Below are 114483 nucleotides of genomic sequence, written 5' to 3'. Positions count from 1 at the left end.
GATCGCGTGCAGCACCGCCGAGGGGCCCTTGGCGAGCAGCTCGGGGTCGTCCTGCAGCCGGTGCCGCAGTGCCCGCAGCGAGCCCTGTCCGCCGTGCCGGACGGTGATGAAGAAGTCCCGTCCGGTGAAGCACATGACCTCGCCGGTCTCCACGATCTCGCTGTTGGCGGTGAGCTGGTCGTGCTCGATGTAGTGGATGGTCTTGAAGACGGTGAACAGGGAGTCGTCGTACCGCTCCAGCTTGGGCCGCTGATGGGCCTGGACGGCGTCCTCGACGGCCAGTGGGTGCAGCCCGAACTCGCTTGCGATACCGGAGAATTCGGCTTCGGTGGGCTCGTGCAGCCCGATCCAGACGAAGCCCCCGTCGCGCCGCACCAGACGCATCGCCTCGTGCGGGGTGAGCGGCGTCGGGGTTTCGAGGCGGGCGCCGTCGCGGTAGATGGCGCAGTCGACCACGGCCGAGGGCGTCGACGGGTCGCGCGTCGTGTCGTACCCGGCGGTGTCCTTGCGGAGCGACGGACGGGACGGACGGACGGCGGCACGCAGGTCGCGGATCATCGACATGGCAGGCTCCTTCGCGGTCAGGCAGCGAAAGGCTCCGACGAGGGGTGGAACTACCCGGAATGGGGACGTCCTGACTTCACATGTTTGGCACGTCCACAAAGCGGGGAGCACCGCACCATCGCGGTGGTGAGCTTCGCTACTGATTCAGCTACTGCTGCGGGACAGACAGATCAGGCAATACGAAACGAAGGCTCTTCCGCGGTGAAGAAGGTGCGAGAGGTGGCGGCCGGCTAGAGAAGCAGAGCGGCTACGTCAGCGGCGGGAAGAGCGGGTGCTACTGCACGGTCGACTTCGATCCATTGCAGCCCCACCTCCTCCGGCCGGTCCCTCGTAAGGGAGTGTCGTCGGCGTCGGGACTCGATCGCGACGCCGCAGCGTGCTGCCCCGAACCACGGGCAAGAGTATCAGCCGACTGAAGTGTCAAGGTGCTCGTTTGCCCGGTCCTGACGAGTTCTATGCTCACCGCATGGTTGATGTTCTTCCTCTGGTCGAGGCCCGGTTGCGCACCGCGCTGGGCGAACCGGACGCACGCGCCGCGGTCACCTTCCTCGGTACCGACCGCATCGAGGTGCTGCGTTTCCAGCAGGACGACATCGTCCGCTACGCCACGCTGGGCATGTCCGCGCACCCCATGGCGGACCCCACCGCGGTCATCGCCGACCCGGTCAAGGGCCCCCGCGCCGAGCTGGTCCTCTCCGTACGATCCGGGCTCGCCGACACCGACAAGGTGCTCCGCCCGCTCGCCGTCCTCGCCGCCTCTCCGCAGGTGGAGGGCCTGATCGTGGCTCCCGGCGCGTCCCTGGACGTCGGCGATCCCCTCTGGCCCGGCGCCCCCTTCACCTCGGTCCTGGTCGCCGAGCCCGGTGGCCTGGTCGAGGACCTGGACCTCGACGAGCCGATGGACCCCGTCCAGTTCCTGCCGCTGCTCCCCATGACGCCGAACGAGGCCGCCTGGAAGCGCGTGCACGGCGCCCAGGCTCTTCAGGAGCGCTGGCTGGCGAACGGGACGGATCTGCGGGATCCGTCCCGCGGGTCCGTCGCGCTGGACCTGCCGCCCGAGTGACTCATCTCACCAACCGGTCGCCGTGAGGGGTCAGTTGGCGAACACGGCGACACCGTCGTGCAAGCGACGGCTGTGGTGTGGTCGCACCTCGTTCCGGCCGGACGGGTGATCGTCCTTGACGTGGCGGAGCAGGGGTAGGACCGTGGGGCCCTATGAGGGGCGAACCCAGTTGCCCGAAGTGTGGTGGCCGGGTCAGGGCTCCCGGACTCTTCGCCGATTCCTGGCAGTGCGATGTGCACGGCACCGTGCATCCGCTGCAGCCCGTGATCCCGCCCAGCGTCGAGGCCCTCAGCGTGGTGGTGCACCGCACGCAGGTACCCGTGTGGATGCCGTGGCCGCTTCCGGTGGGCTGGCTGTTCACCGGTGTGGGCTGCGCGGGCGACGACCGCAGCGGGGGGCGTGCGACGGCCGTGGCGTGCTCGGGGCCGGGGCCGCTCGGCGGTATGGGTGAGTTGATTCTGGTGGCCGAGGAGCTCGGTGTCGGGCTCGGTGCGCGATATGCGGGGATCGACGGGCCCGACCCGGGGCCGTACATGAACGTCGAGAAGCCGCCGCAGGCGAAGGTGCTGGCCGCGGGGCGGCCTACGCCGTTGTGGCATGTCGCCGGGTCACCCGATGACCGTGCGGTCTTTGCCGGTGAGGCGCGGGGGCTGTGGCTGTGGGCGGTGGTGTGGCCCGAGCAGTCGGGGCTGCTGATGTATGACGAGCTGGTGCTTACGGATTTGCGGGATGCGGGGGCTGAGGTGGACTTGGTTCCCTGTGGAGCGTTGTCGCCGCGCTTGCTTGAGCCGTAGCGCCCAGTAGCTCGGGGGGTGCCTGATCGTTGGCGGCTGCGGGTTCGTTGTGGCTTGTCGCGCAGTTCCCCGCGCCCCTAAGTCAGTTTCACAGCCGTTATTCTGAAGCGTCCCCTTCGCACCATCACCTGCTGGAGTTCGCGTCTTGCGAATAGATCTGCATACCCACTCCACGGCTTCCGATGGCACGGATACCCCGGCTGAGCTGGTGCGGAATGCTGCCGCTGCTGGGTTGGACGTTGTTGCGCTCACCGATCACGACACCACTCGGGGGTATGCCGAGGCGATCGCTGCGCTGCCGGAGGGGCTGACGCTTGTCACCGGGGCCGAGCTGTCGTGTCGGATCGACGGGGTGAGCATGCACATGCTGGCCTATCTGTTCGATCCCGAGGAGCCGGCGTTGCTGGCCGAGCGGGAGCTGGTGCGGGACGATCGGGTGCCGCGGGCCAAGGGCATGGTCGGGAAGCTGAACGAGCTGGGCGTGGCGGTGACGTGGGAGCAGGTCGAGCGGATCGTCGGTGGCGGGTCCGTGGGGCGGCCGCATGTGGCCTCCGCGCTGGTGGAGCTGGGCGTCGTACCCACCGTGGGGGACGCCTTCACGCGGGACTGGCTGGCGGACGGCGGGCGGGCGTTCGTCGAGAAGCACGAGACCGACCCCTTCGAGGCGATCCGGCTGATCAAGGCGGCGGGCGGGGTCGCGGTGTTCGCGCATCCGGCGGCCAGCAAGCGGGGGCGCACCGTGCCGGAGTCCGCGATCGCCGAGATGGCCGCCGCGGGCCTCGACGGTATCGAGGTCGACCACATGGACCACGACCCGGAGACGCGTGAGCGGCTGCGGGGGCTGGGGAAGGAGCTGGGGCTGCTGACCACCGGCTCCAGCGACTACCACGGCAGCCGGAAGACCGTTCTGCTCGGCGAGTACACGACGGATCCCGAGGTGTACGGGGAGATCACGCGGCGGGCGACCGGGGCGTTCCCGGTGCCGGGGGCCGGCGGAGCGCGCTGAGGCTCACCGCACGCTCACCCGTCACTCTCTCTCGCAAGGCTCACTCATGTTCGACGTCGCTGTCTTCGGCTCTCTCTTCCTCACCCTGTTCGTCATCATGGATCCCCCTGGGATCACCCCGATCTTCCTGGCGCTGACCTCCGGCCGTCCGGCGAGGGTGCAGAGGCGGATGGCCTTCCAGGCCGTCTGTGTCGCCGGCGGTGTGATTGCCGTGTTCGGGCTGCTGGGGCATCAGATCCTCGACTATCTGCATGTCTCCGTTCCCGCGCTGATGATCGCGGGCGGGCTGCTGCTTCTGCTGATCGCGCTCGACCTGCTCACCGGCAAGACGGACGAGCCGAAGCAGACCAAGGACGTGAACGTGGCGCTCGTACCGCTGGGCATGCCGCTGCTCGCCGGGCCCGGTGCGATCGTCTCCGTCATCCTCGCCGTGCAGAAGGCCGACAGTGTCGCCACGCAGGTGTCGGTGTGGATGGCGATCCTGGCCATCCATGTCGTGCTGTGGCTGGTGATGCGGTACTCGCTGCTGATCATCCGGGTCATCAAGGACGGCGGCGTGGTCCTGGTGACGCGGCTCGCCGGCATGATGCTGTCCGCGATCGCCGTGCAGCAGATCATCAACGGGGTCACCCTGGTGATCCAGGAGAGCTGAACCCGGGCAAGCGCAGAGCCCCCGCCCGGCGTCGGTGCCGGGGCGGGGGCTCTGAAGCTTCTGCGGTGATCCGCGTCTGTTACGAGGCCGTGGTGTCGGCCGGACGGATCCACAGCCGCTGGCCTATGGCGGCGGCCTGCTGAACGATCCGGTTGACGGAGGCGGCGTCCACAACGGTGGTGTCCACGGGCGTGCCGTCGACGTCGTCGAGTCGCATGATCTCGAAGCGCATGGCTTCTCCCTTCGTCTGGTCATCCTCCTGAGGAGAATTGCTGTACGTCTCTAGTCAACGAGCTGCGTGTTACAAACATTCCCTACGCTAAAGAAATTTTTCGAACGGCTAACTACTGCCCGGTATAGGAGACTTCGGAGACCCTTTGGGACCGGTTGTGTTCACAGCGTGACCGCCGGGACAATGGAGGCGATGAACGACGACCTCGCGGCGCTCGGCGCCCGTATCGACCGCACCAATGAGCTGCTCCAGCGCATGCTCGCCGAGGTGGCGAAAACGCCATCCACCCATGCGATCTTCGTCGACGCCGGGTATCTGTACGCGGCCGCGGGCCGGCTCGTCGCCGGGACCGAGGACCGGCGCGCCTTCGACCTCGACGCCGAGGGACTGATCGACGCGCTCATCGACAAGGCTCGCACGATCTTCGCGGACAGCCGGCTGCTGCGGGTCTACTGGTACGACGGCGCCCGGCGCCGTATCCACACCGCCGAGCAGCAGTCCATCGCCGAACTCCCGGACGTCAAGGTGCGGTTGGGGAATCTGAACGCCAACAACCAGCAGAAGGGCGTCGATTCCCTCATCCGCTCCGACCTGGAGTCACTCGCCCGGCACCGCGCGATCAGCGACGCGGCCCTGCTCGGCGGCGACGAGGATCTGGTGTCGGCCGTGGAGGCGGCGCAGGGGTACGGCGCGCGGGTGCACCTGTGGGGCATCGAGGCACCGGAGGGCCGCAACCAGGCGGAGCCGCTGCTGTGGGAGGTCGACAGCCAGCGCACCTTCGACCTCGACTTCTTCAAGCCGTACGTCGCCCGGCGCACCGCCCCCGCCTACGACCTCACGAGCACCCGGCCCGCCCGCGAGGACGTGCGCTTCGTCGGCGCACAGATCGCCGCGAAGTGGCTGGCGGCGCGCGGCAGGGAGTCGCTGGTGGAGCTGCTGCCCGGGCATCCGTATCTGCCGGGCTCCGTGGACCAGGACCTGCTGGTGGAGGCGGAGGGCCTGCTGCAGTACTCGCTGCGCGGGCAGGCGGATCTGCGGCGGGCGCTGCGCGACGGCTTCTGGGAGCACCTGCAGACGCTGTACTAGTGTCCTGCGCCAGTAGTTGATCGTTAGTAGTTGTGTGACTTCTGCTGCTGGTGCGTCAGTTCCTCGTCGGGGCCCGAAACTCGAGCCGTTGCTGCTGTCTGATGAGGAGCGGGCGGTGTTGGAGCGGTGGACGCGTCGGGCGACATCGGCCCAGGCTCTGGCCTTGCGCGCGCGGATCGTGTTGGCGTGCGCGGGCCCGGAGGTACCACCGATCGTCGCGGTCGCCCGGGATCTTGGGGTGACGGCGGACACCGTTCGCAAGTGGCGGCGGCGGTTTCTCGCCGAGAGGCTGGAGGGGCTGGCGGACGAGCCCCGGCCGGGCCGGCCGCCCACCATCAGCGTCGACCAGGTGGAGGCGGTCGTGGTCACCACGCTGGAACAGCTGCCGAAGAACGCCACCCACTGGTCCCGGAAATCGATGGCCGAGCACAGTGGCCTGTCGAAGTCCACCGTGGGCCGGATCTGGCGGCGGTTCCAGCTCAAGCCGCATCTGGCGGACACCTTCAAGCTGTCGACGGACCCGTTGTTCGTCGAGAAGGTCTACGACGTCGTCGGCCTGTACTTCAACCCGCCCGAGGGGGCGGTCGTGCTGTCGGTGGACGAGAAGTCGCAGATCCAGGCCCTGGACCGGTCCCAGCCGGTCCTGCCGATAATGCCGGGCATGCCCGAGCGGCGCACCCACGACTACGTCCGCAACGGCCTGACCACCCTGTTCGCCGCCTTCGACGTCGCCACCGGCGAAGTCATCACCGCCCTGCACCGCAGGCACCGGGCCGCGGAATTCAAGAAGTTCCTGATCCGCATCGACAAGGAGGTGCCCGCGCACCTGCAGATCCACCTGATCGTGGACAACTACGGAACCCACAAGACTCCAGCGATTAAGGCCTGGCTGGCCAAACACCCCCGGTTCGAGCTGCACTTCACCCCGACCGGCTCCTCGTGGATCAACCAGGTCGAGCGATGGTTCGGCTACCTCGCCCACCAGATGATCCGCCGGGGCGCACACAAGAACATCCAGGCCCTGGAAGCCGACATCCGCGCCTGGGTCAAAGACTGGAACGAAGACCCCAAGCCCTTCATCTGGACCAAGACAGCCGAAGAAATCCTCGACTCCCTCGCCCGCCTCTGCCGACGGATCTCCGGCGCAGGACACTAGTTAGTTGAGGTCCTGGCCGGCGTCGTCCCAGAAGTCCGCGAGGGCGTGGGCCGTGGGGAGCGGCTGGTCCATGTTGGGCGAGTGCTCCGCGCCGGCCACGACCGAGCGGCGCGCGTTCAGCCGTACGGCCATGTCGTCGAGGAGCGTCACCGGCCACGCGTCGTCGCGGGAACCCGACAGCACATGGAACGGGAGCGGGACGGCGGTGAGTTCGGCGACCCGGTCCGGCTCGGTGCACAGCTGGCGGCCCGTCGCGATGAGCTGGGCGGGCTTGGTGCCCAGCCAGCGGCGCTGAAGCTGGCCCAGGTCGCCGATTCCGCGGGCCGGGCCGCCGACCTCCTCCGGAGGGCCCATGGCCAGGATCGCCTCCCACACCTCGGGCATCGTCAGCACCGCGAGCGTGTCGTGCAGCAGCTTGATGCGCTGCTTCTGGGAGTCGGAGACCTCGGCGGGACCCGAGGCCATCAGGGTGAGCGAGCGGAAGGGCGAGGGGTCGAGGAGGACGGCGGCGCGGGCGATCAGGCCGCCGAGGGAGTGCCCGAGGAGATGCAGGGGCGTGCCGAGTGCCGCGGCCTGTGCGAGCACGTCCTTCGCCAACTCGTCCTGCGTGTAGGCCGATTCATCGTGCTCCGGGCCGTCGGACTCGTGCTGTCCGCGCCCGTCGACGGCCACGATCCGGTAGCCGCGCGCGTTCAGCGGCTCGTGCAGCAGCGTGAAGTCCTCCTTGCTGCCCGTGAAGCCGGGGACCATCAGCACGACGCCCCTCGGCTCGACGCCGGAGTGCACCGGCGAGTCGACGGCGGCGAAGTCGCCACGGGGCGTGTGCAGTCGGTGGAGGCGGGCGCCGGGCGGCGGGGGGACGGGCGCTGAGCTGGTCACGAGGTGAGGTTATCGGGTGGGGCGGCGACGTCGGTGTCCGGTTCCCGGCCGTTGTGGGACGGCTGGTGCGGTGCGTAGGAACGCCGATGGCCCGGCCCACGCGAGGTGGGACCGGGCCATCAGGGTGCGCTGTCAGCCCTCAGCGGGCTCCACGGCGGCCGTGGCCTTACGCGTACGCGTGCGGCGCGGCTTCGGCTCCGTGGTCTCCGGCGCCTCGGTGGACGCCGTGGCCTTGCGGATACGGCGGCGCGGGGCGGCAGCATCCGGCTCCTGCGTGGCCTGCGCCGGAATCTCCGCCGTCTCGACGGCGGCGGCGGCCTTGCGGGTACGACGCGGCTTGGGCTCCGTGGCTTCCGGCGCCTCGGTGGTGGCGGCAGCTTTGCGGGTGCGGCGCGGCTTGGCCTCCGTGCCTTCGGCCGTGTCGACCGCTGCTTCGGCGGCTGCCGCGGTCTTGCGGGTGCGGCGGACCGTGGGCTTGGCCTCCTCCGTGCCGTCGACGGCGTCGACCGCGGCGGCGGTCTTGCGGGTGCGGCGCGGCTTGGCCTCCGCACCTTCGGCCGTGTCGACCGCTGCTTCGGCGGCAGCCGCGGTCTTGCGGGTGCGGCGAGGCTTGGTCTCCTCCGTGCCCTCGGCCGTCTCGACCGCGGTTTCCGCGGCAGCCGCGGTTTTACGGGTGCGGCGGACCTTGGGCTTGGCTTCCTCCGTGCCGTCGGCGGTGTCGACAGCGGTCTCGGCCGCCGTCTTGCGCGTACGGCGCGGCTTCGCCTCGGTGGACTCCGGTGCCTCGGTGGTGGCGGCAGCCTTGCGCGTGCGGCGCGGCTTGGCCTCCGTGCCTTCGGCCGTGTCGACCGCTGCTTCGGCGGCAGCCGCGGTCTTGCGGGTGCGGCGGGGCTTGGTCTCCTCCGCGCCCTCCGCCGTGTCGACCGCGGTCTCCGCGGCGGCCGTGGCCTTGCGGGTGCGGCGGCGCGGGGCGGGAGCGTCGGTCTCGGGGGCCTCGGTGGCGGCCGGAGCCTCCGACACCTGTACGGCGGACGCGGTCTGCGTGTCCTCGGTGGCCGTGGCCGGCTCCGTCGACTTGCGCGTACGGCGGCGGCGCGGCTTGGCCGGGGTCTCGGGGGCGTCCAGGGCGGGGCCCTCCGCGGTCGCCACGGCGGTTGCCGCGGGCTCGGCGGTCGTCGGCTCCGTGGCCGTCGTCAGCGGCTCCGCCGCTCCGCCGCGGGTGCGGCGACGCCGGCGCGGGGTGCGGGGAGCGGTCACGTCGTCCGCGGTGGTCTCCGCCGGGGTGTCCGCGACAGGGGTCGTACCGCTGGGAGCCGTCTCGTCCTGTTCGGACCCGCCGCGTGTACGGCGGCGGCGACGCGGCGTGCGGGCCTGGCGCTCACGGTCGGCGGAGCGGGATTCGTCCCGACCGCCACGGCCGTCACGGCCACCGCGGCCGCGCGGACCGCCACGTCCGCCCGTCTCGCCGAGGTCCTCGACCGCCTCGGCCGCGAGCCCGGCGCGTGTGCGCTCCGAGCGCGGCAGAACACCCTTGGTGCCCGCGGGGATGTTCAGTTCCTCGAAGAGGTGCGGGGAGCTGGAGTACGTCTCCGGCGGGTCGTTGAAGTTCAGCTCCAGCGCCTTGTTGATCAGCTGCCAGCGCGGGATGTCGTCCCAGTCGACGAGGGTGATCGCGATGCCCTTGGCGCCCGCGCGGCCCGTACGGCCGATGCGGTGCAGGTACGTCTTCTCGTCCTCGGGGGACTGGTAGTTGATGACGTGGGTCACGCCCTCGACGTCGATGCCGCGAGCTGCGACATCGGTGCAGACGAGGACGTCGACCTTGCCGTTGCGGAAGGCGCGCAGCGCCTGCTCGCGGGCGCCCTGGCCGAGGTCGCCGTGGACCGCGCCGGAGGCGAAGCCGCGCTGCTGCAGCTGGTCGGCGAGGTCCGCCGCCGTCCGCTTCGTACGGCAGAAGACCATCACGAGACCGCGGCCGTCGGCCTGCAGTATGCGCGCGACCATCTCCGGCTTGTCCATGTTGTGCGCGCGGTAGACGAACTGCGCGGTGTTGCGGACCGTCTGGCCCTCGTCGTCCGGCGCGGTGGCGCGGATGTGCGTGGGCTGCGACATGTAGCGGCGCGCGAGACCAATGACCGCGCCCGGCATGGTCGCCGAGAACAGCATCGTCTGACGACGGGCCGGAAGCATGTTGATGATCTTCTCGACGTCGGGCAGGAAGCCCAGGTCGAGCATCTCGTCGGCCTCGTCGAGGACGAGCGCCTTGATGTGCTTGAGGTTGAGCTTCTTCTGGCCCGCGAGGTCGAGCAGCCGGCCCGGGGTGCCGACGACGACGTCGACGCCCTTCTTGAGGGCCTCGACCTGAGGCTCGTACGCCCGGCCGCCGTAGATGGCGAGCACGCGGACGTTGCGCACCTTGCCCGCGGTCAGCAGGTCGTTCGTCACCTGGGTGCACAGCTCGCGCGTGGGGACCACGACGAGCGCCTGCGGGGCGTCGGTGAGGGCCTCGGGCTTGGCGCGGCCCGCCTCGACGTCTGCGGGGACGGTGACGCGCTCGAGCAGCGGAAGGCCGAAGCCCAGCGTCTTGCCGGTGCCGGTCTTGGCCTGGCCGATGACGTCGGTGCCCGTGAGGGCGACGGGGAGCGTCATCTCCTGGATGGGGAAGGGGGTGATGATGCCGACGGCTTCAAGGGCCTCGGCTGTCTCGGGAAGAATCCCGAGCTCTCGGAAGGTAGTAGTCAGGGTGCTGCCTCTTCTGTGTGTGCGGCGCGAGGCGAGCGCGGGGGTCGTGTCAGACCGTGCCGGGGGACGTCGGCTGCCGTACGGCGAGCCGTATGGCACGGGAGACCTCTGCCGACGCTCTAGCGCTCGAACCGCTGAGGGTCCCTCCAGGCTTTGTACGCAGAGTGCCGTACGGCCGTGGAGAGCTGTCTGGTCGGAGCCGATCGGGCCACCGACCGGGCATCCTCATACGTGCGGCCTGTCGAGTAACCGTCGAGCTACGTCGATGTACTCAGCAGGCGCATTACCACCATACCCCGGAAACGCGCACATGCGATGGCCGATTAGGTCACGTTGTTGTCGTCACACCACTTCAGGTAGTCGTCGTCACAGTGACTGACCAGGGACTTCCTTAGTGCGGCGAGCGGGCTATTGTGCGCTTCATGACGACCTCTGACAAGCCTGACAACGCCTCCGACGTCCCTGCCGAAGCCACCGGAGTCGCCGCCCAGGACTGGGCGAAGGCCGCCGCCGACCCGCAGTACCGCGCCGCGGTCGTCGACCTGCTCGGCGCGCTCGCCTATGGAGAGCTGGCGGCGTTCGAGCGGCTGGCGGAGGACGCCAAGCTGGCGCCGACGCTGGCGGACAAGGCGGAGCTGGCGAAGATGGCGTCGGCCGAGTTCCACCACTTCGAGCGGTTGCGCGACCGGCTCACGGAGATCGGTGAGGAGCCGACGCGGGCGATGGAGCCGTTCGTCGCCGCGCTGGACGGCTTCCACAAGCAGACGGCGCCTTCGGACTGGCTGGAGGGGCTGGTCAAGGCGTACGTCGGCGACTCGATCGCCAGCGACTTCTACCGTGAGGTCGCCGCGCGGCTCGACGCGGACACGCGCGAGCTGGTGCTGGCTGTGCTGGACGACACGGGGCATGCCGGGTTCGCCGTGGAGAAGGTGCGGGCGGCGATCGACGCGGATCCGCGGGTGGGGGGGCGGCTTGCGCTGTGGGCGCGGCGGTTGATGGGGGAGGCGTTGTCGCAGTCTCAGCGGGTGGTGGCTGACCGGGACGCGTTGTCGACGATGTTGGTGGGTGGGGTTGCCGACGGGTTCGATCTTGCGGAGGTCGGGCGGATGTTTTCGCGGATCACTGAGGCGCATACGAAGCGGATGGCTGCGTTGGGGTTGGCGGCGTAGCGCTTCGTGGGGGGCGGTTCTGCTGAGTCGCGGCTGCGGGGCTGTGGGGGCTTGTCGCGCAGTTCCCCGCGCCCCTGAAGGGGCGCTGTTCTGAACGGAGTTATCAGTCTGAGGCTACGCCGTTGCTGATCGTCGGCGGAGTCTTCCTGACGGGCGCACCAGCAGGGAAAGTGACGCTGCGGAGACCGTGGCCGCGCCGGTCAGGATCAGGAGGACGTTGCCTGCGTCCAGGGCGCTGTGGGTGAGGAAGGCGCCGAGGAGGGCGCCTGCTACGCCGGTCGGGAGGACCAGGGAGCGGGCGGGGAGGCGGTGCGAGAGGCGGTGGATCGCGGCCCAGGCCAGTGCGAGGCCGAGCACTGCGGAGCCGAGCGCTTCCAAGATCATCACGGGGTCCCTCCCACACGCCTGCCTGCGCACCACGGACGTAGCCCGTCATACCCGTGACCTGCGGAATGCAATCCTCCCGTGTGCGCGATATGTAGTCCGTATGTGTCCGCATGTGAAGGAAGTCGGCCAGGGACAGGAAAGGGCCCGGCAGTCGAGCGACCGCCGGGCCCCTTCCTTCACACGTGACTACAGCGCGCCGAAGCCCACCTTGCGCGGCGCCGGCTCGCCGAGCTCGACGTAGGCGAGGCGGTCCGCCGGGACCAGGACCTTGCGGCCGTGCTCGTCCACGAGGCTCAGCAGCGCCGACTTGCCGGCCAGCGCGTCGGACACCGCCCGCTCGACCTCCTCGGCGCTCTGACCGCTCTCCAGAACGATCTCGCGGGGCGCGTGCTGCACGCCGATCTTGACCTCCACGGCTATGTCCCTCCGACGGTCAGTGAAGTGCGCGACCTTGCGCGCCGTACGCAGCACACATTAGCCCGGTGAGGGGATGTACACGTTGCGCAGGGGAACGCCAGGAGCGAACAGCGGACGGGAACAAACGGACGGTCATGGTGCCTCGTGCCTCGGTGCCGTACGGCGGTCAGTGGTGCTCGCTGCCGTGCAGCGGGAAGCCGGCGATGCCCCGCCAGGCCAGTGAGGTCAGCAGTTGGACCGCCTCGTCGCGCGGGACGCTGCGGTCGCTGTGCAGCCAGGAGCGGGCCACGACCTGGGCGAGGCCGCCGAGACCAGAGGCCAGCAGCATCGACTCCGCGTTCGAGAGGCCGGTGTCCTCGGCGATGACGTCGCGGATCGCCTCGGCGCACTCGATCGTGACCTTGTCGACGCGCTCGCGTACCGCGGGCTCGTTCGTCAGGTCGGACTCGAAGACCAGGCGGAAGGCGCCGCCGTCGTCCTCGACGTACGCGAAGTACGCGTCCATCGTCGCCCGTACGCGCTGCTTGTTGTCGGTCGTCGACGCGAGCGCGTGGCGTACGGCCTGGATCAGGGACTCGCAGTGCTGGTCCAGCAGGGCGAGGTAGAGGTCGAGCTTGCCCGGGAAGTGCTGGTAGAGCACCGGCTTGCTGACGCCGGCGCGCTCGGCGATGTCGTCCATCGCGGCCGCGTGGTAGCCCTGTGCCACGAAGACTTCCTGGGCGGCGCCCAGCAACTGGTTCCGCCGGGCCCGGCGCGGCAGGCGCGTGCCCCTCGGGCGTGCCGCCTCTGTCTGCTCGATGGCTGTCACGCCGCCTCCCAAAGTCGTCCACATGCGGTGTGCGCCGCGCGGCCATCGTACTTTTCGGTAACCGTGGTGTGCGCGCTGCGAGCGCAGAATTTCACGGACCGGACGGCTACGAAAGCGGGATGAAGGGTTTCAAACAGGGGTGGGTCGGGCATTATGCCGCCTCGTTGCTGCTCACCGGTAGTCGTCCTCGTCCAGTGACACCACGCGGGCCTGTTCCAGCAGATCCGCCTCGCTGGCGCCGTCCGGGTCCACGTCGTTCAGCGAGTCGTCGCGATCCGGCGCGACATCGGCCTGTTGCTCGGCGGCGTCGCCTTCCGGGGCCTCGACGTCGATCTCCTCGTCGCTCTCCTCGATCTCCTCGAAGGTGTCGGGGTCGGTCGGGTCTACGGCCATGATGGGCTCCCTTCCTACTTCCTACGAACGTCCCTGGGAAAGCAGGGGCCACATGCGGGTGCCCTCTGTACGAGCCTAGGAGACACCCGATCCGGACGCTATGCGATCCGCGTCCGGATCGTGACGCGGTGCGTCCGGGTGGGGGGGGGACCAGTCATGCCGGGCCCGGAGGCCAGCGGCCCTCTTGCAGGACCGCGTAAAACATAACGAGGGGTGATTGTCATGATTCGTGCGGGGCGGGGGTGTCAGCTCTCGTGATTCGCGCGGGGCTTGTGATGGCGAACACATGAACCACTGCGTGATCGTCTCGTAACATTGCTGCATGTCTTCGACCGAGCTCCCATCCGCGCCGGCCAGCAGTGCGCTCCCCAAGGTGTCGCCCGTCAGGGTCGCCGAGGGTGAGCGGCTCAGGTCGGTGCGGCTGCCGGGAATCACGCTGACGGTCCGGTCGAGGCCCGCGGCTCGCGCAGGTCTGCCGCCCGCGCTGTACGTCCATGGACTCGGCGGTTCCTCGCAGAACTGGTCGGGGCTGATGCCGCTGCTCGATGCGCATGTCGACAGCGAGGCCCTCGATCTGCCCGGCTTCGGCGATTCCCCGCCACCGGACGACGGCGACTACTCCGTCACCGCCCATGCTCGGGCGGTGATCCGCTATCTCGACTCCTCCGGGCGCGGGCCCGTGCACCTCTTCGGCAACTCGCTCGGCGGCGCGATCACCACCCGCGTCGCCGCCGTGCGCCCCGATCTGGTGCGTACGCTCACGCTTGTGTCGCCCGCCCTTCCCGAACTGCGTGTCCAGCCCACCGCCGTCCCGACGGCCCTGCTGGCGCTGCCCGGTGTGGCGAGCCTGTTCACCCGGTACAGCAGGGACTGGTCCGCGGAGCAGCGGGTGCGCGGGGTGATGGCGCTCTGCTACGGCGATCGCGCGCGTGTGACGCCCGAGGAGTTCGACAACGCCGTGCAGGAGATGGCGCGGCGGCTGCAACTGCCGTACTTCTGGGACGCGTTGGCACGCTCCGCGCGCGGGATCGTCAACGCTTACACGCTGGGCGGCCAGCACGGGCTGTGGCGCCAGGCCGAGCGCGTCCTCGCGCCGACCCTTCTCATATACGGCGGCCGGGACCAGCTCGTCGGCTACCGCATGAGCCAGAAGGCGGCCCGTTCCTTCCGCTCCTCCCGGCTGGTGTCCTTGCCGGACGCCGGGCACGTGGCCATGATGGAGTACCCCGAGGTGGTGGCGCGGACCTTCCAGGAACTCCTCGCCGACACCGGTGAGTTGAGTGCCGTCACGGGGACCGCCGTCGAGACCGCGGGGAGCTGAGGGGCGAGGTGGGACGCCACAGTCGGCGCGGACCTGCGCCCAAGGGCGCGGTCAAGGGTGAGCCTTCCGAGGGCACTCCAGCGCCTCGGAGTGCGCCGAGGGGTCCTGACGGTTCCTCTGTTCGGGGTGTGGGGAGGGCTCCTGACGGTCCCTCGGGTCGCGGTGCGCCGAGGATTCCTGACGGCACGCCGGCGCACGGCTTTCCGAGGCTTGCGGATGGGGCGCCCGCTCGGGGTGTTCCCAGGATTCCCGAAGGCACGCCGGCCCACGGCTTTCCGAGGCTTGCGGATGGGACGCCCGCGCATGGTTTCCCCAGGCTTCCCGACGGAACCCCTGCGCATGGTTTCCCGCGGCTTCCCGACGGCACTCCCGCTCACGGCACCCCCCGTTATGCCGACGGCACACCCGCGCGCGGGGTCCCTCAAGTTCGGGGTGGCCACCCCGAGCAGCGGGAACCCGGTGGGGGCTGGGGTGAGCCGAGGGGGCGCGGCGGGGGTGGGTACGGGGCTCCGGCCGGGCCCGGCGCCTCGATACCGCGACAGCGGCAGGCGCCTCCGGGCGGGCCACGCCAGGACTACGTCGACGCCTTCGGTGCGGACGTCGACGTCTTCTCACCCCGTGCGCCCACCTCCTCCGACCCGTACGCCTCCGTCACCCACTGGTCCGGGGCGACCGGCATCGCGAACGACACCGAGGGCGACGCCGACGACGCGCCGCCCACCGGCGAGCCCGCGCAGGCCAAGGGCGGCAAGGGGCGGACCTTCACGGGGATCGCGGCCCTCGCGGTCACGACCGTGCTGGCCGTCGTCGTGGCCGGCCAGGTCACCGGCAGCCGTGACGACGACGGCGTGCAGTCCCAGTCCGCCACCGACCAGGCCCGGGACGCCCGTGACGGTGCCGCGCGCGCGGACGGGCAGCCGACGCCCTCCACGGCGCCGAGCGCGGCGACGCTGACGTATGCGCAGAAGATGGACCAGAAATACCCGCTCAGCGCCACGCTCGACGGCTCGGGCAAGTTCGACGCGATCGCCGGTATCGACAAGGCCCCGGGGACGGGACAGAAGTACACCTACCGCGTGGACGTGGAGCAAGGGCTGGGGCTCGACGGTGAACTCTTCGCGCAGGCCGTGCAGAAGACGCTCAACGACGACCGGAGCTGGGCCCACAACGGCGCCCGTACCTTCGAGCGCATCTACTCCGGCAAGCCCGACTTCGTGATCACGCTCGCCAGCCCCGGCACCACCGCCGAGTGGTGCGCCAAGTCCGGCCTGGACACGACCGAGGACAACGTGTCCTGCGACTCGGCGTCGACCGAGCGCGTGATGATCAACGCGTATCGATGGGCGCAGGGGTCGAAGACGTACGGCGATCAAATGCATGCGTACCGGCAGATGCTGATCAACCATGAGATCGGCCACCGGCTCGAGTACAACCACGTCACCTGCGACAAGAACGGCGACCTCGCCCCGGTCATGCAGCAGCAGACCAAGTTCCTCAACCACGACGGGATCCGCTGCCGGGCCAACCCCTGGCCGTATCCCGGGAGTTGACGCACGCACCGAAGTCCGCCGTGCCGTGACCTAACGAAACGTAACTGCTTGATCTCTTAGCGCGACCGAACGCGATCCGCACGGGAAAGTTACGACCGTTCACCCCTTTTGGTGGCGTGATGGACAACCGTCCGTCGCGCCACCGCCTTGTCCGCATACGTTCTTCCCGCTGCGAGCCGTCGAGTCAACGGCGGCTCCCCATACGGGAGATCGGGGGTGCACTTGTGCGCATCGGACTGCTTACGGAGGGTGGCTATCCGTATGTGAGCGGTGACGCCAGGCTCTGGTGCGACCGGCTCGTGCGCGGGCTCGAGCAGCACGAGTTCGATGTCTACGCGCTCAGCCGCAGTGCACGCCAGGAGGACGAGGGCTGGGTGCCGCTGCCGTCGCAGGTCGGCCGGGTGCGGACGGCGCCGCTGTGGACGGCCGAGGACGACGGTGTCCGGTACGGGCGGCGGGCGCGGCGGCGTTTCGCCGACTGCTACGGCGAGTTGGCGGCTGCCGTGTGCGCGACGGGGGGCATCGGGGCGGAGGCCACCCCTGATGCAGGGACCGCCTCTGAGGCAGGCGCCACCTCCGAGGCGGACCGTTTCGGCAGCGCGCTGTACGGGCTCGCCGAACTCGCCCGCGACGAGGGCGGCCTGGTGGGAGCGCTCCGCTCCGAGACCGCCGTACGCGCTCTCGAACGCGCCTGTCGCGCGCGCGGCGCCCTGCGCACGGCGCGGGAGGCGCGCGTACCCGAACTCCTCACCGTCGCCGCGCATCTGGAACGCGCCCTGCGCCCCCTGTCGCTCGACTGGTACGAGGACGACGGGCTCGGCTCGGTCGACCTGTGCCACGCGGCGTCCGGCGGCCCGGCCGCCCTGCCGGGGCTGGTCGCGCGCCACTTCTCGGGCGTACCGCTGCTGGTGACCGAGTACGGCGTACAGCTGCGCACGCACTACCTGACCGCAGGCGACGCGGCGCCCGCCGTACGGGCCCTGCTCGCGGCCTTCCACGGTCGGCTCGCCGCCGAGATCTACCGCCGGGCGGCCGTCATCACGTCCGGCAACTCGCACGCCCGCCGCTGGCAGGAACGCTGCGGCGCCGATCGCGACAAGCTGCGCACGGTCTACCCGGGCATGGAGGCCGCCCGCTTCGCCGAGGTGGGCGAGGCGCCGGAGTGCGTGGATCCGGACACCCTGGTCTGGGTCGGCCGGATCGAACCCACCAAGGATCTGGTCTCCCTGCTGCACGCCTTCGCGGAGGTGCGCAAGGAGGAACCGAAGACCCGGCTGCGGATCGTCGGTACCCCGTCGGGCGCCGAGGGCACGGCCTACCTGGCCCACTGCAGGGCACTCGCCGCCCAGCTCTTCCCGGACGAGGCGGAGGGCCCGCACGCGGTCGGCCGTAACCCGGTGGCCTTCGAGGAGATCGGCGGCCCCGAGGCTCCGACGCTCGCCGAGGCGTACGCCGGGGGAGCGGTGGCGGTCTTGTCCAGCGTCGTGGAGGGCTTCCCGATCGGCCTCGTCGAGGCCATGTTCTGCGGTCGCGCCACGGTGTCCACCGACGTCGGCGCCGTCGTGGAGGTCATCGGCGGCACCGGACTGGTCGTGCCGCCGCGCAATCCGCGGGCGCTCGCCGAGGCGTGCGTGGCGCTGCTGCGCGATCCCGAGCGCCGTGCACGCCTGGGCGCCGCCGCCCGCGCACGCGCGCTCGAACTCTTCACGGTCGAGCAGAACACCGCGGCATTTCACGGCATTTACCTGGAGATCGTCTCGCAGTGCCCGGTCCGCCGTGTCGTCCTCGACGCCACCGGAGAACCCCTGCCGTTCGGTGACCCCGCCGAAGCCCACGTCCCCGGCCGCTGGACCGACCCGGCAGCCCGCGTGGCGGCCCGCGGCGGCCCCGGCTGGGCGACGGGACGGCCGCCGGTACGCGCGGGCGGCCCCGTACCCGCGACGGAGGGAGCACGATGAGCGACCTGGGCGAACTGGACCGCCCCGGCACACCGGCCGGCGTCGGAGCGTGGGACACGCGCTCGGAGGAGTGGCTGTCGGGAGCCGCCTGCTTGAGCGATGCCGGGCAGCCGCACGCACAGGGCGATACGGAGCCGGAGCCCGACAAGCCCGCTCCCGACCCTGCCCCGGCCCACGTTCCCGGGCGCCGTGCCGCTGCCGCGGATCCGGTGAAGGCACTGATGCACCGTCACCGTGAGCTGTGCGAACGCGCCGTGGATCCCCTGGAGATCGCGGCGGGCCTGGAGGCCCACGGTGTCACCGACCGCACCGCGTCCCGCTTCCGTCACCGGGACGTCTTCTCCCTGGCGGAGGAGATGTACGCCCGTGTCCCGCGTGACGGCGAGACGACCCACCGCCCCACGCCGCCGACAGCCCTCCGGCTCCGAGCCGACTGGGCGCTGCTCACCCTGCTGCCGGGCGCACTGTGCGCGGCCACGTTGGCCGGCCTGCGCCTCACCCACGGCCAGCCACGCCTGATCACGGCGGCCGTCGGCGTCCTGGCCGTGGCTCTGGGCATCCGCGCGGCCCTGTCCCGCGGCCCGTTCGCCCCGAAGGGCCGCTCGCCCGAACCCGGCAGTGGCCTGTGGACCTGGTGGCTGGTGGCCTACGCCGTCCTCGGCGACGGACTGCTCCGCGCGGCCGTGGCCGGAGGACCCGACGACCTGCCCACCGGCGCCACGGACGGCGGCCCCTGGCCCCTCGCCACCGCACCGGTCCTCGCCCTTACCCTGGCCTGCGCCCCCGCGGCGTGGAGCGCCCACCTCTTCGCCGCACGAGCCCGCCGCAAACTGACGGTCAGTCGTGGCCTGAACGAGTTCACCTCCTCCGTACGACCCCTGCTGTGCGGCACGGTCGCTCTGTTCCTATGCCTCCTTACCGCCCTCCTCGCCCTGACCGGCGCCGCCTTGGACGAGCCCGCGGCCTACGCCCAGACCGTCACCCTCGGCGCCCTCCTGTTCCTGGCCCGCCTCCTCACCGCCCACGGCTTCACGCACGCCCCCGCAGTCGTCCTCATCGCGACGGCGACGGTCGAAGGAGCGGCCCTGGCCACGGTCTTCGCGGGCCGCCTCCCCGGCTGCGGCTTCCTGACCGCCCCGGTCGACACGCTCGTCGAAACCTGGGGCCCCGGCAGCGTCCCCGCCCTCACCTGCGGAGCCGCGGCCCTGACCCTCCTGCTCCACGCGAACCGCCGACTGACGAAGGCGTCGGCCCACGCGCGATCGGACGGGTCGCCATGAGACGCGCGTCGGACGAGGAGTCGTGCCACGCACATCGGACGAGTCGCCGTGCCACGCGCGATCGAACGGGGCGCCATGAGACGCGCACCGGACCGGTCGCCGCGCCACGCGCGATCGGGCGTCGCCATGAGACGAGCACTGGACGCGTCGCCGTGCCAAGCGCACACCGGACAAGTCGCCGTCCCATGTGGGCATCACGAGTCGCTGTGCCACGCCCGCATCGGACGAGGCCCCATGCCGCGTCCGCACCGGACGAGTCGTCATGCGCACGGCGCGACAGCTGGCGACACGCACCCCGGCCGGTCGGCTGTATGCCGGCCGCCCCGAACCACCACCCCCGAGAAGGAGAACCCCAGATGATCACCTCCCGACCCGGAACCTCGGTCCCGGGAGCCGCCCGATGAGGGTCCTGCTGATCGGAGCCAACGGCTACCTCGGCCGCTTCGTCGCCGACCGTCTGCTCGCCGACCCGGCCGTCCAGCTCACCGCGCTCGGCCGCGGCGACGACGCGGACGTCCGCTTCGACCTCGCGTCCGGCAGCCCCGGCGCGCTCACCCGCTTCCTCGACGCGGTGCACCCCGGCGTCGTCGTCAACTGTGCCGGCGCCACCCGAGGCGGCGCCCGCGAACTCACCCGCCACAACACCGTCGCCGTGGCCACGGTCTGCGAGGCTCTTCGCCGCAGCGGCTGCGGCGCCCGCCTCGTCCAGATCGGCTGCGGCGCCGAGTACGGGCCCAGCCAGCCCGGCTCCTCCACGGCCGAGGACGCCGTGCCCCGCCCCGGCGGCCCGTACGGCGTCAGCAAACTCGCCGCCACCGAACTCGTCCTCGGCTCCGGCCTGGACGCCGTGGTCCTCCGCGTCTTCTCACCGGCGGGCCCCGGCACCCCCGCCGGCTCCCCGCTCGGCCGCCTGGCGGAGGCCATGCGCCGCGCCATGCAGTCCGGCGACGGCGAACTCAAACTCGGCGGCCTCGGCGTCCAGCGCGACTTCATCGACGTCCGCGACGTCGCCCGCGCCGTGCACGCCGCCTCGCTCTCCGCCGCGCAGGGCGTCATCAACATCGGCTCGGGACGCGCCGTCCGTCTCCGTGACGCCGCGGCGGTCCTCGCGCGCGTGGCCGGATACGGCGGGGCCCTCCATGAACTCGACGGGCACCCAGGCCCCTTGAGGGCCACCATCGGCCACCCCCGCTCCGAATCGGACCACGCGGCCCCCGTCGCGTACCCGTACCCGGACGGCTGCGGCAGCTGGCAGCAGGCCGATGTCCGCACCGCACGCGACCGGCTCGGCTGGCGCCCCCGGATCAACCTCGAAGAATCCCTCGCCGACATCTGGATGGAGGCGGCATGCCGCATCTGACCAGCACCAATTCGAGCACTGCCAGTACTGACCTGCGCACCGGCTTCGGCATCCCGGGTTTCGCGCACCCCCTCGTCGCCCCCGCCGAGTGGGCCGAACTCACCCGCCCCGGCACGCCGGTGCACTGGGCCGTCCTCAACGTCGCCGACGGCCCGGGCAGCCGCCCCGACCCGCACTGCCTGGAAGCGGCCGGCCGGCTCCGCAACGCGGGCCTGCGCGTCCTCGGCCACCTCGACACCACCTACGGCGCCCGGGTCTTCGGTGAGCTGATCTCCGAAGCGCACCGCTATCTCGACTGGTACCAGGTCGACGGCTTCCTCCTGGACCGCTGTCCCACCGAAGGCGCCGCGCTCCCGGAGGTCCACCGCACGACCACCACGCTCCGCGCGATCAGTGACGACCCCCACATCGTCCTCGGCCACGGCACCCATCCCCACCCCGGCTACGCCGAGAGCGCCGACCAACTGGTCACCTTCTCCGGCCCGTGGAGCGACTACCGCTGGTCGCAGGTGGCGGAGTGGACCGCCGACCACCCGCCCGAGCGCTTCTGCCACTTGGTGCACGGAGTACCCCTCGGCCACCTCGACGAGGCCCTGCGCATCGCCCGCTGGCAGGGGGCCTCGACGATCTGGTTCACCGACCGCACGGACCAGGGCGGCCGCACCGACCCCTGGGAGACGATGCCCGGCTACTGGGATGAGATCGTCTCGCGGGTCGGAACGGGTGTCTCGGAATGAAAAAGCGCATGGCACTGTTACGGGGAGAACAACTGTAGTGATTGACCGACCAACGGAGCCCCCGTGTCGCTGCCACCCCTGGTCGAGCCAGCTCCTGAGCTCACCGTAGACGAGGTCCGCAGGTACTCCCGTCACCTGATCATCCCTGACGTCGGGATGGACGGGCAGAAGCGGCTGAAGAACGCCAAGGTGCTCTGTGTGGGCGCCGGCGGCCTGGGCTCGCCGGCGCTGATGTACCTGGCCGCCGCGGGCGTCGGCACCCTCGGCATCGTCGAGTTCGACGAGGTCGACGAGTCGAACCTGCAGCGCCAGATCATCCACAGCCAGGCCGACATCGGCCGCTCCAAGGCCGAGTCGGCCCGTGACTCCGTCAAGGGCATCAACCCGTACGTGAACGTGGTCCTTCACGAGGAGCGGCTCGAGGCCGACAACGTGATGGACATCTTCAGCCAGTACGACCTGATCGTCGACGGCACGGACAACTTCGCGACCCGCTACCTGGTCAACGACGCCTGCGTGCTGCTGAACAAGCCGTACGTCTGGGGTTCGATCTACCGCTTCGACGGTCAGGCCTCCGTCTTCTGGTCCGAGCACGGCCCCTGCTACCGCTGCCTCTACCCGGAGCCCCCGCCCCCCGGCATGGTCCCTTCCTGCGCCGAGGGCGGTGTCCTGGGCGTGCTGTGCGCGTCCATCGGCTCCATCCAGGTCAACGAGGCCATCAAGCTCCTCGCGGGCATCGGTGAGCCGCTCGTCGGCCGCCTGATGATCTACGACGCCCTGGAGATGCAGTACCGCCAGGTCAAGGTCCGCAAGGACCCGAACTGCGCGGTCTGCGGCGAGAACCCGACCGTCACCGAGCTCATCGACTACGAGGCCTTCTGCGGCGTCGTCTCCGAGGAGGCCCAGGAGGCCGCGGCCGGTTCGACGATCACTCCCAAGCAGCTCAAGGAGTGGATCGACGACGGCGAGAACATCGAGATCATCGACGTCCGCGAGATCAACGAGTACGAGATCGTCTCCATCCCGGGCGCCAAGCTGATCCCGAAGAACGAGTTCCTCATGGGCACCGCCCTGGAGACCCTTCCGCAGGACAAGAAGATCGTCTTGCACTGCAAGACGGGTGTCCGCAGTGCGGAAGTCCTCGCCGTGCTGAAGTCCGCGGGCTTCGCGGACGCCGTGCACGTCGGCGGCGGCGTGATCGGCTGGGTCAACCAGATCGAGCCGAGCAAGCCGGTCTACTGACCTCAGGTCTGCCGAACGGCGGGGGCCGCATGCACCACGGGTGCGCGCGGCCCCCGCCGTCGTCATGAACAGACCTTGCCGTCCTTCGGCACCTTGCCGCCGAGCAGATACGCGTTCACGGTCGAGTCGATGCAGTCGTTCCCGTTGCCGTACGCACCGTGACCCTCGCCCTTCCAGGTCAGCATCACGCCGACGCCCCGGCCCAGTTCGTCCGCCAGCCTGCGGGCGCCCTCGTACGGCGTCGCCGGGTCGCCGGTGGTGCCGACCACCAGGATCGGCGCCGCTCCCGGCGCGCTCACCTCCGGCGTCTCGAACTGCCCGGGCACCGGCCAGTCGTGGCAGAAGCCGGCCGTGTCCCAGCCGAAGAAGTCCCCGAAGACCGGCGAGATCTTCTCGAACTTCGGCAGCAGCTTCTTCGCCTCGGCGGCCGTCGGCCGCTCCTTGTCGTCCGAGCACGTTATGACCCGTTGCGAGTGGGTCGTCGTGCCGTAGTGCCCCGATGCGTCGCGCTCGTTGTAGCCGTCGGCGAGCGCCAGCAGTTCGGAGCCGTCGCCTTCCTCCGCCGCCGTCAGGGCACTGGTCAGCGTCGGCCAGGACGACTGGTTGTACAGCGGCAGCGCGATGCCGGTGACCGCGAGCGTCTGCGTCAGCTCCCGGCCGGACGACGTCGGCAGCGGATCCGCGTCGATCCGGTCCAGCAGGTCCGCGATGTTCCGGGAGCCCTCCTCGGGGTCCTGACCGGTGGACTTCAGGTAGTTGTCCAGCGCGCGCTGGAAGCCCCTGGCCTGGTTCTCTGCGTGGCCCACCCTCCCGGCGGTCGGGTCGACGGCCGCGTCCAGGATCAGCCGCCCCACGTTGCGCGGGAACAAGTGGGCATAGACCCCGCCGAGTTCGGTGCCGTAGGAGATGCCGAAGTAGTGCAGCTTGGCGTCGCCGAGGACCTGACGCATCAGGTCCATGTCGCGGGCGGTGTCCGTGGTGGACGCATGGGCCATCAGCTCCCCGGCGTCCTTCTCGCAGCCCTTCGCGAAGTCGGCCGCGTCCCGGAGGTAGGCCTTTTCCTCGGCCCCGGTGTCCGGGGTCACGTCGACGGCCTCGGTGGCCTGGATCTCCTTGTCGCCGCGGCAGCGGACACCCTCACTGGCGGCGACCCCGCGCGGATCCCAGCTCACCAGGTCGTAGCGCTCGCGGAGCAGGGCGTACGACGATGCGAACGACGGCAGGCCGGAGACGCCCGAGCCACCCGGGCCGCCGAAGTTGAACAGCAGTGAGCCGATGCGGTCGTCCCCGGTGGCCTTGGCGCGGATCAGTGCGAGGCCGATCGTCTCGCCGCTCGGCTCCGCCCAGTCCAGCGGCACCTTGAGCGTCGCGCACTGCCAGTCGCCGCCCGGCGCGGGCGCGTCCGCGGTGGCCTCGCAGCGCCCCCAGTCCAGCTTCTGCGAGGTCAGTGAGGAGGGCGGCGGATCCGCCGTACCGCCTGCCGTGCCGGAGGAACCGGACGACGGCGCCGTAGCGGAGGACCTCCCCCCGCTGCTCTCCTCCCCGTCCTTGCCGTCGTCGGACGAGCCGCTGCCGCAGCCCGCCGCCAGCAGTGCGGCGGCGGCCGTCAGAGCCGTCCACCGGACGATACGCGCCATGTGCTTCTACCCCCTCGCAGGCCGTCCGCGTGGATCCGCGGATGGCGGTCAGGCCATGGTAGGCGGATCTCGCAGCACCTGCCGGGCCCTGTGGATAACCTTCTGACCTGCAAGTTTGCCTGGATTTCGGCCCCGGCCTCAGGAGCAGACGGTCCCGGCGGCCGGGACCTTCCCGTCCAGCAGATAGCCGTTCACCGCGCTCTGCACGCATTTGTTCTTGCTGTCGTAGGCGCCGTGCCCCTGTCCCTTGTACGTGAGCTCGACGCCGACGCCCTGGCCCAGGGCCTGCGCCATCTTGCGCGCGCCCTCGTACGGTGTGGCCGGGTCGCCGGTGTTGCCCACGACCAGGATCGGGGCCGCGCCGGGCGCGCTCACGTCGGGGTGGTCGGCGGAGCCCGCCACGGGCCAGTCCGTGCAGCTGATCATGGACCAGGCGAGATAGTCGCCGAACACCGGCGAGGCGGCCCGGAACTCCGGCAGTTTCCGCTCCACGTAGGCGGCGGTGTAACGCGGCTTGTCGTCCGCGCAGTTGATGGAGATGTTGGCCGCCGTGAGGTTGCTGTACTCGCCGTTCTCGCTGCGCCCGTTCAGTGAGTCGGACAGCAGCATCAGGATCTGGCCGTTGCCGTCGTACGCCTGATCCAGGCCCTGAGTGAGGTACTCCCAGAAGTCCTGGGAGTACAGGGCCTGTGCGATGCCGCTGGTCGCCGCGGTCTGGGTCAGCTCGCGGGGGAAGACGCCGGTGATCGGCTTGCTGTCGAGGTCCTTCAGCAGCTTGGCGATGCGGTTCTTGACGTCCTGTGCGCTGTCGCCGATCGGACAGTCCTCGACCTGCGAGGCGCAGTGCTCGGCGAAGTTGTCGAGTGCGAGCTGGAAGCCCTCGGTCTGGCCGAGCGAGCCCTGCTCGGGGTTCTCCGTCGGATCGACGACCGCGTCGAACACGGCACGGCCCACGTTTTTCGGGAACAGGTGGGCGTAGACGCCGCCGAGTTCGGTGCCGTAGGAGATGCCGAAGTAGTGCAGCTTGGCGTCGCCGAGGACCTGGCGCATCAGGTCCAGGTCACGGGCCGCATCGGTGGTGCGGACATGGGGCAGGACCTTTTTGGAGTTCTTCTCGCAGGCCGCGTTGAACTCCTTGGTGTCGTCCAGGAGTTCGGTGCGCTCGGCGGCGTTCTCTGGGGTGGCGTCCTGCTGGAAGTAGGCGTCGAGCTGCTGGTCGTTCTCGCACTTCACAGGGGCGCTGCGGCCCACACCGCGCGGGTCGAAGCTCACCAGGTCGTAGCGGGTGCGCAGTTTCGCGTAGTCCTCGCCGAAGGCGGGCAGCGTGGTGACGCCCGAGCCGCCGGGCCCGCCGAAGTTGAAGATGAGCGAGCCGATGCGCTTGCTCTCGTCGCCGCTCGTTTTCGCGCGGATCAGGGCGATATCGATGGTGTCGCCCTTGGGCTCGTCCCAGTCGAGCGGCGCCTTCATGGTGCTGCACTGCCATTCGTCGCCGTTCGCCAGAGGTGACGGGGCGCCTCCGCCGCCTTGCGCCTGGGAGGGGGCCGGGCAGTCCTTCCAGCTCAGCGACTGGGCCGACAGATCCTCGTTCTGCGAGTCGTCGTCGCCGCAGCCCGCCAGCACGGCGGACAGCAGCACGGCGGTGGCGGTCAGGGCAGCGGCGCGCAGCCGGGAGCGGTTGGGCATGACCCCATCCTGCTGTCGCGCACGGATGTGCGCTCGGGGCGCGAGCCGTACGAGGTACGAGCTACAGGGCGCCCTTGCGCGTCAGGTGGTTGAAGGCCAGCCAGCCCGGCAGTACCGGCAGCCACAGTGTCAGCAGCCGGAACAGCAGCACCGCGGGGGCGGCGACCTCACTGGGTAGACCTACGGCGATCAGACCGACCGTCAGGGTCGCCTCGACCGCGCCCACACCGCCCGGTGTCGGGGCGGCGGACCCCAGTGCGTTGCCCGCAAGGAAGACGACGGCGACGCTGGCGATGCTGATCGACGTCGTTTCGTCGCCGAACGCGCGGATCGACGCGTCCAGGCACATCACGAAGCAGGCCGTCAGCAGGAGCATGCCGCCGATGCCGGTCAGCAGCTTCTGCGGGCGCTGCAGCACGTCGAGCATGCGCGGCACGACACCCGCGAACAGCGACCTCACGCGCGTGGAGACGAATTTCCGCAGGAACGGCACCGAGGTCACCACGAGGACCAGCACCGCCACCGTCAGCAGACCCGCGATGACCGTCCGGGACGGCGACAGCGACGGCGTCTTCTCGGTGCCGGTGAGATAGCCGAAGGCCAGCAGCATCATGATGTGGGCGCCGAGCCCGAACAGCTGAGAGGCGCCGACACTCGCCACCGCGAGCCCCGGCCGCACCCCCTCGCGCTGCAGGAACCGCGTGTTCAGAGCCACGCCGCCCACCGCGGCCGGGGCGACGATCTTCACGAAGGACCCGGCGACCTGGGCGGCCACGGTCCGCAGGAACGGCACCCGCTCCGGCACGAACCCCAGCAGCGCCATCGCCGCGGCGAAGTAGCTGCACGCCGAGAACAGCACGGCCGCCGCGACCCAGCCCCACTCGGCGTTGGCGATCAGCGGACCGAACTCGATGTGCGTGAGCTGCGTCAGCAGGAAGTACGCGCCGATCGCACCGGCGATGAGGCTGATCAGCGTGCGTGGCCGCACCCGCTCCAGGCGGGCCGGCTCGACCGGCGCCTGCGGCCTGATCCGCAGCACCTGGTGGCGGATCTGCGTGAGCAGATCCTCCTCGCGCGCCTCGTCCATGGCCTCGTCGATGGCCCGCTTCTCGGCTCGCTGCTCCGCTCGTACGGCCTTCTTGTCGAGCTTGTCGAGTACGGGCTTCGTGTCCTCGTGGGCCTCGCCGTGGGCCTCGTCCACCCGGGCCTGCTTGGCCTGCCGGGACGCCTCCAGGACGGCGTCGCGCTCGCGCTGCGCCCGCTCCCGGGCCAGTTTCCGCAGTGTCGCGCGCGTGGAGCGCGTCAGCGCGATGGGCTGGAGCATCGGCAGGCAGTCGGCGACGGTGTCGGGACCGAGGACCTCGACCGCGGAGGCCACCGCGCGCTCGGCGCCCACGCGCAGTCCGAGCGTCGTCACCAGCTGGGCGATGTCCACGCGCAGCAGCAGTTCACCGGCCGCGATCTCGCCGCCGCGCAGATCGGTGAGGATGACCGTGCCGGAACGATCCACCAGAATCGCGTCGCCTGCCAGCCTCCGGTGCGCGATCCGCCGTGACTGCAGCGCCTGCACCTGGTGCCAGGTGCTGCGCAGCAGATCGTCGGTGATCTCGTTGTCGTCCAGCGAGTCGAGTGTGCGCCCGCCGGTGTGCTCATAGACGAGCATCACGGCGTCCGGGCCGAGCTCGGAGGTGGCGATCAGCTTGGGCGCGTTTGCACCGGCTGCGATGGCCGCGTAGGCGAGCAGCGCCTCCTGCTCCAGCGCCTGGCGCAGCGACTGCAGACTGCGGCGGGTGGCGATGCCGCGCAGCGTCAGATTGCGCCACACCCGGTAGAAGAAGCCCTGTGCCTGCTGCTCGCGGTCGACGACCGTGACGTCCAGCGGCGGACCGTCCTCCAGGGTGACGAAGTAGCGTCGGCCGCGGTCGCCGCTCTCCGCCGTCTCCTGCGCGTCCTCGCGGGACGCGGTCACCGGACGGAAGCCCACATGCCTCAGGCCCGCCATCAGTGTCCGTCCGGTAGGACGGACGTTGGGCGAGCCGACCGCGTACAGCGTCCCGTAGGCGACGGTCCAGCCGATCAGCACCGTCAGGATGATCGAGAACGGCGTGGTGTAGCCGGTGACGAGCATCGAGAAGGCGTCCAGGAGCAGCACGATCCACAGCACCGCGCGCCAGCGTGGCCGACGCGACATGCCGACGGCCGTCATGTACGCGATGACCGGGGCGAGATAGCCGTGCACAGGGTCGGTGAGGGCATGGATGTCGCCGGGGGAGGGCTGGGTGAGCGCCTCCTGGATCGAGTCGGGGGCCGCCTTGGCGACCCACAGATCGGTGGCGAGCGTCACTCCGTGCGCGAGGACCGCCGCGAGCACACCGTCGGCGATACGCAGCCCGTCCCGCTTGATCAGCCGTTCGATCGCGAACGCGACCGGCACCAGGAGGATCGCGATGCTGGACGCCAGCCCCGCGATCTTGATGAGCAGATCGGGTGCCTGCCCGGTGCCCTTGTTGATGTCCTGTTCGAGGCCCGAGGTGGTGCCGTGCGCGAACGCGGCGATCGCGATGAGCACGGCGACGGCCAGCACGCCCACCAGGAGCCGCATCAGGTCGGACGGGCGGTGCACGCGCGCGGGGAGGAGCGGTTCGTCGCCCTCGACCTCGTCGGTGTGCGCGTCGTCCTCGTCGGGGTGGGCCTCGTCGATGTGCTCGGCGCCTGGGCCGGAGATGCTCGCGACCACCGCCTCCTCGGCTGTGTCGTGTGCGTCCTTGTCGTCCGCGTCGGCGGTGTGCGGGCGCGATGAAGCGTCAGAGGTGCTCTTCGCGCCCTCCGGGTGCACACCCTGCTGCTTCATCGTCTCTTCTTGATCTCGTATCACCGATCACCGCCCGCACGATGGTGGCATGCCCCACCGACACACAGGGGCATCAGGGTGCAAACGCGGGGGCGCACAGTCTGCCCGAAGCGCCGCTCGGGGGCGAGGGATACGCACAGTCACGAGGGCGTCACATTGTCGGTGGGGTGCGGCAGGATGGGACGGATGAGCGAGGAGAGCCTTCCGGAGTACGCAGAGCGGGTCCTCGAGGTCGCCGAGCTGATTCCGCCGGGGCGCGTGATGACGTACGGCGATGTCGCCGAGTGGCTTCAGAGCGAAGGGGGCGAGCGCGGAGCGCTCTCCGGCAAGGGTGGTGGTGGGCGACGGGAGGGAGGGCCCCGGCAGGTCGGCCGGGTGATGGCGCTCTATGGAGGAGCCGTTCCGTGGTGGCGGGTCATCCGCGCGGACGGTGTCCTGCTGCCCGGCCACGAACTGCGGGCGCTCGACCACTACCGCGCGGAGGGCACACCGCTGAAGGAGGCGAGCAGGGCGGCCGAGGGCCACCTGCCTCGGGTCGACATGAAGCGGGCGCGGTGGGACGGCGGCGAACACGCGGAACCTCACACCTGACAGCTTCCGCCATCGGACCCGCCCAAGGGCAACCTGTGGCCCGTACGAGGGAAACAGGGCACGTCCGTGGCATGCCGTACGTTCGTGGGATGAGGGACGCACGAGACGTGAGCGCACTGAAGGGGCGGATGCGCCAATCGGAAGCCCTGCTTCCGCACCATCCGTCGGCGTAGCGTCGGCGGCACGCGTCCCCCTCACCACGCGGCCAACGCCCTGCACGCGCCGCGGATCGCAAACCAGCACACCCACCAGGACCGGCGAACCACGTGAGCTCCTCTTCCTCCACCAGGCGCCTGTCGCACTCCCAGGTGCGACAGGGGAGCCGTGGCGCTTACCGGCTGGTCCGTACCCCGCCGCCGCGAGTGGTTCCCCCTCATCTGGACGCGGCCCAGCGCTCGGTGGTTGACCACGGCAGGGGTCCACTGCTCGTCCTCGCCGGTCCGGGCACCGGCAAGACCACCACGCTCGTGGAGTCCGTGGCGGCCAGGATCGCCCGGGGCGTGGACCCCGAGCGGGTCCTCGTCCTGACGTTCAGCCGCAAGGCGGCCGTCGAACTGCGCGACCGCATGGCACTGCGCATGGGGGCGGCGCGCGCGCCGCAGGCGACCACCTTCCACTCGTTCTGCTACGCCCTGGTCCGCGCCCACCAGGACAGCGACCTGTTCGTGGAGCCCCTACGGCTGCTGTCGGGCCCCGAGCAGGACGTCGCCGTCCGGGAACTGCTCGCCGGCCAGCCCGATCTGGAGCGGCTCGGCCTCGCACATGTGCGCTGGCCGGACGAGCTGCGTGCGTGTCTGACCACGCGCGGTTTCGCCGACGAGGTCCGCGCGGTCCTCGCCCGCAGCCGCGAACTGGGTCTTGACCCCGATGCCCTCGATGCCTTCGCCCGCCGTATCGGACGCCCCGACTGGCGGGCGGCGGCCACCTTCCTCGCCGAGTACCTCGACGTTCTCGACCTGCAGGGCGTACTCGACTACGCGGAACTCGTCCACCGCGCGGTGCTCCTGGCACACCGCCCCGAGGTCGCCGCCCAGCTGGCCGACCGGTACGACGCCGTGTTCGTCGACGAGTACCAGGACACCGATCCGGCTCAGGTACGGCTGCTGCACGCACTGGCGGGCGGCGGCCGCACGCTCGTCGCCTTCGGCGACCCCGACCAGTCGATCTACGCGTTCCGGGGCGCCGACGTGAACGGCATCCTGGAGTTCCCGGACGCCTTCCCGCGCGCGGACGGCCGCCCGGCGCCCGTGGAGGTCCTGCGCACCTCCCGTCGCTCCGGCGCCGACCTGCTGGGCGCCACCCGGTTGCTGACCCAACGGATGCCGCTGACACGGCTGCCCGCCGAAAAGGTCCGCGCCCACCGGGAGCTCACCCCGGTCCGTGACGGCGGTCGCGTCGAGGTCTACACGTATCCGACGCCCGGCACCGAGCTGGACAACATCGCCGACATCCTCCGTCGGGCGCATCTGGAGGACGGCGTCCCCTGGAGCGACATGGCCGTCCTGGTGCGCGCCGGGTCCCGCACCATCCCGACAGTCCGCCGCGCGCTGACAGCGGCCGGTGTCCCCCTGGACATAGACGGCGACGACCTGCCCCTCCGGCACGAACCCGCGGTGGCACCCCTGCTGACGGCACTGCGGGCGGTGGCGACGGCGGAAGCGGCCGAGGGGGGCGTACGGGACGAGGGGGCAGGCGAGGCCGATGCCTCTGAAGAGGCCGATGCCTCCGGAGAGGCCGATGCCTCTGAAGTAGCCGCGTCGGACACCTCCTGGCTCGACACCGAAACCGCCCTCACCCTGCTGGCCTCCCCGCTCGCCGGCATGGACGCGGCCGACCTGCGCCGTCTGGGCCGGGCGTTGCGCGAGGAGGAGCGGGCCGGGGGCAACCCGCTGCCGCCGCCGTCGGACGACCTCCTCGCGCGGGCGCTGGCCGAGCCGGAGCGGCTGGTCGCGCACGATCCGGCGTACGCGCGGGGCGCTCAGCGTCTCGGCGCGCTGTTGCGCAAGGCACGTGAGCGCCTGGCCGGCGGTGGTACGGCGGAGGAGGCGCTCTGGGAGTTGTGGGACGGCACTCCATGGCCCGCACGGCTGGAGCGGGCCGCCCGGCGCTCAGGCGCGGCCGGGCGCAACGCGGACCGCGACCTGGACGCCGTATGCGCCCTGTTCGCCACCGCGGCTCGCGCCGAGGAACGCACCGGCGGGCGCGGCGCCCTCAACTTCCTGGAGGAGATCGAGGCCGAGGACATCGCCGCCGACACACTCACGCGGCGTGCCGTACGACCGGACGCGGTGCGCCTGATGACCGCGCACCGCTCGAAGGGCCTGGAGTGGCGCCTGGTCGTCGTCGCGGGCGTCCAGGAGGGACTGTGGCCCGACCTGCGCCGCCGCGGCTCCCTCCTGGAGGCCGACCGCATCGGCCGCGACGGACTGGCCGAACCGCTCACCCCGGGTGCCCTGCTCGCCGAGGAGCGCCGCCTGTTCTACGTGGCCGCCACGCGCGCGCGTGAACGCCTCGTCGTGACGGCCGTGAAGGCGCCCGCGGACGACGGCGACCAGCCGTCCCGCTTCCTGACCGAACTGGGCGTCGCACCCAAGGACGTGACGGGCCGCCCGCGCCGCCCGCTGTCCGTCGCGGCGCTCGTGGCCGAACTCCGCGCCACGACGGTCGACCCACGGGTCTCCGACACCCTCAGGGAGGCCGCCGCCCGCAGGCTGGCCCGGCTCGCCGCGCTCGCCGACGAGGACGGCCGCCCCCTGGTGCCGTCCGCGCACCCCTACCGCTGGTGGGGCATGTTCGAGCCGACCGAGTCCAAGGTGCCGCTACGCAACCGCGACCAGCCCGTCGTCCTCTCCGGCAGCGCCCTCGACCAGCTCGCCAACACCTGCGCCCTGCAGTGGTTCCTGGGCCGTGAGGTGAAGGCGGACGCGCCCGCGACCGTCGCCCAGGGCTTCGGCAACGTGGTGCACGTCCTCGCCGACGAGGTCGCCTCCGGGCACACCCCGGCCGACCTCGCCGTCCTCATGGAGCGGCTGGACTCGGTGTGGAACGCGCTCGCCTTCGACGCGCCCTGGAAGTCGGCGCAGGAGAAGGAGCACGCGCGCGTGGCGCTCGAACGGTTCCTGAAGTGGCACGTCATGGACCGCACGGGACGTACTCCGGTCGCCAGTGAGCACGACTTCGACGTCACCCTCGAAGCGGGTGACTACGAGGTGCGTATCCGCGGCCAGATGGACCGCGTCGAGGCGGACGGCGAAGGCCGCGCCTACGTCGTCGACTTCAAGACCGGCAAACAGGCGCCCACGGCTGCCGAGGTCGCCCACCATCCGCAACTCGCCGTCTACCAACTCGCGGTCCGCGAGGGCGCCGTCGACGACGCCTTCGACGGGCGCCGCCCCGAGCCGGGCGGCGCCGAACTCGTCCAGCTGCGCCAGGGCGCCGCCCAGCGGGACGGCGGCGAGACCCTGCCCAAGGTGCAGGCGCAACAGCCCCTGGAGGGGGAGTGGGTCGGCGACCTGCTGGCCACCGCCGCGGGCAAGGTCCTGGACGAGCGGTTCACGCCGACGTCCGGCCAGCACTGCGCGCACTGCGCGTTCCGGGCGTCGTGCAGCGCGCGCCCCGAGGGACGACACGTGGTGGAGTGAGATACCGCACCACCTGTGCTGACCTGCGCTTCCTCCACCCCGGGGGCCGATTCGGCATCTACTGTCAGTGGTCGCCGCTAGCCTCTCTGAGGTGCCCGCTCGTATCACCGATCCCGATCAGCTCAAGGAGCTCCTCGGCATCCCGTTCACCCCGGAGCAGACGGCCTGCATCACCGCGCCGCCCGCCCCGCAGGTGATCGTGGCCGGAGCCGGTTCGGGCAAGACGACGGTGATGGCGGCCCGCGTGGTGTGGCTGGTCGGCACCGGACAGGTCGCCCCCGAACAGGTCCTCGGCCTCACCTTCACCAACAAGGCCGCCGGTGAACTCGCCGAGCGCGTCCGCAAGGCACTGATCAAGGCGGGCGTCACCGACCCCGATGTCATCGACCCGGACAACCCTCCGGGCGAGCCGGTGATCTCGACGTACCACGCCTTCGCGGGCCGCCTGCTGACCGACCACGGCCTGCGCATCGGCCTCGAACCGACCTCCCGCCTGCTCGCCGACGCCACCCGCTTCCAACTCGCCGCGCGCGTCCTGCGCGAGGCCCCGGGGCCCTACCCGGCCCTGACCCGCTCCTTCCCCGACCTCGTCGGCGACCTCCTCACCCTCGACGCCGAACTCGCCGAGCACCTCGTACGGCCCGAGGACCTGCGCGCGTACGACGCCGAGCTGCTCGAAGCCCTGCAAAGCGTCAAGCTCACCAACGCCGACCTGCGCAAGGTCCCCGAGGCCGCCGCCGCACGCCGTGAACTCGCCGAGCTGGTGATCCGCTACCGGGCCGCCAAGCGCGAGCGCGACCTGCTCGACTTCGGCGACCAGATCGCCCTGTCGGCCGGCCTCGCCGGGCTCCCCGAAGTGGGCCGGATCCTGCGCGACGAGTTCCGCGTGGTGCTGCTCGACGAGTACCAGGACACGTCGGTGGCCCAACGCGTCCTCCTGGCCGGTCTGTTCGGCGGCGGCACGGGCCACCCGGTGACCGCCGTCGGCGACCCCTGCCAGGCGATCTACGGCTGGCGCGGCGCCTCCGTCGCCAACCTCGACGACTTCCCCGAGCACTTCGCCCACGCCGACGGCAGCCCCGCCACCCGCCAGTCACTCAGCGAGAACCGCCGCAGCGGTGGCCGCCTCCTCGACCTCGCCAACGGCCTCGCCGAGCCCCTGCGCGCCATGCACGCGGGCGTGGAGGCGCTGCGCCCGGCCCCCGGCGCCGAACGCGACGGTGTGGTCCGCTGCGCCCTGCTGCGCACCCACGCCGAGGAGATCGACTGGATCGCCGACTCCGTCGCCCATTTCGTACGGACCGGAAAGGCGCCCGGCGAGATCGCCGTCCTGTGCCGCACGGCGACCGACTTCGCCGAGATCCAGGGCGCGCTCGTCGCCCGCGACATCCCGGTCGAGGTCGTCGGCCTGTCCGGGCTGCTGCACCTGCCCGAGATCGCCGACCTGGTCGCCGTGTGCGAAGTCCTTCAGGACCCCGGCGCCAACGCCTCGCTGGTCCGGCTGCTGACCGGCCCGCGCTGGCGGATCGGCCCGCGCGACCTCGCTCTCCTGGGCCGGCGCGCCCGGTATCTCGTGTCGCACGCGCGCGTGGAGGCCGACGACGATCCGGACCGTCGGCTCGCCGAGGCGGTCGAGGGCGTCGACCCGGCCGAGGTGATATCGCTCGCGGACGCCCTCGACACGTTCCTGGAAATGCCGATCGAGGCGCAAGGGGAGGACGACGGGCTGCCGTTCTCGCCGGACGCGCGCGTGCGGTTCGCCCGGCTCGCCGCCGAACTGCGCGACCTGCGCCGCTCCCTGTCCGACCCGCTGATGGACGTCCTCCACCGCGTCCTCGCCGTCACCGGCCTGGAAGTGGAACTGTCGGCATCCCCGCACGCCCTGGCCGCACGCCGCCGCGAGACCCTGTCCAACTTCCTGGACATCGCCGCCTCGTTCGCCGCGGGCGACGGCGAGGCCACCCTGCTGGCCTTCCTCGGCTTCCTGCGCACCGCCGCACAGTACGAGAAGGGCCTCGACAACGCCCTCCCCGGCGGCGAGAACACCGTCAAGGTGCTCACCGCGCACAAGTCCAAGGGCCTGGAGTGGGACGTCGTGGTCGTCCCCGGCCTGGTCACCGGCACCTTCCCCAGCACCCAGGGCCGCGAGAAGTGGACCGCGCAGAGCAAGGTGCTGCCGCACGACCTGCGCGGCGACGCCGACACCCTGCCGGACGTCGAGGCATGGGACTCCCGAGGCCTCAAGGCATTCCAGGAGGCCATGAAGGAGCACCAGCACACCGAGGAACTCCGTCTCGGCTACGTCACGTTCACCCGCCCCCGCTCCCTCCTCCTCGGCTCCGGCCACTGGTGGGGGCCCGCGCAGAAGAAGCCCCGCGGCCCGTCAGACTTCCTCCAGGCGCTGTACGGCCACTGCGCGGCAGGACACGGTGAGATCGAGGCCTGGGCGGACGAACCCGCCGAGGACGAGGAGAACCCGGCCCTGCACCGGGCCACCGTCGACCAGGTCTGGCCCCTGCCCCTCGACGACATGGCCCTCGCCCGCCGCCGCGCCGCGGCCGAGACGGTCCTGGCGCACCTCGAAGACCTCGCCTCCCACACCGACGGCCACCCGGCGGCCACGCACGACCCGGACACGTACGACGACCCTGACTGGCCGCCACCGGAGGACGACGAGGTCCTGTACGACGAAGGCCACGAATCCGATGAATACGGCGAAGATGACACCCCCTTCGAGGAGGACCCGGGCGACTGGGAATCGTGGACCCCGGACCGTCCGACCGTCCCGCACCAGGCGGCGCCTTTGGACCTCACCGAACACTCCGGCGACCCGGATCTCCCGCGCCCTCACCCCCGCCTCACCCCGGAGGAAGCCCGCGCCATCGCCTCCTGGGACCGTGACCTCGACGCCCTCACCGGCGAACTCCTGCGCGCCCGGCGGGGGAGCACGGACGTACCCCTGCCGACGACCCTGACCGCATCGCAGCTGATGCGCCTGGCCGCCGACCCGGACGGCTTCGCACAGGAGCTGGCCCGCCCCATGCCCCGCCCGCCGCAGCCCGCCGCACGCCGCGGCACCCGCTTCCACGCGTGGGTCGAAGCCCGCTTCGAAGAGCTGACGCTGCCCATGCTGGACCCGGAGGAGCTGCCCGGCAGCGAGGCCGAGATCGCCGACGAACGCGATCTGGAGGCCCTCAAGGACGCCTTCGAGCGCACCCCGTACGCGCACCGCACGCCCTACCGCGTGGAGGCCCCCTTCCAGCTCGCGATCGCCGGCCGGGTGATCCGGGGCCGGATCGACGCCGTCTACCGGGAGAGCGACGGCGACAGGACGTCGTACGAGATCGTCGACTGGAAGACCAGCCGTGCCCGCACCGCCGACCCCCTCCAGCTCGCCCTGTACCGGCTGGCCTGGGCCGAGCAGCAGGGCGTGCCCCTGGAGTCGGTCCACGCCGCGTTCGTGTATGTGCGCGGTGGTGAGGTCGTACGGCCGCAGGACCTCCCGGGCCGGGCCGCGCTGGAGCGGCTGCTGACGGAGGAGCCGTCGTGTGACGAACCGCCCAATCAGGATGTCGGTGCGGGCCGATAGGCTCGTGACCATGAGCCAGTCCGTTGACAGTGCCGTCAGCGCCGTCCGCACGCACATCGAGCAGCACCGCACCGCCTTCCTCGACGACCTCGCCGAGTGGCTGCGCATCCCGTCCGTGTCGGCGCAGCCCGACCACGCGGCGGACGTGCGCCGCAGCGCCGACTGGCTCGCCGCCAAGCTCAAGGAGACCGGCTTCCCCACGACCGAGGTCTGGCAGACACCCGGGGCACCCGCCGTCTTCGCCGAGTGGCCCGCCGACGACCTCGAGGCGCCCACGGTCCTGGTCTACGGCCATCACGACGTCCAGCCCGCCGCCCGCGAGGACGGCTGGGACAGCGACCCCTTCGAGCCGGTCGTCCGCGAAAACCGCCTCTACGCGCGCGGGGCTGCCGACGACAAGGGCCAGGTGTTCTTCCACACACTCGGCGTCCGCGCGCACCTCGCCGCGACGGGCCGCGCCACCCCGGCCGTCAACCTCAAGCTGCTGATCGAGGGCGAGGAGGAGTCCGGCTCCCCGCACTTCCGCGCCCTCGTCGAGGAGCACGCGGACCGGCTCGCGGCCGATGCCGTGATCGTCTCCGACACCAGCATGTGGGACGAGCACACCCCCACCGTGTGCACCGGCATGCGCGGCCTCGCCGAGTGCGAGATCCAGTTCCACGGCCCCGACCAGGACATCCACTCCGGTGCCTTCGGCGGCGCCGTCCCCAACCCGGCGACCGCCGCCGCCCGCCTCGTAGCCGCGCTGCACGACGACCACGCGCGCGTGACGATCCCCGGCTTCTACGATGGCATCGTCGAACTCACCGACCGGGAGCGCGAACTCTTCGCCGAGCTGCCTTTCGACGAGGAGCAGTGGCTGCGCACGGCCAAGTCGTACGCCACCCAGGGCGAGGCCGGGCACACCACCCTGGAGCGGATCTGGGCCCGCCCCACCGCCGAGGTCAACGGCATCGGGGGTGGCTACCAGGGGCCCGGAAGCAAGACCATCATTCCGTCGTCCGCGATGGTGAAGCTTTCCTTCCGGCTCGTCACAGGGCAGGACCCCGAGCGGATCGAGCAGGCCGTGCGTGCCTGGGCCGCCGACCAGGTGCCCGCCGGAATCCGGCACGAGATCACCTTCGCCGCCGCCACGCGTCCGTGCCTCACGCCGCTCGACCACCCGGCGCTGCAGTCTGTGGCCCGCGCCATGAGCCGAGCCTTCGAAAGACCGGTCCTCTTCACACGCGTCGGCGGCTCGGGACCGGCCGCCGACCTCCAGGAAGTGCTCGGCGCTCCCGTGCTCTTCCTGGGCATCTCCGTCCCGTCCGACGGCTGGCACGCCCCGAACGAGAAGGTCGAGCTGGATCTGCTCCTCAAAGGCGTCGAGACCAGCGCATATCTGTGGGCCGACCTCGCGGACAACTGGCGCCATGCTCCCTGAGCCCTCCGCACCACCCGGAGGTGTGCCCCGCGCGGGGCACACTGGAGAGGCCGCCCCCGCACCATCAAGCCGTCACCACCCGCCGCAGGTTCCGTCGAACCGCTCGCCGAAACAATCCGCTGCACCGGGGGAGTTGGAAGCACCCGTGACCACCTGGACCGACCACACCGCCGACCGACCCATCTCGCTCACCACCCCCAGCGGCATCGACCGCGCCGCCCACCACCGGCTCGACGAGGCCTGGCTCGCGGCGGCATGGAGCCACCCCACGACCCGCTGCTTCGTGGTCTCCGGCGGTCAGGTCCTCATCGACGAGACGCCCGACGGGCGCACCGAACTCGTCATGACCCCCTCCTTCGAAGCCCCCCTCACCGAGGCACACCGCTACTTCCTCGGCATCGACGAGGACGGCGTCAGCTACTTCGCCCTCCAGAAGGACGCCCTCCCCGGCCGCATCGACCAGTCCGCGCGCGCGGCGGGGCTGCGCGAGGCGGGGCTGCTGCTGTCACCGCGCGACACAGGCCTGATGGTGCACGCGGTCGGTCTGGAGAACTGGCAGCGCACCCACCGCTTCTGCTCCCGCTGCGGCGAGCGCACGGTCATCGCCGCGGCCGGCCACATCCGCCGCTGCCCGGCCTGCGGCGCCGAGCACTACCCGCGCACCGACCCGGCCGTGATCATGGCCGTCACCGATGCAGAGGACCGCATCCTGCTCGGCCGCCAGGTGCACTGGCCCGAGGGCCGCTTCTCCACGCTCGCCGGCTTCGTCGAGCCCGGCGAGTCCATCGAGCAGTCCGTGCGCCGCGAGGTCTTCGAGGAGGCCGGCATCACCGTCGGCCAGGTCGAATACGTCGCCAGCCAGCCCTGGCCCTTCCCGTCCAGCCTGATGCTCGGCTTCATGGCGCGCGCCACCACGACCGACATCGAGGTCGACGGCGACGAGATCCACGAGGCCCGCTGGTTCACCCGCGACGAGCTGCGCGCCGCCTTCGACTCCGGCGAGGTCCTCCCGCCGTACGGCATCTCGATCGCGGCCCGCCTCATCGAGCTCTGGTACGGCAAGCCACTGCCGACGCGCAGCGTTTTCTGACGTGTTCTGATACGCAGGAAGGCGGTCCCGAGCTGTCTCGGGACCGCCTTCCTGCATTCCCCTGTTACGCGCCGATCTTCTGCTTGACCTGGGCCAGCGAAGGGTTCGTGAGCGTCGAGCCGTCCGGGAACAGCACGGTGGGCACGGTCTGGGGTTCCTCAGCTCTCAGGTAGCGAGAGCGGCCTTCACCTGGGCAAGGCTCGGGTTGGTCATGACCGACTCATTGCCCGAGGGGGCAATGATCAAGACCGTGGGCACCGTCTGGTTCCCGCCGTTCGCCTTCTCCACGAAGGCGGCCGACTCCGGGTCCTGCTCGATGTTGATCTCGTTGTACGCGATGCCCTCGCGGTCCATCTGGCTCTTCAGCCGACGGCAGTAGCCGCACCACGTGGTGCTGTACATCGTCACAGTGCCCGGCATGTCTCTCGCGCTCCTCGGCGGTCGGGGACGGGTGGTCGCAGGAAGGGAACGTACGCGACCGCGCCGCCATTCCCGCGGGGGGTATCCGTCCGCACGTGACGCCTGCCGCATTAGTACGACTGCGGGTGCCTGCCTGTGGACAACCGGCTCACCCGTCTCCGGTGACCTGGCAGCATGGCGGTGTGACAGCAGCAACGCACTCCACGCTCTTCCCGCAGGCACCGGGCTCGGCCGACGCGGTGCTCGAAGGGCTCGACCCCGAGCAGCGCGAGGTGGCGACCGCCCTGCAGGGCCCGGTCTGTGTGCTGGCGGGCGCAGGCACGGGCAAGACACGGGCGATCACCCACCGCATCGCCTATGGGGTGCGCGCCGGAATTCTCCAGCCCTCCAGTGTGCTGGCCGTCACCTTCACCAACCGTGCCGCCGGGGAGATGCGCGGCCGGCTGCGCCAGCTCGGCGCCGCCGGGGTCCAGGCCCGCACCTTCCACTCGGCAGCCCTGCGCCAGCTGCAGTACTTCTGGCCGAAGGCGATCGGCGGCTCCATGCCCCGGCTCGTCGACCGCAAGATCCAACTGGTGGCCGACGCGGCCGCTGCCTGCAGCATCCGCCTCGACCGCGGCGAGCTGCGGGACGTCACCGCCGAGATCGAGTGGTCCAAGGTCACCCAGACCGTCCCCGCCGACTACGCTGCCGCCGCCGCCAAGTCCGGCCGCGAGATCCCCCGTCACCCGGCCGAGATCGCCCAGCTCTACTCCGCCTACGAGGACGTCAAGCGCAGTCGCGCCGTCATCGACTTCGAGGACGTCCTGCTGCTGACCGTCGCCGTCCTCCAGGACCGGCACGACATCGCCGAGCAGGTCCGCGCCCAGTACCAGCACTTCGTGGTCGACGAGTACCAGGACGTCAGCCCGCTCCAGCAGCGCATGCTGGAGCTGTGGCTCGGCGACCGGGAGAACCTGTGCGTGGTCGGCGACGCCAGCCAGACGATCTACTCGTTCACAGGAGCAACCCCGGACCATCTGCTCGACTTCCGCACCCGCCACCCCGGCGCCACCGTGGTCAAGCTGGTCCGTGACTACCGTTCCACCCCACAGGTCGTCCACCTGGCCAACGGCCTGCTCGCCCAGGCCCGCGGACGCGCAGCCGATCACCGCCTGGAGCTGATCTCCCAGCGAGCCCCGGGCCCCGAGCCCGCCTACACCCAGTACGACGACGAGCCCGCCGAGGCAGAAGGCGCCGCCCGTCGTATCCGAGAGCTCATCGACGCCGGTGTCCCGGCGAGCGAGATCGCGATCCTGTTCCGTACGAACTCCCAGTCCGAGACCTACGAACAGGCCCTCGCCGACGCCGGGGTGTCCTACCAGCTGCGGGGCGCCGAGCGGTTCTTCGACCGGCCCGAGGTCCGTAAGGCGGGCATCGCCCTGCGGGGCGCGGCCCGTTTCGGCGGCAACGACTCCCTGCTCGACGACGCGGTCGACCTCCCCTCCCAGGTGCGTGCCGTGCTCTCCGGCGAGGGCTGGACGCCGCATCCCCCGGCCGGGTCCGGTGCCGTCAGAGAGCGGTGGGAGTCCCTGGCCGCCCTGGTGAACCTGGCGGTGGACTTCGCCGCCGCCAGCCCCGGCGCCACCCTCGGCGACCTGGTCGCGGAGCTCGACGAGCGGGCGAACGCCCAGCACGCCCCGACCGTGCAGGGCGTCACGCTCGCCTCCCTGCACTCGGCCAAGGGCCTGGAGTGGGACGTCGTCTTCCTGGTGGGCGTGGCCGACGGCATGATGCCGATCACCTATGCGAAGACGGAGGAGCAGATCGAGGAGGAACGCCGGCTCCTCTATGTCGGCGTGACCCGCGCTCGAGAACAGCTCCATGTTTCCTGGGCGTTGTCCCGCTCGCCCGGCGGCCGCCCGAACCGCAAGCCCAGCCCCTTCCTCGACGGGCTGCGCCCCGGTTCGACCACCATCGCCGGCCGCGCCGCGACGGTCGGCGCCGGTGGCGTCGAGCGTGGCTTCACCACCAGCACGCCGGCCGTCGCGCCGAGACGCAGACAGCGCAGCCCGGCCCGCTGCCGAGTCTGCGGACGCACCCTCACCGAGGCCGGCGAGATGAAGCTGATGCGCTGCGAGGACTGCCCCTCCGACATGGACGAGGGCCTCTACGAGCGGTTGCGTGAGTGGCGTGCGGAACAGGCGCAGCGCAGCGGCCAGCCCGCCTTCTGCGTCTTCACCGACAAGACGCTGATGGCCATCGCCGAGGCCGTGCCCGACGACGACGGCGAGTTGGCGCGGATCCCGGGCGTGGGGGTGCGCAAGCTCAACCGCTACGGCGCCGATGTGCTGGCCATCTGCGCAGGCCGGGAGGGGCCGGGAGAGGAAGACGAGGGCTGAAACCAACTCGTCGGAAAAATAGTTTGCGCATGCCCCAGCAATCCCCATAGGTTCTTAGCCACGGGGACGGAGGCCTTCTCGGAGGCCCTGATTCCGTGTTGTACTTGCATTTCCGTCGGACTGGCTCACCCCAGTCCCCCAGACGCCGAAAGGAGGCGAGTCCAGTGATCAGCATCAACACCAGCTTCATCAGCACCGTGAAAATGACCGATCGCTCGGTCGTCGCCTCCCTGTGCATGCTCGGCGCCTCCAACCCGGGCACCGGTCTGTCCGGCATTCGTGCCGCGCGCCCGGCGTCCTCGGTGTCTCCTGCGGGCCTTCCCGTGAGCGAGCGCAATGAGCGACCGGTCATGGCACTGGAAGCGGCTGTAGTGGCACAGGCCAAGGCCTATGCCCTTGCGGCGACCGGTGCCGGATTCCGGAAGCAGACGACGCAGCACCACCAGATGTGGGCCTTCCGTGGGCCAGAACCCTGGAGTGATCCAGCCTGATTGATCAGGCCGGCGCCTTCAGGGCCGCGGAACCCCATCCGGGATCCGCGGCCCTTCTGTTTGTCCCCGACCAGGGACGGCGGAGCGAAGGGGCCTCGGGACAAGAAAAGAACCCGGTACCAGCCGACCACCGGCCCAACAGGGCCGGACCGACCAGACGAGGAAGACGAACCGTGCAACTCGAAGCGCACGCCCCGTCCGTACCGCCTTCCGACACGATCCCCAAGCCCGGCCTCACGGAGGACTCCACCTTGACCCCGCTCACCGCGCTCACCGCGCTGGACGACGCCATCGAGAACCTCGGCGTGCCCGTCCCCTGCCGTTCCTACGACCCGGAGGTCTTCTTCGCCGAGTCGCCGGCGGACGTCGAGTACGCCAAGTCCCTCTGCCGCACCTGCCCGCTGATCGAGGCCTGCCTCGCCGGCGCCAAGGAGCGGCGTGAGCCCTGGGGCGTCTGGGGTGGCGAGCTGTTCGTCCAGGGTGTCGTCGTCGCCCGGAAGCGGCCGCGTGGCCGCCCGCGCAAGAACCCGGTCACGGCATGAACACCGCAGGAACGATCGACCGCCCCCTCACGCACGACCCCAAGAAGCAGGCCCCGATGAAGCCGTCCACCAACGAGCCCGCCGGCTCCGCGATCGAAGACGTCACCACCACCGGCGCGATCGACTCGCGTCAGAACAGGACCCGAGAGATGCAACTCATCCCAGAAGCCATGGCTCGTGCGCATATGCACGAGCGCCTGTACGAGGCCGAGCGGGAACGCCAGGCCCTGCGCCTGGTGGCCGCTCGCCGGATGCAGCGCCGGGCGGAGCGCGCGTCGCTGCGCGCCCGCCGTGCGCTCGCCATGGCCGTCATGCAGTGATCGAGAACACCTGAAGCGGTGGCCTCCCGAACAGGGGGGCGAGAGCTTTCCCGCGGGGGCCGGTCCGTCCGAACGGACCGGCCCCCGCGGTGCGTTGTGCCCGCAGATCCGCCGGCCACGGCGATATCGTCACCGGGTGACGAGTCTTCCCGGAGGCAGTGACAACGGCGGTGCCGGCGCGGAGCCGACCTCTCTCGTGTGTGCCCGCTGCGGCACCCGTGCCTCGGTTCCCCGGCCCACCTGGACCTGCTCCGTGGAGAACGGCACCCGCCACTACTTCTGCGACACCTGCTCCCGCGAGAACCTCAGAGCCATCGAGGGGCGGCTGGACTCGGCCTGGTGGTGAGCCCGGCTCACACCGCCGCCGCTTACGCCTCCGCCGCCGAATCCTCCTCGTCCAGGATCTCCTCAGGCATGAACCCCGGCAGCCACTCCTCCAGTTCCTCGCGCAGTCGCACCGTCGCTCCCAGCTGGCACAGCACGCCGATCGTGCTGAGGGTCACCCGGTGTATCAGCAGATACGCCGGAGGCAGATTGAGCTGCTTGCCCAACTGGTAGGCGGGGGAACGCGGATCGGCGACTCGGGCCGCCTGGCTGCGCATCCAGCCGCGGGTGAAGGTGAACTCGTCCACACGGGCCGGTTCGATGATCGGCAGGAGGTAGTCGAGGACGGCGTCGGGGTCCAGGTCTATCGAGTCCTTGACGAAGCCCTCCGTGCACAGCAGTTCATAGATGGCGTCCGCCTCGCCGTCCAGCGTCATACGCAGGGAGTCGCCGATCGGGGTCGGCAGTCCGCCCGGGAGGCGGTCCACGGTGCCGAAGTCCAGCACGCCCAGGCGCCAGTCGTCCTCGCCGTCGGGACCGCCGGGCAGGAGCCGGAAGTTGCCCGGGTGCGGGTCGGCGTGCAGGAGGCCGGTGCGGGCCGGGCCGGAGAAGAGGAAGCGGGCCAGGAGCTGGCCGGCCCGGTCGCGCTGGTCCTGGGTGCCCTCCGAGATGATCTCCGACATGGGGATGCCGTCCATCCACTCGGTGATCAGAACCTGCTCACACTGGTGGACCACCTCGGGCACCACGACGTCCGGGTCGTCCGTGAACTCCTCGGCGTGCGCCTGCTGGGCCTGCGCTTCCAGGCCGTAGTCCAACTCTTCCGAGACCCGGTCGCGCAGCTCCGCGATGAGGGGCTTGATGTCCATCCCCGGGATGAGCGGGCCCAACAGGCGGGCGAAACGGCTCAGTTGGTTCAGATCGGACAGCAGGGCTTCTCCGGCGCCCGGGTATTGCACCTTGACCGCCACCTCGCGGCCGTCCTGCCACACTCCCCGGTGCACCTGGCCGATCGAGGCTGCCGCGGAGGGCTTGTCCTCGAACTCGAGGAACAGGTCGTGCCACTCCTCGCCGAGCCGCTCCGAGAGCACGGCGTGCACGGTGCGCGTCGGCATCGGTGGGGCCGCGTCCTGCAACTTGGTCAGCGCCGCCCGGTAGGGCCCGGCGACCTCCTCGGGCAGCGCGGACTCGAAGACGGACAGGGCCTGCCCGAACTTCATCGCCCCGCCTTTCAGCTCGCCGAGGACCTTGAACAACTGCTCCGCGGTGCGCTGCTGCAGTTCGCGGCCGACGATCTCCGCGGACTCGCCGACGATCCGCTTGCCCAGTCCCCAGGTGGCCCGCCCGGCGAAGCCGAGCGGGAGCGCGGCGAGCTTGGCGGTCCGGGTGACCGCCTTCCGGGGAAGATCAGACATGCGCCCTCCAGGTCCCAGCCAGCCGCGCCGCGTGTGTCGTACGGCGAAACTCCTTCGACGGTTGTTGCTCTGCCATTGTCTCGTGTGAGTTCTCGTCCTCCGAGGAGTGTGCCCCCTTAGCTTTCTCCGCGGCGCCGCAGGGGCATGCGTGATGGGCCCAGATCGGCCGCGCATGCCAGTGGAGGCCGGGCAGGGACACCTCCCAGCGGGCGCCGGCGGTCGACGGCAGATGGCCGTCCAGGAAGGCGAGCGCATGTGTGGCGGCAAGCCCGGCGACTGTGGTGGCCAGCGCCAGATCGCAGGGTCCCACCTGCCGTTGTTTCCCCGAGCGCCACTGGGCCACCAGGCGTGGCCAGGCCGGATCCCGGTCTGTGCGCCCTTCGTGCAGACAGCCCGCACAGCTGGTCTCCCCGGGCAGGACGAGAGGGCCGACCACGCCGGTTCCCTCCACGACTCCGGCGTACAGATGAGGCGTGCCGGAGGTGATCAGCGGCTCGGCGGTGGCGGGGACGGGGGCGTGCACACCGACGTCGTCCCGTGGCGCGAGGACGACCAGGGAGAATCCCGGGTCGCCGTCCTCGAGCGGGGGCTGCGGGCCGCGGCGCGGCGGCCTGTCCGGTGCCGCCCGGCGTACGGCCCGGCGGGCCGCTTCGGCTCTGCGGTCGCCGACCGACTCGGCGGGCAGGCCACCCGGTGCGATGTCCCAGGGCTCGACGGTGCCGCCGTCGAGTACGTCCACCTCTCCGACGCCGGCGCCCGACAGCAGGGAGGCGAGCACCGCTCCCACCCGGCCGGCGCCCCGCACCTGGACCCGCAGGGAGCGGCGGGCCGCCAGCTGCCGCATCGCGTCGCCCGGTGCGGAGGTGGTCAGGGTCAGGGAGGCCAGATCGGGGCGCAGCCGGTCCAGGACCTCCTTCTTCTTGCGCAGTGCCTCGGCCGCCGGGCCGCCGCCTGACGCGTCGTCGACGAGGCCGGACCGCGCCAGCCGCCCAACCAGCTCGTCGACATGTCCGTCCGGCAGATCCATTCGCCGGCCCACCTCGCGCAGCAGTGGGAGTCCGCGCGTGCCGTTGAGCAGATCGAGAAAGCTTCCCGTCGCCGTGTCCATCGGACCCAGCGTCATCGCGTGCGCCGGTGTCATCCCGAACTGCACGGTGTTGAGGTCGCGCCAGCCGCGCCTGAGCGCGGGCTTCACCATCGGATGCATGTCAGGCCCCCGTAGCCCCGTGAAAGATCCCCGTACGTCTCCGTTCGTCGGAGAGGCGTGGTCAGTGCTCCGCCGACGAGTGCCAGCATGCCCGCCCCCGCGGCCGGACGCCGAAAGTTGTCCACAGGCGGTGGATATTCTTCGTACAAATCAGACGCCTGGTGAGGGATCGGAATCGAACCGTCCCGGAGTCGGGACTTCCCCCATGTGCAGCGGGTAACGTCGGGGCGTGTCCGCCGACCCACTGCACCGCGCCGGAACTCCACAGCGCAGTACGACGAGCCCGCCGCCGAGCGGCCCGGTGGCGAGCGCGATCGAGGTGCGCCGGAGCGCCCGCAGACGCAGGACGGTCTCCGCGTACCGCGAGGGCGATCGCACCGTCGTGCTCATTCCCGCCCGGATGTCCGAGGCGGAGGAGCAGCGCTGGGTCAACGTCATGCTCGACAAGCTCGCCGCCCAGGAGAGCAAGCGGCAGCTGGGCGACGCCGAGCTCGCGGAGCGGGCGGAACGGCTCTCGGACCAGTACTTCGGCGGTCGCGCCCGGCCTACGTCCGTGCGCTGGGTCACCAACCAGAACACACGCTGGGGCTCGTGCACCCCGGCCGAGGGCAGTATCCGGCTCTCGCACCGGCTGCAGGGCATGCCCGAGTACGTCGTCGACTACGTCCTGCTCCATGAGCTCGCGCATCTGCTGGTCCCCGGACACGGGCCCCGGTTCTGGCGCCTGCTGGAGGCGTACCCGCGGACCGAGCGGGCCCGCGGCTATCTCGAAGGGGTGGTCGCCGCCGACCGGCTGCCGCATCTCCCCGGCGCGCGCACCGAGTGACCACTCCCGCCGACGGCGCCCGAGGCGCCGCCGAAGGGTGATTGTGTACCGGGTCTGTACCGACTTCGTCCGGTGTCCGAGTTTGCAGTTAGCCTGACGCGACGCACTCGTATTCGGGATGGGGGACGGTCGTTACGCATGGCCAGGGAATTCCAACGCGGCCACAAGGCCAAGATCAGTGACCTCACCGCGGGCACGGATCTGTACGTAGGTGTGCAGATCTCGGGCCCCGGGCTGAGCTTCGACATCAGCTGCTTCGGCCTCGACGCCGACGAACGGCTCTCGGACGACCGGTACTTCATCTTCTTCAACCAGCCGAAGTCCCCCGAGGAGTCCATCCAACTGCTGGGGGCGCAGGCCGGCGACACGGAGTCCTTCCGGGTCACGCTCGACAGGATCCCGCCGCAGATCCAGAAGCTGTCCTTCACGGCGACGCTGGACGGCGCCGGTCAGCTGTCGCAGATCGCCCCCGGATACATCCGCATCGTCGCCGGTGGCGAGGAAGTGGCCCGCTATCCCTTCAGCGGCTCGGAGTTCACCACCGAACGGGCCGTGATGCTGGGCGACTTCTACCTGAAGGACGTCTGGCGGTTCGCCGCGGTCGGTCAGGGCTTCGACGGCGGCCTCGACGCGCTGCTGAAGAACTTCGGCGGCGAGGTCCTCGAAGAGGAGACGCCCGAGCCGCAGCCACAGGCCCAGGCCGGTGCGGCTCCCGGTTTCGCGCCGCCCGCGCAGGCCACCGCGCCGCCCGCCTTCGGCGCCCCGTCCACCCCGGCACCCGCCCCGGCGCCTCCGGCACCGCAGCCCGCCGCGCAGGGCTTCGCGCCCCCGCCCTCGGCCACGCCGCCGGCAGCACCCCAGCCCCCGGCGCCCGCACCCTCCGTGCACGCCGCGCCCACCATCGTCGCCCCGATGACACCGCCTGGCGGCGCCCAGGTGCCGCCCCCTGCCCCCGCCCCGGCGCCCTACGGACAGCCCCCCGGCCAGCAGCAGCCGCCGTACGGCCAGGCCCCGGGCCAGAGCGCCCCGCTGCCGCCCGGCTACGCCCAGCCCCAGGCACCGCAGGCCCCCCAGGCACCGCAAGCCCCCACGCCGCCGCCCGGCTACGGTCAGCCGACCCCGCCCCCGGGCTATGGACAGCAGCCGCAGTTCGGGCAGGCCCCGGGCCAGCAGGCAGCCCCGCACGGCGCTCCTCAGGGCACCCCGCAGGCCCCCGGTGTCACCGCCGCGCTCCAGAAGTTCAAGGAGACGCCCACCGGACAGCGCTGGACGCAGCAGAACAAGAAGATGATCCGCGTCGACCTCGGCATCGGCGGGCAGCCGGTTCTGGCCCGGCAGGGCAGCATGGTGCTCTACCAGGGCAAGGTCGACTTCAGCTACAAGAGCGCGGGCTTCGCCGGCCGGATCGCGGGCAACGCGACCGGCCAGGAGATGCAGCTGATGCGCTGTACCGGCCAGGGCCAGGTGTTCCTCGCCGAGAGTTCCACCATGCTGCACCCCATCGAGCTCCAGGGCGACGGCATCTGTGTCTCCGCCGAGAACGTCCTCGCCTTCGACGAGGGCCTCCAGCACGAGGTCCGCCGTATCGAGGGACACGGCATCCCCGGAGGCGCGCTGTTCACGATGCAGTTCACCGGGACCGGCACGATCATCGTGAAGACGCACGGCACGCCCGTGGTGCTGCCGGTCACGCCCACGACGTTCGCGGACTGCAACGCCGTGGTCGCCTGGTCGTCCGCCGCCCAGGTGGTCGTCTCCAGCCAGGTCCGGATGCGCCGCAACTCCTACCCCGGCGACACCGGGGAGAGCGTCAACCTCCAGTTCCGCGGCGCTCCCGGCAACTTCATCGTCGTCCAGCCGTACGAGATCTGAGGGAGAGCCCGTCATGAACCAGCCGCTCGCGGGCTACGCTCCCGCACCCGTCACCGCCCGCATGGAGAACCACGGCAACCACATGCTGAAGGTCGCCATGCAGACCGGAAACGACCTCCTCGCGCGCGTGGGGTCGATGGTCGCCTACGAGGGGTTCGTCCAGTACGAGCCCAACCCGCCCGCCGTCCGCCAGATCGCCCGCGACTGGGCCACCGGCGAGGGCGCGCCCCTGATGAAAGCCTCCGGCGACGGCCTGCTCTACCTCGCCGACTACGGCGCCAACGTCGTCGTGATCAACCTCAACGGCGACGGGATCTCCGTCAACGCCACCAATCTGCTCGCCTTCGACGCCCACCTCACCTGGGGCGTCGAGCGGGTCAAGGGGCTGGCGAAGTTCGCCGGGCAGGGCCTGTGGAACACCAAGATCTCCGGGCAGGGCTGGGTCGCGCTGACCTCCCGGGGCAAGCCGATCGTCGTCGACTGCGGCGGTGGCGAGGACGAGACGTACGTCGACCCGGACGCGCTCGTCGCCTGGTCCCCGAACCTCAAGGTGAAGGGCAAGCGCAGCTTCAAGGCGCAGTCGCTCATCGGCCGGGGCAGCGGTGAGGCCTTCCAGATGGCCTTCTCCGGCCAGGGCATCGTCGTCGTCCAGCCCAGCGAGGACAGCACCGACCGTCTCCGGGTCCGGGGCTGAGGGGGAGCACCACCATGCAGAGTCCGCTTTTCGCCTACAACGACCAGCAGACCCAGGAGCGTTGGAGCCTGCAGAACAAGCAGATGCTCCGCGTCGCCGTGGACGGTCACGAGGATCTCCTCGCCCGCAAGGGCACGATGGTCGCCTACCAGGGCCTCATCGAGTTCGACGCCGAGTACCAGAGCCGCAATCAGGGACGCGCGCGTGCCCGCACCGGCGAGGGCCTGGACCTGATGCGCTGTCACGGGCAGGGCACGGTCTACCTCGCCAACCTCGCGCAGCACGTCCATGTGATGGAGGTGGACCACGACGGGCTGACCGTCGACAGCAGCTACGTCCTCGCCATGGACTCCTCGCTGCACCACGAGGTCATCGCCGTCGACAGCCTCTACGGCATCTCCGGCTCCGGGAAGTACCAGCTCAACATCACAGGCCGCGGCAAGGTCGCGCTGATGACCTCGGGCGCCCCGCTGATGATGCAGGTGACACCCGACAAGTACGTCAACTGCGACGCCGACGCCATCGTCGCCTGGTCGACTTCCCTGCGTGTGCAGATGCAGGCCCAGACGCACTCCTCCGGGATCTGGCGGCGCCGCGGCAACACCGGTGAGGGCTGGGAGCTCAGCTTCATGGGCAGCGGCTACGCCCTCGTCCAGCCCAGCGAGCTGCTGCCGCCGCAGAACGCCCAGGTCGGCTCGGGCGCCGCCGCGCAGTTCGGCATGGGACAGCAGGGGGCACGCGGCCAGAACCAGGGCAACGCCTGGAGCTGACCGCACGGAACGGGTAAGGGGTGACCACCATGGCGGTCGCCCCTTACGCGTTCACAGCCTGGCGCGCGTCGCTTCCAGCAGTCGTACGACCGACTCGTCCGCTACGGTCGCCACCTCGTCGTAGGCGAACCAGCGCAGGTCGAGCGACTCGTCGCTGATTGCTTCCACGGCCCCGGCCGGAGCAACCGCCGCGTACTGCACGTCGAGGTGCCAGGCGCAGGGCGTGGCATGCCGGTCCAGGCGCACCGGGCCGCCCGGCAGCAGCGTCAGCCCCGCGACACCGGACTCCTCGGTCGCCTCGCGCAGCGCGGCGGCCTGCAGAGAGGTGTCCTGCGGCTCGCAGTGGCCGCCCATCTGCAGCCACTTCCGCATCTTCTTGTGCAGGGTCAGCAGGACCCGCCCGCGCGCGGGGTCGATCACCAGCGCGCTCGCCGTGATGTGCCCGTCCTCGCAGGCCGTCCACATGCCGTCCGGGTGTGCCGCGAGATGGTCCAGGTATGCCTGGCGCAGCTCTTCCTGGCCCTCGTACCCCTTCAGCACGAGGACCGCGTCGTCGTACAGGCTCACTCGGTGTCGTCGTCCTCGCTCTTGTCCCGCTTCTTGAGGTCGGGCTTGTCCGCGGCCTCGCCGAGCATCTTGTCCAGCTCGGAGAAGTCGAGCTGCTCGCGGTGCACGAAGCCGTCGGGGTCGTCCAGGTCGGTGGCCGTCGGCAGCATGTCCGGGTGGGCCCACAGGGCGTCCCGGCCGTCGACACCGCGTGCGTCCGTGAGCGAGGCCCACAGGCGGGAGGCGTCGCGCAGGCGCCGGGGGCGCAGCTCGAGGCCGATCAGAGTGGCGAAGGTCTGCTCGGCGGGGCCGCCCGTGGCACGGCGGCGGCGCAGGGTCTCCCGCAGTGCGTCGGCGGACGACAGGCGGGGCTTCGCGGCGGCGTGCACCACCGCGTCGACCCAGCCCTCGACGAGCGCCAGAGCCGTCTCGAGACGGGCCAGGGCCGCCTTCTGCTCGGGCGTGTCCTCCGGCTGGAACATGCCCTGCTGGAGGGCGTCCTGCAGCTGCTCGGGGTTCTGCGGGTCGAACTGGCCGACCACGTCCTCCAGCTTGGCGGTGTCGACCTTGATCCCGCGCGCGTACCCGTCGACTGCGCCGAACAGGTGCGAGCGCAGCCACGGCACATGCGCGAAGAGGCGCTGGTGGGCGGCCTCGCGCAGGGCGAGATACAGCCGCACCTCCTCCTTCGGCACACCGAGGTCCTTGCCCAGCCCCTCGATGTTCACGGGCAGCAGCGCGGCCTTGCCGGCCGGGCCGAGCGGCAGGCCGATGTCGGTCGAGCCGACGACCTCGCCCGCGAGCACACCCACGGCCTGCCCGATCTGCGTGCCGAACATGGCGCCGCCCATGGAGCGCATCATGCCGATCAGCGGGCCCGCCATGGCCTGCATCTCCTCCGGCAGGACGTCGCCCATGGCCGCGCCGACGCGCTCGGCGACCGGGTCGACCAGCTCCTTCCACGCGGGCAGGGTCGCCTCGACCCACTCCGCGCGGCTCCACGCCACGGCGGTGCCCGCGCCGGACGGCAGCGAGGTCGCGTCGTCGAGCCACAGGTCGGCCAGGCGGACGGCCTCCTGGACCGCGGTGCGGTCGGCGGGGCCGACGCTCGCGTCCTTGACGCCGTCCGCCGTGCCCTGGGAGACCGTCTGGCGGGCGATCTGCTTGGCCATGTCCCAGTTCACCGGCCCGCCCTCGTACGAGAGCATCTGGCCGAGCTGCTGGAACGCGGCGCCCAGGTCGGTGGGGTTCAGCGAGCCGAACATGGCCGCGAACGGATTGTCCGCACCCGGGCCTGAAGCTCCGGGCAGCCCGCCGAAACCGAACGGGTTGGCCGGGCCCTGACCACCACCGCTCTCCTGGTCCTTCTTCTTGCCCTCGTCGCCGTCTTCCGGCTCCTCCGGCGGAAGGCCGAATCCGAATGGGGTGTCACTCACGGGATTCCTCGGCTGTTAAGGCCACCGGTTGGCTCCGGCGGCACGACTGCCCGATAACACCACCCAGCGTAGACACCCGGGGCCGTTCGGGCCTCGGTGCTCCGCCGACTCGTGGCCTGCGGCAGGATGGATGCACCTGGTACGCACGCGTCGCTCGCGTTCGTACTGAAGACAACCGCTGGAGACGCCCGGTGAGTTCCCCAGATCCACAGGTTCGCGCAGCGCGAAACCACTCAACCACGCCCGCGTCCGCTCTGCGCGGGCCCGTCGTCGCGGTCACCGGTGCCGCCTCCGGCATCGGTGCCCTGCTCACCGAGCGGCTCGCCGCGTCCGAGGAGATCAAACAGGTCATCGCGATCGATGAGCGGCGCGGCGAGTGCGCCGGTGCCCAGTGGCACATCCTCGACGTGCGGGATCCGGCGATCGCGGACAAGCTGCGGGGCGCGGACGTGGTGGTGCATCTGGCGCTCGACCTGGATCTGGAGACCGACGCCGCGGCCCGAACGGCCTACAACGTCCGGGGGACACAGACCGTGCTGACCGCCGCGGCGGCGGCCGGGGTGCACCGGGTGGTCGTGTGCACGTCGGCGATGGTCTACGGCGCGCTGCCCGACAACGAGCTGCCGCTGTCCGAGGACGCGGAGCTGCGGGCCACGGCCGAGGCGACCGGGGTCGGGGATCTGCTGGAGATCGAGCGGCTCGCGCGACGGGCCCCGCGGGCGCATCCGGGGCTCAATGTCACCGTGGTCCGGCCCTCGGTGCTGGTCGGAGGCACCGACACCGCGCTGACCAGGTACTTCGAGTCGCCTCGGCTGCTTGTCGTCGCCGGGTCCCGGCCCGCCTGGCAGTTCTGTCATGTCGAGGATCTGTGCAGCGCTCTGGAGTACGCCGTCCTGGAGAAGGTCGACGGGGAGCTGGCCGTCGGGTGCGACGGGTGGCTGGAGCAGGAGGAGGTCGAGGAGCTGAGCGGGATCCGGCGGATGGAGCTGCCGTCCACGGTCGCGCTGGGCGCGGCGGCCCGGCTGCACCGGATCGGGCTCACGCCGTCCCCGGCGGGGGATCTGGCCTACACGATGTATCCGTGGGTGGTGAGCGGGAGCCGGCTGCATGACGCCGGGTGGCGGCCGCAGTGGACCAATGAGGAGGTCCTCGCGGAGCTGCTGGAGGAGGTCTCCGGTCGGCGCACGGTCGTCGGGCGGCGGCTGGGCCGGAAGGACGCGACGGCTGCGGGCGCCGCGGGTGCGACGGTGGCGCTGCTGGGTGCGGCGGCCGTGGTGCGGCGGGCCCGGAAGGCCCGGCGTCGGGTCTGACGCATACGAGTGCCCGGACCAGGTGCCTGTAGGAGGCTCCGAAGCTCCACGCGCGCGTGCCGGGTGAAAGTTCCCTTCCGGGTTGTCAGTGGCGTGGGGCACGATGGAGGCATGGCACCCACGAACGATCACCCCGGTGAGCAGGCGGCGCACGATCCCATCCAGCTGATCGCCATCCGGGAGACGGCCCTCTCCCTCGACGAGGTCTTCAAGGCCGTCGGGGACGACGCCGCCGGCGGGACCGCTCTGTTCGTCGGGACCGTGCGGAATCACGACGGGGGCACCGATGTCGATGAGCTCGGGTACTCGTGCCATCCCAGTGCCGAGGCCGAGATGCGGCGGATCGCCGAGAAGGTCGTCGCCGAGTTCCCGGTGCGCGCGCTCGCGGCGGTGCACCGGGTCGGGGACCTCAAGGTGGGGGACCTCGCCGTCGTCGTCGCCGTCTCGTGCCCGCATCGGGGTGAGGCCTTCGAGGCGTGCCGGAAGCTCATCGACGACCTCAAGCACGAAGTGCCGATCTGGAAGCACCAGAAGTTCTCAGACGGCACCGAGGAGTGGGTCGGCGCCTGCTGACCGAACACCGGGCCACCCTTCCGGTTGCGTAACCCGACCCCCGGCGTGAGCGTTGTCCGTGCAGCTGGTTAATCTGCTGATCAGTCAGTTGCGGTCGCTCATGGGGATGGGAGGACGGCATGGCGGCACTCGCCTGGTTGCTGATTCCGCTTGTGGCTGCGATCGGTGCCGGTCTGTGGGGCAGTTGGGCCAACCGGACCCGGAAGACGCGGGGTGACGGCCCCGAGCTCGACGGGTACGCGCGCTTCCGCGAGGCCATGGAGAAGCCCCGCACCCGTACGTGACAAGGGCCGGCCGCCCGGACGGACGGCCCTGACGGTCCGCTGACAGCGGCGTCCCGTACTGTCGTTCCATGCCACGCCGCACTGCGACGATGCTCGCCTCCACCCTGCTGCTGATAGCGCTCCTGTGCGCCGGAGTCTTCATCACCGTGCCGTATTCGGAGATGTCGCCGGGACCGACGGTGAACACGCTCGGGGACCACGACGGCGAGCCGGTGCTGCAGATCTCCGGGCGGAAGACGTACGAGACGAGCGGGCATCTGAACATGACCACGGTGCGGGTCACCAGCGCCGACTACCGGATGAACCTTGTCGAGGCGGTCTACGGCTGGCTCGCGCACGACAACAAGATCGTGCCGCACGACACGATCTACCCGGACGGCAAGACCGAGGAGGAGTCCACCCAGGAGAACGCCGAGGAGTTCAGCCAGTCCCAGGAGAGCGCCAAGGTCGCCGCCCTGAAGGCGCTGGACGTCCCGGTGAAGTCCTGGGTGATCGTCTCGACCGTCCTCAAGGACTCCCCGGCCGAGGGCAGGCTGCACGCCGGCGATGTGATCAAGGCCGTCGACGGGACGACCGTGAAGAAGCCCGAGGACGTCGCCGAACTGGTGACCAAGCACAAGCCCGGTGAGGATGTCGCCTTCACCATCGTGCCCGCCGAGGAACAGACCGCCGCGGAGAAGGAACAGCGGGCGGCGACCAAGACGGAGAAGGTCACCATACGGACCGCGAAGTCCGACGACACCGGCGAGGAGCGCGCCATCGTCGGCATCTCCGCCGGGACCGACCACACCTTCCCGTTCACCATCGACATCAAGCTCGCCGACGTCGGCGGGCCGAGCGCCGGTCTGATGTTCGCGCTCGGCATCTACGACAAGCTCACGCCGGGCAGCCTCACCGGCGGGTCGTTCGTCGCCGGGACGGGCACCATCGATGACGCCGGCAAGGTCGGTCCGATCGGCGGCATCGAGATGAAGACGGTCGGGGCGCGCGAGAAGGGCGCCCAGTACTTCCTGACGCCCGCCGACAACTGCGCGGCCGCCGCCGGCGACACCCCCGACGGCCTCACCCTGGTCAAGGTGAAGACCATCGACGATGCCCTCGGCGCCCTCAAGGACATCCGCAGCGGCGACACCGCCGATCTGCCGAAGTGCACGACGAAGTAGCCGACCGAGGTAGCCGACCCAGCTACTCCTCGAACGTCGCCGCCAGCGCCTGAGCCAGCCCCGGCACCAGATCGGAACCGGTGAGGACCTCCGTCGGCGCGTCCTTCTCACGCAGCCTCAGGGCCGATTCGCGGTCGCCGCCGCGCAGGACCGCGACCGTCATCCGGACCTCCTGGCGCTTCGGGTGGTCGGCGACCCACTGGGCGAGCTTCTGCTCGCTCATGCCTTCCGGAACAGACGCTTCGGCCGACGGCGGCAGCATCAGGCGTTCCACGCTGAGCGCGCAGCCGACCACCGCGTCGGGCCAGGCGATGGTGGCAAGGAACTCGTCGAGCGGCTTGCCCGTTGGAATCTCGTCCTGCTCGATCGGAGTGAGACCGGAGGTGGTCTCCTGCTCGTCCCCCAGGCCGAGCCGGTCCGCGAGCGAGGGCTGTTCGGCCCGCAACCGGGCGGTGTCTACGAGGGCGAAGAGGCGCGCGGGCTGGTCCCAGCCGAGGCCGGAGACGTACTCGTCGATCTCGAGTACGGCCCGGGTCAGGGGGCTCGCTGCCATGGGAGTGTTGGACATAGTCACAATCCTGCCTCGTTCCCCACCCGAATCGGGAACCGAGTAAAGCGTGAGTAAGTTGCATAGGTGAGGGCCTACGATCACGGGGCCCTTCGGACGGCCCGCGAACACGGGGGCCCGACAGACCAACAGCGACCTTCGAGGTGCACACCTTGGCTTTCCAGATGCCGGACCGCGGCGGAGGCCCGACGGGGCCACGGATCAGAGTGGGCCGCCCGTCCAGGCGGGTCCGGACCCTGCTCATGACGCTGGGCGTCCTAGCCGTACTCGGCATGGCGTTCACCATGTTCGCGGGATTCTGGACCGACTGGCTCTGGTATCGGTCGGTGAACTACTCGTCCGTGTTCACGACCACGCTGTGGACCAAGATCGGGCTGTTCTTCGTCTTCGGTCTGCTGATGGCCCTCGCGGTCGGCTTCAACATCTGGCTGGCCCACCGGCTGCGCCCGCCGCTGAGCGCCATGTCGATGGAGCAGCAGAACCTCGACCGCTACCGCATGGGCATCGCGCCGTACAAGAAGTGGCTGCTGCTCGGTATCACTTCGCTGATCGGCCTGATCGCGGGTGCTTCGGCGTCGGGGCAGTGGCGGACCTGGCTGATGTGGGTCAACGGCGTGCCCTTCAACCAGAAGGACCCGCAGTTCCACCTCGACGTCGCCTTCTACGCCTTCGACCTGCCGTGGTACCGCTTCCTGCTCGGCTTCGGCTTCGCCACCGCGATCCTCTCCCTGATCGCCGCCGCGCTCACGCACTACCTGTACGGCGGGCTGCGCATCACCAGCCCGGGTGCGCGCGCCACCGCCGCGGCCACCAGCCATCTGTCGGTGCTCATCGGCACGTTCGTCGCCCTGAAGGCGGTCGCGTACTGGCTCGACCGGTACGGACTCGCGGTCAAGTCCAGCGACTTCAAGGCGACCGACAACTGGACCGGCCTCCGCTACGTCGACGCGAACGCCTATCTGCCCGCCAAGACGATCCTGTTCTGCATCGCCGTCATCTGCGCGCTGCTGTTCTTCGCCACCCTGTGGCGGCGCACGTGGCAGCTGCCGCTGATCGGCTTCGGCCTGATGGTGCTGTCGGCGATCCTCATCGGCGGCCTGTACCCGGCGATCGTCCAGAAGTTCCAGGTCCAGCCCAACGAGCAGGCCAAGGAAGCGCCGTACGTCAACAAGAACCTCGAGGCGACGCGGCAGGCCTACGGCATCGACGACGCCAAGGTCACCGACTACAGCGGTGTGAGCAAGACCCAGGACAAGACCACGCTGCGGGACGACGTCGACGCCACGGCGAGCATCCGCATCATGGACCCGAACGTCGTCTCGCCCACGTTCCAGCAGCTCCAACAGATCAGGAACTACTACTCGTTCCCGACCAACCTGGACGTCGACCGCTACAGCGAGAAGGGCAAGGACCAGGACACGGTCATCGGTCTGCGTGAGCTGAACCTCAACGGCATTCCGAAGAACAACTGGATCAACGACCACTTCCGCTACACCCACGGGTACGGCGTGGTCGCGGCCAAGGGCACTCAGGTCGACGCCGAGGGCCGCCCGGTGTTCACGGAGTCCGACCTGCCCTCCAAGGGAGAGCTGGGGACGTATCAGCAGCGCGTCTACTACGGCGAGAAGACCAGCGAGTACTCGATCGTCGGCGGTCCCCAGAAGGAGATCGACTACTCCGACGACAGCGGCGAGAAGACGTACAGCTACAAGGCCAAGAGCGGCGTCAACCTCGCCAACCCGGTCAACCGGGCGGCGTACGCGGTGGCGTTCAGCGAGCCGCAGATCCTCTACTCCGGTGCGATCGGCGAGGGTTCGCGGATCCTGTACAACCGCACGCCCAAGGAGCGCGTCGAGGCGGTGGCCCCCTGGCTGACCATCGACGGCGACGCCTATCCGGCGGTGGTGAACGGCAAGATCCAGTGGATCGTCGACGCGTACACGACGACGAACGGCTATCCGTACGCGTCCCGTACGACCCTCGGTTCCTCGACGGCCGACTCGCTGACCGCGACCAACAACTCGCGCGCGGTGGTGGCCCAGCAGAACCAGGTCAACTACATCCGCAACTCGGTGAAGGCGACCGTCGACGCGTACACCGGCGAGGTCAAGCTCTATCAGTGGGACACCGAGGACCCGGTCCTGAAGACGTGGATGAAGGCGTTCCCGGGCACGGTGGAGTCCAAGAGCGACATCTCCAAGGACCTGATGGCCCATCTCCGGTACCCGCAGGACCTGTTCAAGGTCCAGCGTGAGCTGCTGACCCGCTACCACGTGGAGGACGCGGACACGTTCCTCAGCGGCAGCGAGGTGTGGCAGGTGCCGGACGACCCGACCAACAAGTCGGGCAACGCGGTGCCGCCGTACTACCAGAGCCTGAAGATGCCCGATCAGCAGGCGCAGGCCTTCTCGCTGACGACGACGTTCACGCCCAACGGGCGGGACAACCTCAGCGCGTTCATGTCGGTCGACGCCGAGGCGGGCACCAGTGACTACGGCAAGATCAGAGTTCTGAAACTGCCGACGAGTACGACCGTCAACGGACCCAAACAGGTCCAGAGCCAGTTCAACTCCGAACAGGACATCGCTGAACAGATCAGGCTGCTGCAGGGCGGCGACTCCGAAGTCGAGTACGGCAACCTGCTGACGGTGCCACTGGACGGGGGACTGCTGTACGTCGAACCCGTCTACGTCCGTGGTGGTGGACTGAAGTACCCGCTCCTGCGCAAGGTGTTGGTGACCTACGGCGGCAACACCGCCTTCGAGGACACCCTCGACCAGGCCCTCAACAAGGTCTTCGGAGCGGAGGGCGCGACGACCGAGCCCCCGCCACCACCGGACGAGGGCGATACGACTCCGCCGCCGACGTCCACCAACCCGACGGTTCAAGAGGCGCTGAACGACGCCCAGGAGGCCTTCGACGCCGGCCAGGAAGCCCTGAAGAAGGGCGACTGGGAGGCGTACGGCCGGGCGCAGGACGACCTCCAGGACGCGCTCCAGCGGGCCGAGGACGCGCAGGCGAAGGCCGGTGACACCGGTGGCGGGAGCGGCGGCGCAAGTCCCAGTCCCAGCGCCACTCCGAGCGGCAGTCCCAGTCCCAGCAGGAGCCCGGACAGCAGTTGATCGAGACCGTCCCGCGCCGTGATACGGTTGCCGAACAACGGCGCGGGGTGGAGCAGCTCGGTAGCTCGCTGGGCTCATAACCCAGAGGTCGCAGGTTCAAATCCTGTCCCCGCTACTGATACCGAAGGCCCGGATCCTGAAAAGGATCCGGGCCTTCGGTGTATCTGCGAACGCATGTGCCGACCTCCGGGACGGCCGTGCCGTCGTGGGGAGTTGAGCGGTGTGTGTTTGACTTGTCGTTCTGTGGGCAAGTCGACAAAACGCTGAAGTGACCTCACTGGCTGCGGTATACCAGGTGTACCCAGGTTGCAGGTGGTGCGACGATGGACGTTATGGGGGACAAGGCGACTCTGTTGGAGACAGGGCGGTTTGGGGAGCCTGCCGACGTTTCGCAGTCGACGGGCGATATGTCCGTGCCCGAATTCCCGTCACCCATGGCCTCATCTGCGACCGATCTTGAGCGTCGCGTGAACGAATTCGTTCAGTCCGCGGACCGGGACGAAACCGGTGATGCCGCCGAGGAGGCCCGGCAGCGGCTCGCCGCCGAAGCCGGTGACGTCGAGGCGATGAGTGTCCTCGGGGCCCTGCTGCTGCGCCGCGGTGATCTCGACGGAGCCGAATCCCATCTGCGCGCCGCCACCGCGGCCGGTGACCGGGCCGCCGCCAACAACCTGGGTGTCCTGCTGCACCAGCGCGGGTACGCCGACGAGGCCGCCGGCTGGTGGCGCATCGCCGCCGTCGCCGGATCCGCCGCCGCCGCGCATGCGCTGGGCCGTCACCACCGGGAGCGCGGCGACGAGCCCGCAGCCGAGTACTGGCTGCGTCAGTCCGCCGAGCAGGGGCACGCCCTCGGCGCGTACGCGCTCGCCGATCTGCTGGAGCACCGGGGCGACGACGGGGCCGGCGCGTGGATGCGGGCCGCGGCGGAGCGGGGGCACCGGGAGGCGGCGTACCGGCTGGCGCGGGCGATCGACCGCAAGGCCGCGCAGGAGGGCGAGACCGGGACCGACGACGGTGCCGGCGCTGCGCTCGTGGGCGAGGCCGAGCAGTGGTACCGGCAGGCCGCCGCGCGCGGGCACCGGCGGGCCGCGCTGCACCTCGGGGCGATCCTGGAGAAGCGTGGGCAGTTGAAGGAGGCCGGGCGCTGGTACTTGACGTCCGCCAAGGACGGCGAGGCACGGGCCGCCTGCGCGCTCGGGTTCCTGCTGCGCGACGCCGGCGACTCCGAGAGCGCCGCCGTGTGGTGGCTGCGGGCCGCCCAGGACGGCGACGGCAACGCGGCGAACGCGCTGGGCGCGCTGCATGCCGAGCGTGGGGAGACCCAGACCGCCGAGCGGTGGTACCGGGCCGCGATGGATGCCGGTGACGTCAACGGCGCGTACAACCTCGGGCTGCTCTGCGCCGAGCAGGGGCGGACCGCGCAGGCCGAGCAGTGGTACCGGCGTGCGGCGTACGCCGGGCACCGGGAGGCGGCGAACGCGCTGGCGATCCTGCTGCTCCAGGGTGGCGACACGGGCGGTGCCGAGCCGTGGTTCTCCAAGGCCGCGGAGGCCGGGAGCGTGGACGCCGCGTTCAACCTCGGGATCCTGTACGCCGGGCGGGGTGAGGACGAGGTCGCGCTGCGGTGCTACGAGCGTGCCGCCGCCGCCGGGCATACGGAGGCGGCGCTTCAGGTCGGGATCGCGCGGTTGCGTGAGGGCGATGAGCGGGCGGCCGAGCGGCATCTGCGGTGTGCGGCGGGGGGCGGGAGTGCCGAGGCCGCGTATCGGCTGGCGACCGTGCTGGACGCGCGGCGGCCGCCTGAGCCCGCGCATGAGCTCGGGGAGCCGGTGCGGGAGCGGAGCGAGTGCGAGGAGTGGTACGAGCGGGCGGCGTCGCAAGGGCATCGGCGGGCGCAGGTGCGGGTCGGGATGCTCGCCGCCGCGCGGGGCGATGTCGTCGAGGCGGCTCGGTGGTATCGGGAGGCTGCGGAGGCCGGGTCCCGGAACGGGGCGTTCAATCTTGGGCTGCTGTTGGCCCGGGAGGGGAGTGAGCCCGAGGCCGCCGTGTGGTGGACGCGGGCCGCTGACGCGGGGCATGGGCGGGCGGCGTTGCGGCTTGCCCTGGTCTACGCGCGTCGTGGGGAGCTGGCTGAGGGGCAGCGGTGGGCTGATCGTGCGGTGACGCTGGGGCCGGCGGAGGTTTCGGAGCGGGCGGGGCGGTTGCGGGACGCGTTGCGGGAGGAACTGTCAGCGTGACGCTGCGCCTGTGCTGGAGCCGGTTTGCTGGTTGACCGGCGTGAGGGCCGGGGTGAGGTGGGTCGCGCAGCCCGGCGCTGACGGGGCGCCGCCTGCGCCCACCCGTGCCGCCCCAGGCGGCACGCATGCCCGCAGCTTGGCGGGACGGCCTGTCGCCTGCTGGGTGGGCGCCGCCCCGGGGCACGACTGCCCGCAGCTGAGCTGACCGTAAAGCGATTTGCCTCTGTCCGCGTCCTTGACGTAATGTTCCATTCATCGACGCGGGGTGGAGCAGCTCGGTAGCTCGCTGGGCTCATAACCCAGAGGTCGCAGGTTCAAATCCTGTCCCCGCTACTGAAGGCCTGGGGCCCGGATCCTGAAGAGGATCCGGGCCCCAGGTGTGTGTCAGGAGTGGCGGTGGCCCACTGCCTCCTCGTAGAGGGTTCGGTTCACCGTCCGGGATTCCGGTAGGGGGTCGCCCTCCGCCACGCCCTGGGCGGCGTACGCGGACTGGAGGCGGTCCGTCGTGCCCGCGCGGATCTCCCAGTCCATGCGGAGGGACGGGGTCGACTGGAGGATCTCCTTGTCGGCCTTGAGGAGATTCGCCAGGTATGTGACGAAGCTCGCATTCTTCTTGTAGTCGGACGCGAAGTACGAGTTCACCGTGCGGATGTAGGCCCGGATGAGGGCCACGCCCGCGTCCACGTCGTCGTTCAGGAGGCTCGGGCCGTACAGCAGGCCGCCCAGGGGCTCGCCGGGGGGCTGGCCGCCCAGGAAGGCGTATCCGGGTGTGCCGTCGACCTTGCGCCAGACCGGGTCGAGGAGCCAGGCGGAGTCGACGCCGCCGTTCTGGAGGGCGGTGAGGACGTCGGCGGAGCCGAGCTGCTGGTACTGGATCTTGTCGAGGCCGCCGCCGTGCTGCTCCAGGGCCTGTTCCATCGGGTACGCGATCACGGAGCCCTTGCCGATCATCGTGCCCAGCTTGCGGCCGGCCATGGCCACCCGCTCCGCGCTCTCGCCCTCCTTCAGGCGGACCCACAGGCCGCTCTTCGACGTGGGGTCGGGTGAGAAGTTCCCGGCGACCCACTTGATGTCGAAGCCGCCCCGCAGCCCGTTCATCACCGCCGCTTCCGGTGCCGCCCAGAGCGCGTCGATCTCGCCCTTGGCCAGCAACGGCAGCGCGTCCGGCGTGGGCAGCACCTTCAGGGTGACGTCCAGGCCCTCCCGCTTGAACTCGCCCTTGTCGAGGGCGACTTGCAGCGGCGCCACATACTCCGCGCTCAGCGTCCCCGTCGCGATCGTCAGTTTCCGTGTCTCGGGCAGCCGCCGCGGGGCAGGCGCTCCCGGCTCACAGCGCGCCGGTTGTCGCTTCGGGGACATGTCGGCAGGATCGGTCCACGACGTCTCCCCGCAGCCCCGCACCAGGCGGATCGTGCGCGAAGCCGCGTCCGCCTGAGGTTCCGAGCGGGACGACGGCGACGCCGAGCAGCCCGCCGACGCCAGCAGTCCGGCGACGGCGACTGCGACACCGTACGAACGAAGCGAACGAAACAAACGGATCCTCATGACTGGCCCCGTCCCCTGTCCCGTGGTGCCCACGGTGTGAGCAATCGGCCGACGACACGCACCAGTTCGGAGAAGAGCACGCCCAGGACGGCCACGCAGACGATGCCGACGAACATGACGTCGTTCTGGAAGAGCGCGCGGGAGTCGAAGATCAGGTGGCCGAGGCCGTTCGTCGCGGCGATCTGTTCCGAGGCGACGATGACGAGGACCGCCACGCCCGCCGCGATCCGGGCGCCGACCAGGACCGCGGGGAGGGAGGCGGGCAGCAGGACGTGCCGGAACATCTGCCAGGGTGAGGCGCCGAAGACCTGGCCCGCGTCGCGGTGGCCGGAGGGGACCGACATGACGGCGGACATCGTCGAGATCCAGACGAAGAAGAAGACCGTCGCCGCCACCAGGGCCACCTGCGGGCCCTCGCCCAGGCCGAACATGTTCAGGAAGATCGGCAGCAGGGCCAGTTTCGGTACGACGTACAGGGCGTCCAGAAGCGGCTCCAGCGCCGCCCGTACGAGCGACAGCGAGCCCATCAGCAGGCCCAGGGCGTAGCCGGCCGCCGTGCCGACCGCGTAGCCCGCCAGGACGCGTTTCAGGGTCGCCCATACGTCCGGCCAGAGGTCGCCGGCCGCGGCCCGGTCCCAGCCGTCGGCGAGGATCGTGGACGGAGCCGGGTAGACGCGGTCGTCGATCCAGGCCTGGGTGGCGGCCAGTTGCCAGAGCAGGATCAGCAGGAGGGGGACGGCGACCGCGAGGGACAGTTCCAGGGCGCGTCGGCGGCGGTGGGTGCGTACGGGATGGAGTTCGTGCGGGCCCGGAGCGCGGACCAGGACCGATGTGCGGTCGGGAGCGATCGTCGTCATGCCGGCACCGCCTCCTTGCGCAGCAGGTCCCACAACTCGGTCTTGAGGGTCGTGAATTCGGGGGTGGAGCGGATGTCGCCGGTGCGTGGGCGCGGGAACGGAGGGTGGCGTTCGGCGATGAGCCGGCCCGGGCGGGCCGACATCACCAGGACGCGGTCGCCGAGGACGATCGCCTCCTCCAGGCTGTGGGTGATGAAGAGGGTCGTCGTCCGCAGCGACTGGGTGATGCCCAGGAGTTCGTCCTGGAGGATCATGCGGAGCTGGGCGTCGAGGGCGGCGAACGGCTCGTCCATGAGCAGGAGTTCGGGTTCCACCGCGAGCGCCCGGGCGATCGCCACGCGCTGGCGCATGCCTCCCGAGAGCGTGGCCGGGTAGGCGTCGGCGAAGTCGGCCAGGCCCATGCGGGTCAGCCAGGCGTCGGCGCGCGCGTTCGCCTCGCGGCGCGGGACGCGCTGGATGTCCAGGCCGAAGCGGACGTTGGCGCGGACGGTCTTCCAGTCGTAGATGCCGTAGTCCTGGAAGATCATGGCGGCCGGGCGGGGGCTGGAGGTACGGATCTCCAGGCGGCCGGTGCTCGGGCGGAGCAGGCCCGCTGCGATACGCAGCAGCGTGGACTTGCCGCAGCCCGAGGGGCCGACGAGGCAGACGAACTCGCCGGGGGCGACGGCCAGATCGAGGGGGCCGAGGGCGTGCACGGCCCCGGGGCCCCGGCCGAAGGTTCGGGTCAGATCACTGGCGCTGAGTTTCGGATACGGCTCTCCCACGGTGTCTCCTCGCGGAGTGCGGAACGGACTGGTGGGTGCCGCCGACGATATGACGACCCGTCAGATACGGGAAGGGTGCGGGTGCAGCGGAAAGCCCCGGCGCCTTGTCGGCGCCGGGGCTTGAAGTCGTATGTGCCTACGCGTATGTCCTTACGCCGTGGCGCAGTTCGGGCACACCCCGCGGTAGGTCACCTCGACGTCCGAGACGGTGAAGCCGAAGCGCTCCGTGTCGGGGAGGTCGGCCAGCGGGTTGCCGGTGGGGTGGACGTCCCGGATGGCGCCGCACTGGGCGCAGACCAGGTGGTGGTGCGGCTGATGGGCGTTCGGGTCGTACCGCTTGGCGCGCTTGTCGGTGGCGACCTCGAGCACCTCGCCGAGGGTCACCAGCTCACCCAGCGTGTTGTAGACGGTCGCCCGGGAGATCTCGGGCAGCTTGGCCACAGCTCGCGCGTGGACCTCGTCGGCCGTCAGGTGGACGTGTTCGCCGTCGAGGACCTCGGCCACGACGCGCCGCTGCGCGGTCATCCGCCATCCGCGTCCGCGCAGCCGTTCCAGAAGGTCGCTCATGCGCACAGCTTAACAGCTAAGGACCAGAATCCGAATGGGTGTGAGTTTGGATCCCTGCTTGAATTGGATTATGTCTAATGTAGGATTGGTTCAGAAGCAGCACGGGGGCAGAACTGACGCAGGAGGCGCACGTGACGCAGGGACCGCTCACCACGGAGGCCGGGGCACCGGTCGCCGACAACCAGAACAGCGAGACCGCGGGCGTCGGCGGCCCCGTGCTCGTCCAGGACCAGCTGCTGCTGGAGAAGCTGGCCCACTTCAACCGGGAGCGCATCCCGGAGCGCGTGGTGCACGCTCGCGGCGCCGGCGCCTACGGCACCTTCACGGTGACCGCCGACGTGACGCGGTACACGCGCGCCAAGTTCCTCTCGGAGGTCGGCAAGCAGACCGAGACCTTCCTGCGCTTCTCCACGGTCGCGGGCAACCTCGGTGCGGCCGACGCGGTGCGCGACCCACGCGGCTGGGCGCTGAAGTTCTACACCGAGGAGGGCAATTACGACCTCGTCGGCAACAACACCCCGGTGTTCTTCATCAAGGACGCCATCAAGTTCCCGGACTTCATCCACACCCAGAAGCGCGACCCCTACACGGGCTCCCAGGAGGCGGACAACGTCTGGGACTTCTGGGGTCTCAGCCCTGAGTCGACCCACCAGGTGACCTGGCTCTTCGGCGACCGCGGCATCCCGGCGTCGTACCGCCACATGAACGGCTACGGCTCGCACACGTTCCAGTGGAACAACGAGGCGGGCGAGGTCTTCTGGGTCAAGTACCACTTCAAGACCGACCAGGGGATCAAGAACCTCACGCAGGCCGAGGCGAACAGGCTCGCCGGTGAGGACCCCGACAGCCATCAGCGCGACCTGCGCGAGGCCATCGAGCGGGGCGAGTTCCCGACCTGGACCGTGCAGGTGCAGATCATGCCGGAGGCGGACGCGGCGACGTACCGCTTCAACCCGTTCGACCTCACCAAGGTGTGGCCGCACGAGGACTACCCGCCGATCGAGATCGGCAAGCTGGAGCTCAACCGCAACCCGGAGAACATCTTCGCCGAGGTCGAGCAGTCCATCTTCAGCCCCGCGCACTTCGTGCCGGGCATCGGTCCGTCGCCCGACAAGATGCTCCAGGGGCGGCTGTTCGCGTACGGCGACGCCCACCGCTACCGCGTCGGCATCAACGCCGACCACCTGCCGGTGAACCGCCCGCACGCCACCGAGGCACGCACCAACTCCCGTGACGGTTTCCTGTACGACGGCCGCCACAAGGGCGCGAAGAACTATGAGCCGAACAGCTTCGGTGGCCCGTTCCAGACGGACCGCCCGCTGTGGTCCGCCACTGCCGTGAACGGCGGCACGGGCAACCACCCGGCCCCGGTGCACGCCGAGGACGACGACTTCGTGCAGGCCGGCAACCTCTACCGGCTGATGTCCGAGGACGAGAAGGAGCGTCTGATCGGCAACCTGGCGGGCTTCATCGCCAAGGTCTCGCGCGACGACATCGCCGAGCGCGCGATCGACAACTTCCGTCAGGCGGACGGTGACTTCGGCAAGCGGCTGGAGGCCGCGGTCCAGGCCCTGCGCGGCTGACACACCCACCAGCACTGGATCGCTTGCCGAAGCGGGCCGGATTCCCCGGACAAGGGGTTCCGGCCCGTTCGCGTGGGCTCAGGCCGGTACCTGCTGCCGCAGGGGAGCCCAGCAACGGATGATGTCGCGGACCGAGACGATGCCGACGGGCTCGTCGTGGTCGAGGACGATCAGGTGGCGGAAGCCACCGTGTGCCATGGCGTGGGCGGCCTCCTCCAGGGTCCAGGACGGAGCCGCGAACACGACGTCGGTGGTGGTGTGCGCGTGGGCGTACTCCGTGTCCGGGTCCTCGCCCAGGCCGACGGAGATCAGGATGTCGCGTTCGGTGAGGATGCCGATACCGCCGGCGTCGGGGTCGAGGACGACGGCCGCGCCCACCCGGCGGGTGGACATCAGCGCTGCGGCCTGGCGAAGGGTGTGGGTGGGGCCGATGGTGAGGACCACGGTGCTCATGGCGTCGCGGACGAGCATGGATGCAGCCACCTCCTGAGGGTCTCCGCCCCTTGATCATCGTCTCCGCTTGTTCAACGTTTCACAAATTCACAAGGGGTGGGACTCTCAGAGTGACAGGCAAAGAGACGGTCAACAAGGGGGCGCGTGGAGCTCGTGGAGCTCAGTAGCGCTGGTTGAGATACCCCAGGAACTCCTCGTGCAACAGACCGTTCGACGCGGCCGCGTTTCCGCTGTGCGGGCCCGGGCGGCCGTCGAGGCCGGTGAAGGAGCCGCCGGCCTCCGTCACGATGATCGCGTTCGCGGCCATGTCCCACAGGGACAGCTCGGGCTCGGCGCAGATGTCGACGGCGCCTTCGGCGACCAGCATGTACGGCCAGAAGTCGCCGTACGCGCGCGTGCGCCACACCTCGCGGGTCAGGTCCAGGAAGCCGCCCAGGCGGCCCTGGTCCTCCCAGCCGGTGAGCGAGGAGTACGCGAAGGAGGCGTCGGAGAGCTTCGAGACACGGGAGACGCGCAGCCGGGAGGCCGAGGAGAGGCTGCGGCCGGTGAACGCGCCGTGCCCCTTCGCGGCCCACCAGCGGCGGCCCAGCGCGGGGGCCGAGACAAGGCCGACGACGGGCTCGTAGCCGCCTTCGCTCGCCTCCGTCAGCGAGATGAGCGTGGCCCAGACGGGGACGCCGCGTACGTAGTTCTTGGTGCCGTCGATCGGGTCGACGACCCAGCGCCGGGGGCCAGTGCCCTCGATGCCGTACTCCTCGCCGAGGATCGCGTCGCGGGGGCGGGCGCGCTGCAGCTGACCGCGGATGAGCTCCTCGGTGGCCTTGTCCGCCTCGCTCACCGGAGTCATGTCCGGCTTCGTCTCCACCTTCAGGTCGAGGGCCTTGAAGCGGGCCATGGTCGTCGCGTCGGCGGCGTCCGCGAGGACGTGGGCGAAGCGGAGATCGTCATGGTAGTCGGCCATGCTTGAACCGTATCTTTCGCGGTCACGGCCGGGCTACAGCGGGATGTGGGGGATCGGTGTGCACGGTGCCCGATCGCCCGGATGGCCTACGCCAGGCGTCGCGCGCCCCCTTGTGCCCTCGCGAACCCTTGACAGTGCGCCCGTGCGCGTCAAATCTGGGCGCAGAGTCGGTCGGGCTCGGGAGGCGATGATGCCTGCAGCGCGGGAATCCCTACTGGACGCCGCTTACACGGCGCTGGCGCGGCGGCCGTGGGCCGCGGTGCGGATGGTGGATGTGGCCGCGGCGGCCGGGGTGTCCCGGCAGACGCTCTACAACGAGTTCGGGAGCAAGGAAGGGCTTGCCAGGGCCCTGGTCCGCAGAGAGGCCGACGCCTATCTCGCCGGCGTCGAGCGGGCCCTCGCCACCAACCACGACGCCCGCGACCGGCTCACCGCCACCGCCGAGTGGACCGCGTCGGCGGCCCGGGAGAACGCGCTCGTACGGGCCATGCTCACCGGCTGCTGGAGCGAGCGGCTGCCCTCGCCGACGCTCTCGGCCGTGCCGTCCACCTCGGCGGTGCCGGCCCAGCGGCGGGCGGACGGGCCGCTGCCCTCACCCGGTGACTTCGTGGCCCTGGTCCGTGACCGCGCCATGGCGGTGCTGGTCGCACCCGGCACCCACAAGTCGGAAGCCGCCGAACTGGCCCGCTCCTGCGAACTGGTTGTCCGGCTGGCGCTGTCCTGCGTGGCGGCCCCGCCCGGCGAGGGAGGCGTCGCGGATCTCGTACGGGGCGCGCTGCACCGGCAGTTGGTGTGATGCGGGGTCAGTGGGCCGAGCCCGACAGCTGGAGCCCGATGACGCCCACGATCACCAGGCTGATCGAGACGAGCTTCAGCGTCGACACGATGTCGCCGAGGAAGATCATGCCGTAGATGGCGGTGCCCGCCGCGCCGATGCCCGTCCACACCGCATAGGCGGGGCCCACGTCGAGCTTCTTCAGGGACAGCGTCAGCAGGCCGAAGCTGCCGAGCGCGAAGATGCAGAAGGCGACGGTCGGCCACAGCCTGGTGAAGCCGTGCGACAGCTTCAGACAGACGGCGAAACCGGTTTCGAGGAGTCCTGCCACAACCACCAGCAGCCACGCCATGTCTTGTCCTCCCGTGTGTACACGTCGACTGCTTCGTCTGGCTTGGATCGGACTCGGTGCGATTATGCACTTACCGACCTTGCGTGCAGACAAACAACGCGAAGGTCAGTCGCCTTCCTTCCGTTCCCTCGTGGACAGCAATCGGCGCAGGGAGTAGAGCCGTGCCGGGTCCGCGTGTCCCTCGGCCACCCACGCGTCCAGCGCGCAGTCGGGCTCGTCGTGACTGCACGCGCGCGGGCAGCCCTCGGTGCCCGGCTCAAGGTCGGGGAAGGCGTGGATGACCCGGGACGGATCCACGTGGTGCAGCCCGAACGACCGCAGGCCCGGGGTGTCGATGACCCAGCCGCCGCCCAGCAGCGGCAGCGCGAGCGCCGATGTCGTCGTGTGCCGGCCGCGGCCCGTCACCGCGTTCACATGTCCGGTGGTGCGCCGGCGGTCCTTCGGCACCAGAGCATTGACCAGCGTGGTCTTGCCGACCCCGGAGTGGCCCACGAACGCCGTGATCTTGCCGTCGAGTTGCTCGAGCACCCGGTCCGCCGCGGTGCCGTTCTCCAGCTCCCCGCGGCTGGTGACGACATGCGGGATGTCGAGGGCGCCGTACAGCTCAAGGATCTTGTCGGGCGGGGCGAGGTCCGACTTCGTGAGCACGAGCAGCGGTTCCAGGCCGCCGTCGAACGCCGCCACCAGGCAGCGGTCGACGAGGCGGGGGCGCGGTTCGGGGTCGGCGAGCGCGGTGACGATGGCGAGTTGATCGGCGTTGGCGACGACCACGCGCTCGTACGGGTCGTCGTCGTCCGCGGTGCGGCGCAGCACCGAGGTGCGCGGGCTGATGCGGACGATGCGGGCGAGGGTGTCCTTCTGGCCGGAGAGGTCGCCGACGATGTGCACCCGGTCGCCGACCACCGCGGCCTTGCGGCCCAGTTCGCGGGCCTTCATCGCCAGGACGATCCGGTCGTCGACGAGACACGTCAGACGGCCGCGGTCGACGGTGAGGACCATTCCCTCGGCCGCGTCCTCGTGCTTGGGGCGGATGTTCGTACGCGGTCGGTTGCCCTTGCGGTTCGGGCGGCTGCGGATGTCGTCCTCGTCGGTGTGCTTGCCGTAGCGACGCATGGCGTGTGTCCCCTACGCCCCGTCGCTCCCGAGCATCCCGGTCCACAGGTCGGGGAAGTCCGGCAGCGTCTTCGCCGTCGTCGCCACGTTCTCGATCTGCACGCCCTCCACCGCGAGGCCGATGATCGCGCCGGCGGTGGCCATGCGGTGGTCCTCGTACGTGTGGAAGATCCCGCCGTGCAGCGCGCGCGGGCGGATGTGCAGCCCGTCGGCGGTCTCCGTCACATCGCCGCCGAGTTCATTGATCTCCTTGGTCAGCGCGGCCAGCCGGTCCGTCTCGTGCAGCCGCAGATGCGCCACGCCGCGCAGCGTGGAGGGGGAGTCGGCGAGGGCGGCCACGGCCGCGATGCCGGGGGTGAGTTCGCCCACGTCACTCAGGTCGACATCGATGCCGTGGATCGCGCCGGACCCGGTGAACTGCAGACCGTACTCGGTCAGTTGGCAGGAACCGCCCATCTCGGTGAAGATCTCCCGCAGCCGGTCACCGGGTTGGGTGGTCCGCGTCGGCCAGTCCGGGACGAGCACCTTGCCGCCGGTCACCAGCGCCGCCGCCAGGAACGGCTGCGCGTTGGACAGATCCGGCTCCACCGTCAGGTCCCGGCCGAGCAGCGCACCCGGCGTGACCCGCCAGACGTTCGGCTCGCCGCCCGACTCCGGGGTGTCCACCTGGGCGCCGACGCTGCGCAGCATGTCGACGGTCATCCGGATGTGGGGCAGCGAGGGCAGCGTCGCGCCGATGTGGCGGACCTCCACACCCTGGTTGAAGCGCGGGCCGGAGAGCAGCAGCGCGCTCACGAACTGGGACGACGTGGACGCGTCGACCTCCACCGGGCCGCCGTCCAGCGCGCCGCCGCCGTGCACGGTCAGCGGCAGCGTGCCGCGGCCGTCGTCGTCGATCCGGGCGCCGAGGACGCGCAGGGCGTCGATCACGCCGCTCAGGGGGCGCTCGTACGACCTCGGGTCGCCGTCGAAGTGGATCTCGCCGTCGGCGAGGGCGGCGACGGGAGGCAGGAAGCGCATGACGGTGCCCGCGTTGCCGACGTCGATGGTGGCGGGGCCGCGGAGCCCTGCGGGCAGCACGCGCCAGGTCTCGCCCGTGCCGTTGGGGCCTACGCCCTCTTCGATGCCGACGCCCATCGCGCGTAGGGCGTCGGCCATCAGCAGGGTGTCTCGGGAGCGGAGGGGGCGGCGGAGCCAGCCGGGCTCGGAGGCGAGGGCTGACAGCACGAGTGCGCGGTTGGTGACGGACTTGGACCCCGGTACGTGGACCGTTGCGTCGACGGCTCCGCTCGCGTGCGGGGCGGGCCAGAGGGCGGTGTCTGAGGGGTTCAAAGCCATAAGCCCACTCTAGTAGGGGGCTGTGCTTCGGGTGCGGCGCCGTCGGGGCTGGTCGCGCAGTTCCCCGCGCCCCTAAAGGGGCGTCTTCACACCGCCAGCAGCCAACGTCCCCCGCCTATCAGCGAGCACAAGCTCACCGCGTGGAACAGGAACAGCCACATCCCCGCCGGCACATGCGTCAGCCTCGACAGCTGATCCGCGTCCGAGTCCCCCGCTCCTCCCCGCGCCCTCTTGGCCTGCAGCTCGAATGCCGGACGGACGCCGCCCAGCAGCAGGAACCACACCACCGCGTACGCGAAGGCCGCCTGGACCTGGGGGCCGGCCAGCCAGGAGACCAGGACGAACGTGCCGCCGGTGAGGACGACCGTCAGGGCGCCGTAGGCGTTGCGGATCATGACCAGCATGGCCAGGAGCAGGGCCGTGGCCAGCCACAGCAGAAGTGTGATGCGGCCGGCGCCGAGCAGGGCCGCGCCGCCGAGGCCGAGGAGTGGGGGAGCGGTGTAGCCGGAGGCGGCGGTGAGGATCATGCCGAGGCCGTACGGCTTGCCGCGGCTGACCGTGAGGCCGCTGGTGTCGGAGTGCAGGCGTATGCCGGTGAGCTGCCGGCCGGTGAGCAGCGCGACCAGGCCGTGGCCGCCTTCGTGGGCGATGGTGATGGCGTTGCGGGCGAGGCGCCACAGGCCGTGTGGGACGACCACCGCGACCGCGGCGACGAGGGTCGCGATCACCACCCACACGTCCGGGTCGGTCTGGGTGCCGATCAGCTCGTCCCACAGAGAGGTCGCTGTGCTGCTGTCCATGTGTCCGGGGTGCTCCCTCTGTTCTTACGGAGTCTGGCAGTGTGGCACGTATGTGCGGACGGTATGCATCGAGTCGTAGGCCCGAGGATCTCGCAGGAATCTTTGAGATCGAGAAGTGGGAGCCCGAGGAGACCCTGGAGCCCGACTACAACGTGGCCCCGACCAAAGAGGTCTACGCGGTCCTGGACCGTCCTGTGAAGGACGCCGACGAGAAGCGACCGGTTCGGCAGCTGCGCAAGCTCAAGTGGGGGCTCGTTCCCTCCTGGGCGAAGACCCCCGAGGGCGGCGCGCGGATGATCAACGCGCGGGCGGAGACGGTGCACGAGAAGCCGTCGTACCGCCGTGCCTTCGCCGCCCGTCGGTGCATCCTGCCCGCCGACGGCTACTACGAGTGGGTCACCGGCAAGCAGGAGCGGGACCTGGAGGAGGAGGGGAAGAAGAAACGGCCGCGCAAGCAGCCCTATTTCGTGCTCCCCGCCGACGGGTCCGTGTTCGCCATGGCCGGGCTGTACGAGTTCTGGCGGGACAAGACGCTGCCCGACGAGCATCCGCAGGCCTGGTGGGTGACCTGCTCGGTGATCACGACGGAGGCGGAGCAGACCCCGCTGGCGGTGGCGCCCGCCGACGGGCCGTACGTGCTGGCCGACATCCACCCTCGGATGCCGCTGATGCTGACACCCGACCGCTGGGACAGCTGGCTCGACCCGTCCCGCACCGACCCCGACGAGCTGCGCGAGCTGCTCGCCCCGCCGCCCCCCGGACTGATGCGCGCCTACCCCGTCACCACCGCGGTCAGCAACGTCCGCAACAACGGGCCGGACTTGCTGAAGGAGCTGGAAGGGCCCGAAGAGGGCACACTCTTCTAGCGTGACGACCGAGATCATCAGCACCGACGCGGGGGACGCCCGCATCACCTGGCACCGGGCGAGGAAGCCGCGGCTCGTGCTGGCGGTGAGCCACGGCGCGGGCGGCGGCATCGAGGCGCGGGACCTTCGGGCGATCGCCGCCGAGCTGCCGGGGCACGGCGTGAGCGTCGCCCTCGTGGAGCAGCCCTGGCGGGTGGCCGGGAAGAAGGTGGCGCCCGCGCCGAAGACGCTGGACGTGGGGTGGCGGGGCATCTGGCCCGCGGTCGCCGGGTCCGGGCTGCCCGTGATCTCGGGCGGACGCAGCGCCGGGGCCCGCGTCGCCTGCCGTACGGCCGTGGAGCTGGGAGCCGCCGGCGTCCTCGCCCTCAGCTTCCCGCTGCACCCGCCCGGCAGGCCCGAGAAGTCCCGCGCCGACGAACTGCTCGGCGCCGGGGTGCCCACCCTCGTCGTGCAGGGCGGCAACGACCCGTTCGGGAGGCCGGAGGAATTCCCGAAGGGCACTTATGAACTGGTCGAGGTGCCGTACGGCGATCATGGCTTCGCCGTGCCCAAGCGGGCGGAGATCGAGCCGGACGAGGTCGTGGCGCTCATCACCGACGCGGTGGTGAAGTGGGCCGGGTCACTGGGGTAAAGGCCCGGGAATGTTGGGCCGCGGACCACTGTTGAGCGGGACAGAAGTGCTGAGAGACCAGCACCGACGTCGTGGGAGAGGAAGTCCGCCGCATGGGTTCGACCGTATGCCCGAGCCGCAGCAGCCGCACTGACCTGGACTGGACGGTGCTGCACGCGGCCAAGACCACCCCGATTCGAGGGGCGGCGGGGTCGGGTCGTCGTCTATCCTCCGAGTCTGGTGACACCGGTATCGGTGCTGCCCGGAATCTTGAGGAGGTGGGTCCGGTCACTGGGATCGACGCAGGGACCGACAACGGCCAGGCGGAGCAGCCCGAGGGCCAGGGCATGGGCGCGGAGTCCACCACGGAGCGCAACGTGCGCTTCGAGCGGGACGCGCTCGAATTCCTCGACCAGATGTACTCGGCCGCGCTGCGCATGACGCGCAACCCGGCCGACGCCGAGGACCTGGTGCAGGAGACGTACGCCAAGGCGTACGCGTCCTTCCACCAGTTCCGCGAGGGCACCAACCTCAAGGCGTGGCTGTACCGGATCCTCACCAACACCTTCATCAACTCGTACCGCAAGAAGCAGCGTGAACCCCAGCGCTCCGCGGCCGAGGAGATCGAGGACTGGCAGCTCGCCCGTGCCGAGTCGCACATGTCGACGGGTCTGCGCTCCGCGGAGTCGCAGGCGCTCGACCATCTGCCCGACTCGGACGTGAAGGAAGCGTTGCAGGCGATCCCCGAGGAATTCCGCATCGCCGTCTATCTCGCGGACGTAGAAGGCTTTGCGTACAAGGAGATCGCGGACATCATGGGGACACCCATCGGTACGGTGATGTCCCGGCTGCACCGGGGCCGCCGTCAACTGCGCGGCATGCTCGAGGACTACGCCCGTGAGCGCGGACTGGTCCCGGCCGGCGCCGGAGAGTCGAACGAAGCGAAAGGCTCGGGCTCATGAGCTGCGGAGAGCCGCACGAGACGGACTGCAGTGAAGTCCTGGACCATCTCTACGAGTTCCTCGACAGTGAGATGCCGGACGTCGATCGCGCCAAGTTCAAGCAGCACTTCAAGGAGTGCTCGCCGTGCCTGGAGAAGTACGGGCTCGAAGAGGCCGTCAAGAAGCTCGTCAAGCGGTGCTGCGGTCACGACGACGTACCCACCGACCTGCGCTCCAAGGTCCTGGGGCGGATCGACCTGATCCGCTCCGGGCAGGCAGTCCCGGACCACGACGTGACGGCGACCCCGCAGGAATCCTGAACGGCCTGTCGTCACTCGAACGTGCTAACCGCGGGTCATCGACCCGCGGCCGTCCCACCCGCCGCCCTAGGCTCCTGAGCCGGTACGGGCACGGTCGGGGAGGGACGTCATGGAGGCGGTACCAGCGCGGGCACGCGCGTACGTCGCCTGCGTAGCCCTCGGTGCGCTGCTCTGCCTCCTCCCGCTGCCGTCCCTGCACACGCCCTGGTGGGCGGTCGCGCTGCTCGCCGCGCTCTACGCCGGATGCGAGCAGATCACCCGGTGGCGGGCCCTCGGCACCTTCTATCCCGTCCTGCTGGCCGGGGCCTTTCTGCTGCCGCCGCCCGCCGCCGCGCTGGTCGCGGTGCCCGGAGCGCTGCTGTCCCCCGTAGCGGGCCGGCCCCGGACGCCGCGGCGGATCTGGCGGGCGGCCGAACTCGTCGTCGCCGTCTGGGCGGCGGCCCGCGTCCACTGGGCGCTGGGCGGCCGGGACGCGGTCGTGGCATCCGACTTCCCGTACGCGCTGCTGCCCGCCCTGGCCGCGGTGCTCGCGTTCTGCCTGGTGCTCAGCGTGCTGGACGGCGGGATCCTGGCCCTCGCCGAGCGCGTGCCCGTACGGCAGGCCTGGCGTGGTCTGTTCCTACGATCCCTTGCGCCGATCGGCGTCCACGGCCTCGCCGGGCTGATGATGGCCGTCCTGTGGCGCAGCCCGTATGGGCCGTTCGCCGCGCTGCTGGTGCTGCTGCCGATGTGCGTGTCGGCCTGGGTGTTCGCGCAGTACCACCGGGAGCGGGCGGCGCATCAGGCGACCATCCGGGCGCTGGTGCAGGCCGTCGACATCAAGGACGAGTACACGCGCGGGCACAGCGAGCGGGTCGGGCAGGCGTCGACGATGATCGCGCGTGAGCTGGGGATGGACGACGAACGCGTCGAAGTCCTGCGGTTCGCCGGAATCCTGCACGACGTGGGGAAGTTGGGCGTGCCGACGCGGCTGCTGCGCAAGGACGGGCCGCTGACTCCCGAGGAGCGGCGGGTCATCGAGCTGCATCCGGAGTACGGCCACGAGATGGTGCGCGGGATCGCCTTCCTCGGCGAGGCGCGGGCGGCGGTGCTGCACCATCACGAGCGGCTGGACGGGAGCGGATATCCGTACGGGCTGGTGGGCACCCAGATCCCGGAGTGCGCGCGGGTGGTGGCGGTCGCCGACGCCTTCGACGCGATGACGTCCACGCGGTCCTACCGGCGGGCCAGGCCGGTCGCTGTCGCGCTGGAGGAGCTGCGGCGGTGCGCGGGAGCGCAGTTCGACCCCCGGATGGTCGAGGCGCTGGTCCGGGCCCTGGGCCGACATGGCTGGCGCCCGGCGGTCACCGCGGGCGAGGAACCACGCGTCACTCCGCCCGCCGAGAGCCGCCTGGGAGCGCGGCGATGAGCGTCGCACGCCGGCGGCCGCTGGTGCCCCTCATCCACGCCTGCGCGCTCTGTCTCGCCGCCGCCTCCCTCGCACACACCCTCTGGACCGGCCTCGACGACCCCTGCGTCGCCCTCGCCTTCGCCGTCCTGGTCGCCCTCGGTGAACTCGCCCGGTGGAGCGGGGCCGAGGCCAGGGAGTCCGCGCCGCTCGGGGCTGCGGGGGCGCTCGCGTACGCGCTGCTCGGGGAGGACGCGGGACGGGCCACCGAACACGGAGTCCCGCAGGTCGTCACCGTCGTGCTCGCCGCCTCGCTCGTCGGGAGCGTGCCGCACATCGCGCGGGGACAGGGGTCGACGGCCGATCATCTGGCCCGGCGCATCCTGACCGTCGCCTTCGCCGCCTTCTGCTTCCAACCCCTGTACAACCAGGGCGCGTTCGGCAAGGGCGCGGGACCCGCGTACGCCCTGCTGCTCGTCGCGCTGCTCACGCTCACCGCGCTGTGCGACGCCGTCCTCGCCGCGGCCCTCGCGCACTCCCGCACCGGATGGCCCTTCGGGCCGCTGCTGCGGGACGAGCTGCGGGGCCTGCTCGGGATCGGGTCAGCGGTGTGCGCGACCGGGGCGGTGATGGCGCTCGCGGTGGCCGTCGTGGGGCTGTGGGCGCTGCCCGTCTTCTCGCTGCCGCTGCTGCTCACCCAGCTCTCCTTCCGGCGCTACGCCGCCGTCCGCACCACCTACCGGCAGACCATCGCCTCCCTCGCCCGCGCCACCGAGATCGCCGGATACACCCCCGCGGGGCATGCCCGGCGGGTGGCCGCGCTCAGCCGGGCGGTAGGGCGCGACATGGGGCTGTCCGGGCCCGACCTCACCGTCCTGGAGTACGCGGCACTCATGCACGACATCGGTCAGCTCAGCCTCGTCGACCCCGTCCCGGCCGGCGCCACCGCCGCGCTCCCGCCGTCCGAGCAGCGGCGGATCGCCCTGCTCGGCGGGGCCGTCGTACGGCAGACCGGGGTGAGCCCGCAGGTCGCCACGGTCGTGGAGCGGCAGGCCGACCCCTGCCGGGAGCAGCCCGTGGCCGCACGGATCGTACGGGCGGTCAACGCCTACGAGGAGAAGGCCCGGGACGCCGGTCCCGGCGGGCCGCTGCGGGCCCTGGAGGAGCTGCGGCTCGCGACCGCCGGGGACTACGCACCCGAGGTGGTCGAGTCGCTGGCCCGTGTGCTGGCCAAGGACTGTCTGACCCTGCCCGGGGCTGGGTAACCCATGGGTAATGAGCGCCCCTCCAGCCGTACGTGGTTTGATGCGCAGGAGAGGGTGTCCGGGGGCGCGAAAGGCACAGCCAGCCCACTCCACGGAACTGGCAGGCGGGAATCGTGAGGATCTTCGGCAAGGGACGGCACCGGCCCTCCGCCTCCTGGCGGCAGGCCACCGACCGTGCGTTCACGCTGATCGGGGACGGTCGGTACGAGGACGCGGGCGCGCTGCTGACACGGGCCGCCGATCTGGAGCCCTGGCTTTCCGAGTCCTGGTTCAACCTGGCCCTGCTGCACAAATTCCGGCACGACTGGGAGCAGGCGCGGGCCGCGGGTCTCAGGGCCGTCGCGCTGCTCGACCGGGAGACCGGGGCACCTGACTGGTGGAACGTCGGCATCGCCGCCACCGCGCTCCAGGACTGGCCGCTGGCCCGCCGTGCCTGGCAGGCGTACGGGCTGCGCGTGCCGGGCGGTCCCGGCGCTGCCGGGGAGCCCGTCGGGATGGACCTGGGCAGTGCGGCCGTACGGCTGTCGCCGGAGGGCGAGGCCGAGGTGGTGTGGGGGCGGCGGCTCGATCCCGCGCGCATCGAGGTGCTGTCCATTCCGCTGCCGTCGTCGGGGCGGCGCTGGGGTGAGGTCGTGCTGCACGACGGGGTTCCGCATGGCGAGCGGACCATCGCCGCGGGGCATGCGTATCCCGTGTTCGACGAGATCGAGCTGTGGGCGCCGTCGCCGGTGCCGACGTGGGTGGTGCTGCTGGAGGCGGCCAGCGAGGCCGACCGGGATGCGTTGGAGCAGTTGGCTGCGGACGCGGGGTTCGCTGCGGAGGACTGGTCGTCTTCGGTGCGGTTGCTGTGTCGGATGTGCTCGGAGTCTCGGATGCCGTCGGATGAGGGTGACGGGGAGCATCTGGATCCGCATGATCACAGTGAGCCGGGGCATCCTGGGCCGCTGGGGCATCGGACGGATGGGCAGTTGTGGGTGCCGGAGCGGGAGTGCGGGGTGGCTGCGCCGGCTTCGCTGGTTCGGGGGCTGTTGGACGGGTGGGTTGCCGATAGCCCGGATTCTCGGGACTGGCGGGATTTGGAAGAGGTCTGCTAGGTCGTTGGTCGGCTGCGGGTCCGTTGTGGCTGGTCGCGCAGTTCCCCGCGCCCCTGACGGGGCGCGTCCACGTACCCTGTATCCGCAACTTCACGCTTGTTTGGTTTTAGGAAGGCATCGTCGGTCATGGCCCAGCAGGACACCGAGCAGCAGCACGCGGGCGTGCTTCCCGTGGATGACGAGGGGTTTGTCGTCGACACCGAGGACGCGGAGGAGCGCGAGAGCGCCTGGCGTGAGCGTGGCTCCTCGCGTCCGATCACCGTCGTCGGGAATCCGGTGCTGCACAAGGAGTGCAGGGACGTCACCGACTTCAGCGAGGAGCTCCAGCAGCTGATCGCGGACATGTTCGCCTCGCAGCGGACCGCCGAGGGTGTGGGCCTGGCCGCCAACCAGGTCGGCGTCGACCTGAAGGTCTTCGTCTACGACTGCCAGGACGACCAGGGCGTCCGGCACGTGGGCGTGGTCTGCAACCCGAAGCTGGTCGAGCTGCCCGCCGAGCAGCGTCGGCTGGACGACAGCAACGAGGGCTGTCTGTCGGTGCCGACGGCCTACGCACCGCTCGCCCGGCCCGACTACGCCGAGGTGACCGGTCAGGACGAGCAGGGGAACCCGATCAAGGTGCGCGGCACCGGCTACTTCGCCCGGTGTTTGCAGCACGAGACGGACCATCTGTACGGGTACCTCTACATCGACCGGCTCTCCAAGCGCGAACGCAAGGACGCGCTGCGGCAGATGGCCGAGAACGAGCCCCGCTACCCCGTGGTCGCGAACGACTGAAGTCGGCCGGGGGCCACTGGAGCCCCACAACTCCCTTCCGTACGGCGCCTGTTCAGGGTCCTCTTCCTGACCAGGCGCCGTTCGCATGTCCGTCGCACATTCGATCGTATGCGTGCAGCCGGTGACCCATATTCAGTCACACAAGGGGACGTTCTCGGCACCGTGGGGTAGTGAATGGAGCATATGCGTTCCCAGATCGGTCAGTTGTGGTGCTGAATGGAAGTGCGGGGATACGCAACGGCGCACGCCCGGCACGGCGGGAGGGGTGTGTGCAACTGGCGGCTGAGAGGGGTTTGTTCGTGCATGCTTTCTCGCACAGCACCACATCGACACCGACGGCGGTCGCGGTCCCACCATCGCTCTCTCTACCGGTGATCGAGGCAGCGTTTCCCAGGCAACTCCATCCGTATTGGCCCAGGCTCCAGGAGAAGACCCGCACCTGGCTACTGGAAAAAAGGCTCATGCCGGCGGACAAGGTGGAGGAATATGCCGACGGCTTGTGCTACACGGACCTCATGGCGGGCTACTACATTGGCGCCCCCGAGGACGTCCTCCAGGCGATTGCGGACTACAGCGCGTGGTTCTTCGTCTGGGACGACCGGCACGACCGCGACATCGTGCACGGCCGGCCGGCCGCTTGGCGGCAGCTGAGGTTCCGGTTGCATACGGCCCTCGATTCCCCCGAGGACCATCTGCACCACGAGGACCCCCTGGTCGCGGGGTTCGCGGACAGCATGGTGCGGTTGTACTCGTTCCTGCCCGAAACCTGGAACGCGCGATTCGCCCGGCACTTCCACGCGGTGATCGAGGCGTACGACCGGGAATTCCGCAACCGTACCGAGGGAGTCGTCCCGACGGTCGAGGAATATCTCGCACTGCGCCGCCTCACTTTCGCGCACTGGATCTGGACGGATCTGCTGGAACCGAGCGCGGGACAGGAACTGCCGGACACCGTGCGGAAGCACCCGGTATACCGCCGGGCGGCCCTGCTGAGCCAGGAATTCGCCGCCTGGTACAACGACCTCTGTTCGTTGCCCAAGGAAATCGCGGGCGATGAGGTCCACAATCTCGGAATCAGTCTCATCAAGCATGAGGGGATGACACTGGAAGCGGCGATCAGGGAAGTGCGGCGACGCGTAGAGGGATGCGTCTCCGAATTCCTGGCCGTCGAAAAGAAGGCCCTGCGTTTCGCCGACGGGCTCGACGACGGAACGGTGCGGGGAAAGGAATTGAGCGCCGCCGTGCGGGCCTGCGTCGGCAATATGCGGAACTGGTTCAGCACGGTCTATTGGTTCCACCACGAGTCCGGCCGCTACCGGGTCGACTCCTGGGACGACCGGTCCACGCCCCCGTACGTCGACAACGAAGCGGCAGGTGAGAAATGACCGTCGAGTCCGTGAAGCCCGAAGCCCCGGACCATGAGGCATCGGAGCTGCGTGAGCCGCCCCTGGCGGGCGGTGGGGTCCCTGGTCTCGGCCATGGCCTCAAACTGGTCCGCGACCCGCTGGCCTTCATGGCCCGGCTGCGCGAGCACGGCGACGTCGTCCGGCTGAAGCTCGGCCCGAAGACGGTCTACGCCGTCACCACCCCGGCGCTCACCGGAGCGCTGGCCCTGAGCCCCGACTTCAAGATCGACGGCCCGCTGTGGGAGTCGCTCGAAGGCCTGCTCGGCAAGGAGGGCGTGGCCACCGCGAACGGCCCGCGGCACCGGCGTCAGCGCCGCACCATCCAGCCCGCCTTCCGGCTCGACGCCATCCCGGCGTACGGGCCGATCATGGAGGAGGAGGCGCATGGGCTGACCGAGCGCTGGCAGCCCGGCGAGACCATCGACTGCACGTCCGAGTCCTTCCGGATCGCGGTGCGGATCGCCGCCCGCTGTCTGCTGCGTGGCGATTACATGGACGAGCGGGCGGAGCGGCTGTGTGTCGCGCTCGCCACCGTGTTCCGTGGGATGTACCGGAGGATGGTCGTCCCGCTGGGACCGCTCTACCGGCTGCCTCTGCCGCCCAACCGCAAATTCAACCGGGCGCTGGCCGATTTGCATCTCCTGGTCGACGAGATCGTCGCCGAACGCCGGGCATCTGGTCAAAGGCCGGACGATTTGCTCACGGCGTTGCTGGAGGCGAAGGACGACAATGGCGACCCCATCGGGGAACAGGAGATCCACGACCAGGTCGTCGCGATACTCACCCCCGGCAGCGAAACAGTGGCGTCCACGATCATGTGGCTGCTGCACATGCTCGCGGAACAACCCGAACACGCGGACAAGGTGAAGGCGGAGGTCGAATCCGTGACCGGCGGCCGGCCCGTCGCATTCGACGACGTCCGTAAGCTCAGGCACACCAACAATGTCGTCGTCGAAGCCATGCGTTTGCGCCCAGCCGTATGGATATTGACGCGACGGGCGGTGACCGACACGGAACTCGGTGGCTACCGCATTCCGGCCGGGGCCGACATCGTGTACAGCCCGTACGCGATCCAGCGCGATCCGCTCTCGTATGGGCACAACCTGGAGTTCGACCCGGACCGCTGGCTGCCCGAGCGGGTCAAGGAAGTGCCGAAGTACGCCATGAGCCCCTTCAGCGTCGGCAACCGCAAGTGCCCCAGCGACCACTTCTCGATGGCCCAGCTGACGCTGGTCACGGCGGCACTGGCCACCAAGTACCGCTTCGAGCAAGTGCGGGGCTCCGACGACGGCACGCGGGTGGGCATCACGCTGCGCCCGCAGCGACTGCTGCTGAGGCCCGTGGCGAGGTGATGCGTCAGGCCGCTTCGGGGCCCCGGAATGTCCGCCGGTAGGCCTGCGGGGTGGTCCCGACCGACCGTACGAACTGATGGCGCAGCGCGGCCGCGGTACCGAACCCGGTGCGGGCCGCGATCGCGTCCACCGTCTCGTCCGTCGCCTCCAGCAACCGCTGGGCGAGCAGCACGCGCTGGCGCAGGATCCAGCGGTAGGGAGTCGTGCCGGTCTCCTGCTGGAAGCGGCGGGCGAAGGTGCGCGGCGACATGTGCGCCCGCGCGGCGAGCTGCTCGACGGTGACCTCCTCGTCGAGATGCTCCTCCATCCACACCAGTACCTCACCGACCGTGTCGCACTGCGACCGGGGCAGCGGTCGCTCGATGAACTGGGCCTGCCCGCCGTCCCGGTGCGGCGGTACGACCATGCGCCGGGCGATGGCGTTGGCGACCTCCGGCCCCTCGTCCTTGCGCACGATGTGCAGACAGGCGTCGATGCCGGCGGCCGTGCCCGCCGAGGTGATCACCGGGTCCTCGTCGACGTACAGCACATCGGGCTCGATGATCGCGCGCGGGAAGCGCCGGGCCAATTCGTCCGCCTGCCGCCAGTGCACCGCGCACCGCCGCCCGTCGAGCAGCCCGGCGGCACCGAGGACGAAGACGCCGGAGCAGACGCTGAGCACCCGGGCGCCCCGGTCCGTGGCCCTGACCAGGGCGTCGAGCAGCTCGTCCGGATAGTCCCGGCCGATGTAGTCGCTTCCCGCCGGTACGGCGATCAGATCCGCCTCGTCGAGCCGCTCGAGCCCGTACGGCGTGGAGACCGTGAACCCGGGGACATGGGTGCGCAGCGCGGGTCCTTCCGCCGAGACGACCGCGAAGTCGTACACCGGCAGCCCCTCGTCGCTGCGGTCGAGGCCGAAGACCTCACAGACCACACCGAGTTCGAAGGGGTGAACTCCGTCGAGCAGGGCGACGGCCACGTTCTTCAGCATGCTGCCAGTGTGCCACCGCCGTGGCAGTAATTCGAGGGTGCATGACAGTCCTGCCACTGTCAGGAGTGTCATGCCAGTACGAGACTTACCGCATGAACACATTCCTCGAACTCATGGCCCTCGTGATTCTCTTCTCCCTCCTCGGCGGTCCGGCGATCGTGGGGGCGCTCCACGACCGCCGGATCGACCGACAACTGAGGGAGGCGGAACGGAAGACTCAGAAGTCCTCGTCCAGGTCGACGGTGCCCTCCACCGCCACCTGGTACGCCGAAGGACGCCGCTCGAAGAAGTTGGTGAGTTCCTGAACCCCCTGCAACTCCATGAAGGAGAAGGGGTTCTCGGAGCCGTACACCGGAGCGAAACCGAGGCGACTGAGTCGCTGGTCGGCGACGCACTCCAGGTACTGCCGCATCGATTCCGTGTTCATCCCCGGGAGGCCGTCACCACACAGGTCGCGCGCGAACTGCAGCTCGGCCTCGACGGCCTCCCTCAGCATGTCGGTGACCTGCTGCTCGAGCTGGTCGTCGAAGAGCTCCGGCTCCTCCTTGCGGACCGTGTCGACCACGTCGAACGCGAAGGACATGTGCATCGTCTCGTCGCGGAACACCCAGTTGGTGCCGGTCGCCAGGCCGTGCAGCAGACCCCGGCTGCGGAACCAGTAGACGTACGCGAAGGCCCCGTAGAAGAACAGGCCCTCGATGCACGCCGCGAAGCAGATGAGGTTGAGCAGGAAGCGGCGCCGGTCGGCCTGCGTCTCCAGGCGGTCCAGCTTCTCGACCTCGTTGATCCACTTGAAGCAGAACCCGGCCTTCTCGCGGATGGACGGGATGTTCTCCACGGCGTCGAACGCGGCGGCCCGGTCCTCCGGATCGGGGAGGTAGGTGTCCAGCAGCGTCAGATAGAACTGGACGTGGACGGCCTCCTCGAAGAGCTGCCTTGAGAGATACAGGCGCGCCTCGGGGGAGTTGATGTGCTTGTAGAGCGTCAGCACCAGGTTGTTGGCGACGATCGAGTCACCCGTCGCGAAGAAGGCGACGAGTCGGCCGATCAGGTGCTGTTCGTCGGGCGTGAGCTTGGCGAGGTCGGTGACGTCCGAGTGGAGGTCGACCTCCTCCACGGTCCAGGTGTTCTTGATGGCGTCCCGGTAGCGCTCGTAGAAGTCGGGGTAGCGCATGGGGCGCAGGGTCAGCTCGAAGCCCGGGTCGAGGAGATGCTGGTTACGGGTGGTCATTACTGGCAGGCCTCGCAGGACTCGGGGTTTTCCAGGGAGCAGGCGACGGCGTCTTCAGAGGTCACCTGCTGGACGGGGAGCGTCGCCTGTGCCGCGCGGGCGATGCGGGTCGCCGGGCGGGAGCGCAGGTAGTACGTCGTCTTCAGCCCGGACTTCCAGGCGTACGCGTACATCGAGGAGAGCTTTCCGATGGTCGGCGTCTCCAGGAAGAGGTTCAGGGACTGGGACTGGTCCAGGAAGGGGGTTCTGGCGGCGGCCATGTCGATCAGTCCGCGCTGCGGGATCTCCCACGCCGTGCGGTAGAGCCGCCGTACGTCCTCGGGGATCCAGGCGAAGTCCTGCACCGAGCCGTTCGCCTCGCGCAGCGCCTCGCGGGTGCGGGCGTCCCAGACGCCGAGTGCCTTGAGTTCGTTCACCAGGTACGAGTTGACCTGGAGGAACTCGCCGGACAGGGTCTCGCGCTTGAAGAGGTTGGAGACCTGCGGCTCGATGCACTCGTACACACCGGCGATGGACGCGATGGTGGCGGTGGGCGCGATGGCCAGGAGCAGCGAGTTGCGCAGGCCGACTTCGGCGATGCGTTCGCGCAGGGCCGCCCAGCGCTCGGGCCAGGTCAGCTCGACGTCGTAGTGGTCGGGGTGCAGGACACCCTTGGCGGTACGGGTCTTCTGCCAGGCGGGGAGGGGGCCGTTGCGCTCGGCGAGGTCGGCGGAGGCCTCGTACGAAGCCAGCATGATGCGCTCGGCGATGCGGGTGGAGAGGGCCTTGGCCTCGGGTGAGTCGAAGGGCAGGCGCAGCTTGAAGAAGACGTCCTGGAGGCCCATCGCGCCGAGGCCCACGGGACGCCACTTGGCGTTGGACCGGCCCGCCTGCTCGGTCGGGTAGAAGTTGATGTCGACGACGCGGTCGAGGAAGGTGACGGCGGTGCGGACGGCCTCGTCCAGCCGCTCCCAGTCGATGTCCCCGTCGTTCACGAACGCGCCGAGGTTGACCGACCCCAGGTTGCACACCGCCGTCTCATCGTCGTCCGTGACCTCCAGGATCTCCGTGCAGAGGTTGGAGGAGTGGACGACATGGCCGGGCTCGGCGGTCTGGTTGGCGGTGCGGTTGGCGGCGTCCTTGAAGGTCATCCAGCCGTTGCCGGTCTGCGCGAGGGTGCGCATCATGCGGCCGTACAGATCACGGGCCGGGATGGTCTTGCGCGCGAGCCCCGCGGCCTCCGCCTTCTGATACGCGGCGTCGAACTCCTCGCCCCACAGGTCGGTCAGTTCGGGCACGTCGGCGGGGGAGAAGAGGGACCACACGCCGTCCGCGTTGACCCGGCGCATGAACTCGTCCGGGACCCAGTGCGCCAGGTTCAGATTGTGCGTACGGCGGGCGTCCTCACCGGTGTTGTCGCGCAGCTCCAGGAACTCCTCGATGTCGGAGTGCCAGGTCTCCAGGTACACCGCCGCCGCGCCCTTGCGCCGGCCGCCCTGGTTCACGGCGGCGACCGAGGCGTCCAGGGTCTTCAGGAACGGGACGATGCCGTTGGAGTGCCCGTTCGTGCCGCGGATCAGTGAACCGCGGGCGCGGATGCGGGAGTAGGCGATGCCGATGCCGCCGGCGTGCTTCGAGAGGCGGGCCACCTGGTGGTAGCGGTCGTAGATGGAGTCCAGCTCGTCCTTGGGTGAGTCGAGGAGGTAGCAGGACGACATCTGGGGGTGCCGGGTGCCGGAGTTGAAGAGGGTGGGGGAGGAGGGGAGGTAGTCGAGGCGGCTCATCAGCCCGTAGAGCGCGGCGACTTCGTCGACGGAGCGGGCGGTGTCGTCTTCGGCCAGACCTGCGGCGACCCGGAGCATGAAGTGCTGGGGCGTCTCGATCACCTTGCGGGTGATGGGGTGCCGGAGGAGGTAGCGGCTGTGCAGGGTGCGCAGGCCGAAGTAGCCGAAGCGGTCGTCGGCCGCAGGGTCGATCAGGTGGTCCAGGCGGGCCGTGTGCAGCCGTACGAACTCGGCGGTGCGGTCGGCGATGAGGCCCTCGCGATGGCCGACGGCGACCGACTCGGAGAACGACGTGACACCCTGCGAGGCCGCCTCGGCGGCGATGCCGATCGTCAGGAGACGGGCGGCCAGCCGGGAGTACACGGGGTCCTCCGAGATGAGGCCGGCCGCGGCCTCGGTGGCCAGCTCGCGCAACTCCGACTCGTCCGCCCGGGCCGACCTGCCGCGCAGCGCGGCGGCGGCGACCCGGCCGGGGTCGGCGTCGGGGAGGTCGGCGGTCAGCTCGGTCAGGGTCCGCAGCAGTGCGGTTCCCGGACCGTCGGTGTCCTGGATCGCTGAGGCCGGTTCGGCTGGCGCGATGGTCACGTGGGGCTCTCCCTCGCTCGGCACGGGGCCTTGCGGAGGGCAGGGGGCAGCACACGAGCGCACATGGCGTCGCGCCCACCGGCCCATTCCACGAGGCCCGGACGTCGGGCGCACCGGCCGGGTGGCCGGGCGCGCTGTCGGCAGGTCCTCGGACTGACTCCCATACGTGTATGAACACGCATGAGTACACCGTTGCGGGACAGTTCCGGATTCGCACCGGATTCCCCTGCGGCGACAGCGAGCATGAGCATACATCTTGTGCCCGGCTCCGGTGACACCCCTACATGTTGTGTCGCGGTCGGCTTCAGAGCGTCAACTGATAAGTGAGGAGAGTGAACTCGGGCTGCTCCGGGATCGGGTTCCAGTCGCGTTCCGGGGCTCGGGTGAAGCCGAGACGTTCGTAGATGCGGTGGGCTGCGTGCATCGAGGGCTGGGTCGACAGGACCATGCCGGTGCAGCCGTCCGTCGCTTTCGCCCGCTCGACGCACGCGCGGACGAGGGCCTCTCCGGCGCCCCTTCCGCGGGCCGCCCGGGCCACGGCCAGCATGCGGATCTCCGCCTCTCCGGGGCGGGCGAGTTCGGCCATGGGGCCGGGGGAGGGGACGAAGGTGACTCCGCCGAGGAGTTGGTCGCCCTGTGTGGCTACGAGAACGTCGGCCGCGGCGGCGCGCTTCGCCACGTCCTTCAGCTCACCGAGGTACCAGTCGCTCTCGCCGAAGGTCAGGAGGCCGTCCTGGAGGTAGGCCTGGGCTGTGATGTCGCCGAGGGTTCCGTATTCGGTGGGTTCTACGCGCCGGATCACTATGTCCATGCGGGTGAGTGTGCATGAAGAGCGGGCCGCCGTGGTGCTTGATTTCGGCGGCCCGCTGCGGGTTCGTCGTGGCTGGTCGCGCCCACGCGGCGGAGCCGCAAATCGATACAGCCCCGCGCCCCTAATGGGGCGCTGCAGCCGCCGTAGCCGGCGGCAGTTCCGTCTTGACTCCCGGGTCGCCCGCCTCGCCTGTGTAGTCCTCCGGGCTTGTCTCGTCCACGCCCTCGGGGGCCTTCATCGCCTTGAGGGCGAAGGTGAGGACGACCGTCACCAGCACGTTCAGGACGAACGCCGTGAGGCCGATGTAGCCGATCTCGCCGATGCCGGGGATCTCCTTGTTGGAGCCGCCGAAGTGGTCCTGGGTCGGGGAGGCGACGCCGTACGCGGCGACCGTGCCGTAGATCATGCCGACCGCCCAGCCGGCGAGCAGGGCCCAGCGGTGGAACCAGCGGGTGAAGAGGCCGCCGACCAGGGCCGGGAAGGTCTGGAGGATCCAGATGCCGCCCAGCAGTTGGAAGTTGATCGCCACCGTCTTGTCCATGGTCAGGACGAAGACCAGTGCGCCCACCTTCACCAGCAGGGACACCAGCTTGGAGACCTTGGTCTCCTGCGCCGGTGTGGCGTCCGGCTTGATGAAGTCCTTGTAGATGTTGCGGGTGAAGAGGTTGGCCGCCGCGATGGACATGATCGCCGCCGGCACCAGCGCGCCGATGCCGATCGCCGCGAAGGCCACGCCCGCGAACCAGTCGGGGAACATGGTCTCGAACAGCTGCGGGATCGCCAACTGGCCGTTCTCCACCTTGATTCCGGCCGCGATCGCCATGAAGCCGAGCAGACCGAGCAGGCCCAGCATCAGCGAGTACAGCGGCAGGATCGTGGAGTTGCGGCGGATGACGTCACGGCTGCGGCTGGAGAGCACGGCCGTCACCGAGTGCGGGTACATGAACAGCGCGAGCGCCGAGCCGAGGGCCAGGGTGGCGTACGTCCACTGGGTCGCGTCGCCCGGGACCGTCGCACCGCGTGGCGCGCCCGTCGCCGGGTTGGTCTGGCTGAACGCGGCGCTCGCCTTGGCGAAGATGTCGTCGAACCCGCCCAGCTTGATCGGGATGTAGATGACCGCGACCGCGATGACGATGTAGATCAGCGCGTCCTTCACGAACGCGATCAGCGCAGGCGCCCGCAGACCCGAGGAGTACGTGTACGCGGCCAGCACGCCGAAGGCGATCAGCAGCGGCAGGTCCTTGATGAACCAGTTGGTGTCCTCGCCGCCGCCGACGCCCATCACGTCAAGGACGGCCTGGATGCCGACCAGTTGGAGCGCGATGTACGGCATCGTGGCGAGGATGCCGGTGACGGCGACCGCCAGTGACAGCCCCTTGGAGTCGTAGCGGCCCCGGACGAAGTCCGACGTGGTGACGTAGCCGTGCTTGTGCGAGACCGACCACAGCCGCGGCAGGAAGACGAACATCATCGGGTAGATGAGGATCGTGTAGGGCACCGCGAAGAAGCCGGCCGCGCCCGCCGCGTAGATCGCCGCCGGTACGGCGACGAAGGTGTACGCCGTATACAGGTCGCCGCCGAGCAGGAACCAGGTGATCCAGGTGCCGAACGAGCGCCCGCCCAGGCCCCATTCGTCCAGGGTCTGGTCGTTCGCGGCCCTGCGCCAGCGCGAGGCCAAGAAGCCCATGACCGTGACGGCCACGAAGAAGAGGATGAAGACGGCGAGTGCGACGCCGTTCACGCCGTCCTTCACTTTCCGGCACCCCCCTTGCGTGCCCGCTGGTCACGCTGCCACAGCTTGTACGCGACCATCGTCAGCACGGTGGAGAGGACCACCCAGGCCATCTGGTACCAGTAGAAGAACGGGATGCCGATGAAGGCCGGGTCTTCCTTCGCGTACGAACCCACCCACAGCATCGCCACGAAGGGCGCGAATAGGCAGAGCGCGATGACGACCCTGGCGGGTGTCACCGTCCCTCTGTTCACTTCCGATGTTTGTGACATCCGCCGGCTCCGTCCCCTCACTGATCACCTGTGTAACGCGCAGGCAATCTAGGTCACGGTGTCGCGAAAGCGGAAGGCCTCGTCCGCATTCCGGGCGCGATCCTCACCGGGCATCCTCATTCGGGGGCTCACCAGGCGTGTTCAGCAGCAGCGGAAGCCCTGGCGCGGGTCCTCCTCCTGCCGGTCCGTGCGCATCCGCTCGAAGTCACGCCGGGACGGCACCTCGGCCTGAGGGTGGTCTTTCCGTACGTGCGCGACATAACGGTCGTACGCCGACTCGTCGGTCAGCTCCCGCACGTACCAGCGCACGCCCCTAAGAGCCCGTGCCACTGCCGACCGCATCGCGCTCCTCCTCCTTCTCCTCCCGGGTCGGGATCAGCCCGGCCGGGGCGACGATCTTGGACTCGACGTACGGTGCCTCGCTCAGCGTGGACAGGGCCGGGCGGCGGACGTGCCGGACGCAGACGCGGGTCGCGTCGACGATCACGACGACGATCAGGAGCGCCAGGATCCCGGTGAGGACGCCGTCCACCGTGGAGTTGGTGACCACGGTGCGCATGTCGTCCATCGACTTGGCGGGCGCCAGCACCTCGCCCCGGTCGATGGCGTCCTGGAACACCTGGCGCTGCTTGAAGAAGCCGACCTTCGGATCGGAGGAGAACACCTTCTGCCAGCTGGCGGTCAGGGTGACCGTCGCGTCCCAGACGAGCGGAACGCCGGTGATCCAGGCCCACTTGAGACGCCCCGACTTCACCAGCAGGGTCGTGCAGACGGCCAGGGCGACGGCGGCCAGCAACTGGTTGGAGATGCCGAAGATCGGGAAGAGCTGGTTGATTCCGCCGAGGGGTTCATGGACGCCGACCCAAAGGAAGTAGCCCCACAGCCCGCACACGATGGCGCTGGTGATGATCAGGCCGGGCTTCCAGCTGACGTTCTTGAACGGCCGGTAGATGTTGCCGAGGGTGTCCTGGAGCATGAAGCGGCCCACGCGGGTGCCGGCGTCCAGCGCGGTCAGGATGAACAGCGCCTCGAACATGATCGCGAAGTGATACCAGAAGGCCTTGAGGCTTCCGCCGGTCACCTCGGAGAAGATCTGCGAGACCCCGACGGCGAGCGTGGGTGCGCCGCCGGTGCGGGACAGCAGCGTCGACTCCTCCACGTCCTGGGCCGCCTTGGCGAGTTCGGCGGGGGTGATCTGGTAGCCCCAACTGCCCACCACCTGCGAGGCGTTCTCCACCGTCGTGCCGATGACGCCGGACGGCGCGTTCATCGCGAAGTACAGGCCCGGGTCGATGATGCTCGCCGCCACCAGCGCCATGATCGCGACCGACGACTCCATCAGCATGGAGCCGTAGCCGATCATCCGGACCTGCGTCTCCTTCTGGATCATCTTCGGCGTCGTACCGGACGAGATGAGCGAGTGGAAGCCGGACAGGGCACCGCAGGCGATCGTGATGAAGACGAAGGGGAAGAGTGAGCCCGCGAACACCGGCCCGTCACCGCGCGAGGCGAAGTCCGTGACCGCCGGCATCTTCAGCGTCGGCAGCGCGATCACGACGCCGAGCGCGAGGAGCAGGATCGTGCCGATCTTCATGAACGTGGACAGGTAGTCGCGCGGCGCGAGCAGCATCCACACCGGCAGGATCGAGGCGATGAAGCCGTACGCCACCAGCCAGATGACCAGCGTGGAGGGCGCGAGGGTGAAGGTGTCGGCCCACGACGACTCGGCGACCCAGCGGCCCGAGACCAGTGCGAAGAGCAGCAGCGCGACGCCGATGAGGGAGACCTCGGCGACCCGGCCGGGGCGCAGTACGCGCAGGTAGAAGCCCATCAGCAGCGCGATCGGGATCGTCATCGCGATGGAGAAGGTGCCCCACGGGGACTGCGCGAGGGCGTTGACGATGACCAGCGCCAGCACCCCGAGCAGGATGATCATGATGGCGAAGGCGGCGAGCAGCGCCGCCGCGCCGCCGAACGGGCCGATCTCCTCCCGCGCCATCTGTCCCAGCGACCTGCCGTCCCGCCGCGTGGAGAAGAACAGCACCACCATGTCCTGGACCGCGCCCGCGAAGATGACGCCGACGATGATCCAGATCGTGCCCGGCAGATAGCCCATCTGCGCCGCGAGGACCGGCCCGACCAGCGGGCCGGCGCCCGCGATCGCGGCGAAGTGGTGGCCCAGCAGGACCCGGCGGTCGGTGGGGTGGAAGTCGATGCCGTTGTTCAGCCGTTCCGCCGGAGTGGCCCGGGTCTTGTCGACCTTGAGCACCTTGTACGCGATGAACTTGGCGTAGAAGCGGTAGCCGATCGCGTACGAGCCGAGGGCCGCCGCGACCATCCAGGCGGCGGACACGTCCTCGCCCCTGGCCAGCGCGAGCACCGCCCAGCCGACGGCTCCGACCAGCGCGACAAGACTCCAGATGACGATCGTTCGAACGTTCGCGGTGCGCACCGGCTCGCCCTCCCGTCCATGCGATGACGGGAGGACCGTAGAACAGGAATGTGATCTGCGCTACACCGCGTGCAGGTGTTCGCTCTACGAACGGCCCTTATTCCTGGGGCCGCTTGAGCCGAGCCACGCTGCATTGTCCCGGGGCTGCATCGATGTGCGGCTGCCGCCGCGCGGCCTCCGGACCCCCAGCCGATCCCGCTCTGCCCGGCGTTCTACTCCGCGGGCCGCTTCAGCCGAGCCACGAATTTGTAGCGGTCCCCCCGGTACACCGAGCGCACCCACTCCACCGGCTGGCCTTCCCGGTCCAGTGAGTGGCGGGACAGCATCAGCATCGGCAGGCCGACGTCGGTGCCGAGGAGGCCGGCCTCGCGGGGGGTGGCCAGGGAGGTCTCGATGGTCTCCTCGGCCTCGGCGAGATGGACGTCGTAGACCTCGGCGAGGGCGGTGTAGAGGGAGGTGTACTTCACGAGGCTGCGCCTGAGTGCCGGGAAGCGCTTGGCGCTGAGGTGGGTCGTCTCGATGGCCATCGGCTCGCCGTTGGCCATGCGCAGCCGCTCGATGCGCAGCACCCGGCCGCCGGCCGTGATGTCGAGCAGATCGGCGAGGCGGTCGTCGGCAGTGATGTAGCCGATGTCGAGGAGCTGCGAGGTGGGTTCGAGGCCCTGGGCGCGCATGTCCTCGGTGTACGAGGTGAGTTGGAGCGCCTGCGAGACCTTGGGCTTGGCCACGAACGTGCCCTTGCCCTGGATCCGCTCCAGGCGTCCCTCGACGACGAGTTCCTGGAGTGCCTGGCGCACGGTGGTGCGCGAGGTGTCGAACTCCGCGGCGAGCGTGCGCTCGGGCGGGACCGGTGTGCCGGGCGCCTGTGTCTCCGTCATGTCGAGGAGATGCTTCTTCAGGCGGTAGTACTTGGGCACGCGCGCGGTACGGACGGTGGCCCCACCCTCGTTCTCCGCACTGCTGACGTCGGTGCTCATGCTCTGCCTTCCCGGCTCCGGATGCGGGTCACATCGTGATCCCCTCTGTATACCGTCGCCGCCTCTTTTGGTCTAGTCCACAGAGTAAGTGGTCTAGCGGACGACAGTACTCCGCGCGCGCTGATTTCGCTGTCTTCTTACTTAAAGGTTCCTGCATATGTAGGTCGCATAACGGCTGGTCGGAGCCGTTTCGAACACCCTTGACAGGCGCCTTGGTCTGGTCCAGGCTCCCGGTACTGGTCTACACCATTGGTCCAGTCCCGGCCCCGATGGCGGTACGGGGGGGCATCCCTGAGGAGGGTGGCGTGAAGCGCAAGCTGACAGTCGCGATCGGTATCGCGGGCATGATGGTGTCCCTCGCGGCGTGCGGGAGTGACAACGGCGACGGCGGGGACAAGACCGCGGCGGACGGCTACGCGGGCCAGACACTCACGGTGTGGGTGATGGACGGCTCCTCGCCCGATCAGTGGCAGAAGGATGTCGCCACGGCCTTCGAGAAGCAGACCAAGGCCAAGGTCAAGTTCGAGATCCAGCAGTGGAACGGCATCCAGCAGAAGCTGACCACCGCCCTGTCGGAGGAGAACCCGCCGGACGTCTTCGAGATCGGCAACACCCAGACCCCGGCCTACGCCAAGACGGGCGGCCTCGCCGACCTGGCCGACCTGAAGTCCGAGATCGGCGCCGACTGGACCGAGGCGCTCAACGAGTCGTCCATCTATGACGGCAAGCAGTACGCCGCCCCGTGGTACTTCGCCAACCGCGTCGTCCTCTACAACAAGAAGGTCTGGGCGGAGGCGGGCATCAAGGACACCCCCAAGACCCGCGACGAGTTCTACGCCGACCTCAAGCAGATCGGCGAGAAGACCGACGCCGAGCCGATCTACCTGCCCGGCCAGAACTGGTACCACTTCGTCGGCCTGACCATCGGTGAGGGCGCCGAACTGGTGAAGAAGGACGGCGACAAGTACGTCTCCAACCTGGCCGACCCGAAGGTCGCCGCCGCCATGGAGACGTACAAGAAGTTCCAGGCGCTGTCCAAGGCGCCCAAGGACAAGGACGAGGCCACCCCGCAGCAGGGCGAGGTCTTCGGCAAGGGCAACGTCGGTGCCTTCATCGGGATGGGCTGGGAGGCCGGCATCGCGATCGAGGCCAACAAGAAGATCGAGAAGGACATCGGCTACTTCACCATCCCGGGTGCCACGGCCGACAAGCCCGAGGGCGTCTTCCTCGGCGGCTCCAACCTCGCGGTCGCCGCGGGCAGCGAGAAGCAGGAACTCGCCAAGGAGTTCCTGAAGATCGCCCTGTCCGACAAGTACGAGGGCCAGCTGGCCAAGCTCAACGGCGTCATCCCGAACAAGGAGTCGCTGCAGACCAACCTCAAGGGCAACGTCGTCGCCGAGGCCGCCGCGCCGGCCGCCGCGGGCGGTGGCACCACGCCGCTGATCCCGGAGTGGGCCGCCGTGGAGAACGCGCCCAACCCGATCAAGACGTACATGACCGCCGTGCTGAACGGTAAGTCCCCGGCCGATGCCGCGGCGCAGGTCGAGGACGAGTTCAACAAGCGCCTGTCGCAGCAGCAGTGAGGGCACTGGGGGCGGGGCCGTCACGGTCCCGCCCCCACCGTTCAGGCAGGTCGAGAAGAGAGATCGCGAGCATGACCGTGCAGACCGATACCGAACGGCCGCCCTCCGGTCCGGTGGACGTGGTCAAGAGGGCCAAGAGCGGGTCCGCCGGACCCCGAGCCGCGTCGCGCGCCGGAGCGCTCACGCCGTATCTGTTGCTGCTGCCGGCCTGCGTGGCCACCGTGCTCCTGCTCGGCTGGCCGCTGCTGAAGGACGTCCTGCTGTCGTTCCAGAACCTCAACATGGCGCAGCTGATCCAGCACGTCACCGAGTGGAACGGCATCGACAACTACAAAGAGGTCCTCACCGGGGAGGACTTCTGGCGCGTCACCCTGCGCTCGATCCTGTTCACGGCGGTCAACGTCGTCCTGATCATGGTCCTCGGCGCGCTGGTCGGCATGCTGCTCGCCCGCCTCGGCAACCGGATGCGGGTCACCCTGATGATCGGGCTCGTGCTGGCCTGGGCGATGCCCGTGGTCGCCGGGACCACCGTCTACCAGTGGCTGTTCGCGCAGCGCTTCGGCGTCGTCAACTGGGTCCTGGACAAGCTGGGTTGGCACTCCATGGCCGACTACAGCTGGACCAGCAGCCAGATGTCGACGTTCTTCGTGGTGACCGTGCTGATCGTCTGGATGTCGATCCCGTTCGTCGCGATCAATCTGTACGCGGCCACCACCACCATTCCCGGTGAGCTCTACGAGGCCGCGGCGCTCGACGGCGCGGGCGCGTGGAAGAGCTTCACCACCGTCACACTCCCCTTCCTGCGCCCCTTCCTCTACGCCACGACGTTCCTGGAGATCATCTGGGTCTTCAAGGCGTTCGTGCAGGTCTTCACCATCAACGGCGGCGGCCCTGACCGGCTCACCGAGATCCTGCCCGTCTACGCCTACATCGAGGGCGTCGGCAACCAGCACTACGGCATGGGCGCCGCGATCGCCGTCCTGACCATCCTGATCCTGCTCGGCCTCACCGCCTATTACCTGCGGATCGTGCTCAAGCAAGAGGAGGACGAGCTGTGAACCGCTCGCTCTTCGGCCGCCTGTGGCCCAACGTCACGGCCGTCGTCCTGTTCATCGGCTTCGTCTTCCCCGTGTACTGGATGTTCTCCACGGCTTTCAAGCCGACCGGCGACATCATCTCGGAGACCCCGGTCTGGTTCCCGACGGACATCACCCTCGAGCACTTCAAGACGGCAACGGGCGTCGACCACTTCTGGACGTACGTCACCAACTCGCTGATCGTCACGCTGTGCGCAGTCGCTCTGTCCCTGGTCATCGCGCTCGCGGGCGCCTTCGCCCTCGCCCGGATGCGGTTCAGGGGGCGGCGCGGCTTCGTCATCGGCTTCATGCTGGCCCAGATGGCGCCCTGGGAAGTCATGATCATCGCGATGTACATGATCGTGCGGGACGCGTCGATGCTGAACAGCCTCGTGCCGCTGACGGTCTTCTACATGATGATGATCCTGCCCTTCACCATCCTGACCCTGCGTGGCTTCGTCGCCGCCGTGCCCCGGGACCTGGAAGAGGCCGCGATGGTCGACGGCTGCACCCGCGCCCAGGCGTTCCGCAAGGTGATTCTTCCGCTGCTGGCCCCCGGCCTGATGTCCACCTCACTCTTCGGCTTCATCACCGCATGGAATGAATTCCCCCTGGTCCTGGTGCTGAACAAGGAGACCGAGGCCCAGACCCTGCCCCTGTGGCTGTCCAGCTTCCAGACCGCCTTCGGCAACGACTGGGGCGCGACGATGGCGGCGTCCTCGCTCTTCGCCATCCCGATCCTGATCCTCTTCGTCTTCCTGCAACGCAGGGCTGTCAGCGGCCTGACGGCCGGCGCCGTGAAGGGATAACGCCACCCGATGACGACATTCGCCAGCGGCACCGACACCCTGACGCGCGATGCGCTGACTGTCCTCCAGCCCGGCTTCCCGGGCACCACCGCCCCCGACTGGCTGCTGCGCCGCCTCGGCGAGGGCCTGGCCTCCGTCGGCCTGTTCGGCCGCAACATCGCCTCCCCCGACCAACTGGCCGCACTCACCGCCCAGTTGCGCGCCGAACGCGACGATGTGCTGGTCGCGATCGACGAGGAGGGCGGCGATGTCACCCGCCTGGAGGTGCGGACCGGTTCCTCGTTCCCCGGCAACCATGCGCTGGGCGCGGTCGACGACGTCTCGCTCACCGAGGAGGTGGCGTACGAACTCGGCCGCCGTCTCGCCGAGTGCGGAGTGAACCTCAACTGGGCGCCGTCCGCCGACGTGAACTCCAACCCCTCCAACCCGGTCATCGGCGTCCGCTCCTTCGGCGCCGACACGGACCTCGTCGCCCGCCACACCGCCGCCTACGTCACCGGCCTCCAGTCGGCCGGAGTCGCGGCCTGCACCAAGCACTTCCCGGGCCACGGCGACACCGCGGTCGACTCCCACCACGCGATGCCCCGCATCGACGCCGACGCCTCGGTGCTGTCGTCCCGCGAACTCTCCCCGTTCCGCGCCGCCATCGCCGCCGGTACCCGCGCGGTGATGAGCGCTCACATCCTGGTTCCGGCCCTGGACCCGGACCGCCCGGCCACCCTCTCCCGCCCGGTCCTGACGGAGTTGCTGCGCGGCCGGCTCGGCTACGACGGCCTGATCGTCACCGACGGCATGGAGATGCAGGCCATCGCCGCCGCCTACGGCATCGAACGCGGCAGCGTCCTCGCCATCGCCGCCGGCGCCGACGCGATCTGCGTGGGCGGCGGCCTCGCGGACGACGAGACGGTACGCCGCCTGCGCGACGCCCTCGTCTCAGCCGTCCGCTCGGGCCAACTCCCCGAGGAACGCCTGGCGGACGCGGCACAACGCGTCCGCGCGCTGGCCCACTGGACGTCCGAGGCCCCGACGAGGACCACGGGCGAGCCCCGAGGAGACATCGGCCTCATCGCGGCCCGCCGCGCCCTGACAGTGACGGCCGCGGAGCCCTACGCCCCCCTCACCAAGGCCCCCTACGTAGCCGCCTTCACCCCGGTCGCGAACATAGCCGTCGGCGACGAAACCCCCTGGGGCGTCGCCGCAGAACTGACCCGCCTGCTCCCCGGCACGGAAACAGGCAGCTTCACAGGCGACGAGGCAGCCCCCAAGGCCCTCGCCGCAGCGAACGGCCACCGCATCATCGCCGTCGTCCGCGACGAACACCGCCACACCTGGATGTCAGAGGCCCTCGACACGCTGCTACAGGAACGCCCCGACACCATCGTGGTCGAAATGGGCGTACCCCAGGCAACCCCGAGGGGCGCCCTGCACATCGCGACGCACGGGGCGGCACGGGTGTGCGGACGGGCGGCGGCGGAGGTCATAGCGGGAGTGTGAGGAGTACGAGGACGAAGGCGCCGGTTCCTGGACAGGGACCGGCGCCTGTCTGTACTCAGGGGCGCGGGGCTGTATCAATTTGCGGCTCCGCCGCGTGGGCGCGACAAGCCACGACGGCGCCGCACCTGGTCAGAAACCGAACCCGGCAGACGCTCAGATCCCCTGCCACTCCGGCTTATTGGCAAACGTATGCCGAAAGTAATCCCCCAGCTTCAACTTCGACGCGGCCCCCTCATCCACAACAACCGTCGCATGCGGATGCAACTGCAACGCCGACGCCGGACACACCGCGGCAACCGGCCCCTCCACCGTCGCCGCCACCGCATCCGCCTTCCCCTCACCCGTGGCAAGCAGCACCAGATGCCGAGCCTCAAGGATCGTCCCGATCCCCTGAGTGATGACGTGATGCGGCACCTGCTCGATGTCCCCGTCAAAGAACCGCGCGTTGTCCACCCGCGTCTGCTCGGTCAACGTCTTGATCCGAGTCCGTGAGGCCAGCGACGAGCACGGCTCGTTGAACCCGATGTGCCCGTCCGTCCCGATCCCGAGCAACTGCAGATCCACCCCACCGGCGGCGCCCAACGCGGCGTCATACGCCTCGCACGCCCCCTGCACGTCCTCAGCCGTACCGTCCGGCCCCATGAACGCGTCCATCCCGAGCCCCAGCGGCTCCAGCACCTCCCGCCGCAGCACCGAGCGGTACGACTCCGGATGCTCGGCCGGCAGCCCCACGTACTCGTCGAGCTGGGCGATCCGCGCCCGAGAGGCATCCACGGCACCGGACTTCACCTTGGCGGCCAGCGCCTCATAGATGGGCAGCGGCGTCGACCCGGTGGCCACGCCGAGCAGGGCATCGGGCTTGCGCCGCAGGAGTTGCGCCATGGCCTCGGCGATCAGCTCGCCACCCGCCTTGGCGTCCGGAACGATGACAACTTCCACGCTGGGCCTGCCGATCTGAGAAGAGGGCTCTGGGGGACCCGAAGGGGCTATGTGGTTTAGACCAATCTAACAGAGAGGGGCCTTGTGTCCCAGGTGATCCGGAGCATCGGCGGCCGTCCCTCAGGTCAGCGAACCCCCCGTCGCATCCACCCAGCTCCCGGTCACCCACCGTCCCCCCTCGGACGCCAGAAACGCCACCACTTCCGCCACATCGGCCGTCTCACCCACGCGCCCGAGCGCGGATATCGCCGCTGCCTCGCCCCACGCCTCCTCGCTCGCATGCAGCAGCTCATACGTGTTGTCGGTGTCGATGATCCCCGGCGCCACCGAGTTCACCGTGATGTTCCGCGAGCCCAGCACCTTGGACAGGTCGCGGGAGAAGACGTCGAGGGCGCCCTTCGTCATGGCGTACGCCATGTTGTTCGGCATCGCCGCGGTCCGGGCCAGTCCCGACGAGATGTTGATGACCCGTCCGCCGTCGCGCAGCCGCGCCAGGCCGTGCTTGGCGATGAAGAACGGTGCCTTCACATTGACCGCGAAGACCCGGTCGTACTCCTCCTCGTCGATCTCCCCGATCGGCCGGGACGCACCGATCCCGGCGTTGTTCACCAGAATGTCCAGCCCGTCCGCGTGCCGGTCGAACTCCTCCCACAACGCCTCCGCGTCCCCCGGCAGCCCCAGCTCGACGCCGATCGCGAACGCCGAGCCGCCCGCCGCCTCGATCGCGGCGACCGTCTCCTTCGCGGCCGCCTCGCTCCTGCCGTAGTGCACCGCGACCCTCGCCCCGTCACGCCCCAGCCGCTCGGCGATCCCTCGCCCGATCCCCCTGCTCGCGCCCGTCACCAGTGCCGTCCTGCCGGCAAGCACGCCCATGTCGACGCCCCCTCACGTTTGTCTAGTGATCGCTACAAAAAGACCGTACAACACCCCGCCGACATTTCTCTAGCACCCGCTATAAAATGAACCCCATGGTGGGAATCGAGGAGACCGGCGAGCAGGTGAGGACGAAGGGCAGGGCGCGTGGCCGCCCCCGCTCCTTCGACCGGGAAACCGCGCTCGAGAAGGCGATCATGGCCTTCTGGGAGCACGGCTATGAGGCGACCTCCGTCTCCGACCTCACCCGCGTGATGGGCATCGGCGCCCCCAGCCTGTACGCGGCGTTCGGCGACAAGCAGGCGCTCTTCGCGGAGGTCGTCAGCGAGTACGGCACGCGGTACGGATCCTTCAGCGACCGAGCCCTCGCCGAGGAACCCACCGCCCGGGCCGCTGTCGCCCGCATGCTGCGGGAAGCCGCCGCGAAGTACACGGAACCCGGCCTCCCGCACGGATGTCTGGTCGTCCATGCGGCGACCAACTGCAGCAATCCCGAGGTGGAGGCGTTCCTGTGCGACCGGCGCAACGCCAACATCGCCGCCATCGAGGGCCGTATCAGAGCGGGCATCGCCGCAGGTGAACTCCCGGCCGGCACCGACGCCGCCGCGCTCGCCCGGCATACGGGCGCGATGATCCAGGGCATGTCCCAGCAGGCGCGCGACGGCGCGAGCCGGGAGGAACTGGAAGCGCTCGCGGAAATTGCCATGGCCATCTGGCCCCGCGCGTAGCCCGAGCGGGTTAGGCTGCGAAGCGCCAACAACGCACAGGGTCCAACAACAAAACAGCTCCCGATGCATGGACATGGATAGTGGTCTAGTCCACAATGCGTAGGGAAACTCAAGTGCGTATCAAGCACGGCGCGCTTCACTAGAGCCTCCGTCTTCCCCGCACAGGAAGGCGGACGAGGAACCGGAGCTCTCTGCCCTGACTGCCCCGGCTCCTCATCCTTCGGCCGACCGGGACCGCACACCCCACGGCCGATGCTGCTCCGGGCTGCGGTGCCGGGAGGGTTGAGGGTCCCTCTCAGGCGCCGCGGCCCGCGGGTGTCTCCGGGGCCGTACGCAGGCTCGTATGGGAGCCGTACATTTCAGAGCCGTACAAACCGCCAGGTACGCTCGCACACGTGCCCTCCATGAACGAACTGGTCCGCCAGCACACCGCTCTCGACGACTCCGATCTCGAGTGGCTGCATCTGCTGGTCTCGGAGTGGCAGCTGCTCTCCGACCTCTCCTTCGCCGACCTGGTCCTGTGGGTCCCCACCCGCGACGGCACCCGCTATGTCTCCGTCGCCCAGATGCGCCCCAACACCGGCCCCACCTCCTACCAGGACGACATGGTCGGCCACCTCGTCCCGCGCGGCCGGCGCCCCATGCTGGACGCCGCCCACGACGAGGGCCGGATCGTGCGCGAGGGCGACCCCGAGTGGCGAGAAGAGGTCCCGGTCCGGGTCGAGTCCATTCCGGTACGACGGGAAGGGCGCGTCCTCGGTGTCATCGCGCGCAACACCAACCTCCTGACCGTCCGCACCCCGAGCCGCCTGGAGTTGACGTATCTCCAGAGCGCGTCGGACCTCGCGCAGATGATCGCGGCAGGCTCGTTCCCCTTCCCCAACCAGCAGATGGACATGGACGCCGCCCCGCGTGTCGGCGACGGACTGATCCGGCTCGACGCCGACGGCATCGTCCAGTACGCCTCCCCGAACGGACTCTCCGCCTACCACCGCATGGGCCTCGCCGCCGACCTCGTCGGCTGCCACCTCGGCAAGATCACCGCCGAACTCGCCCCGTCCCGCGGCCCGGTGGACGAGGCGCTCGCCAAGGTGGCCAGCGGCTGGGCGCCGCGCGAGTTCGAGATCGAGGCCCGCGACGGGGTGATCCAGTTCCGTACGATTCCGCTCAAGCCCAAGGGCACCCGCATCGGTTCGCTGGTCCTGCTCCGCGACGTCACCGAACTGCGCCGCCGCGAACGCGAGTTGATCACCAAGGACGCCACCATCCGGGAGATCCACCACCGGGTGAAGAACAACCTCCAGACCGTGGCGGCCCTGCTGCGCCTCCAGGCCCGCCGCATCGAGTCCGACCGCGGGCGCGAGGCGCTCGAAGAGGCGGTACGGCGGGTCGGGTCGATCGCGATCGTGCACGAGACGCTCTCTCAGAACCTGGACGAGCGTGTGGAGTTCGACGAGATCGCGGACCGGGTCCTCGCGATGGTGGCCGAGATCTCGCCCGGCAAGGTCACCGGCCGGCGCACCGGACGCTTCGGCATCCTGGACGCCGAGGTCGCCACTCCGCTCTCCATGGTCCTGACCGAAGTCCTGCAGAACGCCCTCGAGCACGGCTTCCGCGAAGGCGACACCGGAACCGTCGAGGTCATGGCCGTCCGCGGCGGTACGACGAAGGAGGCGCGGCTCCTTGTCACCGTTCAGGACGACGGGGTCGGACTGCCTGCCGGCTTCGACCCGCAGACCGCGGGCAACCTGGGGCTGCAGATCGTACGGACGCTGGTGGAAGGCGAGTTGGGCGGTTCGTTCGACATGGTGCCGGCGCCGGAGCGGGGCACTCAGGTGATCCTTGACATCCCGGTGCAGCCGAACAAGTAGCGCACGTGGCGTCTGCGCACAGCAAAGAGCCCCGGACCATCCTGTGGTCCGAGGCCAGTGCTCGTGCGTGATGTGCGCATCGGGGGTACTGCGCGCTGCGGCTCGGGGGCGGGAGATGCGTACTCGCTGTACGCGCCGCCAAGCTCAGGCTGTGCGGGGCGGGTGTGTCAGGCGGAGGCCTGACGGGCCCGGTTGCGGGCGGCGCGGCGCTTCATGGCGCGGCGCTCGTCCTCGCTGAGACCACCCCAGACGCCGGAGTCCTGGCCGGACTCGAGCGCCCACTGCAGGCACTGCTCCATGACGGGGCAGCGGCGGCAGACGGCCTTGGCTTCCTCGATCTGCAGCAGCGCAGGACCGGTGTTGCCGATGGGGAAGAAGAGCTCGGGGTCTTCCTCGCGGCAAACGGCGTTGTGACGCCAGTCCATGGCTGCTACCTCTCCTTGGTATTACGTGCTGATTGCTTGTGAATGTGAACGCTTTCACGAATCCCTCAACAAGTGAAGGGCCGACCGTCAGGTTTCCCTGGCGTGGTCCTGTGGATTGAAGAGGGGTTCCGGTGATCTGTGGAGGCCGATTCTGCGGGCCGTCCCGATCGCCACGTAGAGACTCGCAAACCTCAGCGGCGGATACAACCCCTTCCGGAAAGTTTTTTTTGATTCCTCGGTGTCGACTAGGTCACAGCCGTACTTCCATGGGGTGGACCCTGGCCTAAACGTTCGAGTGAAAGGACTTTAGCCCCTTCTGCTCACACAATCACACGCAGTGCACGGCGTACGCCTGTGAACGTCACGCTGGTACGCAGCCCTAGGTGGTCGCCGTCCATCTGGAGGGGTAGTGGCGCCTTCGATTGCAAGGTGAACTGGTCCAGGTCGTGCAGGCCCACGGCGTGCTTGCCCTGGGGGCCGTGCTCGGGGGACGAATTGAGCAACTGCGTGCCATACCGGGCGACCGCCGGCATGGACAGCCGGCTCAGACCGAATACGTCGAGCCCGGTATCGAACGAGGCCTTAGGCGACGCGTACATCGGGCGATTGCCCAGATAGGTCCATGGAGCGGTGTTCGAGACTATGGACACCACCAGACCGGTCACCGGCTCCTCGCCGGCCCGCTCCAGCGTGATCGAACCGTGTCTCCGGTTGGACTCACCCAGCAGCTGACGGACGACCTGGCGGACGTAGAGCGCGTGTGTCGACTTCTTGCCCAGCTCCCGCTGCTGTTCGACCCGGCCGACGACACCGCCGTCGAAGCCGAGCCCCGCGTTGAAGGTGAACCAGCGGGCCGGGACGGCCTCGTCCTCGGTACCCGGCGTGCCCGCGGCGAGTCCGAGTCCGACCGTGCGTTCGCTTTTCTCACGCAGCGCGTCCAGTACGGCGCCGGTGGCCTCCACGGCGTCGTTGGGCAGGCCGAGGGCGCGGGCGAAGACGTTGGTCGAGCCGCCGGGGACGACGGCGAGGCGGGGGAGGTGCTCCGGGTCGGGACCGGCGTGGAGCAGGCCGTTGACGACCTCGTTGACCGTGCCGTCGCCGCCGAGGGCCACCACGAGATCGATGTCGTCGCTCTCCGCGGCCTGCCGGCCCAGGTCGCGTCCGTGGCCGCGGTACTCGGTGGTGACCGCCTCCAGCTTCATCTCGCTGGCGAGCGCATGGATCAGGACATCGCGCGTACGTGCGCTTGTGGTGGTTGCCGCCGGATTGACCACGAGAAGTGCACGCATGCGTTGCAGCGTACCTACTGGGTGGTACCGGGCCCAGCCCAGGTAGGGATCTCGTAAGAGATCCTGGCCACGGCGGTGGACATGGCGAGGGCTACGCTTCTGGGGTGAGCAGTGAGCAGAAACCGTCTTCGGAAACCGTCCCGGAAGCCGCAGAACCCCGCCCCCGGCGCCTGACCTACGCGGCAGCGCTGGCCGCTCTGGAGGGGATCGCCCTGGTCGTCGGCGGTGTCTGGATGCTGGTCCTGGGGATCACGGGCGCCCCGGACGACCGGCAGCAGGCCATCACCGGTGGCGTCACCGTGCTCGTCCTCGCGCTGCTGCCGCTGCTGGCCGCCCGCGGACTGCTCGCCCGGCGCAGCTGGAGCCGTGGCCCGGCCGTCATCACGCAGCTCCTGGCGCTGCCGGTGGCCTACAACCTGCTCCAGGCCGACAGCGTGGCCATTCCCGGCGGAATCGCGCTCGCCGTGGTGGCGGTGACGGCGCTGGTGCTGCTGGTGAACGCCGAGACGACCCGGGCCCTCGGGATCCAGGGGCCCGGGAACGCGTCTCAGAAGTAGGCGTTCGCGAAGCAGGCCTTGCTCCTCTGCGCCTTACTCCTCTACGAGGAGCTTCTCCCGCAGCTGTGCCAGCGTCCGTGCCAGCAGCCGCGACACATGCATCTGTGAGATGCCGACCTCCTGCGCGATCTGCGACTGCGTCATGTTGCCGAAGAAGCGCAGCAGCAGGATCCGCTTCTCGCGCGGCGGCAGGTCCTCGAGGAGCGGCTTGAGCGACTCGCGGTACTCGACGCCCTCCAGGGCCTCGTCGTACGCGCCCAGCGTGTCCGCGACCGCCGGGGACTCGTCGTCGGTGTCGGGGACGTCCAGGGACAGCGTGGAGTACGCGTTGGCCGACTCCAGGCCCTCCAGGACCTCCTCCTCCGAGATGCCCAGCTTCTCGGCCAGTTCATGGACCGTGGGGGAGCGGCCGTGCCGCTGCGAGAGCTCCGCCGTGGCGGTGGTGAGCGCGAGGCGCAGCTCCTGCAGCCGGCGCGGGACGCGCACCGCCCAGCCCTTGTCGCGGAAGTGCCGCTTGATCTCGCCGACGACCGTCGGGGTCGCATACGTCGAGAACTCGACGCCGCGGTCCGGGTCGAAGCGGTCGACCGACTTGATCAGGCCGATGGTGGCGACCTGGGTCAGATCGTCCAGCGGCTCCCCGCGGTTGCGGAAGCGGCGCGCGAGATGCTCGACGAGCGGCAGGTGCATGCGGACCAACCTGTTGCGCAGCTCCGCGTACTCCGGACTGCCGTCCTTCAGGGTGCGCAGCTCGACGAACATGGCGCGCGCCCCGCTGCGGTCCTGAGGGTTGTGCTGTGTGACCTGCACGCTGGCCACGCCCGGCTGATCGTCTCGCTCGTGCTCGCTCATCGTCCCGCCCGTCGCCCTTCCCCGAGCCGCCGCCCCTGCCCGGACCGGAGAGACCCCGATCCGGCCTTCGAGGGGCGCGCTCTGCACGGCACCATCCCGATCCCGCTGCCCGTCGTCCAGGAAGCCGGCCGCCGCCAGGTCGTCGGCGTCGTCCTCCGGATGTGGCCGGGCCTGCTCGGGGATGCCGTCGATGCCGTCAGCCATGCGTCGGGCACCGCTCGGACCGCTTGTGCCCTCGGCCGGCAGCTCCCGTGTGCCGCGCTCTTCTTCCCGCACCGGCCCGTCCCCGTCCTTCACGCCGGCCCGGGTCCCGCGCCGCGCTGTTTGTAGAGGCTGATCGAAACGGTCTTGTCGTCGTCCACCGCGGAGGAGACCTTGCCCGCCAGGGCGGACAGCACAGTCCAGGCGAAGGTGTCGCGCGCGGGGGCGTGACCGTCAGTGGTCGGGGCCGAGACGGTGACCTCGAGCGAGTCGTCGACGAGACGGAAGACACAGCTGAGCACCGAGCCGGGCACGGCCTGCTGCAGCAGGATCGCGCAGGCCTCGTCCACCGCGATGCGAAGGTCCTCGATCTCGTCGAGGGTGAAGTCCAAACGGGCCGCGAGACCGGCCGTGGCCGTACGCAGCACCGACAGGTAGGCACCCGCAGCCGGCAGCCGGACTTCCACGAAGTCCTGGGTCGCGGGCTCGCCTGCGATCTGGGACACCCTCACCTCCAAGGTGGTACAAGCTTTTCGGGGCCGAGGGTCGCCCCCCGGGGTAACGCGAAGTGTGTTCAGCGGTGACGCTACCGCGCTCACGAGTTTCCTGTCCCCGGGACCCCAACCCCTTGCTGTCACTCATAGTAAACACACGGATACGCTCCGTGGCTAGGGGGTCTGCGGGCCCAATTGGGAAGAGCGCGCGCCGGGTTGACGTACCCAGACGTCCCACGTTTGAACCGTGGGCATCAGACGTCGAATGCGTCGAATACAGCGTCACACAAGTACATGGTCGACGAAGCACCAGCGCCAGTGCTCACCTGGCTCGTGCGTCCGCATGATGGGATGCCCCGAGTCCTTGTGGTGTTCCGCCGCGTGCCTCCCGGGTGAGGAGTCGCAGCAGCCGACATGACCGCAGGTGAGACAGAGCCGCAGCTGTACGGGATGCTGGCCCTCCGCCAGGCACTCCAGGCAGGTGTCGCTCAGGGGCTCGGGCTCGGGGTGCGGCAGCGCGTCGGAGTGCGTGCACTGTTTCATGATTGCCAGGTTACGTCGGGCGCGTGGACGACCGCGCGGAAAAACGAGGGCGGGAACGATGGACGTGATGCCACTGCTGTTGCTGGTGGCGGGCAGTGCCGTCGTCGCGGCGGCCGCCCGGCGCACCCCGGTGCCGGCTCCCCTGCTGCTGGTCGCGGCCGGGCTGGCGGTCTCGTACGTCCCCGGAGTGCCCGATTACACGCTCGACCCGCACATCGTCCTGCCGCTCGTCCTGCCCCCGCTGCTGCACTCGGCGGCCACCGACAGCTCGTACCTCGATCTGCGCGCGCAAATGCGGCCTGTGGCGCTGCTGTCGGTGGGGTACGTGCTCTTCGCCACTTTCGCGGTCGGCTGGGCGGCCTATGTGATCGTCCCCGATCTGCCGCTGACCGCGGCGCTGGTGCTCGGCGCGGTGGTGGCGCCGCCGGACGCGGTGGCGGCGACGGCGATCGCGCGCCGGGTGGGGCTGCCGTCCCGGATCACCACGATCCTCCAGGGCGAGTCCCTGGTGAACGACGCCACCGCGATCACCGCCTACCGCGTGGCCCTCGCGGCCGCGGTCGGGGAGGGCGCCACCTGGGCGGGCGGGATCGCCGAGTTCGTGGTCGCGGCGGTCGGAGGCGTCGGCATCGGACTGGTGCTGATGGTGCCGATCCACTGGCTGCGCGTCCACGTCAAGGAGGCGCTGCTGCAGAACACGCTCTCCCTGATGATCCCCTTCGTCGCCTACGCGGCCGCCGAGCAGGTGCACGCCTCCGGAGTGCTCGCCGTCGTGGTCGTCGCCCTCTATCTGGGACATCGCGCGTGGGAGGTCGACTTCGCGACCCGCCTGCAGGAGGACGCGGTCTGGAAGATGGTGGCGTTCGTCCTGGAGTCGTCGGTGTTCGCGCTGATCGGACTGCAACTGCCGGTCGTTCTCGAGGGACTCGGGGAGTACGAGGGTGCCGCCGCGGCCTGGTACGCGGTGGCCGTCTTCCTGGTCGTCGTCGCGGCCCGGTTCGTGTGGGTGTATCCGCTGGCCTACCTGTCGCGCCTGCTGTTCGCGGGGGCGCGTCAGCGCAGGCCGTACCCCGTCTGGAAGGGGTTGTTCGTCATGTCCTGGGCCGGGATGAGGGGTGTGGTCTCGCTGGCGATCGCCTTCTCGATCCCGCTGACCGTCGATGACGGAGAGCCCTTCCCCGAGCGCAACCTCATCCTCTTCCTGACCTTCACGACGGTCATCGGCACGCTGGTCCTGCAGGGCGTCACGCTGCCCCCGCTGATCCGCCTGCTGAAGCTGCCCGGCCGGGACGAGCAGGCCGAGACCCTCGCCGAGGCGAACGCCCAGGCGCAGGCCTCCCGGGCCGCCGAGCGACGCCTGGACGAACTCCTCTCCGACGAACGCAACGCCCTCCCCGGGCCCCTCGCCGACCGCCTCCGCACCGTCCTGGAGCGCCGCCGCAACGCCGTCTGGGAACGCCTCGGCGCGGTCAATCCCGTCACCGGCGAAACCGCCGACGACACCTATCGCCGGCTGTCCCGGGAGATGATCGGCGCCGAACGCGAGGTGTTCGTCAAGCTGCGCGACGGCCGCTACATCGACGACGAGATGCTGCGGACGTTGCTGCGCAGGCTGGATCTGGAGGAGGCGGCGGCGTTCCGGGAGACCACGTAAGCGTGCGGGCCGGTGGGGGCTGGTCGCGCAGTTCCCCGCGCCCCTTTGGGGCGCGGGGTCAGTTGAAGGGGCGGCCCGTGATGATTGCTGCCACCGTCGTCCCGCGCGGGAAGGCGCTCTCTTCCGTGAGGGCGACAAGGGCGTACAGCAACTTGGCGACATAGAGACGTTCGACGGGCAGGCCGTGGCGGGTTTCGAAGTCGTCGGCGAAGGCGTCCAGGGTGGGGGTGGTGCGGGCGTAGCCGCCGAAGTGGAAGCGGTCGTCCAGGGTCCAGGTGCCGCGGGGGCCACCGAAGGCCTGGGACTGGAGGGCCTGGACGTCGGCGGTGAGGAAACCCCCTTTGAGCACCGGAACGCCGAGCGCGCGCTGGTCGGGGGCGAGACCCGCGGCCAGTCCGGCGAGTGTGCCGCCGGTGCCGCAGGCGACCGCGACGACGTCGGCCAGACCGCGCAGCTCCTCGCCGAGCGCCTGACAGCCGCGTACGGCAAGGCGGTTGCTGCCGCCCTCGGGGACGACGTACGCGTCCTCGGCGCTCGACGCGCGCAGGACGGCCGCCAGGGTGTCGGGTTCGGACTTGCGGCGGTACGTCGATCTGTCGACGAAGTGCAGGCGCATGCCGTCGGCCGCGCACCGGGCCAGGGAGGGGTTGAGGGGGCGGTCGGCGAGTTCCTGGCCGCGGACCACGCCGACCGTGGGCAGGCCGAGGAGGCGGCCCGCGGCGGCCGTGGCCCGCAGGTGGTTGGAGTAGGCGCCGCCGAAGGTGACGACGGTGCGCCCGGCCGCCGCGGTGAGGTTCGGCGCGAGCTTGCGCCACTTGTTGCCGATCAGCTCCGGGTGGATCAGGTCATCGCGCTTGAGGAGCAGGCGGATGCCGTAGCGGGTGAAACGGTCGTCCGTGACCTCCTGCACGGGCGAGGGGAGGCGGGGGTGCAGGTCGGTGAGGGGGGAGGTGTCGGAGCCGGGCACCTCGTCATTGTCGCCGCCGAGCGCTCCGCGGGAAGTGCCGCGGTGTGCCGTCGGTCGGCTGCGGCGCCGTCGTGGCTGGTCGCGCCCACGCGGCGGAGCCGCATATCAGACACAGCCCCGCGCCCCTTCGGGGCGCTGCCGAACTGCAGTCGACTTCACCCGGCCTGGCTTAGTTCAGCCGGTCCCGGATGCGCTGCCGCATCGCCGCCATGGTGAATCCGCGCGGGTCCACTTTCCCCGGCTGCCATTCCAGATGGCCGATGACAGAGCGCTCGTTCCAGCCGTGGTGGCGGCAGACCGCGGCGGCGGCCCGCTCGATCGCCTCCAACTGGGCCGCGGGCCAGGGGTCCTTGCCGTCGCCGAGGTTCTCGCACTCGAAGCCGTAGAAGTGGCGGTTGCCGTCGGTGTTGGCCTCGTTGTCCGGCGGGAGCGCCTTCTCGGCGATCACCGCGCGCAGGACGTCGTCGTCGCCGAGACCCGCGTGGTTGGCGCGGCCGTAGCCGACCAGGTGGACGGTGCCGTCCTTGGTGATCACGCCCTGGCACAGGGGGCCCGGCAGACCCTCGTAGCCGTTCCGGCACAGATCGACCGTGTGTTTGCTGCCCTTGGTCACCGTGTGGTGGATCATCACGCCGTGGACCGGTCCCCACGGGCCTTTGTGGTTGCGGTTGTGATGCCGCCAGTCGCCGACCTCGACGACCTTTAAGCCTTCCGCACGCAATCTCTTCAGGAAGTTGTCCGCGGACATGGGTGAGGCCATGACCGTCTCCTTCGCGCTGCACGACGACCGCCGGACGCGGGCGTCTGGTGATGGCGGTGGACGGGGTCCCCATGAATGCCCAAGCGGACCGTGATCCATTCCCGCTCTTTCGTGTAATAGCACCAGCACGCTCCGTGATGGAAGGCTTTGCCGTGCAGATCGATGCCCGGCGCAGATCGGCGCCGTTGCAGACCGGGAGGGCAATTCCACATGTCGGTAGGCGAAGAGGTCCGCACCGAGCAGGACAGGCCGCAGCAGAGTCTCGGCACGGCGGCCGCGCGGAACCTGGCCACCACCACCAAGTCCGTACCCCAGATGCAGGAGATCAGCTCCCGCTGGCTGCTGCGCATGCTGCCCTGGGTGAATGTGGAGGGCGGCACATACCGAGTGAACCGCCGCCTCACATACGCCGTGGGCGACGCCCGCGTGACGTTCGTGAAGACCGGCGACCGGGTCGAGGTCATCCCCGCGGAGCTGCGCGAACTGCCGGCCCTGCGGTCGTACGAGGACGAGGAGGTGCTCTCCGAGCTGGCCCAGCGGTGCCGGCAGCAGGAGTTCGCCCCCGGCCAGGTGATCGCCGAGTTCGGCAGCCCGACCGGCGAGGTGTATCTGCTCGCGCACGGCAAGGTGGAGAAGGTCGGCACCGGCCCGTACGGCGACGACGCGGGCCTCGGAGTCCTCGCCGACGGCGCGTACTTCGGCGAACAGGCGCTGCTGGACCCGGACGCCATCTGGGAGTACACGGCCCGCGCGCTCACCGCCTGCACGGTGCTCGTCCTCTCCCGCCAGGACGTCGAGCAGATCGCGGAGCGCGCCGACTCCCTGAGCGCGCACTTCGAGGAGCTGCGCGCGATCCCCGAGCAGCGGACCAACAAGTACGGCGAGAAGGAGATCGACCTCTCGGCCGGCCACTCCGGTGAACCGGACATCCCGCACACCTTCGTCGACTACGAGGCCAGGCCCCGTGAGTACGAACTGAGCGTCGCCCAGACCGTCCTGCGCATCCACTCGCGCGTGGCCGACCTCTACAACAAGCCGATGAACCAGACGGAGCAGCAGCTGAGGCTGACGGTCGAGGCGCTGAAGGAGCGCCAGGAGCACGAGCTCATCAACAACCGCGAGTTCGGACTGCTCAACAACTGCGAGTACGAGCAGCGCATCCAGCCGCACGACGGCGTGCCCGGCCCGGACGACATGGACGAGCTGCTCAGCAGGCGCCGCGGCACCAAGCTGTTCCTCGCCCACCCGCGCGCGATCGCCGCGTTCGGCCGCGAGCTGAACAAGCGCGGACTGGTGCCCGAGACCATCGACATCGGCGGCAACCGCATCCCGACCTGGCGCGGTGTCCCGGTCTTCCCGTGCAACAAGATCCCGGTCAGCGACGCCCGTACGACCTCGATCATCGCGATGCGTACCGGCGAGTCCGACCAGGGCGTCATCGGTCTGCACGCGACCGGTATCCCGGACGAGATCGAGCCGAGCCTGTCCGTGCGCTTCATGGGCATCAACGAACAGGCGGTCATCAACTACCTGGTGACGGCGTACTACTCGGCCGCGGTCCTGGTGCCGGACGCGCTCGGCGTCCTGGAGAACGTCGAGATCGGCCGCTGGTGACCGTCCCCGTCCGCACGCGGTGTCCCCGCCCGCCAGGGCGGGTACACCGTCGGGGTACGCGCCCAGCCGTAGCGGAAGCGCCACCGCCCGCCCACTCTCCGAGGCGATCCCATGGGTGAGTTCATGACGGAGGCGAAGCAACGCGCCCCCGGACCAAGGCGGTTCACCGAGACACCGGAAAGGCAAGGGCCCATCGCGAAGCGGACGGACACGGCCCCTGACCGGCTCGACGGGCACGAGGCGCCGGCGATCCTGGAGCGTGCCCGGACATCGGTCGACCCCGTCCTGCGCGCCGCCGTCGAGTCGCTGCCCGGCTCCATGCGCCGTATCGCGCTCTACCACTTCGGGTGGGAGCACGCGGACGGCACACCGGCGGCGGGCAACGGGGGCAAGGCGATCCGTCCCGCACTCGTCCTCACCGCGGCCGCCGCGCTCGGCGGACCCGCGGCACGGACGGCGGCCGCGCGGGCGGCCGCGGCGGTGGAGCTGGTCCACAACTTCACGCTCTTGCACGACGACGTGATGGACCGGGACACCACCCGACGGCACCGGCCCACCGCCTGGACCGTGTTCGGCGACGCCGACGCGATCCTCGCCGGGGACGCCCTCCAGGCGCTCGCGCTGCGGCTGCTCGCCGAGGACCCGCATCCGGCGTCCGCGGCGGCCGGGGTCCGGCTCGCGGACTGTGTCGTCGAACTGTGCGCCGGTCAGCACGCGGACGTGGCCATGGAGCGGCGCGGCCCCGACGAGGTCGGCCTCGACGAAGTGCTCGCCATGGCCGAGGCGAAGACGGGCGCGCTGCTCGGGTGCGCCTGTGCGCTGGGCGCGCTGTATGCGGGGGCGGCGAAGGAGGACGTCGAGGCGATGGACGCGTTCGGCCGGGAGGCCGGGCTCGCCTTCCAGCTCATCGACGACGTGATCGGCATATGGGGCGACCCGTGCCGCACCGGCAAGCCGGCCGGAGCGGACCTGGCCGTCCGCAAGAAGTCGCTGCCGGTGGTCGCCGCGCTGGTCTCCGGCACCCCGGCCGCGGCCGCACTCGCCGAGCTCTACCGGGGGCCGTATCAGGAGGCCGACCTGGAGCGCACCGCACTGGCCGTGGAGCAGGCGGGTGGCCGTGACTGGGCGCAGGCCCAGGCAGCCGACCGCATGGCCCACGCCATGCGGCAGCTCTCCCGGGCGGTCCCGGACCCGGAGGCGGCGGGCGGCCTGCTCGCGCTGGCGGAGTTCGTGACGCGGCGGAGCGGTTGAGGTCATGCGGAGTCGGTGACCGAGTCCGTGAGGCCGCACGGCAGTTGAGGTCGGCTGACGTCACTGTGACCAGTCGGCCCGGAATGACCCCGGAGCCTCCGGGCCCGCGCGGCTCCTGACCCCGCACGGTCACCGGAGGCTCCGGCACGGCGGGCCCCGCGCATCCCCACGGGTGCTGTTGGCGAACTCACCCAACAGACGCCGATTGGAAGATTCGGGCCAGGTCACGCCGCTAGAACCCGCAGATCGCCGGCCCGAATCTTCCAATTGCGGCGGCTGACGGAATTCGCCGACAGCGTTCCCCCGGTGCGCGGGGCCCGTCTCTTGTCGGCCGGAGGAGCGGATCCCGTCCTTGCCGGTCATGAGGAGCGGGGCCGCCCTTGCCGGTCAGAGGAGCGGAGTCCCCCTTTCCGCCCGAAGGACCGGCACAGCAACCGGATAGGCTTCAACGGCCGTACGATCAAGGCCGGTTGAGGTGAAGGGGCGACACATGGGCGTGGCGATCCGGACGGCGGGCGAGGGCGACCGGGACCTGGTGGTCCGGCTCCTGGATGAGGCCTTCCAGGACGACCCGGTCAGCAGCTGGATCTTCCCTGGCGCCGCATACCGCCGTACGACCCACCCCAAGCTGATGGCGGCCTTCACGGACGTCGTGCTCGCCGAGGGCCGGATCGACGTCACCGTGGACGGCACGGCCTGCGCGCTCTGGCTGTCCGTGCCCGCGGCGGACGAGGCGGACCCGGACGACGCCCACGCCGACGACAGCGAAGCCGCGCAGC

General features: G+C 70.1%; 102 protein-coding genes, 2 tRNA genes and 1 riboswitch (2 of these 105 running past the window's edge). Of the genes, 59 read left to right on the top strand and 45 right to left on the bottom strand.

Annotated elements, in window-relative coordinates; all coding sequences use genetic code 11:
• Window positions 1–564 carry the 5' portion of a magnesium and cobalt transport protein CorA gene (locus tag OG828_RS18025; RefSeq protein WP_328501701.1) on the bottom strand. 552 nt of this gene lie to the left of the window's left edge, so 564 of the gene's 1116 nt are visible here — the first part of the coding sequence; the start codon lies at window positions 562–564; its stop codon lies beyond the left edge, outside the window.
• Between the two features lie 466 nt (window positions 565–1030).
• Between OG828_RS18025 and OG828_RS18020 the strand changes: the two genes are divergently transcribed.
• From OG828_RS18020 to OG828_RS18005, 4 genes are all read left to right on the top strand, one after another.
• A complete protein-coding gene (locus tag OG828_RS18020; protein WP_328357408.1) occupies window positions 1031–1627 on the top strand; it encodes a suppressor of fused domain protein in 597 nt (198 codons plus the stop codon).
• 152 nt (window positions 1628–1779) lie between these two features.
• Window positions 1780–2421 (top strand): DUF6758 family protein, encoded by a 642-nt coding sequence (locus tag OG828_RS18015; protein ID WP_301983807.1) that lies wholly within the window; start codon window positions 1780–1782, stop codon window positions 2419–2421.
• Between the two features lie 145 nt (window positions 2422–2566).
• Entirely contained in the window at window positions 2567–3427 is an 861-nt protein-coding gene (locus tag OG828_RS18010; RefSeq protein ID WP_328501700.1) for a PHP domain-containing protein, read from the top strand.
• 46 nt (window positions 3428–3473) lie between these two features.
• Window positions 3474–4079 (top strand): MarC family protein, encoded by a 606-nt coding sequence (locus OG828_RS18005; protein WP_328357398.1) that lies wholly within the window; start codon window positions 3474–3476, stop codon window positions 4077–4079.
• Between the two features lie 79 nt (window positions 4080–4158).
• Here OG828_RS18005 and OG828_RS18000 read toward each other — a convergent pair whose 3' ends face one another.
• Entirely contained in the window at window positions 4159–4311 is a 153-nt protein-coding gene (locus OG828_RS18000; protein WP_155060754.1) for a hypothetical protein, read from the bottom strand.
• A 192-nt stretch (window positions 4312–4503) separates the two neighbouring features.
• Here OG828_RS18000 and OG828_RS17995 point away from each other — a divergent pair, with 192 nt between their 5' ends.
• Both OG828_RS17995 and OG828_RS17990 read left to right on the top strand, forming a co-directional pair.
• The gene (locus OG828_RS17995; protein WP_328357395.1) at window positions 4504–5397 is read left to right on the top strand and encodes an NYN domain-containing protein; all 894 of its coding nucleotides are present in this window, start codon (window positions 4504–4506) and stop codon (window positions 5395–5397) included.
• Window positions 5398–5431: 34 nt separating this feature from the next.
• Complete coding sequence (locus tag OG828_RS17990) at window positions 5432–6553, top strand: IS630 family transposase (RefSeq protein ID WP_443060140.1); 1122 nt, start codon at window positions 5432–5434, stop codon at window positions 6551–6553.
• Here the strand turns inward: OG828_RS17990 and OG828_RS17985 are convergent, their stop codons facing one another.
• Both OG828_RS17985 and OG828_RS17980 read right to left on the bottom strand, forming a co-directional pair.
• Complete coding sequence (locus OG828_RS17985) at window positions 6554–7432, bottom strand: alpha/beta fold hydrolase (RefSeq protein ID WP_328501699.1); 879 nt, start codon at window positions 7430–7432, stop codon at window positions 6554–6556. It lies immediately after the preceding gene.
• A 132-nt stretch (window positions 7433–7564) separates the two neighbouring features.
• Window positions 7565–10081, bottom strand: coding sequence for a DEAD/DEAH box helicase (locus OG828_RS17980; protein WP_328501698.1), 2517 nt, complete (start codon window positions 10079–10081; stop codon window positions 7565–7567).
• Window positions 10082–10587: 506 nt separating this feature from the next.
• Here OG828_RS17980 and OG828_RS17975 point away from each other — a divergent pair.
• Window positions 10588–11343 (top strand): ferritin-like domain-containing protein, encoded by a 756-nt coding sequence (locus tag OG828_RS17975; RefSeq protein ID WP_328357387.1) that lies wholly within the window; start codon window positions 10588–10590, stop codon window positions 11341–11343.
• Between the two features lie 114 nt (window positions 11344–11457).
• Here the strand turns inward: OG828_RS17975 and OG828_RS17970 are convergent, their stop codons facing one another.
• From OG828_RS17970 to OG828_RS17955, 4 genes are all read right to left on the bottom strand, one after another.
• The gene (locus OG828_RS17970; RefSeq protein ID WP_328371944.1) at window positions 11458–11727 is read right to left on the bottom strand and encodes a hypothetical protein; all 270 of its coding nucleotides are present in this window, start codon (window positions 11725–11727) and stop codon (window positions 11458–11460) included.
• A 189-nt stretch (window positions 11728–11916) separates the two neighbouring features.
• Complete coding sequence (locus OG828_RS17965; RefSeq protein ID WP_210577227.1) at window positions 11917–12144, bottom strand: DUF3107 domain-containing protein; 228 nt, start codon at window positions 12142–12144, stop codon at window positions 11917–11919.
• A 169-nt stretch (window positions 12145–12313) separates the two neighbouring features.
• A complete protein-coding gene (locus OG828_RS17960; protein WP_328357383.1) occupies window positions 12314–12955 on the bottom strand; it encodes a TetR/AcrR family transcriptional regulator in 642 nt (213 codons plus the stop codon).
• A 171-nt stretch (window positions 12956–13126) separates the two neighbouring features.
• The gene (locus OG828_RS17955) at window positions 13127–13348 is read right to left on the bottom strand and encodes a hypothetical protein (protein ID WP_328357380.1); all 222 of its coding nucleotides are present in this window, start codon (window positions 13346–13348) and stop codon (window positions 13127–13129) included.
• A 322-nt stretch (window positions 13349–13670) separates the two neighbouring features.
• On the opposite strand from OG828_RS17955, the gene OG828_RS17950 reads away from it, so the two are divergent.
• The 7 genes from OG828_RS17950 (at window position 13671) to moeZ (ending at window position 22796) form a co-directional block, all read left to right on the top strand.
• Window positions 13671–14669: an alpha/beta fold hydrolase gene (locus OG828_RS17950; protein ID WP_328438667.1), complete on the top strand. Its 999-nt coding sequence runs from the start codon at window positions 13671–13673 to the stop codon at window positions 14667–14669.
• A gap of 8 nt (window positions 14670–14677) precedes the next feature.
• Window positions 14678–16219 (top strand): DUF3152 domain-containing protein, encoded by a 1542-nt coding sequence (locus OG828_RS17945; protein ID WP_443062412.1) that lies wholly within the window; start codon window positions 14678–14680, stop codon window positions 16217–16219.
• A 224-nt stretch (window positions 16220–16443) separates the two neighbouring features.
• On the top strand, window positions 16444–18177 hold the full coding sequence (locus OG828_RS17940; protein WP_328501697.1) for a DUF3492 domain-containing protein: 1734 nt from the start codon (window positions 16444–16446) through the stop codon (window positions 18175–18177).
• Window positions 18174–19457 carry a hypothetical protein gene (locus OG828_RS17935; protein ID WP_328438663.1) on the top strand — a complete coding sequence of 428 codons (1284 nt, stop codon included), beginning with the start codon at window positions 18174–18176 and terminating at the stop codon, window positions 19455–19457. Before OG828_RS17940 ends, OG828_RS17935 begins: the two co-directional genes overlap by 4 nt.
• A gap of 400 nt (window positions 19458–19857) precedes the next feature.
• Window positions 19858–20817: an NAD-dependent epimerase/dehydratase family protein gene (locus OG828_RS17930; protein WP_328357368.1), complete on the top strand. Its 960-nt coding sequence runs from the start codon at window positions 19858–19860 to the stop codon at window positions 20815–20817.
• Window positions 20805–21554, top strand: a complete 750-nt coding sequence (locus OG828_RS17925) for a spherulation-specific family 4 protein (protein ID WP_328357365.1) — start codon at window positions 20805–20807, stop codon at window positions 21552–21554. The genes OG828_RS17930 and OG828_RS17925 overlap by 13 nt, the downstream gene beginning before the upstream one ends.
• 63 nt (window positions 21555–21617) lie before the next feature.
• Window positions 21618–22796: an adenylyltransferase/sulfurtransferase MoeZ gene (gene moeZ / locus OG828_RS17920; RefSeq protein WP_328357362.1), complete on the top strand. Its 1179-nt coding sequence runs from the start codon at window positions 21618–21620 to the stop codon at window positions 22794–22796.
• A gap of 62 nt (window positions 22797–22858) precedes the next feature.
• On the opposite strand, the gene OG828_RS17915 is transcribed toward moeZ, so the two are convergent.
• The 3 genes from OG828_RS17915 to OG828_RS17905 form a co-directional block, all read right to left on the bottom strand.
• Window positions 22859–24433, bottom strand: coding sequence for an alpha/beta hydrolase (locus tag OG828_RS17915; protein WP_328501696.1), 1575 nt, complete (start codon window positions 24431–24433; stop codon window positions 22859–22861).
• A 138-nt stretch (window positions 24434–24571) separates the two neighbouring features.
• On the bottom strand, window positions 24572–26119 hold the full coding sequence (locus OG828_RS17910; protein WP_328438661.1) for an alpha/beta hydrolase: 1548 nt from the start codon (window positions 26117–26119) through the stop codon (window positions 24572–24574).
• A gap of 61 nt (window positions 26120–26180) precedes the next feature.
• Window positions 26181–28970, bottom strand: a complete 2790-nt coding sequence (locus OG828_RS17905; RefSeq protein WP_328501695.1) for a lysylphosphatidylglycerol synthase transmembrane domain-containing protein — start codon at window positions 28968–28970, stop codon at window positions 26181–26183.
• Window positions 28971–29147: 177 nt separating this feature from the next.
• Here OG828_RS17905 and OG828_RS17900 point away from each other — a divergent pair, with 177 nt between their 5' ends.
• The 5 genes from OG828_RS17900 to nudC all read left to right on the top strand — a co-directional run bounded on the left by OG828_RS17900 (window position 29148) and on the right by nudC (window position 39304).
• The gene (locus OG828_RS17900; protein WP_328357351.1) at window positions 29148–29561 is read left to right on the top strand and encodes an MGMT family protein; all 414 of its coding nucleotides are present in this window, start codon (window positions 29148–29150) and stop codon (window positions 29559–29561) included.
• Window positions 29562–29827: 266 nt separating this feature from the next.
• The gene (locus OG828_RS17895; protein ID WP_328501694.1) at window positions 29828–33202 is read left to right on the top strand and encodes an ATP-dependent helicase; all 3375 of its coding nucleotides are present in this window, start codon (window positions 29828–29830) and stop codon (window positions 33200–33202) included.
• A 91-nt stretch (window positions 33203–33293) separates the two neighbouring features.
• Entirely contained in the window at window positions 33294–36791 is a 3498-nt protein-coding gene (locus tag OG828_RS17890) for an ATP-dependent DNA helicase (RefSeq protein WP_328501693.1), read from the top strand.
• Window positions 36792–36801: 10 nt separating this feature from the next.
• The gene (locus OG828_RS17885; RefSeq protein ID WP_328501692.1) at window positions 36802–38214 is read left to right on the top strand and encodes a dipeptidase; all 1413 of its coding nucleotides are present in this window, start codon (window positions 36802–36804) and stop codon (window positions 38212–38214) included.
• Between the two features lie 145 nt (window positions 38215–38359).
• A complete protein-coding gene (gene nudC / locus OG828_RS17880; RefSeq protein ID WP_328357339.1) occupies window positions 38360–39304 on the top strand; it encodes an NAD(+) diphosphatase in 945 nt (314 codons plus the stop codon).
• Between the two features lie 165 nt (window positions 39305–39469).
• On the opposite strand, the gene OG828_RS17870 is transcribed toward nudC, so the two are convergent.
• The gene (locus tag OG828_RS17870; protein WP_328357336.1) at window positions 39470–39724 is read right to left on the bottom strand and encodes a mycoredoxin; all 255 of its coding nucleotides are present in this window, start codon (window positions 39722–39724) and stop codon (window positions 39470–39472) included.
• A 182-nt stretch (window positions 39725–39906) separates the two neighbouring features.
• Between OG828_RS17870 and OG828_RS17865 the strand changes: the two genes are divergently transcribed.
• From OG828_RS17865 to OG828_RS17845, 5 genes are all read left to right on the top strand, one after another.
• Window positions 39907–42105 (top strand): ATP-dependent DNA helicase UvrD2, encoded by a 2199-nt coding sequence (locus OG828_RS17865; RefSeq protein ID WP_328501691.1) that lies wholly within the window; start codon window positions 39907–39909, stop codon window positions 42103–42105.
• A 164-nt stretch (window positions 42106–42269) separates the two neighbouring features.
• A complete protein-coding gene (locus OG828_RS17860; protein WP_328357330.1) occupies window positions 42270–42596 on the top strand; it encodes a hypothetical protein in 327 nt (108 codons plus the stop codon).
• Window positions 42597–42769: 173 nt separating this feature from the next.
• Window positions 42770–43138: a WhiB family transcriptional regulator gene (locus tag OG828_RS17855; RefSeq protein ID WP_188183286.1), complete on the top strand. Its 369-nt coding sequence runs from the start codon at window positions 42770–42772 to the stop codon at window positions 43136–43138.
• Complete coding sequence (locus tag OG828_RS17850; RefSeq protein ID WP_210572291.1) at window positions 43135–43458, top strand: hypothetical protein; 324 nt, start codon at window positions 43135–43137, stop codon at window positions 43456–43458. The genes OG828_RS17855 and OG828_RS17850 overlap by 4 nt, the downstream gene beginning before the upstream one ends.
• A 136-nt stretch (window positions 43459–43594) precedes the next feature.
• Window positions 43595–43804 (top strand): hypothetical protein, encoded by a 210-nt coding sequence (locus OG828_RS17845; RefSeq protein ID WP_328357320.1) that lies wholly within the window; start codon window positions 43595–43597, stop codon window positions 43802–43804.
• 22 nt (window positions 43805–43826) lie between these two features.
• Here the strand turns inward: OG828_RS17845 and OG828_RS17840 are convergent, their stop codons facing one another.
• Both OG828_RS17840 and OG828_RS17835 read right to left on the bottom strand, forming a co-directional pair.
• Window positions 43827–45197, bottom strand: a complete 1371-nt coding sequence (locus tag OG828_RS17840; protein ID WP_328501690.1) for an ABC1 kinase family protein — start codon at window positions 45195–45197, stop codon at window positions 43827–43829.
• A complete protein-coding gene (locus OG828_RS17835) occupies window positions 45190–46404 on the bottom strand; it encodes a ThiF family adenylyltransferase (protein ID WP_328501689.1) in 1215 nt (404 codons plus the stop codon). Before OG828_RS17835 ends, OG828_RS17840 begins: the two co-directional genes overlap by 8 nt.
• A gap of 229 nt (window positions 46405–46633) precedes the next feature.
• On the opposite strand from OG828_RS17835, the gene OG828_RS17830 reads away from it, so the two are divergent.
• From OG828_RS17830 to OG828_RS17815, 4 genes are all read left to right on the top strand, one after another.
• Window positions 46634–47230 (top strand): M48 metallopeptidase family protein, encoded by a 597-nt coding sequence (locus OG828_RS17830; protein WP_210572299.1) that lies wholly within the window; start codon window positions 46634–46636, stop codon window positions 47228–47230.
• 138 nt (window positions 47231–47368) lie between these two features.
• A complete protein-coding gene (locus OG828_RS17825; protein ID WP_328501688.1) occupies window positions 47369–49102 on the top strand; it encodes a TerD family protein in 1734 nt (577 codons plus the stop codon).
• Window positions 49103–49115: 13 nt separating this feature from the next.
• Window positions 49116–49796 (top strand): AIM24 family protein, encoded by a 681-nt coding sequence (locus OG828_RS17820; protein WP_328357304.1) that lies wholly within the window; start codon window positions 49116–49118, stop codon window positions 49794–49796.
• Window positions 49797–49810: 14 nt separating this feature from the next.
• Window positions 49811–50566, top strand: coding sequence for an AIM24 family protein (locus OG828_RS17815; protein ID WP_328357301.1), 756 nt, complete (start codon window positions 49811–49813; stop codon window positions 50564–50566).
• 51 nt (window positions 50567–50617) lie between these two features.
• On the opposite strand, the gene OG828_RS17810 is transcribed toward OG828_RS17815, so the two are convergent.
• Both OG828_RS17810 and OG828_RS17805 read right to left on the bottom strand, forming a co-directional pair.
• Window positions 50618–51133, bottom strand: coding sequence for an NUDIX hydrolase (locus OG828_RS17810; protein ID WP_328501687.1), 516 nt, complete (start codon window positions 51131–51133; stop codon window positions 50618–50620).
• Window positions 51130–52548: a zinc-dependent metalloprotease gene (locus OG828_RS17805; protein WP_210572309.1), complete on the bottom strand. Its 1419-nt coding sequence runs from the start codon at window positions 52546–52548 to the stop codon at window positions 51130–51132. The genes OG828_RS17810 and OG828_RS17805 overlap by 4 nt, the downstream gene beginning before the upstream one ends.
• A 191-nt stretch (window positions 52549–52739) precedes the next feature.
• Here OG828_RS17805 and OG828_RS17800 point away from each other — a divergent pair, with 191 nt between their 5' ends.
• From OG828_RS17800 to OG828_RS17785, 4 genes are all read left to right on the top strand, one after another.
• Window positions 52740–53858: an SDR family oxidoreductase gene (locus OG828_RS17800; RefSeq protein WP_328357295.1), complete on the top strand. Its 1119-nt coding sequence runs from the start codon at window positions 52740–52742 to the stop codon at window positions 53856–53858.
• Between the two features lie 111 nt (window positions 53859–53969).
• Window positions 53970–54431, top strand: coding sequence for a molybdenum cofactor biosynthesis protein MoaE (locus OG828_RS17795; RefSeq protein WP_328357292.1), 462 nt, complete (start codon window positions 53970–53972; stop codon window positions 54429–54431).
• A gap of 119 nt (window positions 54432–54550) precedes the next feature.
• On the top strand, window positions 54551–54715 hold the full coding sequence (locus OG828_RS17790) for a hypothetical protein (RefSeq protein WP_328357289.1): 165 nt from the start codon (window positions 54551–54553) through the stop codon (window positions 54713–54715).
• A gap of 68 nt (window positions 54716–54783) precedes the next feature.
• Window positions 54784–55878, top strand: coding sequence for a YlbL family protein (locus OG828_RS17785; RefSeq protein WP_328357286.1), 1095 nt, complete (start codon window positions 54784–54786; stop codon window positions 55876–55878).
• A 22-nt stretch (window positions 55879–55900) separates the two neighbouring features.
• Here the strand turns inward: OG828_RS17785 and OG828_RS17780 are convergent, their stop codons facing one another.
• Entirely contained in the window at window positions 55901–56446 is a 546-nt protein-coding gene (locus tag OG828_RS17780; protein WP_328501686.1) for a PPA1309 family protein, read from the bottom strand.
• A 164-nt stretch (window positions 56447–56610) separates the two neighbouring features.
• On the opposite strand from OG828_RS17780, the gene OG828_RS17775 reads away from it, so the two are divergent.
• From OG828_RS17775 to OG828_RS17760, 4 genes are all read left to right on the top strand, one after another.
• Window positions 56611–59568, top strand: a complete 2958-nt coding sequence (locus tag OG828_RS17775; protein WP_328504886.1) for a UPF0182 family membrane protein — start codon at window positions 56611–56613, stop codon at window positions 59566–59568.
• 41 nt (window positions 59569–59609) lie between these two features.
• Window positions 59610–59683 (top strand) — tRNA-Met (locus OG828_RS17770).
• A 208-nt stretch (window positions 59684–59891) separates the two neighbouring features.
• Window positions 59892–61805 carry a tetratricopeptide repeat protein gene (locus tag OG828_RS17765; protein WP_328501685.1) on the top strand — a complete coding sequence of 638 codons (1914 nt, stop codon included), beginning with the start codon at window positions 59892–59894 and terminating at the stop codon, window positions 61803–61805.
• Between the two features lie 259 nt (window positions 61806–62064).
• A tRNA-Met gene (locus OG828_RS17760) sits at window positions 62065–62138 on the top strand.
• Window positions 62139–62189: 51 nt separating this feature from the next.
• Here the strand turns inward: OG828_RS17760 and OG828_RS17755 are convergent.
• The 4 genes from OG828_RS17755 to OG828_RS17740 all read right to left on the bottom strand — a co-directional run bounded on the left by OG828_RS17755 (window position 62190) and on the right by OG828_RS17740 (window position 65538).
• A complete protein-coding gene (locus tag OG828_RS17755) occupies window positions 62190–63350 on the bottom strand; it encodes an ABC transporter substrate-binding protein (protein WP_328501684.1) in 1161 nt (386 codons plus the stop codon).
• The gene (locus OG828_RS17750; protein ID WP_328438645.1) at window positions 63347–64207 is read right to left on the bottom strand and encodes an ABC transporter permease; all 861 of its coding nucleotides are present in this window, start codon (window positions 64205–64207) and stop codon (window positions 63347–63349) included. Before OG828_RS17750 ends, OG828_RS17755 begins: the two co-directional genes overlap by 4 nt.
• Window positions 64204–64971 carry an ABC transporter ATP-binding protein gene (locus OG828_RS17745; RefSeq protein ID WP_328357271.1) on the bottom strand — a complete coding sequence of 256 codons (768 nt, stop codon included), beginning with the start codon at window positions 64969–64971 and terminating at the stop codon, window positions 64204–64206. Before OG828_RS17745 ends, OG828_RS17750 begins: the two co-directional genes overlap by 4 nt.
• Before the next feature lie 150 nt (window positions 64972–65121).
• Window positions 65122–65538 (bottom strand): Fur family transcriptional regulator, encoded by a 417-nt coding sequence (locus tag OG828_RS17740; protein ID WP_328357268.1) that lies wholly within the window; start codon window positions 65536–65538, stop codon window positions 65122–65124.
• A gap of 113 nt (window positions 65539–65651) precedes the next feature.
• Between OG828_RS17740 and OG828_RS17735 the strand changes: the two genes are divergently transcribed.
• Window positions 65652–67121 carry a catalase gene (locus OG828_RS17735; RefSeq protein WP_328442351.1) on the top strand — a complete coding sequence of 490 codons (1470 nt, stop codon included), beginning with the start codon at window positions 65652–65654 and terminating at the stop codon, window positions 67119–67121.
• Window positions 67122–67199: 78 nt separating this feature from the next.
• Here OG828_RS17735 and OG828_RS17730 read toward each other — a convergent pair whose 3' ends face one another.
• Window positions 67200–67592 (bottom strand): CBS domain-containing protein, encoded by a 393-nt coding sequence (locus tag OG828_RS17730; protein ID WP_210572943.1) that lies wholly within the window; start codon window positions 67590–67592, stop codon window positions 67200–67202.
• Window positions 67593–67734: 142 nt separating this feature from the next.
• On the bottom strand, window positions 67735–68535 hold the full coding sequence (gene hisN / locus OG828_RS17725) for a histidinol-phosphatase (protein WP_328438644.1): 801 nt from the start codon (window positions 68533–68535) through the stop codon (window positions 67735–67737).
• Between the two features lie 187 nt (window positions 68536–68722).
• Between hisN and OG828_RS17720 the strand changes: the two genes are divergently transcribed.
• A complete protein-coding gene (locus tag OG828_RS17720) occupies window positions 68723–69331 on the top strand; it encodes a TetR/AcrR family transcriptional regulator (RefSeq protein ID WP_328438643.1) in 609 nt (202 codons plus the stop codon).
• 7 nt (window positions 69332–69338) lie between these two features.
• Here OG828_RS17720 and OG828_RS17715 read toward each other — a convergent pair whose 3' ends face one another.
• The 4 genes from OG828_RS17715 to OG828_RS17700 form a co-directional block, all read right to left on the bottom strand.
• Entirely contained in the window at window positions 69339–69662 is a 324-nt protein-coding gene (locus OG828_RS17715) for a DMT family transporter (RefSeq protein ID WP_328357259.1), read from the bottom strand.
• A 105-nt stretch (window positions 69663–69767) separates the two neighbouring features.
• Window positions 69768–70775: a ribosome small subunit-dependent GTPase A gene (rsgA, locus tag OG828_RS17710; RefSeq protein ID WP_328438640.1), complete on the bottom strand. Its 1008-nt coding sequence runs from the start codon at window positions 70773–70775 to the stop codon at window positions 69768–69770.
• Window positions 70776–70787: 12 nt separating this feature from the next.
• Window positions 70788–72113 carry a 3-phosphoshikimate 1-carboxyvinyltransferase gene (gene aroA, locus OG828_RS17705; RefSeq protein WP_328357253.1) on the bottom strand — a complete coding sequence of 442 codons (1326 nt, stop codon included), beginning with the start codon at window positions 72111–72113 and terminating at the stop codon, window positions 70788–70790.
• Between the two features lie 86 nt (window positions 72114–72199).
• The gene (locus OG828_RS17700) at window positions 72200–72913 is read right to left on the bottom strand and encodes a M50 family metallopeptidase (protein WP_328357251.1); all 714 of its coding nucleotides are present in this window, start codon (window positions 72911–72913) and stop codon (window positions 72200–72202) included.
• 50 nt (window positions 72914–72963) lie between these two features.
• Between OG828_RS17700 and OG828_RS17695 the strand changes: the two genes are divergently transcribed.
• From OG828_RS17695 to OG828_RS17650, 10 genes are all read left to right on the top strand, one after another.
• A complete protein-coding gene (locus OG828_RS17695; protein ID WP_328357248.1) occupies window positions 72964–73779 on the top strand; it encodes an SOS response-associated peptidase in 816 nt (271 codons plus the stop codon).
• A 1-nt stretch (window position 73780) separates the two neighbouring features.
• Complete coding sequence (locus OG828_RS17690; RefSeq protein ID WP_328357245.1) at window positions 73781–74410, top strand: alpha/beta hydrolase family protein; 630 nt, start codon at window positions 73781–73783, stop codon at window positions 74408–74410.
• Window positions 74411–74667: 257 nt separating this feature from the next.
• The gene (gene sigR, locus OG828_RS17685; RefSeq protein ID WP_328357242.1) at window positions 74668–75351 is read left to right on the top strand and encodes an RNA polymerase sigma factor SigR; all 684 of its coding nucleotides are present in this window, start codon (window positions 74668–74670) and stop codon (window positions 75349–75351) included.
• The gene (gene rsrA, locus OG828_RS17680; RefSeq protein WP_210572346.1) at window positions 75348–75650 is read left to right on the top strand and encodes a mycothiol system anti-sigma-R factor; all 303 of its coding nucleotides are present in this window, start codon (window positions 75348–75350) and stop codon (window positions 75648–75650) included. Before sigR ends, rsrA begins: the two co-directional genes overlap by 4 nt.
• 109 nt (window positions 75651–75759) lie before the next feature.
• Window positions 75760–77058: an HD-GYP domain-containing protein gene (locus OG828_RS17675; protein ID WP_328501683.1), complete on the top strand. Its 1299-nt coding sequence runs from the start codon at window positions 75760–75762 to the stop codon at window positions 77056–77058.
• A complete protein-coding gene (locus OG828_RS17670) occupies window positions 77055–78302 on the top strand; it encodes an HD-GYP domain-containing protein (protein WP_328438633.1) in 1248 nt (415 codons plus the stop codon). The genes OG828_RS17675 and OG828_RS17670 overlap by 4 nt, the downstream gene beginning before the upstream one ends.
• Window positions 78303–78415: 113 nt before the next feature.
• Window positions 78416–79396, top strand: coding sequence for a tetratricopeptide repeat protein (locus OG828_RS17665; RefSeq protein ID WP_328357233.1), 981 nt, complete (start codon window positions 78416–78418; stop codon window positions 79394–79396).
• A 126-nt stretch (window positions 79397–79522) separates the two neighbouring features.
• Window positions 79523–80173 (top strand): peptide deformylase, encoded by a 651-nt coding sequence (def, locus tag OG828_RS17660; RefSeq protein WP_328501682.1) that lies wholly within the window; start codon window positions 79523–79525, stop codon window positions 80171–80173.
• 299 nt (window positions 80174–80472) lie between these two features.
• On the top strand, window positions 80473–81558 hold the full coding sequence (gene cyc1 / locus OG828_RS17655; RefSeq protein WP_328357227.1) for an epi-isozizaene synthase: 1086 nt from the start codon (window positions 80473–80475) through the stop codon (window positions 81556–81558).
• Complete coding sequence (locus OG828_RS17650; protein ID WP_328501681.1) at window positions 81555–82931, top strand: bifunctional albaflavenone monooxygenase/terpene synthase; 1377 nt, start codon at window positions 81555–81557, stop codon at window positions 82929–82931. Before cyc1 ends, OG828_RS17650 begins: the two co-directional genes overlap by 4 nt.
• 4 nt (window positions 82932–82935) lie before the next feature.
• Here the strand turns inward: OG828_RS17650 and OG828_RS17645 are convergent, their stop codons facing one another.
• The 9 genes from OG828_RS17645 to OG828_RS17605 all read right to left on the bottom strand — a co-directional run bounded on the left by OG828_RS17645 (window position 82936) and on the right by OG828_RS17605 (window position 93724).
• Window positions 82936–83901 (bottom strand): GlxA family transcriptional regulator, encoded by a 966-nt coding sequence (locus OG828_RS17645; protein WP_328357221.1) that lies wholly within the window; start codon window positions 83899–83901, stop codon window positions 82936–82938.
• A gap of 217 nt (window positions 83902–84118) precedes the next feature.
• On the bottom strand, window positions 84119–85132 hold the full coding sequence (locus OG828_RS17640) for a ribonucleotide-diphosphate reductase subunit beta (RefSeq protein ID WP_328438632.1): 1014 nt from the start codon (window positions 85130–85132) through the stop codon (window positions 84119–84121).
• Window positions 85132–87480, bottom strand: a complete 2349-nt coding sequence (locus OG828_RS17635) for a ribonucleoside-diphosphate reductase subunit alpha (RefSeq protein ID WP_328501680.1) — start codon at window positions 87478–87480, stop codon at window positions 85132–85134. Before OG828_RS17635 ends, OG828_RS17640 begins: the two co-directional genes overlap by 1 nt.
• A 122-nt stretch (window positions 87481–87602) precedes the next feature.
• Window positions 87603–87731, bottom strand: a riboswitch (cobalamin riboswitch).
• Between the two features lie 53 nt (window positions 87732–87784).
• A complete protein-coding gene (locus OG828_RS17630) occupies window positions 87785–88291 on the bottom strand; it encodes a GNAT family N-acetyltransferase (protein WP_328501679.1) in 507 nt (168 codons plus the stop codon).
• A gap of 121 nt (window positions 88292–88412) precedes the next feature.
• Entirely contained in the window at window positions 88413–90044 is a 1632-nt protein-coding gene (gene mctP / locus OG828_RS17625; protein ID WP_328357209.1) for a monocarboxylate uptake permease MctP, read from the bottom strand.
• Entirely contained in the window at window positions 90041–90295 is a 255-nt protein-coding gene (locus OG828_RS17620; protein WP_210572364.1) for a DUF3311 domain-containing protein, read from the bottom strand. The genes mctP and OG828_RS17620 overlap by 4 nt, the downstream gene beginning before the upstream one ends.
• A 141-nt stretch (window positions 90296–90436) precedes the next feature.
• Window positions 90437–90637, bottom strand: a complete 201-nt coding sequence (locus OG828_RS17615) for a YbdD/YjiX family protein (RefSeq protein WP_155060689.1) — start codon at window positions 90635–90637, stop codon at window positions 90437–90439.
• Window positions 90609–92747 carry a carbon starvation CstA family protein gene (locus tag OG828_RS17610; protein WP_328501678.1) on the bottom strand — a complete coding sequence of 713 codons (2139 nt, stop codon included), beginning with the start codon at window positions 92745–92747 and terminating at the stop codon, window positions 90609–90611. Before OG828_RS17610 ends, OG828_RS17615 begins: the two co-directional genes overlap by 29 nt.
• Window positions 92748–92959: 212 nt before the next feature.
• Complete coding sequence (locus OG828_RS17605) at window positions 92960–93724, bottom strand: GntR family transcriptional regulator (RefSeq protein WP_210572368.1); 765 nt, start codon at window positions 93722–93724, stop codon at window positions 92960–92962.
• A gap of 305 nt (window positions 93725–94029) precedes the next feature.
• Between OG828_RS17605 and OG828_RS17600 the strand changes: the two genes are divergently transcribed.
• From OG828_RS17600 to OG828_RS17585, 4 genes are all read left to right on the top strand, one after another.
• Window positions 94030–95307, top strand: a complete 1278-nt coding sequence (locus tag OG828_RS17600; RefSeq protein WP_328501677.1) for an extracellular solute-binding protein — start codon at window positions 94030–94032, stop codon at window positions 95305–95307.
• Window positions 95308–95378: 71 nt separating this feature from the next.
• Window positions 95379–96365, top strand: coding sequence for a carbohydrate ABC transporter permease (locus OG828_RS17595; protein WP_328501676.1), 987 nt, complete (start codon window positions 95379–95381; stop codon window positions 96363–96365).
• Window positions 96362–97192: a carbohydrate ABC transporter permease gene (locus tag OG828_RS17590; RefSeq protein WP_328438626.1), complete on the top strand. Its 831-nt coding sequence runs from the start codon at window positions 96362–96364 to the stop codon at window positions 97190–97192. Before OG828_RS17595 ends, OG828_RS17590 begins: the two co-directional genes overlap by 4 nt.
• A gap of 9 nt (window positions 97193–97201) precedes the next feature.
• On the top strand, window positions 97202–98686 hold the full coding sequence (locus OG828_RS17585; protein ID WP_328501675.1) for a glycoside hydrolase family 3 protein: 1485 nt from the start codon (window positions 97202–97204) through the stop codon (window positions 98684–98686).
• Between the two features lie 153 nt (window positions 98687–98839).
• Here OG828_RS17585 and nagB read toward each other — a convergent pair whose 3' ends face one another.
• Window positions 98840–99625 carry a glucosamine-6-phosphate deaminase gene (gene nagB / locus OG828_RS17580; protein WP_328501674.1) on the bottom strand — a complete coding sequence of 262 codons (786 nt, stop codon included), beginning with the start codon at window positions 99623–99625 and terminating at the stop codon, window positions 98840–98842.
• A 120-nt stretch (window positions 99626–99745) separates the two neighbouring features.
• Window positions 99746–100498 carry an SDR family oxidoreductase gene (locus tag OG828_RS17575; protein WP_328357185.1) on the bottom strand — a complete coding sequence of 251 codons (753 nt, stop codon included), beginning with the start codon at window positions 100496–100498 and terminating at the stop codon, window positions 99746–99748.
• A 95-nt stretch (window positions 100499–100593) separates the two neighbouring features.
• On the opposite strand from OG828_RS17575, the gene OG828_RS17570 reads away from it, so the two are divergent.
• Window positions 100594–101226: a TetR/AcrR family transcriptional regulator gene (locus tag OG828_RS17570; protein ID WP_328501673.1), complete on the top strand. Its 633-nt coding sequence runs from the start codon at window positions 100594–100596 to the stop codon at window positions 101224–101226.
• 395 nt (window positions 101227–101621) lie between these two features.
• Window positions 101622–103097, top strand: a complete 1476-nt coding sequence (locus OG828_RS17565; RefSeq protein WP_328357179.1) for a sensor histidine kinase — start codon at window positions 101622–101624, stop codon at window positions 103095–103097.
• Window positions 103098–103264: 167 nt separating this feature from the next.
• Here OG828_RS17565 and OG828_RS17560 read toward each other — a convergent pair whose 3' ends face one another.
• Complete coding sequence (locus OG828_RS17560; RefSeq protein WP_016639615.1) at window positions 103265–103522, bottom strand: WhiB family transcriptional regulator; 258 nt, start codon at window positions 103520–103522, stop codon at window positions 103265–103267.
• 320 nt (window positions 103523–103842) lie between these two features.
• Window positions 103843–104811, bottom strand: a complete 969-nt coding sequence (locus OG828_RS17555; RefSeq protein WP_328357176.1) for a diacylglycerol/lipid kinase family protein — start codon at window positions 104809–104811, stop codon at window positions 103843–103845.
• Between the two features lie 104 nt (window positions 104812–104915).
• On the opposite strand from OG828_RS17555, the gene OG828_RS17550 reads away from it, so the two are divergent.
• On the top strand, window positions 104916–105368 hold the full coding sequence (locus tag OG828_RS17550; RefSeq protein WP_328357173.1) for a hypothetical protein: 453 nt from the start codon (window positions 104916–104918) through the stop codon (window positions 105366–105368).
• A gap of 33 nt (window positions 105369–105401) precedes the next feature.
• On the opposite strand, the gene OG828_RS17545 is transcribed toward OG828_RS17550, so the two are convergent.
• The 3 genes from OG828_RS17545 to OG828_RS17535 form a co-directional block, all read right to left on the bottom strand.
• On the bottom strand, window positions 105402–106517 hold the full coding sequence (locus OG828_RS17545) for an RNA polymerase sigma factor SigF (protein ID WP_328438621.1): 1116 nt from the start codon (window positions 106515–106517) through the stop codon (window positions 105402–105404).
• Window positions 106514–106927 (bottom strand): anti-sigma regulatory factor, encoded by a 414-nt coding sequence (locus tag OG828_RS17540; protein ID WP_030784224.1) that lies wholly within the window; start codon window positions 106925–106927, stop codon window positions 106514–106516. Before OG828_RS17540 ends, OG828_RS17545 begins: the two co-directional genes overlap by 4 nt.
• Before the next feature lie 270 nt (window positions 106928–107197).
• A complete protein-coding gene (locus OG828_RS17535) occupies window positions 107198–107458 on the bottom strand; it encodes a UBP-type zinc finger domain-containing protein (protein WP_328357167.1) in 261 nt (86 codons plus the stop codon).
• 58 nt (window positions 107459–107516) lie between these two features.
• On the opposite strand from OG828_RS17535, the gene OG828_RS17530 reads away from it, so the two are divergent.
• Window positions 107517–109112, top strand: coding sequence for a Na+/H+ antiporter (locus OG828_RS17530; protein ID WP_328501672.1), 1596 nt, complete (start codon window positions 107517–107519; stop codon window positions 109110–109112).
• Between the two features lie 58 nt (window positions 109113–109170).
• Here the strand turns inward: OG828_RS17530 and OG828_RS17525 are convergent, their stop codons facing one another.
• Window positions 109171–110079 (bottom strand): 1-aminocyclopropane-1-carboxylate deaminase/D-cysteine desulfhydrase, encoded by a 909-nt coding sequence (locus tag OG828_RS17525; RefSeq protein ID WP_328357161.1) that lies wholly within the window; start codon window positions 110077–110079, stop codon window positions 109171–109173.
• Window positions 110080–110248: 169 nt separating this feature from the next.
• Window positions 110249–110827 (bottom strand): N-acetylmuramoyl-L-alanine amidase, encoded by a 579-nt coding sequence (locus OG828_RS17520; protein ID WP_328504885.1) that lies wholly within the window; start codon window positions 110825–110827, stop codon window positions 110249–110251.
• A 222-nt stretch (window positions 110828–111049) separates the two neighbouring features.
• Between OG828_RS17520 and OG828_RS17515 the strand changes: the two genes are divergently transcribed.
• The 3 genes from OG828_RS17515 to OG828_RS17505 all read left to right on the top strand — a co-directional run.
• On the top strand, window positions 111050–112453 hold the full coding sequence (locus OG828_RS17515) for a family 2B encapsulin nanocompartment shell protein (RefSeq protein ID WP_328357158.1): 1404 nt from the start codon (window positions 111050–111052) through the stop codon (window positions 112451–112453).
• Between the two features lie 111 nt (window positions 112454–112564).
• Window positions 112565–113704, top strand: a complete 1140-nt coding sequence (locus OG828_RS17510; protein WP_328501671.1) for a family 2 encapsulin nanocompartment cargo protein polyprenyl transferase — start codon at window positions 112565–112567, stop codon at window positions 113702–113704.
• Between the two features lie 490 nt (window positions 113705–114194).
• Window positions 114195–114483: the start of a GNAT family N-acetyltransferase gene (locus OG828_RS17505; protein ID WP_328501670.1), read on the top strand. Its footprint extends 320 nt past the window's final position; the window shows 289 of its 609 coding nt (coding positions 1–289); it begins with the start codon at window positions 114195–114197; its stop codon lies off the right edge, out of view.

Origin of the sequence: Streptomyces sp. NBC_00457, from assembly GCF_036014015.1 — a bacterium.
In the GTDB taxonomy this organism is placed as follows: Bacteria; Actinomycetota; Actinomycetes; order Streptomycetales; family Streptomycetaceae; genus Streptomyces.
Note: the sequence above shows the minus strand (reverse complement) of the source record. Positions and strands in the feature narration are given on the sequence as shown.

What these genes read in the sequence shown, in the direction of transcription:
- OG828_RS18020 (WP_328357408.1), top strand. Translation starts at nt 1,031, where the DNA reads ATGGTTGATGTTCTTCCTCTGGTCGAGGCCCGGTTGCGCACCGCGCTG.
- OG828_RS18015 (WP_301983807.1), top strand. Translation starts at nt 1,780, where the DNA reads ATGAGGGGCGAACCCAGTTGCCCGAAGTGTGGTGGCCGGGTCAGGGCT.
- OG828_RS18005 (WP_328357398.1), top strand. Translation starts at nt 3,474, where the DNA reads ATGTTCGACGTCGCTGTCTTCGGCTCTCTCTTCCTCACCCTGTTCGTC.
- OG828_RS18000 (WP_155060754.1), bottom strand. Translation starts at nt 4,311, where the DNA reads ATGCGCTTCGAGATCATGCGACTCGACGACGTCGACGGCACGCCCGTG.
- OG828_RS17995 (WP_328357395.1), top strand. Translation starts at nt 4,504, where the DNA reads ATGAACGACGACCTCGCGGCGCTCGGCGCCCGTATCGACCGCACCAAT.
- OG828_RS17980 (WP_328501698.1), bottom strand. Translation starts at nt 10,081, where the DNA reads ATGACGCTCCCCGTCGCCCTCACGGGCACCGACGTCATCGGCCAGGCC.
- OG828_RS17970 (WP_328371944.1), bottom strand. Translation starts at nt 11,727, where the DNA reads ATGATCTTGGAAGCGCTCGGCTCCGCAGTGCTCGGCCTCGCACTGGCC.
- OG828_RS17955 (WP_328357380.1), bottom strand. Translation starts at nt 13,348, where the DNA reads ATGGCCGTAGACCCGACCGACCCCGACACCTTCGAGGAGATCGAGGAG.
- OG828_RS17950 (WP_328438667.1), top strand. Translation starts at nt 13,671, where the DNA reads ATGTCTTCGACCGAGCTCCCATCCGCGCCGGCCAGCAGTGCGCTCCCC.
- OG828_RS17935 (WP_328438663.1), top strand. Translation starts at nt 18,174, where the DNA reads ATGAGCGACCTGGGCGAACTGGACCGCCCCGGCACACCGGCCGGCGTC.
- OG828_RS17930 (WP_328357368.1), top strand. Translation starts at nt 19,858, where the DNA reads ATGAGGGTCCTGCTGATCGGAGCCAACGGCTACCTCGGCCGCTTCGTC.
- OG828_RS17925 (WP_328357365.1), top strand. Translation starts at nt 20,805, where the DNA reads ATGCCGCATCTGACCAGCACCAATTCGAGCACTGCCAGTACTGACCTG.
- OG828_RS17915 (WP_328501696.1), bottom strand. Translation starts at nt 24,433, where the DNA reads ATGGCGCGTATCGTCCGGTGGACGGCTCTGACGGCCGCCGCCGCACTG.
- OG828_RS17910 (WP_328438661.1), bottom strand. Translation starts at nt 26,119, where the DNA reads ATGCCCAACCGCTCCCGGCTGCGCGCCGCTGCCCTGACCGCCACCGCC.
- OG828_RS17905 (WP_328501695.1), bottom strand. Translation starts at nt 28,970, where the DNA reads ATGAAGCAGCAGGGTGTGCACCCGGAGGGCGCGAAGAGCACCTCTGAC.
- OG828_RS17900 (WP_328357351.1), top strand. Translation starts at nt 29,148, where the DNA reads ATGGGACGGATGAGCGAGGAGAGCCTTCCGGAGTACGCAGAGCGGGTC.
- OG828_RS17885 (WP_328501692.1), top strand. Translation starts at nt 36,802, where the DNA reads ATGAGCCAGTCCGTTGACAGTGCCGTCAGCGCCGTCCGCACGCACATC.
- OG828_RS17870 (WP_328357336.1), bottom strand. Translation starts at nt 39,724, where the DNA reads ATGCCGGGCACTGTGACGATGTACAGCACCACGTGGTGCGGCTACTGC.
- OG828_RS17850 (WP_210572291.1), top strand. Translation starts at nt 43,135, where the DNA reads ATGAACACCGCAGGAACGATCGACCGCCCCCTCACGCACGACCCCAAG.
- OG828_RS17840 (WP_328501690.1), bottom strand. Translation starts at nt 45,197, where the DNA reads ATGTCTGATCTTCCCCGGAAGGCGGTCACCCGGACCGCCAAGCTCGCC.
- OG828_RS17835 (WP_328501689.1), bottom strand. Translation starts at nt 46,404, where the DNA reads ATGCATCCGATGGTGAAGCCCGCGCTCAGGCGCGGCTGGCGCGACCTC.
- OG828_RS17825 (WP_328501688.1), top strand. Translation starts at nt 47,369, where the DNA reads ATGGCCAGGGAATTCCAACGCGGCCACAAGGCCAAGATCAGTGACCTC.
- OG828_RS17820 (WP_328357304.1), top strand. Translation starts at nt 49,116, where the DNA reads ATGAACCAGCCGCTCGCGGGCTACGCTCCCGCACCCGTCACCGCCCGC.
- OG828_RS17815 (WP_328357301.1), top strand. Translation starts at nt 49,811, where the DNA reads ATGCAGAGTCCGCTTTTCGCCTACAACGACCAGCAGACCCAGGAGCGT.
- OG828_RS17795 (WP_328357292.1), top strand. Translation starts at nt 53,970, where the DNA reads ATGGCACCCACGAACGATCACCCCGGTGAGCAGGCGGCGCACGATCCC.
- OG828_RS17790 (WP_328357289.1), top strand. Translation starts at nt 54,551, where the DNA reads ATGGCGGCACTCGCCTGGTTGCTGATTCCGCTTGTGGCTGCGATCGGT.
- OG828_RS17785 (WP_328357286.1), top strand. Translation starts at nt 54,784, where the DNA reads ATGCCACGCCGCACTGCGACGATGCTCGCCTCCACCCTGCTGCTGATA.
- OG828_RS17780 (WP_328501686.1), bottom strand. Translation starts at nt 56,446, where the DNA reads ATGTCCAACACTCCCATGGCAGCGAGCCCCCTGACCCGGGCCGTACTC.
- OG828_RS17775 (WP_328504886.1), top strand. Translation starts at nt 56,611, where the DNA reads ATGCCGGACCGCGGCGGAGGCCCGACGGGGCCACGGATCAGAGTGGGC.
- OG828_RS17765 (WP_328501685.1), top strand. Translation starts at nt 59,892, where the DNA reads ATGGACGTTATGGGGGACAAGGCGACTCTGTTGGAGACAGGGCGGTTT.
- OG828_RS17755 (WP_328501684.1), bottom strand. Translation starts at nt 63,350, where the DNA reads ATGAGGATCCGTTTGTTTCGTTCGCTTCGTTCGTACGGTGTCGCAGTC.
- OG828_RS17750 (WP_328438645.1), bottom strand. Translation starts at nt 64,207, where the DNA reads ATGACGACGATCGCTCCCGACCGCACATCGGTCCTGGTCCGCGCTCCG.
- OG828_RS17740 (WP_328357268.1), bottom strand. Translation starts at nt 65,538, where the DNA reads ATGAGCGACCTTCTGGAACGGCTGCGCGGACGCGGATGGCGGATGACC.
- OG828_RS17730 (WP_210572943.1), bottom strand. Translation starts at nt 67,592, where the DNA reads ATGCTCGTCCGCGACGCCATGAGCACCGTGGTCCTCACCATCGGCCCC.
- hisN (WP_328438644.1), bottom strand. Translation starts at nt 68,535, where the DNA reads ATGGCCGACTACCATGACGATCTCCGCTTCGCCCACGTCCTCGCGGAC.
- OG828_RS17720 (WP_328438643.1), top strand. Translation starts at nt 68,723, where the DNA reads ATGATGCCTGCAGCGCGGGAATCCCTACTGGACGCCGCTTACACGGCG.
- OG828_RS17715 (WP_328357259.1), bottom strand. Translation starts at nt 69,662, where the DNA reads ATGGCGTGGCTGCTGGTGGTTGTGGCAGGACTCCTCGAAACCGGTTTC.
- rsgA (WP_328438640.1), bottom strand. Translation starts at nt 70,775, where the DNA reads ATGCGTCGCTACGGCAAGCACACCGACGAGGACGACATCCGCAGCCGC.
- aroA (WP_328357253.1), bottom strand. Translation starts at nt 72,113, where the DNA reads ATGGCTTTGAACCCCTCAGACACCGCCCTCTGGCCCGCCCCGCACGCG.
- OG828_RS17700 (WP_328357251.1), bottom strand. Translation starts at nt 72,913, where the DNA reads ATGGACAGCAGCACAGCGACCTCTCTGTGGGACGAGCTGATCGGCACC.
- OG828_RS17695 (WP_328357248.1), top strand. Translation starts at nt 72,964, where the DNA reads ATGTGCGGACGGTATGCATCGAGTCGTAGGCCCGAGGATCTCGCAGGA.
- rsrA (WP_210572346.1), top strand. Translation starts at nt 75,348, where the DNA reads ATGAGCTGCGGAGAGCCGCACGAGACGGACTGCAGTGAAGTCCTGGAC.
- OG828_RS17675 (WP_328501683.1), top strand. Translation starts at nt 75,760, where the DNA reads ATGGAGGCGGTACCAGCGCGGGCACGCGCGTACGTCGCCTGCGTAGCC.
- OG828_RS17670 (WP_328438633.1), top strand. Translation starts at nt 77,055, where the DNA reads ATGAGCGTCGCACGCCGGCGGCCGCTGGTGCCCCTCATCCACGCCTGC.
- def (WP_328501682.1), top strand. Translation starts at nt 79,523, where the DNA reads ATGGCCCAGCAGGACACCGAGCAGCAGCACGCGGGCGTGCTTCCCGTG.
- OG828_RS17650 (WP_328501681.1), top strand. Translation starts at nt 81,555, where the DNA reads ATGACCGTCGAGTCCGTGAAGCCCGAAGCCCCGGACCATGAGGCATCG.
- OG828_RS17645 (WP_328357221.1), bottom strand. Translation starts at nt 83,901, where the DNA reads ATGCTGAAGAACGTGGCCGTCGCCCTGCTCGACGGAGTTCACCCCTTC.
- OG828_RS17640 (WP_328438632.1), bottom strand. Translation starts at nt 85,132, where the DNA reads ATGACCACCCGTAACCAGCATCTCCTCGACCCGGGCTTCGAGCTGACC.
- OG828_RS17630 (WP_328501679.1), bottom strand. Translation starts at nt 88,291, where the DNA reads ATGGACATAGTGATCCGGCGCGTAGAACCCACCGAATACGGAACCCTC.
- OG828_RS17620 (WP_210572364.1), bottom strand. Translation starts at nt 90,295, where the DNA reads ATGTCACAAACATCGGAAGTGAACAGAGGGACGGTGACACCCGCCAGG.
- OG828_RS17615 (WP_155060689.1), bottom strand. Translation starts at nt 90,637, where the DNA reads ATGCGGTCGGCAGTGGCACGGGCTCTTAGGGGCGTGCGCTGGTACGTG.
- OG828_RS17605 (WP_210572368.1), bottom strand. Translation starts at nt 93,724, where the DNA reads ATGAGCACCGACGTCAGCAGTGCGGAGAACGAGGGTGGGGCCACCGTC.
- OG828_RS17595 (WP_328501676.1), top strand. Translation starts at nt 95,379, where the DNA reads ATGACCGTGCAGACCGATACCGAACGGCCGCCCTCCGGTCCGGTGGAC.
- OG828_RS17585 (WP_328501675.1), top strand. Translation starts at nt 97,202, where the DNA reads ATGACGACATTCGCCAGCGGCACCGACACCCTGACGCGCGATGCGCTG.
- OG828_RS17575 (WP_328357185.1), bottom strand. Translation starts at nt 100,498, where the DNA reads ATGGGCGTGCTTGCCGGCAGGACGGCACTGGTGACGGGCGCGAGCAGG.
- OG828_RS17570 (WP_328501673.1), top strand. Translation starts at nt 100,594, where the DNA reads ATGGTGGGAATCGAGGAGACCGGCGAGCAGGTGAGGACGAAGGGCAGG.
- OG828_RS17560 (WP_016639615.1), bottom strand. Translation starts at nt 103,522, where the DNA reads ATGGACTGGCGTCACAACGCCGTTTGCCGCGAGGAAGACCCCGAGCTC.
- OG828_RS17555 (WP_328357176.1), bottom strand. Translation starts at nt 104,811, where the DNA reads ATGCGTGCACTTCTCGTGGTCAATCCGGCGGCAACCACCACAAGCGCA.
- OG828_RS17535 (WP_328357167.1), bottom strand. Translation starts at nt 107,458, where the DNA reads ATGAAACAGTGCACGCACTCCGACGCGCTGCCGCACCCCGAGCCCGAG.
- OG828_RS17530 (WP_328501672.1), top strand. Translation starts at nt 107,517, where the DNA reads ATGGACGTGATGCCACTGCTGTTGCTGGTGGCGGGCAGTGCCGTCGTC.
- OG828_RS17520 (WP_328504885.1), bottom strand. Translation starts at nt 110,827, where the DNA reads ATGTCCGCGGACAACTTCCTGAAGAGATTGCGTGCGGAAGGCTTAAAG.
- OG828_RS17515 (WP_328357158.1), top strand. Translation starts at nt 111,050, where the DNA reads ATGTCGGTAGGCGAAGAGGTCCGCACCGAGCAGGACAGGCCGCAGCAG.
- OG828_RS17510 (WP_328501671.1), top strand. Translation starts at nt 112,565, where the DNA reads ATGGGTGAGTTCATGACGGAGGCGAAGCAACGCGCCCCCGGACCAAGG.